We start from the raw sequence: 96,174 nt of genomic DNA, 5'->3' as shown, positions 1-96,174 counted from the left end.
GGCTTTAAATTTTGGACACTTGCTTAAGCGAGTGATACCACTGCGGAGTGGTAGTTCAGTTGGTTAGAATACCGGCCTGTCACGCCGGGGGTCGCGGGTTCGAGTCCCGTCCACTCCGCCACTTATTCGAGAGTCGTCTCATAAAATACGAACCACAGGGGTGTAGCTCCAATTGGCAGAGCAGCGGATTCCAAATCCGCGTGTTGGGAGTTCGAATCTCTCCACCCCTGCCATATTTAAGAAGCCTCAGTCGAAAGACTGAGGCTTTTTTACATCTGTAATTTAGGATTTGTAGTAGCTTTAACTGGCAGTTCAGCGGATTCCGCCAATATTGAAAGATCTGCGCATGTTGGGAGCTTGGGGGCAAGCCCCATCGAATCTCTGGATCGCCAGTCTGGCCCACTCCAGCCATTATTAAGAGCCTCGTTCGAAATAGCGGGGCTTTTTTGCGTCTGTAGTTTGGGGATTGTAGAGTCGTTTTCTAGGATGTCTAATATTCCTATTGTCAGAGCAGCTTATTTCCCGACTAGCGTAACCTGTTCTTATCGACAGTGAACGAGTGGTTTAATCTCTACCTTTCTCTTTTTGTTCTGCTCTATTCGAACGATACCACCGGTACTTTCATTTCCCCTTTATTTAAATAGTTCTAAACTTAGTTTGTTCCTTGCTCTAGTTGGAGTTTGGATTAGACCATAGTGTGCGCCGGGTGATAAAAAACGAACTTCTTGTTATGATCGCGGCTTAATTCTAATAATGGAAAGTTCGTTTATGCCACATTTTCGATTCCGGGCTGTAGAGCCTCAAACGGTTCAGGCTTTATCAAAACCTCTCACTGATGAACTGCAACCTCTGATGGAATGTCCACGTGAGGACTTTACTTTTGAATACATCTATACGACGTTTTTTAGTGAAGGTGAAGTTTTCGCGGCATACCCTTTTGTAGAAGTGCTTTGGTTTGATCGTGGCCAGAATGTTCAGGATAAAGTTGCTAAAACCATTACTCAGCAAGTCAGAGGTATAGTGGGTGAAGATATTGATGTCGCAGTGATATTCACATCACTCTCTCCTAAATCCTACTATGATAATGGTGAGCATTATTAAGGAGTGATTTCTATGAAGCTGAGAGTATTTCCCTATTTGAGTTTTATTTTCTCAGCATCTCTTTGTGCAACTCCGTGGGAGCAAGTATCAACTCCCACTCACAATTCCTCTTCTTCTATAGGCAGCTATGCTAATGGCTGTTTGGATGGCGCCTACCCCTTACCTTTAGAGGGAACTGGTTATCAAGTCCTACGAAGTAGATCGCTCCGCTACTATGGTCACCCAAACACGATCTCATTTATTGAAAGCCTTGCCTTGAAAGCGAATAAAGAGTTAAGTACCAATTTGTTGATTGGTGATTTATCGTTGCCTCGAGGTGGTCGTTTCTCTTCTGGTCACTCTAGTCATCAAACTGGTTTAGATATTGATATATGGCTTCGCTTAGCTGACCAACCGCTTTCCTACAATGAGTTACAACTCCCTAAACCAATGAGTGTGGTAGATCTTAAAGGGTACTCAATACTTGATCATCGCTGGGATGACAGACATTTTAAACTTATTCGTTATGCTGCTCAGAGTGAAGGTGTCGCTCGTATCTTTGTTCACCCTGTCATTAAAGAGCAGCTATGTTCACAGGAAGAAGAAGGTAAAGATCGTTCTTGGCTGAGTAAAGTTCGTCCCTGGTGGGGGCACCACTATCACTTTCATGTCAGATTATCTTGCCCGGATTCCAGCCGAAATTGCGTTGATCAAGCTCCTCCTCCGGCTGGAGATGGTTGTGGTTATGAGTTAGCGAGCTGGAAACCTAAAGCGGTAGTGCCTTCAAAACCTTCGGCTAAAAATGTGGTGGCAAAGCCAAAACGTGAGAAAGTGATTCCACCGCAATGTCAGCCACTTATTCGCACTAATTAAAAACTCTGTTGAGCTTCTTATAGCCTTTTAGCGAATCTCCGTTATGAAACTGGAGAAACATCATACTTTTGTCTACAGTGAATATTACCAATACAAAAATTAACCTAATTAGTTTGGATGGCATGTTATAGGAATCTCAAATAAACAAAGGGCTATGTTTTTTACATTAATACCTCTGTTTTTTTAGTTCTTTTTGTCGCGATACTCTGATTTCTGTTCAATATGTCTGTCGCTTGGTAAAACGAGAAATAGCAACGCAGACAATTGCATTGAGGTGGGTTTGAGTGGTGTTTCCCGCCAATAGAGTTAATCAAGGATAAAACCATGACTATGATTTGTGCAAAAGAGTTTGCAGAGTGGTTAAGACACAGATTTAGCAGTGAGACCAAGGGAGTCTTCTTGACTCGAGAAGATTTGAATCATCTGACAGGGCGTCAGCGTCTTGACCCGGGGTTTGTTAATGATGTGCATTACGAGCTGATGCAATACGGGATGGCTTTCGTTACTGATACAAGCCGGGAGAATTTCTATTTAGTTCCTGTGTCTCAATCGGAGAACTGGCGAGAGAGACTAGAGTATCATTTTGAGAAAGAGTTATTCTGCAATATCTATCCCATCGAAAAATCGGGTTAAAAAAAAGGTTCAACTTTACGTACAAAGTTGAACCTTATCTAACTACGCCAATCCTTGGATAATCACGAACTTTTCTAGCAACTGCTCTTCCGTTTCGACATGATTAGGATCGGTGATAATGCATTTCGTAATAGGACAAACGGACTGACAGGTCGGCTTATCATAATGACCCTTGCACTCGGTGCACAAATCCGGGTCGATTTCGAAAATACTGTCGCCCATGCTGATTGCGCCGTTAGGGCATTCTGGATCACACATGTCACAGTTAATGCATTTATCGGTAATGAGTAATGCCATGATTACTTACCAGTTGGGTTACGAGTGTCCTGACCAGAGTTTAGGTTGCGCATTAACAGACCGTACTCTAAGTCCATATCTTCTGGCACTGGGATAAATACAAAATGGCCGTTACCTTTTGCATCTTCGATTGATTGTGATTTACGGTTTTCCATTGCTTCCAGGGTGAAAACAACGTTACCTTTTGGTGTCATTAGCTCAAGGCTATCACCTACAAGGAACTTGTTCTTCACTTCTACTTCAGCCATGTCGCCACGACGTTTACCTGTAAATTCACCAACGAACTGTTGAGCATCAGACACTGAGTATCCATAGTCGTAGTTCTGGTATGTGTCATGAGTATGGCGGCGTAGGAAGCCTTCTGTGTAGCCACGGTGAGCCAGACTTTCTAGTGTGCTCATTAGGCTTTCATCGAATGGTTTTCCTGCTACAGCATCATCAATGGCTTTACGGTAAACCTGAGCGGTACGAGCACAGTAGTAGAACGATTTAGTACGGCCTTCAATTTTAAGTGAGTGAACACCCATCTTAGTAAGACGCTCAACGTGCTGGATAGCACGAAGGTCTTTAGAGTTCATGATGTAAGTGCCGTGTTCATCCTCGTAAGCTGCCATTTTTTCTTCTGGACGGTGAGCTTCAGAAAGGAGAACCACTTCATCAGTTGGTTTACCACGACCTATAGTCGTTTCAGGGCGCTCATCTTGCACTTCGACAGGCTGTGCTTCAGATGGATCAAATTTCTCAACGATATCGCCAGCGTCGTTTTCTTTGCCTTCTTCAACTTTGTATTCCCAACGACATGCGTTAGTACAAGTGCCTTGGTTAGGGTCACGCTTGTTGATGTAACCAGATAGCAGACAGCGGCCAGAGTAAGCCATACATAGGGCACCGTGTACGAACACTTCTAGTTCTGTTTCAGGACAATGCTCACGAATTTCTTCGATTTCTTCCAAAGAAAGCTCACGAGATACGATTACGCGCTCAACGCCGTTTGCAGCCCAAAACTTAACCGTTGCCCAGTTAACTGCGTTAGCTTGAACAGAAAGGTGAATTGGCATTTCTGGGAAAGCTTCACGAACCATCATAATTAGACCAGGATCAGACATGATTAGTGCATCTGGGCCCATTTCTACGACTGGTTTTAGGTCGCGAATGAAAGTTTTTAGCTTTGAGTTGTGTGGCTGAATGTTACATACCACGTAAAGCTTTTTGCCTAGGGCATGCGCTTCATCAATACCGATTTTTAGGTTATCGTGGTTAAACTCGTTATTACGTACACGAAGGCTGTAGCGAGGTTGGCCTGCGTATACTGCATCAGCGCCGTAGGCGAATGCGTAACGCATGTTTTTAAGGCTGCCCGCAGGAGACAGTAGCTCAGGTACGAATGCTTTCTCAGTTGTCATTGCTCAATTCTCTTATATCTGATCACAAGTCAGGCCAATTCCACCTTATGGAAATGGGGCGCAAATTTTACGTCAAAATGTGAACTGTGACTAGGAGAATTGTGCTTTTGGTGAACAAACGCCCCATAAAAAGTAGGGGCGTAGCTAGTAGAAAGTAGGGTTATTTTAGTCGTTCGGGTTTGGCAGCCCGCCTAGCGCTTCGTATAGATTTGGTAGGAATGCACTGAACTCACCGCACATGAGTGAAAAGTCGGCATCGAAACGAGCGGCTTGATCTTCACGTGGGATATCATCATTTTGGTCTTTCAATTCGTCAGAGAACTTCAGGCGTTTGATGCCTGAATCTTCTGCCATGATGAACTCGATCCGATCTTGCCAGTTAAGTGCAAGTTTAGTGACAACTTTATCTGCTGCGATGTGATTGCGGATTTCATCCGTGGTTAGCTCTTGTTTCTTACAGCGGATCACTCCACCTTCTTCCAGTACGGATTTCAGCTCGGCTTCGTCCATCATTGTGATGCCTTGTGGCGTGTCACCGGTTTTCACCCATTCAGTCAATGTTGTTTCAATGGCTACTTCAGGGATAGCTGGGACAACAGGTAAGCTGCCCATGGTTTTACGCAGTAGTGCTAGTACATCTTCCGCTTTTTTATAGCTGCTAGCATCAACAAGAATGAAGCCTTCCTTTGGCATGATTAACACATGAGTGTGGCTGCTACGGCTGAATGCACGAGGCAGCAAATCCATCACGATGTCATCCTTTAGGTTGTCTTTCTCTTTTTTCTTTAGCGGGCGACCTTCTTGAGCTTCCATCGCCTCCACTTTTGCATTTAGAGAGTCTTTGATCACGGATGCTGGCAGCATCTTTTCTTCTTTTTTAGCGCAAATCAGAATGCGATTCTCTGATACGTGAGTCATCATGTCGCCATGTCTACCCATTGCGCTGACCCAGCCAAATTTCTGTTTATCTTGACTGCCACAAGGGGTGAATTGAAACTCAGCAAGTTGAGTTTCTAGTTGATCTGCATTGAAGTTAATCTCGCGGTTAACGCGGTATACCAGACAGTTTTTAAACCACATAAATCTTCTCTAGGCTTGATGACAAGGGACTAATCATAGGGAATTTTTTTGCTGATGTCTTAATAGAAATGAAAAATATCAGGATGAACCCCAAAAGAAAGTTATGTGAAAATTTGTTTTCAAAGGTCACAAAAGTGTCATAATTGGTAGTGATAATGCTTATGCATCGAGGGGCGCTTTGTCTCTTAAATTTATTAGCTCAACAAACATAAGGTTATTCAATTATGTCTAGAAGGATTCTGGTTGTTGAAGACGAAGCTCCGATTCGTGAAATGCTCTGCTTCGTACTTGAACAGAAAGGTTACCAAGCGGTGGAAGCAGAAGATTACGACACTGCCGTAACCAAACTGGCTGAACCCTTCCCTGATTTAGTTTTACTGGATTGGATGTTACCAGGTGGTAGTGGTATTAACTTCATCAAGCATATGAAGCGTGAAGAGCTGACACGCAATATTCCTGTTGTCATGCTGACGGCGCGTGGTGAAGAAGAAGACAAGGTTCGTGGTTTAGAAGTGGGTGCAGATGATTACATCACCAAGCCTTTCTCACCGAAAGAGCTGGTTGCTCGTCTGAAAGCCGTTATCCGCCGTGTCACTCCAACTGCACTAGAAGACGTCATTGATGTACAAGGCCTGAAGCTTGATCCTGTATCACATCGTGTTACTGCTAACGACGGCGCCGTTGATATGGGCCCTACGGAATTCAAGATGTTGCACTTTTTCATGACGCACCAAGAGCGTGTTTACAGCCGTGAACAACTACTGAACAACGTATGGGGTACTAACGTGTATGTTGAAGATCGTACCGTTGATGTACACATCCGTCGTCTACGTAAAGCTTTAGAATCAGCAGGCCATGATAAATTGATCCAAACGGTGCGTGGTGCGGGTTACCGTTTCTCGACTAAGGCATAAGTTAGTAGCCAGCTGATCGGTCCCATTTTTGGAGTAATGAGTGGTTGAAAGATTAACGTGGAAAAAGCTGGCCTGGGAGCTGGCTTTTTTTTACACACCCTGGGTGATAATAGGTTGGATATTCGGTTATATGCCGTGGTTGCTATTAGCAGCGACGGCGTTGCAACTTGCGTGGCATTTGCATAATCAAGTTCGATTGTCCTCTTGGTTATGGGACGAAAAGCGTCTTACTCCTCCTTCTGGCAGTGGCAACTGGGAGTCTCTCTTTAACGGCCTATACCGCTTGCAACAACGTCAACGCCGTAAGCGTAAAGAGCTTACTAATCTCATTCGTCGTTTTAGAAATGGCGCAGAATCTTTGCCGGATGCTGTGGTTGTATTCCGAGCGGAAGGCAATATTGTCTGGTGTAATAAACTTGCTCAGCATCTTTTGGGTTTTCACTGGCCAGAAGATTCGGGTCAACCGATTTCAAACCTGATTCGCACGCCTGATTTCATTAAATACCTCAATAAGCAAGATTTCTCTGAGCCGCTAGAAATGCGTTCACCTATCAATGTGGAGCGTATGCTAGAGTTGCGTATCGTTCCTTATACTGAAGGCGAGCACTTGATGGTCGTGCGTGATGTCAGCCAGTTGAAACAACTGGAAGGCATGCGCCGTAACTTTTTTGCCAATGTTTCTCATGAACTGCGAACGCCGATGACGGTCCTGCAAGGCTACCTGGAGATGACGGAAGATCCAGATATGATTGTAGGCCCTATGTGGACCAAGGCTCATGGCGTTATGACCGAGCAGCTTAATCGCATGAACGCATTGGTTAATCAATTGCTCACGTTATCCAAGATAGAAGCTGCACCGATGCATGAACTAGAAGATATCGTCAATGTTCCTGCAATGCTCGAAGTGCTGGAAAAAGAAGCGGCAAGCTTGAGTGGCGACGATCATCATAAACTGAAGTTCGATGTAGACGAAAGCCTACGCGTGTACGGGGATGACGACCAGCTTCGTAGTGCAATTTCTAATTTAGTGTATAACGCCGTGAAATATACCCCTCCAGGCGCCAATATTAATGTGCGCTGGTATCAGAATGCACAAGGAGCCTGTTTGGAAGTTGAAGACAGTGGCGATGGTATAGAGCCGCAACACTTACACCGACTGACGGAACGTTTTTATCGCGTAGACAAGGCTAGATCGCGTGATACGGGGGGCAGTGGTCTGGGCCTTGCGATTGTGAAGCACGCGCTCAGCCATCATGACTCTCATCTAGAAATCCAGAGTGAGGTCGGAGTAGGGAGCAGGTTCTCTTTTGTGCTCCCAGGCCGTTTGGTGGCGAAATAATGGTGTCTAGAGTGATAAAGTCCGGGCTGGTGACTCTGATTACATTGACGTTGTCAGGTGTGTCTTTAGCAAAAGGTAAGCCTTTGCCTAGCTATCAAAAAACAACAGGTATCGTTGGCAATTTGCTGTCAGTTGGATCCGATACATTAGCGGGCATGACGACGTTATGGGTCGAAGAGTTTAAGTCCATTTATCCAAACATTAATGCCCAGGTTCAAGCCTCAGGATCGTCAACAGCGCCTCCTGCTTTAGCAGAACAAACCGCCCAGTTCGGACCTATGAGTCGTCCTATGCGCCTGAGAGAAATCGAAGCTTTTGAGAGTGGACACGGGTACAAGCCGACGGCCTTGCGTGTTGCGATTGATGCTATCGGTATCTTTGTTCATCAGGATAATCCAATATCGGGGCTTAACTTTAAGCAACTGGATGCGATATTTTCAGCAACGTTGCGTTGTGGTGAAAGCCAGTTCATCACTAATTGGCAACAGCTCGGAGTACAAGCCGAATGGGCCAAACGTAATGTGCAACTATTTGGTCGTAACTCGGTGTCGGGTACTTATGGCTATTTTAAAAGTAATGCCTTGTGTGGTGGTGACTTTAAAACCCGTGTCAATGAGCAGCCAGGCTCTGCTTCAGTGGTGCAGTCTGTGGCATCTACAATAAGTGGTGTCGGTTATTCTGGGGTTGGCTACCGAGTATCGGGAGTACGTCTGATACCTATCGCTAAAACTGGCACAGATTACATAAGTCCAACTCGGGATAACATCGTGACGGGTAAGTACCCACTTTCGCGCTTTCTCTATGTCTACGTAAATAAGCATCCGGATTTTCCGCTCTCACCTCTCGAAGCAGAATTCATCCGATTTATTTTCTCTGCTCAAGGACAGGCGTTGGTTGAGAAAGATGGTTACGTACCAATCACAGCTGACTTCGCAGCAGAAGAACTAAAAAAAGTCGGCTTATAAGCCGACTTTATCATGATGATCTTTACCTTATTTTAGAAGGTGAGTACCCACTTCGCGTTTTCCCAACGCAGCTGTTCTTCCTGTAAGTCTGCATGAAGCAACTTATTGTTCTCCAACCACTCTTCATCCTTACAGGTTAACGTCCAAACATCATCTTTGATCGACAAAGTGATGTCGGGTAGTGGCTCGTCGTTGCGTTGGCCATTTAGTACGATCGAAATCCGCAGAATTTTAATCAAGCTAAGCACATCACTTTGTTTGTAAAGGTTAAACTCTGGCAATTCATTGAGCTTTAAAGCTTTGCGCTGAAAGCGAGCCAGCGTTGCTAACACCAGTTGCTGCTCTCGGTTAAAGCCCTGCAGCGTAGAGTGCAAGAGAATATAGAATGAGTGGCGATGAAAACTGCGTAAGTTAATGCTTAGGCCAACTTCATGTAACAGTGCAGCCCACTCTAATAAGTCAAACAGATCGCTTTTCTTCTTAATACCCAGTTCGGAATGAACGTGTTCTAACATTTCTCTGGCGTGGCCTTTAACACGAGCTGCGTGTTCAAGATCGACACGATGTTTCTGAGCTAAGTTTTCAGTGGTGCGCATGCGAATGTCAGAACGTGCAAAGCGTTCTTCCATTTCATACAACAAGCCTTCTCTGAGTGCGCCATCGGAAAAGAACATCTGTTCTATTTTTAATGCCTGGAAAATCGCGGTAAGAATCGCGACACCGGCTGCAAAGACTGGCTTACGCTCGTCGGTTAACCCACTGAGTTCAATATCGTCAATGGAGTCAAAAGCACATAAAGCCTCAATAAGCTTATTGAGACGTTTTAACGTAATTAGGCCATCTTCATAGCCCAGTCCGATTAATACTTCTTGAATGGCTTTAATCGTACCTGATGAACCGAGCGCAATGTCCCAACCTTTTTTACGATACTTACTCGCGATAGATTCCAGCTTTTGCTCAGCGGCCAGCATGGCTTTGGTAAAGTTTTTCCCAGATAGCTTGCCATTTTTGAAAAACTGTTCGGTAAAGCTTACGCAGCCCATTTGTTTGCTGTTAAGAAGCTCTGGTTCAAACCCCTGACCGATGATCATCTCGGTACTGCCGCCGCCGATATCAATAACGAGTTTAGAATTTGACTCTACCTGAGTATGTGCCACGCCTAAATAAATCAGGCGTGCTTCTTCTTCACCCGGGATGATTTCAATCGGGAAAGGCATTACTTCTCTGGCACGGTTAATAAACAAGTGCGCGTTTTTGGCTCTTCTAAGCGTGTGCGTCGCGGCAATGCGCACGTTAGACTCGTCAAAGCCTTGCAGGCGTTCGGAAAACATAGCCAGGCACTCAAGAGCGCGCTCCATCGATGCATGACTTAAGTTCAGTTCACTATCCAGGCCTGAAGCCATACGAACTCGTTGTTTATGACGGCTGATTAATTGCAGGTCATTACCGACAACTTTTGCCACCACCATGTGAAAGCTGTTGGAGCCGAGATCAATCGCGGCAATATAACGTTCATCTAGTTCAAGTATCTGAGACATTTGGCCTTTGTCTTCTGGTTTGCTTTTCTATATTTTTAAGATAGTCATAGATGGCAACTTGTGAGCGAACTTTTTTGCGGTTACCGCGAGGTACGTAGCTATTGCTCATCTCTTTATCTATCAAGCGTGCCTTTACGGTATCGGTAAAGTGAATGCTGATTATATCAATAATTCTCTGTTTCAAACGAGGATCGCGTATAGGAGTCGTGACCTCGATGCGGTGATCGATGTTACGAGTCATCCAGTCTGCCGACGAGATGTAAACCTGAGGATCGCCGTCATTGTGGGCGATGATCACCCTTGGGTGTTCCAAAAAGCGGTCCACGATACTGATGATACGGATATTCTCACTTACTCCTTCGAGGCCCGGCACAAGAGAACACATGCCTCGAATGATCATGTTCACTTTTACGCCCGCATTACTTGCCGCGTAAAGTCTGGTGACGATGCCTTTGTCGACCAAGTTGTTAATCTTGATCGTCAGGCTGGCTTTCTTCCCTGCTTTTGCGCTGGCGATTTCGCCATCAATGAGGCGATAGATTTGTGAACGGGAATTTCGAGGAGATACCATCAGGTGATTGAATTTTACCGGGCGGTAAGGATTCTCGATATAGCCGAATACATTGCGAACTTCTGTAGTGAGTTCTTGATCTGCGGTAAGTAGAGCGAAGTCGGTATAAATTCGCGCCGTTTTTTCGTGGAAGTTACCCGTACCAATATGAGCATAGCGAACAATGTCGTCATCTTCACGACGGCTGATGAGCAGCAACTTGGAGTGAATCTTCAGACCTGGAGCACCAAAAATAACGTGCACGCCAGCTTCTGTCAGTACTTTAGACCATTCAATATTCGCTTCTTCGTCAAATCGAGCTTGTAATTCAACGACAACAGTAACGTTCTTTCCGTTGTGAACGGCGTCAATCAATGAATTCATTAATCGTGAATCTTTGGCGACACGATACACATTGATTTTTATACCAATGACTTTCGGATCAAATGAGGCCTGACGAACCAGTTCCGTGATGTGGTCAAAAGTATGATAAGGGTAGTAAAGCAGAATATCCTTGGCTTTAATTGCCTCGAAACTGTTGGGATAACCTTCGAAATCAGCACACTTCATTGGCGGCATAGGCTTGTTTTCTAAGTAGTCACGACCAACGTTAGGGAAGGATATAAAGTCTTTGAAGTTCTGGTAGCGACTGCCGGGAATAAGGTTGTCGTAGCTCGAAATTTTCATCTTACTACACAAAAAGTCGAGCATATTCTGGGGCATTTCCCGCTCATAGACAAAGCGTACAGGCATAGCGGTTAGGCGCTGGTTTACACCTTCTGACATCTGTTCCAGCAAGCTGTATTCGATCTCATTACGTAAGTCATATTCCGCGTCTCGTGTCATCTTCATGGCATAACCACTTAACTCGTCATAGTCGAAGAAGCCCTTAAACAGCTCGTCTAAGCAGTAGCGAATAATGTTATCGAGTAAAATGATAGTCTTACGGCGCTTGCCTTTTTGCTCAGGAACCATCACGAAACGAGGTAAGTGGTCGGTTGGAATTTCGATCAGCGCGTACTGCGAGTGTTGCTCTTTGCGTAACTCTACTGCGATATAAGCGTATTCGTCTTTGAGGAATTGAAGGACGTCGATTTCGTCTTTCATCAGTAGCGGTGTAATATGTGCCATAACTTCGTTGCGGAAGTATTTGGTTATCCACTTTTGTTGTACTTCATCTAGTTGTTGCTCATTCACCAAGAAAATGCGACGTCGAGCCATTTCTCGTATTAATTCACTGTATAGTTCATCGAATTTTTCGTTAAGCTTGAACGCTTTCGCTTGCATCCTTGACAGTAGGCGTTTGGAGCTGTCATTTCCTCCCCGCTCTTGATTGATTAGGATTCTGCGTTTTACGTCTGCAAAACGTACTTTATAGAATTCATCAAGGTTGTTGGAAAAGATCCCCAGAAATCGAATTCTCTCGATCAATGGAACGGTTTTATCTGCGGCTTCTTGCAATACTCGTTCATTAAAAGACAACCAACTAAGCTCTTTTTCTACATATAGTTTTTCAGTGCTCATTATCTTACCTAGCCAAAAGGTGAAATTTGCATATTCATCATGGAAAATATAGTTGAGTGAGAACATTATGAGATTTTTGTTGCAGTTTTATTTCAGAGTGTTTATTGGGTTCCAGAGTTGTTTTCTTTTCAGTCGGTTAATGTGATCTGTAATATAATTGTCATCTAAAAGACATATTCTGGTAGTGAGTAAAAAAAGGTAGAGAGATAAATGGCACAAGCCGAATTTTCATTGCAGGAAAAAGATAAGAAGCGACTGATTAAAGATCGATTGGTCAGGCTTGCAGTGACTACGGGTGGTGTGGGCGTACTGGCTGCGCTGATTTTGATTTTTGTTTATCTCGCTATGGTTATTATTCCTCTGTTTTCGGATGCGAAAATGGAGACGAATCAAGCCTCTAGAGGCGTTCAGGTAGGTAAGCCGTTAGCGATTTCTGTTGACGATTATGCTCAGTTGGCTTTTGTTCTTACCGATGATGGTGTGGCTCAATTCCTCTCGATGGATGAGACTTCATCGTCTCCAGTGTACTCACAAAAACTCGTTACTCACCCTAATTCTTTTTCTCAATCAGCACCGGGCCGGGGATGGTACGGTCTAGTTGATGGGGAAGGGCAAGCGCATATTTTTAAGCCTGAGTTTAATGCAACGCGAAAAGATAATGCACGTCCACCAGAGATCATTACGTTCCACACTAGTATGGATCTGGCCCTTACCGATGCGTCCGATCCAGTGGTTCAGTTTGCTTTCAGTGCTTCCGAACAATCGCCAACGATGGTTTGGCAAACTCAAAGTGGCCAGGTTCACGCTCGTTGGCAGTTCTCATCTTCTTTGTTGGGTGACGAGCCAAGTACGATTGACTTTACCTTTTCTGCTGGTTTTAACTCTCCCGATCAAATCTTGCTAACGCCGGGTGGAGAGACGTTGTATCTGCGAGATGGTTCAGAACTGATCATTTTGAAGAAAGATAAGTTCACCTTTGTAGTACGTGAGGTCATTGATCTGACACAGGGTGATAGCAAGCATTCGGTGCGCAATATTGATTTATTGTCTGGCGCGTATTCTCTGCTCGTCACCCATAATGATGGCACGGTTTCTCAATGGTTCGATACGCTTCAGGATGACAAGCGAACCCTAACTTACATCCGTAGTTTTAAATTGGCGTCAGAGCTCAAGTACTTGTTACCAGACTCTCACCGTAAAGGCTTCTATAGCTTTTACACCAATGGCACCGTGCAAAGCCATTACACCACCAGTGAAAAATTGGTTTTATTTAAGCGCGCCTATCAGCAAGCACCCGCTTTAGCGGCGATGTCGAGTAATGAGCGTTACTTAATTACTTGGCAAGATGACGAGCTTAATATTGCCGTAGTGGACAACCCATATCCGGAAGTGTCGCTCTCCTCTCTATGGCAGGAGGTCTGGTATGAAGGGTATCCCGAACCGGAATTTGTCTGGCAATCGACCTCGGCAAGTGATGATTTTGAAGCTAAGTTCAGTTTAGTGCCTATCGCGTTTGGTACAATTAAAGCAGCGATGTTTGCCATGTTGTTCTCAGTACCGCTGGCGGTATTAGGGGCAATTTATACCGCTTATTTTATGTCACCGCGCATGCGAAGAGTGGTTAAGCCTTCGATAGAACTAATGGAAGCTCTACCGACCGTGATCATTGGTTTCCTTGCCGGACTTTGGTTTGCCCCAATTGTCGAAGATCATTTGATTACGGTAGTGGTGATGCTCTTTATATTACCGCTGAGTACTATGCTCATGGGGGGGCTTTGGGCGCTACTTCCGCAGTCGTTACTCAATAGGCTGCCAAATGGTTTGCATGCTCTGGTACTGATGCCTGTACTGTTACTGCTTATTGCATTGGGGGTATGGCTATCCCCTACTATCGAACAGAGTTTTTTCGGTGGTGATATTCGCTTGTTCTTGACTGAACATGGTATTGGTTTTGATCAGCGCAATGCATTGGTTGTAGGACTTGCGATGGGGTTCGCTGTAATACCAACGATTTTCACTATTGCTGAGGATGCGATTTTCTCGGTGCCAAAGCACTTGTCGGATGGATCTTTAGCTTTGGGAGCGACACCATGGCAGACCTTAATTTACGTTGTACTGCTGACAGCGAGTCCCGGTATTTTCTCAGCCATTATGATGGGATTGGGGCGCGCTGTAGGTGAAACGATGATCGTGCTAATGGCAACGGGTAACACACCGATTATGGATTGGAATATCTTAGAGGGCATGCGCAGTCTATCGGCAACGATAGCGGTTGAGTTACCAGAGTCCGAAGTAGGGAGTACGCATTTCCGATTACTGTTCCTTGCCGCATTAATATTGTTTTTATTTACTTTTGCGGTGAATGCGCTTGCCGAATTTGTACGCCAAAGGTTGAGAGATAAGTACCGTGCGTTGTAATAGTAACTTGAGTAAAGAGCGAGTAATCACGTGTTAAATTGGATTCGTTCTGGCGCACCTTGGATATGGCTAACGGGTGGAGCGGTGAGTATCTGTTTGCTCTCCGTTTTAGGTTTGCTTTTGCTTATAGGCTGGAAAGGGCTAACCTTTTTCTGGCCTGCACCTTTGTATCAATGGAATGTAGCGGCGCTGACACCTGTGCAAGGCGAAGTACTGCAAGAAAACAGTAAACTGATCGGTCAGGTTTACGAGCGGAGCTTTGTTCCTAAGAGTTACTTACCAAAAGAAGCTGCGCAGAAACTCGACGAAGATGAGGATTTTGCTACTCGTCTGAGTATTAAAATTGCCAACCGAGAACTTTATCCAGCGGATTTCATCTCAGTTTTACAAATGCAGTTGGAGGAACCAACTACACCTGAAGAGTTAGCTGTTATTGAGCGCAGCAGCGGGGGGGATTTCTTTGGCAAGATGCTCGCATTCCAGGATGGGGGCAAGCGGTATGACAAAGATATTAGGGTGATACTTGACGAAAAGATAGATGACGCGGAGACACTGCGCCATGAGATTGATTCGCTGGTGGTCAATCAACTACAGGATCTCGGCTGGCAGTTGGAGCAATTACGACTGGATAAGCGTAAACATGAGCTCAACAACACCATTACAGATGCGTTTTTAGCGGATAACCAGAAGCGAAAAGAACAAATTGAGCAAGAGCTGGCGAGTCTGGACTTACAGCTTGAAGGCCTTCGTTTACAGTTATTAGGCTACGCTTTGATTGTCGAAGATATGACAGGTGAACAGGTCTCGATTCCACTCGAAGATATCTTGGATTACTGGTACCCAAATCAAATGTCACTGCCAGGAAAAGTAGCGCACTGGGGTAAACAGGTCTGGAAGTTTTTATCGGACGATCCGCGCGAGTCTAATTCGGAAGGCGGCGTTTTCCCTGCCATTTTTGGCACGGTATTTTTAGTCCTCATTATGTCGATCATTGTAATGCCGTTGGGCGTTATTGCTGCGATCTACCTGCATGAATACGCCAAGAACAACGCACTGACACGAGTGATTCGGATTGCGGTTATTAACCTGGCAGGTGTTCCGTCGATTGTTTATGGTGTCTTTGGTTTAGGTTTTTTCGTCTACACCATTGGTGGTTCGATCGATAACCTGTTCTATAGTGAGAAGTTACCAGCACCGACATTCGGTACTCCGGGTTTGTTATGGTCCGCGTTGACCTTAGCCGTGTTAACGCTTCCTGTCGTGATCGTGACGACAGAAGAAGGACTAACTCGGATTCCAAACTCAGTTCGTCATGGCTCATTAGCGCTTGGGGCAACCCAATTTGAAACGCTTTGGCGTGTGATTTTACCGATGGCGACGCCAGCGATTATTACCGGACTAATACTGGCAATCGCTCGGGCAGCGGGTGAGGTGGCACCACTGATGCTGGTGGGTGTCGTGAAGTTAGCGTCGAGCTTACCCGTTGATGGGCAGTTTCCATACGTACACTTAGACAGAAAGTTCATGCATTTGGGCTTCCACATTTATGATGTCGGCTTCCAGACCTCCAATATTGAAGCTGCGCGTCCGCTGGTGTACGCCACCTCTTTCCTGCTCATTACTGTGATTGTCGGACTAAACTTAACAGCAATCAGTATTCGTAATGACTTGCGCGAAAAATACAGAACGTTAGGACAAGATTAAGTATGTTTAATTTTGATAATACATTGGGTTATGAGCCTCCATTAGACGTTGATAACCTGACGGATGAACAAACGGCCATCTCAATTGAGAACCTTAATCTTTTCTACGGGCAGACTCAGGCGTTACATAACATTTCGATGCGAATTCCTAAGGGACGAGTAACGGCATTTATTGGCCCATCAGGCTGCGGTAAATCGACCCTGTTGCGTTGTATTAACCGCATGAACGATTTAGTCGAAGGTTGTAAGGTCACTGGAGAAGTACGTCTGCATGGCAAGAACGTCTATCATCCCAATGTTGATGTAGCAACGCTCAGACGCCGTGTTGGTATGGTATTTCAGCGACCAAATCCATTCCCTAAATCGATCTACGAAAATGTGGTTTATGGACTTCGCTTACAAGGGGTGAAGAATAGCCGCTCTTTGGACGACGCGGTTGAACGTTCATTGCGATCAGCGGCATTGTGGGATGAAGTGAAAGACCGTTTGCATGAGAACGCATTTGGTTTGTCAGGCGGTCAGCAGCAACGTTTGGTCATCGCTCGTGCGATCGCGATTGAACCAGAAGTTCTTTTACTTGATGAACCTACCTCAGCACTTGATCCAATCTCCACTTTGACTATTGAGGAGCTTATCAATGAGCTAAAAACTCAATATACTGTGGTTATTGTTACCCACAACATGCAGCAAGCGGCGCGAGTTAGCGACCATACGGCATTCATTCACATGGGTAAGCTAATAGAGTATTCCGATGCCGACTCAATCTTCACGTCACCGGTCAAGACTCAGACTGAAGATTACATCACCGGTCGTTACGGCTAAGGCCTGCGGCAAGATTAAACAGAAGGACAATTATGCACTTTGGACGTCATATTTCAGGACAATTTAACGTAGAGCTAGAATCGATTCGTACTCATGTTTTAACTATGGGTGGCTTGGTTGAACAGCAGTTGTCGTATGCTATTCAAGCCTTAAATAAAGAAGATATCGAGCTTGCGCGAAAGGTTGTGCGTGATGACCACAAAGTGAATGCGATGGAAGTGTCTATCGATGATGCGTGTACTCGTATTATCGCCAAACGTCAGCCGACAGCGAAAGACCTGCGCTTAATCATGGCCATCATCAAAACGATCACCGATTTAGAGAGAATTGGGGATGTGGCTACGCGCATTGCTTATGTCGCAATAGAAAGCCCTTCGTCTAAAGAACGTCAATTCCAGGTGTCGTTAGAGCCACTTTGCCGTCAGGCGATTCAAATGCTGCATCAGGTACTTGATGCATTTGCGCGTATGGATGTGGAAGCCGCTGCCGAAGTACACAAGCAGGATGATAAACTCGACGCGGAATATGAAGCGGTCATCCGTCAGTTAATGACTTATATGATGGAAGACCCAAAAAATATCCCACATATTCTTCAAGTGATGTGGTCGGCACGTGCCATTGAGCGAGTGGGAGACCGCTGTCAGAACATCTGTGAATACATCATTTACTTTGTGAAAGGTAAAGATGTGCGACACCTTGGTGATCAGAGTATTGATGATGTGTTGAAGTAAATGAAATCGAATCAACAAAAAGACCAGCATAGAGCTGGTCTTTTTTATCTTAACTGAAAGACTAATACTTATCTGGCACAAAGGTCTGATCGTCGATTGGCGCTCTGACGTAACCTTCTTTGTTGAGCTCAGGAAGCTCAACGGGTGGATATTCAAGTGATTTGTAATCAATCTGACTCAAAAGATGGCTGATGCAATTTAGCCGAGCTTTCTTTTTAGAATCAGAAGGCACAACCCACCAAGGACAGTTTTTGGTGTCGGTATAGGCAAACATCTTATCTTTCGCTTCTGAGTATTCGGCCCAGCGGTGTCGGGATTCTAGATCCATAGGACTGAACTTCCAGCGTTTTATCGGTGTATTAATGCGGCCAAGGAATCGCTTCTCCTGCTCTTCATCTGAGACGGAGAACCAGTATTTGATCAAGATGATGCCTGAGCGCTGCAGCATACGCTCAAATTCAGGACAAGAACGCAGGAATTCTTCGTATTCATCCGCAGTGCAAAAGCCCATGACCTTTTCAACGCCAGCGCGGTTATACCAACTGCGGTCAAATAAGACGATCTCTCCAGCTGAAGGCAAATGCGTGACATAACGTTGAAAATACCACTGAGTCTTTTCTTTCTCTGTCGGTGCGGGTAGGGCGACGACGCGACATACACGCGGGTTGAGCTTCTCTGTAATTCGCTTGATGACCCCACCTTTTCCCGCGGCATCTCTACCTTCGAACAGCACAACCACTTTTAATCCTTTGTGTTTGACCCATTCTTGGAGCTTCACCAGTTCTATTTGCAGCTTTTTGAGCTCTTTCTCATATTCCTTGTTTTTGAGCTTAGACATATATCATTCCTCAATCCTTGATTATCAATATGTTAGCATTCAAATTCGGGGGGCGGAGTATCTAGACTTTTATTTGAGAGCTGAGACCACGTTGGCAATGGCTGTTGTGCTAGTGATAGGAATCGCAAAGTCATCGACATCGGATGCCCCCATCTTGCTCTGATTGGCGATAAAGTTCATCTCACTTGCGCGAGTGCCCTTGCCTGACAGGTGCACTTCTTGCACATGCGTTTTCTCTACTAAGGCGCGTACGTTATCAGCATTAATGCCAGCTCCTGCCATGATATGAATGCGTCCATTCGCTTGTTCTACGAGTGATTTAATTACTTCGCTGCCCACAGGAGCTGATGGTGCCAGCCCTGATGTCAGTACACGCTCACAACCTAAGCTTATGACATCTTCTAAGGCTTGCTCTGCGTGACGGCACTGATCAAAAGCGCGGTGGAATGTAACGCCTAATCCGAGTGTCAGAGCAAATTCACACAAAGTTGTCGCATGCTGCATATGAATATCACCGTCTTGAGTAAGTACGCCGAGAACCACCCCGTTTAAGCCCGCTTGGTATGCCGCTTCAATATCCCAACGCATCATTTCGATTTCTTGTTGGTTATAGAGGAAATCTCCCTGACGCGGACGAATCATGGCGTAGACGGGAACAGTGGAAAGTCTTGCGGCTTGCTGCATAAAACCATAACTCGGAGTTAGTCCTCCTAATACAAGTGAGGAGCAAAGTTCAATACGTGTCGCACCACCAGAAATGGCATGGTGAAGAGATTCAATGTTGTCGATGCAGACTTCTAATTGAGTAATCATGTGGTTGTCCCGAAAGCATATTCTCGATAAATAGTAACAAGGACAAGAGCGAGAATCTGTAAAGGAGCCTCGGGAAATAGAGGTAAACTTAGCACCAGGGCATTACCTCGTTTGTGGTTTTAGAGTGAAAAAAGAAAGCCCAGAGCAGATGCCCTGGGCTTTATTGAGACTTTACTTAGACTGATTGGCGTTTGCGGTTATTCCGCTACAGCTTTTGCTTTATATATACATCCAACCAATTCACCCGTTGAGCTTGGGTGAGGTCTAGTTTATTACGCTAGGTCAGCTGCGTTCTCAGATAGGAATGCTGCAACACCTTGTGGAGATGCATCCATACCTGCTTTGCCTTCTTCCCATTGTGCAGGACATACTTCGCCGTGCTTCTGGTGGAAGTTAAGCGCGTCAACCATACGTAGCATTTCGTCGATGTTACGTCCTAGTGGTAGGTCGTTAACAACTTGGTGACGTACAAGGCCTTCTTCGTCGATTAGGAAAGAACCACGGAAAGCAACGCCTGCTTCTGGGTGCTCAACATCGTAAGCTTTACAGATTTCGTGCTTAACGTCAGCAACTAGAGGGTACTTAACTTGACCGATACCGCCATCTGCGATAGCAGTGTTACGCCATGCGTTGTGAGAGAACTGAGAATCGATAGAAACGCCGATTACTTCAACGCCTTTAGCTTGGAAATCAGCTAGACGGTTGTCGAATGCGATTAGCTCAGATGGGCAAACGAAAGTGAAATCTAGTGGGTAGAAGAACACAACGGCTTTCTTACCTTTAGTGAATTCTGCAAAGTTGAAGTTATCAACGATCTCACCGTTACCTAGAACAGCTGCAGCAGTAAAATCAGGGGCTTGACGACCTACTAGTACCATTTTTTTGCTCCTAAAAAGTATGGTTTGTTCCAAGACGAATAAAGTTATGCCGTCTTGGTCCGTATTAAATCGAGACAAACTATAGTACAGATTGTAGTATTGAAAAAAGCGAATTAAATAGATTGAGTTAATCGAAAAAAGCGATAACCACAAAACTCTTAACTTGATCACTTAAGTAGTGGTAGGTAGTAATAAAATTATGAATAAGTGGCCTAGTTTAAAGCAGCTATATTATCTGGTGACACTACATGAAACACGTCATTTTAGCGATGCGGCAGTACGTTGTTTTGTCAGTCAGTCAACCCTAAGTAAAGGCATCCAGAATCTAGAAGAGTTGATTGGCTGTCCTTTATATGAAAAGAAAGACAAAAAAAGCCCGTTGGTTTTCACTCAAACGGGTGAAATGGTCGTGAAGCAAGGTCGTGAACTGCTAGCCAAAGGGCAGGACTTAGTTGAATTAGGCCGGATGTGCCAAGGCGATGAGATGCAGGGGCAGCTAAAAGTCGGTTGCATCCCGACCATTGCTCCTTTTTTGCTGAGTGATCTGGTTCAGGAAGTTAATTATCGTTTCCCACAACTCAATATGTTGCTTAGAGAAGACACGACACACAATCTATTGCAGGCTCTTAGGCACGGAGATTTGGATGTGTTGATACTGGCGCTCCCCGTAGAAATTGACGGAATGGAAAGCCGAGTGGTAGGCAAAGACCCATTCCGAATGGTGATCAGTGCAAGCCAAGCGTCTTCAGTATCAGTACCTATTCGTTATGCGGATCTGCCAGATGAATCGGTATTTCTTCTAGAGAAAGAACACTGTCTGACGGAACACGCGGTCTCTGCCTGTAAGTTAACTGACAAAGAAAAAATCAATCCATTTACCGCAACAAGTTTGCATACCTTGGTACAAATGGTGGCCAATGGCTTAGGGACGACTTTTATTCCTCAGATGGCCATTGATCACGGACTGCTACATAACCAAAATTTAGTGGTTATCGACCCACCTGGCACACAAGCATATCGAGAAATTGGTTTGGTTTGGCGTCCAAGTTCGTCACGTACTAATACCTTCAACCAGCTTGCAGATGTCGTTTCTGAACTGCTTTAGCTATTAGTATTAGCCTAATCTGTCCTGATATCCTTCCAAAAGCACACTGTAAATGGTGTGCTTTTTAGCATTTTGTTCTGTTCGTAAACTTTAACTTGTAAAATTTTACAGCTTTTCTTTGATGAAGATTTCATAAAATAGTGAAATTTTACAATGTTAATTTTACACATCTGCTTATGCATAGTGTTTAGTCTTTGTTTGAATTCTTTGCTCTCCCCCTTGTGAATACAAGGGTCTTCCCCCTACCAATCTATTAATACACCTGTTTTAAATGATATTTACATCAAAAAAATCATGTAATTTAATTACGTAATAACTTACAAAATGGTATCGAAAATCAACCGTTTGTTTCGCGCCGAATAAAACTTCGAATTTCAACTTTTATTTACCTTGGGGGTTCCTCTAACCCCTTTGTTGATATAGCTTATTTAACGGCCGGTAAGACTTATGTCTAGATTGCAAAAGCACACTTTTTTATGCAATCTCTAGTCAGGGCCACAAGAAATGAACACAAATATTCAGGATGTAATTTGTTGTTCGTAACTTACAAATGTAGCTTTTCGCTGACTGCCCAAGATTGATAAAGCACGTTAAGGATGAATGATTATGCTTGCTCAGACAGAACAAAAAACACAACCAACGAAGCAGACCCAAGGCATGCTTGAGGTTACTGGTGCACTTGCTCCGGAACATCAGGCAATTTTCCCTTCAGAGGCCCAAACCTTCTTATCACTGCTTTGTGAAAAATATGCCGGACGTGTAGAACAACTGCTGCAAGCTCGAGAAGAAAAACAAGCGCGCATTGATGCTGGTGAACTACCTGACTTTTTGCCAGAAACGCAAGACATCCGCGAAGGAAGCTGGAAGATCTTGGGGATTCCACAAGATCTGCAAGATCGCCGAGTTGAAATCACTGGTCCAACGGATCGTAAAATGGTGATTAACGCTCTGAATGCGAATGTAAAAGTGTTTATGGCGGACTTCGAAGACTCGATGTCACCTGCTTGGACCAAGGTATTGGATGGTCAGGTGAACTTGCGTGATGCGGTCAATGGTACCATCAGTTACACCAATCCTGGCAACGGTAAGCATTATCAGCTGGCAGACGACCCAGCGGTGTTGATCTGCCGTGTACGCGGCCTTCATTTAAAAGAAAAACACGTTACGTGGCACGGTCAGATCATTCCAGGGGCGTTATTTGATTTCGCGCTGTATTTCTACAATAACTACAAAACGTTACTGCAAAAAGGCAGCGGTCCTTACTTCTATATTCCGAAGCTACAATCTCACCACGAAGCGAAGTGGTGGAGTGAAGTGTTCCATTTCACAGAAGAGTACTTTGGTCTTGATACTGGCACGATCAAAGCAACGGTACTTATCGAGACACTGTCTGCTGTGTTCGAAATGGACGAGATTTTGTTCTCGCTTAAAGAGCATATCGTAGGTCTTAACTGTGGTCGCTGGGATTACATCTTTAGCTACATCAAAACACTGAAAAACCACCCAGATCGCGTATTACCAGACCGTCAGGTTGTGACCATGGATAAGCCATTTCTAAATGCTTACTCACGACTACTGGTACGTACTTGTCATAAACGTGGTGCATTTGCGATGGGTGGCATGGCCGCTTTCATTCCTGCAAAAGACCAAGAAGAAAACCAGAAGGTTCTGGATAAGATTCACAACGATAAGTCTTTGGAAGCGAACAATGGTCACGACGGAACTTGGGTCGCGCACCCTGGTCTGGCGGATACCGCAATGGAAGTATTCAGCAATATTCTTGGAGATCGTTCAAACCAGTTGGAAGTTAGCCGTTCTGAAGATGCACCCATCACCGCAACAGAATTGCTTGAACCGTGTGAAGGTGAGCGTACAGAACAAGGTATGCGTCATAACATCCGTGTTGCGCTGCAATACATCGAAGCTTGGATTTCTGGCAACGGTTGTGTGCCAATCTACGGCCTAATGGAAGATGCTGCTACCGCAGAGATTTCTCGCGCTTCGATCTGGCAATGGATTCAACATGGTAAGTCGCTGGATAACGGCCAAAAAGTCACAAAAGAACTGTTTGAATCCTACTTGAAAGAAGAAGTAGAAGTCGTGAAACAAGAAATCGGAGAAGAGCGTTATCAAGCCGGTCGCTTTGAGGAGGCTGCGCAACTTATGGCGAAGCTGACAACCAGCGATGAGCTAACGAACTTCTTGACCATTCCAGGTTATGACTACTTGGATTAAGAATACGAATACCAAAAAACAACACAAAACCAATAACGTGAAGAACTTTGATGGCAGATAAGGATGTACTGCCTGAGAACGGGAACTCAACGCACATACCAAAAGTGCAAATTATAAAGAGGGATAGACCAATGACATTAACTCGCCGCCAACAAATTGAAGCTTTAGAAAAAGACTGGGCAACGAATCCACGCTGGAAAAATGTGAAGCGTACTTACACTGCTGAAGAAGTTGTGGAACTTCGTGGCTCTATGGTTCCTGCAAACACAATTGCACAGCGTGGTGCAGACAAATTGTGGTCACTGGTCAACGGTAGCGCGAAAAAGGGTTACGTTAACTGTCTGGGCGCGCTGACTGGCGGCCAAGCGGTACAACAAGCGAAAGCGGGTATCGAAGCGATTTACCTATCAGGTTGGCAGGTTGCTGCAGATAACAATACTGCCTCAACAATGTACCCAGACCAATCGCTATACCCTGTAGACTCAGTACCTTCTGTTGTTAAGCGTATCAATAACTCTTTCCGCCGTGCTGACCAAATCCAGTGGGCGGGCGGCAAGTCTCCAGAAGATGAAGGTGGTATCGATTACTTCCTACCTATCGTAGCGGATGCAGAAGCGGGCTTTGGTGGCGTACTAAACGCTTACGAACTGATGAAATCTATGATTGAAGCAGGTGCGGCGGGCGTTCACTTCGAAGACCAACTTGCTTCAGTTAAGAAGTGTGGTCACATGGGCGGTAAAGTACTGGTTCCGACTCAAGAAGCGGTACAAAAACTGGTTGCAGCTCGTCTGGCTGCAGACGTAGCGGGTACAACAACGCTGGTTATCGCACGTACTGATGCGAACGCGGCTGACCTTCTAACATCTGATTGCGACCCATATGATAAAGACTTTATTGACGGCGAGCGTACAGCTGAAGGTTTCTACCGTGTGCGTGCTGGTATCGACCAGGCAATCTCTCGTGGTCTGGCTTACGCACCATACGCAGATTTGATCTGGTGTGAAACGGCAACACCGTGTCTTGAAGAAGCGCGTAAGTTTGCAGAAGCAATTCACGCTGAGTACCCAGATCAGCTGCTTGCATACAACTGTTCTCCATCGTTCAACTGGGAGAAAAACCTGGATGCTGAGACTATTGCTAAATTCCAGCAAGAGCTTGCAAACATGGGCTACAAGTACCAGTTCATCACTCTAGCGGGTATCCATAACATGTGGTTTAACATGTTTGAACTGGCACATGCTTATGCTCAAGGTGAAGGTATGCGTCATTACGTTGAGAAAGTACAGCGCCCAGAGTTCCAAGCTGCAGAAAAAGGTTACACATTCGTAGCTCACCAGCAAGAAGTAGGTACAGGTTACTTCGACAGAATGACCAATACGATTCAAGGTGGTAACTCATCGGTTACGGCACTAACGGGTTCGACTGAAGAAGACCAATTCTAATTAGTTAGGCAAAGTTTCGATTTCCCAAAACGACGCCAGTAGTGGCATATTGAGCGGCATTATTGCCGCTCTTTTTTATTTTGTAGACGGATAGACTCTCAGCTCCAGCCAACTCAGACACAATGCAGGTGTTATTGTGTTTCTTCGTCTGGCTCGATCTCTTCTGGTTCGACTTCTTCTTGGAGTTCGAGCAAGTTAATCGCAATGGTCACAAAATCACTGTCTGTAATAATGCCGACTAATTGCCCTTTATTAACGACAGGTAAACAGCCAACTTTGTGCTTTTGCATATAGATGGCACTCTCTTTTAAACCAGCGCGCGGTTCTGCTGTCATGATGTTGGTGTGCATCATTTTTTCGAGAGGAGTGTCGATGGTAAAAGATTGCTCAGCCTGATCTGGGTGTAAACTAGATTCTTGAGCCGCAAGAATATCGCGTTGAGTCACCAAGCCTTGTAAATGTTTATTGGCGTCAATAACCGGAATGTGTCGAATATCAAGCGCTTCCATCATCTCTTTTGCGTCACGCAAGGTATGCGCTTTTGACAGGGTATGAGGGTGGCGAGTCATCATGTCTTCAACCTTGATCATAGAAACCTCCAGCAGCATTGTCCTTATTTAAATATAGAGAATATTTTTCCGTATATCTGAGAGCCACCCCGTTTTTTATCAATAAAATAGAACGATGAAATAAAATCAGATTTTGGCTATTCAATGGGCTGAGTATCTATAAATTTGTCACTTTGGGTTGGTTGACTTCTGTGCGACCGAGTTTGCATTTCTCTCTGATATTGAAAGTGCTTAAAAAGTAATCCAATGAATTGAATCGCACATTTGTATTTGTCTGATGTTCCCTGTTTGCCCTGTCGAAGAAGATAAGCTCAGGCTTACTAAACTGAAGACGACTATGTACAAAAAACTATTTGCGATAGTGGCTATAGCGCTAAGTGTGCAATCAGCGCAGGCGATTGTGCTAGGAGAAGAAGAAACCAACCCAGCAGATCGTGTGTCTATTCGAGCCAGTAATATGGCCGAGTTTCCGATTTGCGGTGGCACAATGCTGACCAACCAGTGGGTAATGACAGCCGCACACTGCGTGGTGATGGGGGAGGGAGCCAACGAAGCGAGCTACTATGTCACTCAACCAGGAGAACTCGCAGTTACCGCGAAGGTCCATAATCTAAACGACACCAGTATCGATAATTATTACTCTGTTTCTCATGTAGTCGTGCATCCCAAGTACACTCCGTTTGCTAAAGCAAAACCAGAAAGTGATGGTAGCGTTACCCCAATTCAAACCGCTCTGGATAGCGATATAGCGTTACTTTATCTCGATCGTCCGGTCACTAATGTCAGTACTGCTGATCTGGCAACGAAAGAAGAAATGATCGATATTGAAGCTCGGCTTGCCTCTGACTGGGATGAAAACTATCAGACCAATCAACGCTCAGCCAATGTTCAAGTATTTGGCTGGGGAGTAACAAAGCCAACTTCGGATGAAACATCAACGACATTAAAGACTACCACTATTGCTTTTTTGCCGATTGATAAATGTTATGAACGTCTGGAAAGTGGCAGTATGTTTCCTGTCGCCATTAACTCGCCTACAAACACCACAAAAATTTGTACCCTGCCAACCATTAATGATGTTTTAGAAGAGGAGGACAGTACCCAGTATGGTAATTCCGCCTGTAACGGAGATAGCGGCGGACCGCTGGTTGATATCTCGACCGGTAAACAGATTGGTATCGTAAGTGGTGGGCCCATAATTACACCCGATTGTGGCTCCCTGACCATTCCGATTTACTATACCAAAGTCAGTCAGTATTATGACTGGGTGCAGTCATACATTACGGGGGATGGCCCTCCAAGCAGTTACATTATTGCTCCTGAGTTTCTTACTGACATCGAAGACGGTGATACCGATGAGTGTCACGACGGTATTGCAACCAACAACTGTAACTTCAGAGACACGAGCGACGGTGGTGGCAGTCTAAACCTTGGTCTCTTATCCCTGTTGGGATTGCTAGCATGGCGTAGAGCACAAAACACCTAAGGCTTGTTAATCAAACCTAAATTCGAAAAGCAGCGAAGGTCGCTGCTTTTTTATTGCCTGCAAACATGCCAATTTAACTGTTTATTACACTCTTTATGGCAGCTTTTACAGCGATATTCTGGGGATTAACTTGCTATTGCAGCATCTAAACATATACTAGTCTGCTGCGAAAAACTCGTCGCAATTTTATCGTCGTCTTAGACGTGATTTGACCAATATATAAGACAAGTAACATGCAAGTATCAGATTTCCATTTCGACCTTCCAGATGAACTTATCGCTCGCTACCCTCAGCCGGAGCGTACAGCTAGCCGACTACTGCAAATGGACGGCAATACTGGTGAGATTGTTGATGGCACATTTACCGATGTGCTGGAGCAAGTTCAACCAGGCGACCTAGTGGTTTTCAATAATACACGTGTTATTCCTGCACGTATGTTTGGCCGCAAAGAGTCTGGCGGCAAGCTAGAGGTGCTGGTGGAGCGTATGCTGGATGAAAAGAGCATCTTAGCGCATGTTCGCTGCTCAAAGTCACCGAAACCAGGCACAACCATTATTGTCGGCGAGAACGATGAATACGCCGCTGAAATGGTGGCTCGACATGACGCACTGTTTGAGCTGAAATTTAACTCTGATAAGACGGTTCTGGAGATTCTGGAAGAAATCGGTCATATGCCACTTCCACCGTACATCGACCGCCCAGATGAAGACGCAGATAAAGAACGCTACCAAACAGTATACAACCAAAAACCGGGTGCAGTAGCTGCCCCGACTGCTGGCCTTCACTTTGATGATGTTCTACTAGAGAATATCAAAGCAAAAGGCGCGGAGTTTGCGTATGTGACACTGCACGTTGGTGCGGGCACGTTCCAGCCAGTTAAAGTCGACAATATCAATGATCACCACATGCATGCTGAGTATGTAGAAGTACCGCAAGAAGTGGTGGATGCTATTCATGCAACTAAGGCTCGTGGCGGCCGCATCATCGCAGTGGGGACAACTTCAGTTCGCTCGCTAGAGAGTGCGGCGCAAGATGCACTGAAGAAGGGGACGGAACTGGTTCCGTTCTTTGGTGATACTGAGATCTTTATCTACCCAGGTTACGAATACCAGCTGGTGGATTGTCTGATCACTAACTTCCACCTGCCAGAATCAACGTTGATCATGTTGGTGAGTGCATTTGCAGGCTATGACAACACCATGAATGCCTATCATCATGCGGTAGAAAACAAATACCGTTTTTTCTCATACGGTGACTCAATGTTCATCAAGAAGAAAACTGCATAGTTTTTAATAGAGACTCCAGATTTTTACGCCCTTAAGTGAGCAAAGAGCGTCTTGGGGAGTCTCTTGCAATGAAGAAGATAACGCAATTTACGAGTGCTAGCAGTAAGCTAGGAAATAAAACAGAATGTCTGCTTTATCTCTCGCAAGGAAAGGCGACCGCTCCTTAATGGGGATTAACCCGAAAATATCGTCAGACTGTTTCTCTGACACCCGGAGGCATCGTGAAATTAAAATTCGATCTTAAGAAGAAAAACGGCACTGCACGTCGTGGTCAATTGACTTTCGAACGTGGCACTGTGCAAACTCCAGCGTTTATGCCAGTAGGTACCTACGGTACTGTTAAAGGTATGACACCGGAAGAAGTAAAAGGTACGGGCGCAGAAATCCTGCTAGGTAACACATTCCACCTGTGGCTACGTCCTGGTCAAGAAGTGATGAAAATGCATGGTGACTTGCACGACTTCATGAACTGGCATGGTCCTATTCTTACCGATTCAGGCGGTTTCCAGGTTTTCAGCCTAGGTAAAATGCGTACCATCACTGAGCAAGGCGTGCATTTCCGCAATCCAGTGAACGGTGACAAGATTTTCATGGACGCTGAAAAGTCGATGGAAATCCAAAAAGACCTAGGTTCTGACATCGTTATGATCTTCGATGAGTGTACGCCATACCCAGCAACACACGATGAAGCGAAGAAATCGATGGAAATGTCGCTACGTTGGGCACAACGCTCTCGTGACCACTTCGATAAGCTAGAAAACCCGAACAACCTATTTGGTATCGTTCAGGGTGGTGTTTACGAAGACCTGCGTGATGTGTCAGTTAAAGGCCTAACAGAGATCGGTTTTGACGGTTACGCGGTTGGTGGTCTTGCAGTAGGTGAGCCTAAAGAAGACATGCATCGTATTCTTGAGCATACGTGCCCACAACTGCCAGAAGACAAACCTCGTTACTTAATGGGTGTTGGCAAACCAGAAGATTTAGTAGAAGGTGTACGCCGCGGTATCGACATGTTTGACTGTGTAATGCCAACGCGTAATGCGCGTAATGGTCACCTATTTGTGACTGGTGGTGTGATCAAGATCCGTAATGCGAAACATAAAACGGATACAACACCGCTGGATCCGCACTGTGACTGTTACACTTGTCAAAATTACAGCAAGTCGTATCTTCACCACCTAGAGCGTTGTAATGAAATTCTGGGTGCACGTCTGAATACCATTCACAACCTGCGCTACTACCAGCGCTTGATGGAAAGTATTCGTAAGGCGATTGACGAAGATCGTTTCGATGAGTTCGTTGAAGAATTTTACGCTCGTCGTGACCGTGAAGTTCCACCACTAAGCAAAGCTTAAAAGAATTAAAGCCTTTGGCATGTTGCCAGAGGCTTTTGCTAATAAAGTAGGCTAACGCACGTTATTTTTGAGAGAGTGATCTCTATTAGTCACTTTCAGACTTGAATCTTAACTGCGAAAGCCCAATTTGTTGGATTATCAATATAATATAATGAGGATGTTTTAATGTTTATTTCTCAGGCTCACGCAGCAGCAGAAGGCGCACCAGCAGGCGGCGGTTTTGAAATGCTAATCATGCTTGGCATGTTCGCAGTGATCTTTTACTTCATGATTTACCGCCCACAAAGTAAGCGCGTAAAAGAGCACAAGAACCTAATGGCTTCAATGGGCAAAGGTGACGAAGTCCTAACAAGCGGTGGTCTAGTAGGTAAAATTACTAAGATCGCTGAAGACAATGATTTCATTTCAATCGAGCTTAATGCGAACAATGAAGTTGTAATCAAAAAAGACTTCGTAACTGCAGTGTTGCCTAAAGGTACGCTTAAGTCTCTATAAAACAGCTAAAGGGTCCTCGCTGTGCTAAACCGTTACCCATTATGGAAGTACTTAATGGTGCTTTTTGCGATCATCGCAGCCGCACTATACGCACTTCCAAATATCTACGGTGAAGATCCGGCTATTCAAGTTACAGGGGCGCGTGGCGCCTCTGTAGATATGTCAACGCTGGATGCTGTCACTACTGCTCTTGATAAAGAGCAACTTTCTCATAAATCCATTGCTCTAGAGAATGGATCAATTCTTGTCCGTTTTACCGACACTGATACTCAGATTAGTGCCCGCGATATTATTAACGAAGCTTTAGGTCGCGACACTATCGTTGCGTTGAACCTAGCACCTTCTACCCCTGACTGGCTTGAGTCTATTGGCGCAACGCCAATGAAACTTGGTCTTGATCTACGTGGTGGTGTTCACTTCTTGATGGAAGTGGATATGGATGCAGCCATGGAAAAGCTGGTTGGTCAGCAAGAAGAAGCTTTCCGAAGCGAACTTCGTGATGCCAAGATCCGCTACCGCGCTATTCGCCCTTCTGGTAAAGAAGCGGTGGAAGTACTACTTCGTAATGAAGAGCAATTGGCTGAAGCGAAAAGTACATTAGAAAAGAATCACCCAGACATGAATTTTGTCGATTCTGATTCTAATGGTCGCTTTGCACTTGTTGCTAGGTTCACTGAACAACGCCTACAAGAGATTCGTAACTACGCAGTAGAACAAAACATTACTATTCTACGTAACCGTGTAAACGAACTCGGTGTTGCGGAGCCACTTGTTCAACGTCAAGGTGCAAGCCGTATCGTGGTTGAGCTTCCTGGTGTTCAGGATACCGCTCGTGCGAAAGAAATCCTGGGTGCGACAGCAACACTGGAATTCCGCGAAGTTGATGATAAAGCGGATCTATCGGCGGCAGCGAATGGTCGTGCACCTGCTGGCAGCGAAATCAAGCAAGATCGCGACGGTCGTCCTGTTGTATTGAAAAAGCGCGTTATCTTAGGTGGCTCAAGCATCACGGATGCAAGCTCAAGTGTTGATGAATATGGTCGTCCTCAAGTTAACATCTCGCTAGACAGTGAAGGTGGTAACAAGATGTCTGCGTTCTCGAAGAAGAACATCGGTAAGCTGATGGCTACCGTGTTTGCTGAGTACAAAGACAGCGGTCGTAAGACGCCGGAAGGCAAAGTTATCCTGACTAAGCACGAAGAAGTGATTAACCAGGCGACGATTCAGTCTGCCCTTGGTCGTAACTTCCGTATTACCGGTATCGACTCTGCTGCAGAAGCTCACAACCTTGCGCTACTACTCCGTGCTGGTGCTCTAATTGCACCTATTTCTATCGTTGAAGAGCGTACCATTGGTCCATCAATGGGTCAGCAAAACATCGATATGGGTATTCAGGCGTGTATTTGGGGTATGGTCGCAGTAATGCTCTTTACTCTGCTTTACTACCGTGGTTTTGGTCTGATTGCTAACATTGCACTGATGGCAAACTTGGTGCTGATTATCGGTGTAATGTCGATGATTCCGGGTGCAACCATGACGCTGCCGGGTATCGCCGGTATCGTGTTAACCGTTGGTATGGCCGTTGATGCGAACGTACTGATCTTTGAACGTATCCGGGAAGAAATTCGCGATGGCCGCAATCCGCAGCAAGCGATTCACCAAGGTTACGCGAACGCGTTCAGTACAATTGCCGATGCGAATATCACGACACTTATTACTGCGATCATCTTGTTTGCAGTCGGTACAGGTGCAGTGAAAGGTTTCGCGGTAACGCTATCTATCGGTATCTTAACTTCAATGTTCACCGCTATCATTGGTACACGTTGTATCGTGAACCTTCTGTATGGTGGCAAACGCGTTGATAAACTGTCGATCTAAGGCTGGGAATTAATATGTTTCAAATTCTAAAAGCAGAGAAGACGATCGGCTTTATGCGTTGGTCGAAAGTAGCCTTCATTTTCTCAATCTTTATGATTGCTGCTTCTATCTTCACGTTGTCAACCAAATGGCTGAACTGGGGTCTGGACTTCACAGGCGGTACGTTGATTGAAGTTGGTTTTGAAAAGCCAGCTAATCTGGAAAAAATCCGTACGGCTCTGGATGCTCAAGGCTTCGGCGACGCGACGGTACAGAACTTTGGTAGCGCACGCGATGTGATGGTTCGTCTTCGTCCTCGTGATGATGTATCTGGTGAAACGCTGGGTAACCAAATCATTGGTGCAATCAAAGATGGTACGGGTGAAAGCGTAGAGATGCGCCGAATTGAGTTCGTAGGTCCAAACGTTGGTGATGAGCTAACAGAGGCTGGTGGTCTAGCGATACTTGTGTCGTTGATCTGTATTCTGCTCTACGTATCAATGCGATTTGAATGGCGTCTAGCAGCGGGTGCAGTATTAGCACTGGCGCACGACATCATTATTACGCTTGGTGTGTTCTCGTTCATGCAGATTGAAGTTGACCTGACTATCGTTGCAGCACTACTCACGGTTGTCGGTTACTCGCTCAACGATACCATCGTTGTATTTGACCGTATCCGTGAGAACTTCCGCAAAATGCGTAAAGGTGAACCCGCAGACATCATGGACGCTTCAATTACTCAGACGTTGAGCCGTACATTGATTACTTCGGGTACGACGTTATTCGTAGTCATTGCGCTGTTTGCTCAGGGTGGTGCTATGATTCACGGCTTCGCAACCGCATTGCTACTTGGTATCACGGTAGGTACTTACTCTTCTATCTACGTTGCATCAGCACTAGCGCTAAAACTGGGTATCCAGAAAGAGCACTTAATGCCACCTCAAGTAGAAAAAGAAGGTGCAGAGTTCGACGAGATGCCATAAAGCAGATTGAGAACCTAATACGAAAAACCGCTGAGTGTTCAGCGGTTTTTTTGTGCCTAAAAAAACTACCGAGGAGGTTTTTAGATACTCAATCCTAGCTAGTGATATTCAGATATAAAAAAGCCCCACTCAGAGAGTAGGGCTATTAAAAAGGGCTAGAATGACTTTAAAATCTGTTACTTAAGGATCGCGCTGTTACCGTTTTCGCGAATGTGCTTAAGGATAGATTTTACGCCACGAGCGCTAGAAGCAACAATGTTGCCAGACTTCATGTAGTCAGTACCGCCAGAGAAGTCTGTTAGGATAGCACCAGCTTCACGAGCAATAAGCTCACCAGCCGCCATATCCCAAGGTTTTAGACCTAGCTCAAAGTAACCATCAACACGGCCTGCAGCCATGTAACATAGGTCAAGCGCAGCAGAGCCACTACGACGGAAGTCAGCACACTCAGTGAATAGAGAGCCAACGATCTTGATGAAAGACTCAGAGTGTTGCTTCTGCTTGAATGGGAAACCAGTTGCTAAAACAGTACCTTGAAGGTCTTTAAGCGGAGTAACACGGATACGTGCGCTGTTAAGCTGTGCACCAGCACCACGTTGAGCAGTGAATAGCTCGTTTTGCATTGGATCGTATACACAAGCAACTTCAGTTTTGCCTTTGATACGAACTGCAATAGAAACAGCGAAGTGTGGGTAACCTTTTACAAAGTTATTAGTGCCATCCAGTGGGTCGATGATCCATTGTACGTCTTTATCTTTACCTTCGATAAGACCTTGTTCTTCAGCAACGATACAGTGCTCTGGGTAAGACTGCTTGATAGTATCGATGATGATGTATTCTGCTTCTTTGTCTACGTTAGTGACAAAGTCATTATTGCCTTTAAGTGTAGATTCTACTTTATCTGTGTTTTCTAATGATTTAGCAATATGATTGCCTGCCTTTCGCGCAGCGCGAATAGCAATGTTTAGCATTGGATGCATACGAATTTCCCAACGGATGTTAAAGAACGAATAAAAGCGGCGGCGAGTATACCAAAGATAAACGAAAAAGGAAGTGGTTATTTTTTACTCTAAAAAGTAGAGGAGGGAAGACTGGTTATTGTTTGGTATACGACATCAATTAACGAGAATGCGAATAGGGCACGGCTTCGCCCTAGGGTGTGTTAAAAAATTATGTTAATATCCTGCGGTTTTTAATTAGGTAGCAAACATAGATGTTGGATCAAGTAAAAATCGTACTCGTAGGTACCTCTCATTCAGGCAATATTGGCTCTGCAGCCCGTGCAATGAAAGTCATGGGGTTAAGCCAACTTGTATTGGTTGATCCACAGTGTGAAGTGGATGAACAGGCGTTGGCGTTAGCGGCCGGAGCAGGTGATATTGCTCAAAATGCTACGATTGTTAGCTCGCTGGATGACGCCGTTCTGGATTGTGGACTGGTCGTTGGTTCAAGTGCTCGTTCACGTACTCTAGAGTGGCCAATGCTGGAGCCGCGTGAGTGTGGTGAGAAGTTCGCTGTTGAAGGTCAAAAGCACCCAGTAGCGCTGGTATTTGGGCGTGAGAGAACTGGCTTGACCAACGAAGAGTTACAGAAATGTCACTATCATGTTTGCATTCCCGCTAATCCGGAATACAGCTCCTTGAACTTAGCAATGGCAGTGCAAACCCTCGGCTATGAAGTTCGTGTTGCTCACCTTAACCTGGAAAAAAGTCAGTTTTCAGCAGCTGAGCAAGAGGAATACCCACGTCATAAAGAATTAGAAATGTTCTTTGAGCACCTTGAAAAGGTCATCGTGGAAACCCAGTTTATTAGTAAAGAACAGCCGGGGCAGGTGATGAATAAACTGCGTCGTTTGTTCACTCGAGCTCGACCTGAAGCTCAAGAGCTTAATATTCTTCGAGGCATTTTGACCTCGATAGAGAAGAAACGCTAAGTAAAAAATAGCCACCTTTAATGTGAGGATAAATACCTGAGTAAATTGGTCAGATAAATACTTGACTAAAATACTCGGGTATGGAAAAATCATAATCATTACAAACCATGTGGATACGGTGTGGTATGAAACTTACATCTAAAGGAAGATATGCGGTGACAGCCATGCTGGATGTGGCACTGCATTCGCAACAAAACCCAGTACCTCTTGCTGATATTTCAGAACGTCAGGGGATCTCGCTGTCGTACTTAGAGCAGCTGTTTTCGAAATTGCGTAAAGCGGGCCTTGTTGCCAGTGTTCGCGGTCCTGGTGGTGGTTATCGACTTGGTACCGACGCTAATGACATCGCAATTGGTACTGTGATTGCGGCTGTGGATGAGTCAGTCGATGCAACGAAATGCCAAGGTAAAGGAGACTGCCAAGGCGGTACTCGTTGCTTAACTCATACCCTTTGGCGTGACTTAAGCTCTCGTATCAGCGACTTCTTGAATAACATCACCCTCGGTGAGTTGATGAAAGACAACGAAGTACTAGAAATTTCTGATCGTCAGGACATTGATCTGGCGGTGACTAATGGGCTTACCAACAAAAATACAACCACCGCGCCCATCGGTATCAACGTCCGCTCTTAGCGGTCAGCTTTTTACATTGGAGTAGAGAATGAAACTGCCGATTTATCTTGATTATTCCGCTACATGTCCAGTTGATCCACGTGTTGCTGAAAAAATGGTTCAGTACATGACTATGGATGGCACATTTGGCAACCCAGCGTCTCGCTCGCACCGTTACGGCTGGCAGGCAGAAGAAGCAGTGGATACTGCTCGTGAGCAAATTGCTGACCTTCTAAATGCAGATCCACGCGAAATCGTATTCACATCAGGTGCGACTGAGTCTGACAACCTTGCAATCAAAGGTGCAGCTCACTTTTACTCTAAAAAGGGTAAGCACGTAATCACTTGTAAAACAGAGCACAAAGCGGTGCTTGACCCATGTCGCCAACTAGAGCGAGAAGGGTTTGAAGTGACTTACCTAGAGCCAGAATCAAACGGCCTGATCGATCTAGAAAAACTTAAAGCAGCAATGCGTGATGACACTGTGCTTGTTTCTATCATGCACGTGAACAACGAAATCGGCGTGATTCAAGACATTGCAACCATTGGTGAGCTATGTCGTGAGCGCAAAATCGTATTCCACGTAGATGCGGCCCAATCTGCTGGTAAGGTGACAATCGACGTTCAAGAAATGAAGGTTGATTTGATTTCACTATCGGCACACAAAATTTACGGCCCTAAAGGTATTGGTGCGCTTTACGTACGTCGTAAGCCACGTATTCGCCTTGAAGCGCAAATGCACGGTGGTGGTCACGAGCGTGGTTTCCGCTCTGGTACACTAGCGACCCATCAAATTGTTGGTATGGGTGAAGCTTTCCGCATCGCAAAAGAAGAGATGCAGAAAGACTATGATCACGCTCTTGCGCTTCGCAACCGTCTTTACAATGGTGTGAAAGACCTTGAGGCAGTAACGGTTAACGGTGATTTTGAGCAACGCGTACCACACAACCTAAACATCAGTTTTGCTTTCGTAGAAGGTGAATCACTACTGATGTCGCTGAAAGATCTAGCGGTATCTTCTGGTAGTGCTTGTACTTCTGCGAGTCTAGAGCCTTCTTACGTTCTACGTGCCCTAGGCATGGATGACGAATTGGCTCACAGCTCGGTTCGTTTCTCATTCGGTCGTTTCACGACGGAAGAAGAAGTTGATTACGCAATTGAACAGATCCGCGTTGCAGTGACTAAGCTACGCGACATGTCTCCTCTATGGGATATGTACAAAGAAGGGATTGATCTGAGCACTGTTGAATGGGCTCACCATTAATCTCAGGGATAGATAGAGGATTCGAGGTAATTTATCATGGCATACAGCGAAAAAGTAATTGATCACTACGAGAACCCACGTAACGTCGGTTCATTTGACAAAGAAGACCCATCAGTAGGTAGCGGCATGGTTGGCGCTCCAGCTTGTGGTGATGTGATGAAGCTGCAAATCAAAGTGACACCAGAAGGTATCATTGAAGATGCGAAGTTCAAAACATACGGTTGTGGTAGTGCAATCGCATCAAGCTCACTCGTAACTGAATGGGTTAAAGGTAAGTCTGTTGATGAAGCAGCAGCAATCAAAAACTCTGAGATTGCAGAAGAGCTAGAACTTCCACCAGTGAAAGTTCACTGTTCAATTCTTGCTGAAGATGCAATCAAAGCAGCGGTTGCAGACTACAAGAAAAAACACCAAGAATAATTATTCCGTAATATAATGGGAGTCTTTAACGCTCCCATTCCAATCGTAATTTAGACAGACTAAGGTGCAGTATGGCCATCACAATGACAGAAACAGCGGCAAGTCGCGTAAAAGCATTCTTGGATAACCGAGGCAAAGGTATCGGTTTACGTCTTGGAGTGAAGACGACTGGTTGTTCCGGTATGGCGTACGTGCTTGAGTTTGTTGACGAGCTTAATGATCAAGAAGATGAAGTATTTGACCTGTCAGGGGTGAAAATCATCATCGACAAAAAAAGCTTAGTGTACTTAGATGGCACCGAATTGGATTACGTGAAAGAAGGGTTGAATGAAGGTTTTGAGTTCAACAACCCTAACGCGAAAAGTGAATGTGGTTGTGGTGAAAGCTTCAACGTCTAATTGATTGTCCTTCTGGGCAAACGAGTCCGGAAGGCTTTACTAGGACCCGAACTTAATGAATCACTTTGAATTATTTGGGCTACCAAGTCAGTTTAAGCTGGATGGTAGCCTTCTTTCTTCTCAGTTCCGAGAACTACAAAAACGTTTCCACCCGGATAACTTTGCCATTGCGTCTGAGCGTGATCGCTTGATGGCAGTGCAAAAAGCCGCGCAAATTAACGATGCGTATCAAATCCTGAAAAACCCAATCTCCCGAGCGGAGTACATTTTGGCCGAGCAGGGTATTGAAATTCGTGGTGAACAACAAACCATGCAAGATCCTATGTTCTTAATGGAGCAAATGGAACTGCGTGAAGAACTGGAAGACATTGCTGGCAGCTCTGATCCAGAATCGGCGCTTTTTGACTTCGATTCTAAGGTCAGCAAAATGTACAAACAGCATTTGGCAAGCGTTGAGCAAGAGCTTAATGACGGTCTTTGGGCAGAAGCCGCAGACCGAGTTCGCAAACTGAAATTCGTTGCCAAACTAAAGAACGAAATTGAGCTGGCTGAAGAGCGACTCCTCAGCTAGTTAGTGTGACAAGGATCTATAATGGCACTACTTCAAATCGCAGAACCGGGCCAAAGCTCGGCACCTCATGAGCATAAGTTAGCAGCAGGTATCGACTTAGGCACGACCAACTCATTAGTTGCTACCGTGCGCAGTGGCGATACCACGACTTTACAAGATAAACAGGGTCGTAGCATTCTGCCATCGGTGGTGAACTACTCGGCAGAAGCAACCGTCGTGGGTGATGATGCAAAAGAAAAAGCAGAGTTCGAACCTGAAAATACCATTATCTCAGTAAAACGTTTAATCGGTCGTTCTCTGAAAGACATCCAATCTCGTTACCCATCGTTACCTTACCAGTTTAAAGAGAGCGATAACGGTCTACCAGTTTTACAAACTGCTCAAGGTGATAAAAACCCGATTGAAGTCTCTGCTGATATTCTAAAAGTGCTGGGTCAACGTGCTGAAGAATCATTAGGCGGTGAGCTGGCTGGCGTGGTGATCACAGTGCCAGCATACTTTGACGATGCGCAGCGCGCGGGTACAAAAGATGCAGCGAAGTTAGCGGGGTTGCATGTACTTCGTCTTCTTAACGAACCAACTGCAGCGGCAATTGCTTATGGTCTGGACTCACGTCAGGAAGGCGTGATTGCAGTGTACGACTTAGGTGGCGGTACATTTGATATCTCTATCCTGCGCCTTTCTAAAGGCGTATTTGAAGTACTGGCAACCGGCGGTGATTCAGCGCTAGGTGGTGATGACTTTGACCATTTGTTTGCCGACTTTCTGATGGAACAAGCGGGTCTTGAAGCCCCTCTTTCTGCAGAGAAAAACCGCACATTATTGAACATCGCAACCGCAACGAAAATTGCATTTTCCGAGCAAGACAGCGTAGACGTTGACGTATTCGGTTGGAAAGGCACTGTAACGCGTGAGCAGTTTGAAGAGTTAATCCGTCCTCTTGTGAAGAAAACACTGATGTCTTGCCGCCGTGCGTTAAAAGACGCAGATGTAGGCGCGGAAGAAGTGCTTGAAGTAGTGATGGTTGGCGGCTCAACACGTACTCTGTTAGTGCGTGAAATGGTTGGTGAATTCTTCGGTCGCACACCGTTGACAAGCATTAACCCAGATGAAGTCGTCGCAATTGGCGCAGGTATCCAAGCGGATATTTTGGCCGGTAATAAGCCAGATTCTGAAATGTTGCTGCTGGACGTCATTCCTCTGTCGCTGGGCATTGAAACCATGGGTGGCTTGGTGGAAAAAATCATTCCTCGCAACACCACAATTCCTGTTGCTCGTGCGCAAGAATTTACCACGTTCAAAGATGGTCAAACGGCCATGAGCGTGCATATTGTGCAAGGTGAACGTGAAATGGTGGATGACTGCCGTTCTCTGGCTCGTTTCTCGCTCAAAGGTATTCCACCAATGGCGGCAGGCGCGGCACACATTCGTGTAACCTACCAAGTGGATGCGGATGGCTTGCTTTCTGTTACAGCGATGGAAAAGAGCACAGGCGTGCAATCTGAAATTCAAGTGAAGCCTTCATACGGTTTGAGTGATACTGAAGTGGCCAACATGTTGCGAGACTCAATGAGTCATGCGAAAGAAGACATGCAAGCCCGTGCCTTAGCAGAACAGCGCGTAGAAGCAGACCGAGTCATTGAAGGTTTGATCGCTGCAATGCAAGCTGATGGTGATGAACTACTATCAGAGCAAGAGAAACAAGATCTAGTAAACGCCATTGAAGCACTGATTGAGCTGCGCAATGGTGAGAATGCTGATGCCATTGAGCAGGGCATTAAAGATACCGATAAAGCGAGCCAAAACTTTGCATCGCGTCGTATGGATAAATCGATTCGAGCTGCGTTGTCAGGTCAATCAGTAGACGATATATAAGAGATAAGTAGTTATGCCTAAGATTATTGTATTACCACACGAAGATTTGTGCCCAGAAGGCGCCGTGCTGGAAGCTGATACTGGTGAAACTGTTCTGGACGTAGCGTTGAAGAATGGTATCGGTATTGAACACGCATGTGAAAAATCCTGTGCTTGTACCACTTGCCACGTGATCATTCGTGAAGGTTTTGATTCTCTTGAAGAGAGCGAGGAGCTAGAAGATGACATGCTAGATAAAGCATGGGGTCTTGAGCCTGAGTCTCGCCTTGGTTGTCAGGCGAGAATCGCGGATGAAGATTTGGTTGTTGAGATTCCGAAATACACGCTAAACCACGCGTCAGAAGATCACTAAAACTATCCCCCAAGTACAAGGGAAAGAAAAAGGAAAATGAGCATGAAATGGACAGATTCTCGCGATATCGCGATTGAGCTTTGTGACAAGTTTCCAGATGTTGATCCACAAACCGTACGTTTTACCGATCTTCATCAATGGATCATGGAGTTGGATGAGTTTGAGGATGACCCAAACCATTGCAACGAAAAAATCCTCGAAGCCGTTATTATGTGCTGGATGGATGAAGCGGACTAATGCTCAATTCGGCGGTAAAACGCAGCCGAGTTAACAATTTTTACTAAAAAAAGCGGACCGTTAGGTCCGTTTTTTTATCATTTTGACATTTTTGCCCTACATAATGCTAACATCCGTGAGTTACTAAAAATAAGCGGCGTAGGCAACGCCGTTATAAGACAAGGAGAAACCATGTCTACACAGATGTCTGTATTTTTAAGCCAAGATTCTGCAGCCCCACATTGGGGTGAAAAGGCCCTGCTCTCATTTGCCGAGGCTGGAGCAACCATACACTTGGGTGAAGGTCATGATCTTGGTGCAATTCAGCGCGCAGCTCGTCAGCTAGATGGCCAGGGAATTCATTCCATACTACTTTCTGGTGACAATTGGGATCTAGAGAGTATCTGGGCTTTCCATCAAGGCTACCGTAACCCGAAAAAACACGGTTCTCTTGAGTGGGTTGCTCTATCAGAAGAAGATCAATCTGAGCTTCAGGCGCGTATTACCGCTACCAACTTCACACGCGATATCATCAACAAAACGGCAGAAGAGGTTGCGCCTCGTCAACTTGCAACGATGGCAGCGGAATTCATCAAATCTGTTGCACCTGAAGGCACAGTAACCGCACGTATTGTTAAAGATAAAGATCTGCTGTCGGAAGGCTGGGAGGGTATCTACGCTGTCGGTCGTGGCTCCGAGCGCACATCAGCAATGCTGCAATTGGACTACAACCCAACCGGTGATGAGAATGCACCTGTATTCGCGTGTTTGGTCGGTAAAGGCATTACTTTTGATTCAGGCGGCTATAGCCTAAAGCCTTCTGCATTTATGAGCGCAATGAAAGCGGACATGGGTGGCTCCGGTACGATCACTGGCGGTTTGGGCTTAGCTATTCAGCGTGGTTTGAATAAACGTGTCAAACTGATCCTTTGCTGTGCGGAAAACATGGTGTCAGGTCGTGCGCTTAAACTGGGTGACATCATTACCTACAAAAACGGTAAAACCGTTGAGATCATGAATACTGATGCCGAAGGTCGTTTGGTGTTGGCTGACGGTCTAATCTACGCCAGTGAACAGAAGCCTGAGCTTATTATTGACTGTGCAACATTGACTGGCGCAGCGAAAAACGCACTGGGCAACGATTACCACGCGCTAATGAGTTTCGATGATGAGCTTTCTCATCAAGCTCTGACAGCGGCAAACCAAGAGAAAGAAGGCTTATGGCCACTGCCTCTTGCTGATTTCCACCGTGGCATGTTGCCATCAAACTTTGCGGATCTATCAAACATTAGCTCCGGTGATTACTCTCCAGGCGCAAGTACAGCCGCTGCATTCTTGTCTTACTTTGTTGAAGATTACAAGAAAGGCTGGTTACACTTTGACTGTGCGGGTACGTACCGCAAATCAGCTTCTGAAAAATGGGCTGCAGGTGCAACTGGTATGGGGGTTCGCACTCTTGCTCGCTTTCTTAACGAGCAAGCCGACAAGTAATTAAAGTGCGGCATTTGGCTTCCTGATGCCGCATTAATCAGTCACTTTGATATAAAACTATTATTACAAGTACAAAAAGGAAACTTTATGGCTCTAGAAAGAACGTTTTCAATTGTTAAGCCTGATGCTGTGGAACGAAATCTAATCGGTGAAATCTACAATCGCATTGAAAAAGCAGGTCTGCGTATTGTGGCGGCAAAAATGGTTCACCTGACTGAAGAGCAGGCGAGCGGTTTTTACGCAGAACACGAAGGCAAAGAGTTTTTCCCTCCTCTAAAAGAGTTTATGACCTCTGGTCCTATTATGGTTCAGGTCCTAGAAGGCGAGAATGCGATTGCACGTTACCGTGAACTGATGGGGAAAACCAACCCAGAAGAAGCGGCAGCAGGTACACTTCGTTGTGATTACGCACTAAGCATGCGCCACAATTCAGTACATGGCTCTGATAGCCCAGAGTCAGCGGCTCGTGAGATTGAGTTCTTCTTCCCTGAGTCAGAGATCTGCCCGCGTTAATCTTGAATTAACATGTGCTCGTAACGATAGTAAGCCTCGGAAAAGTCCGAGGCTTTTTAGTTTGTCAAAGCCGGTCTACCGTCATGAGAGGGTTGTCTAAAATTTAATCAGAGTGATTTTAATGCCTTAGCAAAGTCAGGGTTTTAGACCCCTTGTTGTAGCTGCATAAAGGCTGTACAATTCGCGCCCTTATTCTTGTTTCAGTCATTGAGAGGCAACATGACTACTGAAAAAATTAATCTACTCGACTTTGATCGCAAAGGCATGCGTCAATTTTTCGCGGAAGAACTAGGCGAGAAAGCGTTTCGTGCTGATCAGGTTATGAAGTGGATCTACCATTTCGGTGTTGATGACTTCGACAACATGACGAACATCAACAAGAAACTACGTGAAAAACTGCAGCACAAGTGTGAAATCAAAGCACCAACTGTAGCTGAAGCGCAACACTCTTCTGATGGCACGATTAAATGGGCTATGAAGGTTGGCGATCAGGACGTAGAAACGGTTTACATCCCTGAAGACGATCGCGCAACATTGTGTGTGTCTTCTCAGGTTGGTTGTGCACTAGAATGTAAGTTCTGTTCAACGGCTCAACAAGGCTTTAACCGTAACCTTAAAGTGTCTGAAATCATTGGTCAGGTGTGGCGTGCTGCGCGTGAAGTCGGCCTTGAGAAGGAAACTGGACGTCGCCCAATTACCAACGTGGTAATGATGGGCATGGGCGAGCCTCTTCTGAACATGAAGAACCTAATCCCTGCGTTGGAGATCATGCTGGATGACTTAGGCTTTGGTTTATCTAAGCGCCGTGTGACGGTATCAACTTCGGGTGTTGTGTCTGGTCTTGATCAGATGACAGGTAAAATTGATGTTGCATTGGCAATCTCTCTTCATGCACCGAACGATAAGTTGCGCAGTGAAATTATGCCAATCAACGATCGTTGGGATATTCAAGATTTCTTAGCATCTGTGCGTCGTTACATTGCTTCATCTAACGCGAACCGTGGCAAAGTGACGGTAGAATACGTGTTGCTTGATCATGTCAATGACGACATGGACCACGCGCGTGAGCTAGCTGAACTGATGAAAGACACGCCATGTAAGATCAACTTGATTCCGTTTAACCCGTACCCAGGTTCACCGTATAAGAAGCCAAGCAACTCTCGTATTGACCGCTTCCAAAAGACTCTGATGCAGTATGAGCATACAGTTACTATTCGTAAGACTCGTGGTGACGATATCGATGCGGCATGTGGTCAGCTTGTTGGTGATGTTATTGACCGCACCAAGCGTACCGCTGCGTTAAAAGCGGCACGTGGCGCGGATACAATTGAAGTCAAAGCTGTATAAGCTGTGTGAATTTTAAAATAGCCAGAGCCTCTTGCTCTGGCTATTTTGTTTAGAGAGATTGCTATAAGCAAATGGCTGTCATGTCAGGTGATGCATATTTTATCACCTGTATTGGCGACGTAAAAATCACGATGCTGAGGCGGTTAATGAAGGTTGTTTCGCATCATAACCCTGAGCTTAGAGTGGAATTGCGTATAATTTCCAATTACAGTGTCAAAGTTTGGACAAAAGCTTGAGCAATCTGTTAGTTTGAGTGGAAAGAGTTTTTGTCTTTGTTATACATTGTCTTATCATGTTGTATAACATTTATGACAGCATCGGGAAATCTCAGCTTGTTCTCTCATACGTTTCGCTGATATCTGCGAGACGAGTATTCACCTTCAAAGCTCAGAGAATTTCTTAAAATTATTACTTTGGTTAACACGATTAGCCTAGCTTTCTTTAAGTGGGTCTTAAGAAAAACAACGAAAATCAATAACCGTGTTAGCCACTAAAACAGACTAAAAACCATCATTATGACAGAACACGAAAACACGAATGAAGTACCGCTTTCTATTGAAGCGGGCACACTATTGAAAAACAAACGCGAATCTTTAGGAATGACACAAAAGCAAGTTGCTGATCGCCTGAGACTTCGCGTTTCTGTTATTGAAGATATTGAGAATAATCGATTTGAATCCCAACAAGTGGCGACGTTTACTCGTGGTTACTTGCGCTCGTATGCCAAAGTGGTTGGTCTTGATGAAAAAGTGGTGTTAACGGCATTAGAGCAAACCACCGATATCCAACCGAAAGATCAAGAAATCGAAATGCAGAGCTTTTCTCGCAAAACAAAGCATGAAAAGCACAACAGCCGTATTATGTTTCTGACCTGGGTTATCGCGATAGTGATTACCGGGATCTCTGCTGCCTGGTGGTGGCAAAACCAACAGGATAATAGTCTGACTCAGGTTGTGACAGATTCCAGTGTTGAAGCGCCAGTACCGAGCGCAAAAGAGTTAGCTGATATTGACCAAATGAGTGCCGACGAGTTAATCGCAAGCGAGCCAGTAGATATAACCGCTTCAACAGAGCAGTCTGTAGCACCAGACGAAGCGCTAAGCACTGTAGAATCAACAGAGGCACTCGCAACGATTAGTGAAGAGCTAGCAAACACAGACGTCGCAGAGCCGGTTCCAGTGATTGAAGAAGCTTCGGTTGTTGAAGAGCCAGCGATCACCGTGCCGGAAGGGATGACCCTTCTCACTATGACATTCAAAGCAGATTGCTGGATTCAGGTGAAAGATACTAACGGCAAAACGTTGGTAAGTGGCACCCATAAACCAGGCCAGGATGTAGAACTTACCGGAAAAGCACCATTTAAAGTGATATTGGGCGCGCCGGAAGGGGTTACAATGACATTTGCGAGTGAACCTGTCGACCTTTCTGGGTATACTTCAGGCAAAGTCGCTAGATTCACTTTACCGTTATAAAAAATTATGCAACACGAATCTCCAATTATACGTCGTAAATCGACGCGTATTTATGTGGGTGATGTGCCAATTGGTGATGGTGCGCCAATTGCTGTACAGTCAATGACCAACACTCGCACGACTGACGTAGAAGCGACAGTCGCACAAATCCGAGCACTAGAAAAAGTGGGCGCAGACATCGTACGTGTTTCTGTACCTACGATGGATGCTGCTGAAGCCTTTAAACTGATCAAACAGCAAGTCTCTGTTCCGTTGGTCGCCGATATTCACTTTGATTATCGTATTGCGCTTAAAGTGGCAGAGTACGGTGTTGACTGTCTGCGTATTAACCCAGGCAACATCGGCAACGAGGAGCGTATTCGCTCGGTAGTTGACTGTGCCCGTGACAAAAACATTCCAATCCGTATTGGCGTTAACGGCGGTTCTTTAGAAAAAGATCTGCAATTGAAGTACGGTGAACCAACCCCAGAAGCGTTGGTTGAGTCGGCAATGCGTCATGTGGATCACCTTGATCGCCTTAACTTTGATCAATTCAAAGTGAGCGTGAAAGCCTCTGATGTTTTCCTTGCGGTAGATTCATACCGTCTTTTAGCGAAGAAAATTGACCAGCCCCTACACTTGGGTATTACCGAAGCGGGTGGAGCGCGTGCTGGTGCAGTGAAGTCTTCTGTAGGCTTGGGCATGCTTCTGGCTGAAGGTATCGGTGATACTTTGCGTATCTCTCTTGCTGCAGATCCCGTTGAAGAGATCAAAGTTGGTTTCGATATTCTGAAGTCCCTACGCATTCGTTCACGCGGAATTAACTTCATTGCGTGTCCAAGCTGTTCTCGTCAGGAATTTGATGTTATCGGGACCGTCAATGCACTTGAAGAGCGTTTGGAAGACATCATCACCCCGATGGATGTATCGATTATCGGTTGTGTAGTCAATGGTCCGGGTGAAGCAGAAGTTTCTCATTTAGGCTTGGCTGGTAGTAACAAGAAGAGTGCGTTCTATGAAGATGGTAAACGCCAGAAAGAGCGCTTTGATAACAACGACCTTGTGGATCAGCTAGAAGCTAAGATTCGTGCGAAAGCGTCTATGATGGACAGCAATAGTCGCATCGAAGTAAAAGTACAAGATTAATCTCAACGAGAATTACGGTAAGTATTGTGGCAAAAACAATTCAAGCAATTCGAGGCATGAACGACTGCCTCCCAACTCAATCACCACTGTGGCAAAAGTTAGAAAGCACAGTGAAAAGTGTAATTAGCGCATACGGCTATAACGAAATGCGCATGCCAATCGTTGAGATGACACATTTATTTAGTCGCGCAATTGGTGAAGTGACTGACGTCGTTGAAAAAGAAATGTACACGTTTGAAGATCGTAACGGCGATAGCCTGACGCTTCGTCCGGAAGGTACTGCAGGTTGTGTACGTGCAGGGATCGAAAACGGTCTACTGTACAACCAAGAACAACGCGTTTGGTACATGGGCCCAATGTTCCGTCACGAGCGTCCTCAAAAAGGTCGTTACCGTCAATTCCACCAATGTGGCGTGGAAGTATTTGGCTTAAATGGCCCTGACGTTGATGCAGAACTTATCATGATGACGGCGCGTCTATGGCGTGAACTGGGTATCGATAAGCACGTTCGCCTTGAGCTAAACTCAATTGGTTCACTAGAAGCGCGTGCTAACTACCGTGAAGCTCTGATTGCCTTCCTAGAACAGCATATGGATGTTTTGGATGAAGACTGTAAGCGTCGTATGCACACTAACCCTCTGCGTGTTCTTGACACTAAAAACCCTGATGTTCAGGCTATTTTAGGTGACGCTCCTCGTCTTTCTGAACACTTAGACGAAGAATCTAAGCAACATTTTGCAGGTCTGTGTGAACTTCTTGATGCTGCAGGCATCGAATACACAGTTAACGAACGTCTTGTTCGTGGTCTGGACTACTACAACCGTACTGTTTTCGAGTGGATTACTGAAAGCTTAGGTGCACAAGGTACAGTATGTGGTGGGGGTCGTTATGACGGTCTAGTTGAACAGCTAGGCGGTAAAGCAACACCAGCAGTTGGTTTTGCTATGGGCCTTGAGCGTCTAGTACTTATGCTGGAAACGCTAGAGTTAACTGAAGTACGTCGTAGCGTTGACGTATACGTTGTGACCGCGGGCGAAGGTACTATGATGGCAGGGATGAAACTTGCCGAGCAGCTTCGTGAAGAGGTACCTGGCGTACGTGTGATGAGTCACTTTGGTGGCGGTAACTTCAAGAAACAGTTTAAACGCGCAGATAAAGTCGGTGCTGTTGTAGCATTGGTTCTGGGTGAGAACGAAGTTGCGGATAACACCGTAGTATTGAAAGACTTGGCTGGTGGTGAGCAACACACTTACAACCAAGCAGAAGTTGCTGAAAAGATCGCAGCACTGATTTAAGTCTTTTAGTAAGCTAGTAATTTTATCCTGGTTCGTTCTTTGAGGCTCCCAAATGTGGAGCCTTTAAACGAGATGGGAACAATGGCATCTTTGCTGCCATTTACATGTTTTAAGAGGACAGGAAGTGGAACTTTACGATACTGAAGAACAACAAGTTGAAGCAATTAAAGACTGGTGGAAAGAGAACGGCAAAGCCGTCATCATCGGTGCAGTTGTTGGTCTAGGTGGTTTATTTGGTTGGCGTTACTACCAGGATTCAGTGATTCAGGCGAGTGAAGCAGCTTCACAGAACTACACGACAGCGATTAATGCATTACAGGAAAAAGGTGTTGATGCACAGACTGAAGTTCAAGCTTTCATCGATTCAAGCAAAGTAAAAGAATATTCAGTATTAGCCGCTCTGCAACTCGCGAAATCACAAGTGGAAGCACAAGATCTTTCTGCTGCACTTGAGCAACTAAAATGGGCTCAAAGCAGCACTAAAGATGCAGCATTGTCACCACTTATCAGTTACCGCATCGCTCGTATTGAAGCGGAACTGGGTAACTTTGATGCAGCAACGTCTGAACTAAGCAAAGTAACCGATGCCGCATGGAATGGTCGTATCGCGGAGCTTCGTGGTGATATCGCTCTTCGTCAAGGCGACAAAGATGCCGCGTATGCTGCTTACACCGAAGCACAGCAGGCGACGGATGTAAGCCCAACGCTACAAATGAAATTGGACGATCTGGCGAAGTAAGGACCGCATTGGATGAAAAGAGTCTTTAAAAAAGCCTTGTTAGGGGCGTTAACGATGGGAATCCTCGCGGGTTGTGCGAGCGAAGAAGATACCATTGTTATGGCGCCGCTACCTCAAGTCGATAGTGAGTTTACGACTCATACTGAGTGGAGCACCTCAGTCGGTGATGGCGTCGGTCATTACTTCTCTAAACTGTCTCCAGTTTATGCCAACGGTACTCTATTTGTTGCAAGTCGTGACGGTGTTGTCAAAGCGCTGAATCCAGAAAACGGCAAGCCGTTATGGGAAGTTGATCTAGAAGAGAGTGTTGTTGCTCGTCTATCTGGAGGTATCACAGCTGCTTACGGAAGCCTATACATAGGTTCTGACAACGGTGATGTCATTGCACTTTCCCAAGAAACTGGCGAAGTAAACTGGCGTGTTAAGGTTGGCGGAGAAGTACTGGCGAAGCCGGTTGCTGACTCTGGTTTGATCATCATTAATACCAGCCGAGGCATGCTTGTTGCTCTCAACGAAAGCACTGGTGAGCAACGCTGGGCATTGAGCACTGAAGTTCCTAACCTGACTTTACGCGGTGATAGCACACCAGTGGCTATTGGTGGCGGTGTTTTCTGGGGTACGGCAAATGGCCGACTGGCAGCGGCGATTGTTGAACGTGGTCAGCTTATTTGGCAACAACCAGTTGGTACGCCAAAAGGTGCAACGGAAATCGACCGTTTGGTTGACGTTGACGCGTCGCCAATTGTACTTGGTGGCACTCTTTTCACCATCGGTTTTAATGGTCAGCTAATTGCGGTTGACTTGCGCTCTGCTAACCCGATTTGGAAGCGTAACTACTCATCGGCGAATGATATGGCAACGGATGGTAGCCGTCTGTTTGTCATCACTGAAAAAGATCATGTTTTCGCCGTTGATGCACGAAGTGGCACTGAGTTGTGGGAAAACAGCTTGCTAGAGCACCGTCAACTGACGGCTCCAATTGTGATAGGCAACTATCTGGTTGTAGGTGACACATTGGGTTACCTGCATTGGATGGATCGCTCAACCGGTGAATTCGTAGCGCAGCAATATATTGATGACAGTGGTTTTGCTGTTGGTCCAACATTGCTGTCTGATGGTTATGTCCTTACTACTCGCAACGGCGATGTAAAGAAACTAACCATTAACGAATAATATCGTGATATAATTCACATTCGGCTCCTGGCTGGTGACAGTTAGGAGCCGTTTTGTTGTTTGAAATTATTATTTATTAACAGTTATTCTTGACGTGGTTATAGGTAAAACCTGGTTTGATTTGGCATTGGGCAAGTCGTTACCTATAACTACAGAAGAAAGATTATTGTAGAGGTTGTTATGGTACCTGTTGTGGCCCTAGTAGGGCGTCCGAATGTAGGTAAATCTACACTATTTAACCGATTGACACGCACTCGTGACGCTTTGGTTGCGGACTTTCCTGGCCTGACGCGAGACCGTAAATATGGCCAAGCTAAACTTGATGAAGAGCATGATTTTATCGTCATTGATACCGGTGGTATTGATGGTACGGAAGAAGGCGTTGAAACAAAGATGGCCGAGCAGTCGTTAGCGGCCATTGATGAAGCTGACGTAGTGCTATTCCTTGTTGACGGTCGTGCTGGTCTTACGTCTTCTGATGAAGCGATTGCGGCGCACCTACGTAAAATTGAAAAGCCAGCAATGCTGGTAGTAAACAAAATTGACGGTATTGATGCCGATGCTGCTTGTGCCGATTTCTGGCAGTTGGGTGTCGATGACATGTACCAGATTGCTGCTGCTCATGGCCGTGGCGTGACTGCACTTCTTGAGCGTGCTCTGGCGCCATTCTTTGATGACTTGCTGACCAGTGAGTCTGAAGAAGGTGAGATTGAAGATCTGACTGAATTTGAAGATGCGGAGATCCTCGAAGAAGAGTACAGCGAAGAAGAAGCGGAACAAGAGTTTCAACGTTTGCAAGAGCAGCCAATCAAACTTGCAATCATTGGCCGTCCAAACGTTGGTAAATCAACGTTGACCAACCGTATTCTGGGTGAAGAGCGTGTCGTTGTTTACGATATGCCTGGTACCACACGTGATTCTATCTACATCCCAATGGAACGTGATGGTCGTGAGTACGTACTTATTGATACAGCAGGCGTACGTCGCCGTGGCCGTATCAATGAAACTGTTGAGAAATTCTCAGTGGTTAAAACGTTGAAGGCTGTAGAAGATGCAAACGTGGTTCTACTCGTTATCGATGCTCGTGAGAACATTTCTGATCAAGACTTGAGTCTGCTCGGTTTTGCTCTGAACGCTGGTCGCTCTATCGTACTTGCTGTAAACAAGTGGGATGGTCTGGATAACGATGTGAAAGAGAACGTGAAGAAAGAGCTAGACCGTCGTCTGGGCTTTGTCGACTTCGCTCGAATTCACTTTATCTCAGCATTGCATGGTACCGGAGTTGGCCACTTGTTTGAGTCAATTCAGGAAGCATACAAGTCTGCAACGACACGTGTAGGTACTTCAGTGCTCACTCGTATCATGAAGATGGCCGTTGATGATCACCAACCACCTATGGTTCGTGGTCGCCGAATTAAGCTGAAATACGCACACGCAGGTGGTTATAACCCACCAATCGTCGTCATTCACGGTAATATGGTTCGTGAGCTACCAGATTCGTACAAGCGCTATCTAATGAACTATTTCCGCAAGTCTCTGGAAATCATGGGTACACCAATCCGTATTAACTTCCAGAACAGTGAGAACCCGTTTGAGAACCGTACCAACAAACTTACGATTTCTCAGGAACGTAAGCGAAAGCGCATGATGTCTGCGGTTAAAAACCGTAATAAATAATCGAGTTCAAAAATACCCAAGTTTTACTTGGGTATTTTTTTATCTTCAAAACACAGAACAACACATATGACGATTACTGCGACTAAAATTCGCTTCTGTCATCAGACATGGCAGCTAGAATCCCCTGTACAACTCATCGAACATAACGGTGATGTGAGTTATCTGGTGACCGAGACCACCCCTTTTCATCCCGTTAGCCACATTTGGCCAGATCACCCTGCTGATAAAGGCTCGATTGAAATAAACGGAGCGTTGTTCACGGTTCTTGACTGTCAGGTTGGTGCGATAGAGCAAGCCACAAACACACTATATGTTGGAACTGCAATTCCAGTAAAACGAGATACAGCAGGCTGGATGTTTGTTGTCGTGCATGTGCTACCAAGAGTAGAGTTACTTGAACCGGGTATGATGGTCTCGTTGCAAGTGGATAAACCCTATCAACTCTCTCTTAGTCGTGGTCATAGCGCCGGACATCTCGCTTACTTAGCATTAAATAAAGTTCTGGCCGATGGTTATTGGCGTAAAGACGCCGACCGTAAAGACCCTCATGGTCATTATGACTTTAACAGCTATGCTCAGGAGACAAGCTTTGTTACGCCGGACAAGTGCGTGGATACGTATCGTTTAGGTAAAACACTCCGAAAAAGAGGGTTAAACAGCGCAGATATGCTGTTGGACCTTAGTGACATAGAACATAAAGTCAATGTTCAGTTGTCTGAATGGCTCCAGCGCGCAGCGACGATCATTATTGAGTGTCATGGTGATAATCTTACCGATTCTCGCTATTGGAAGTGCGATCTGGGAGAGGGTGAAATCGCTGTGATCCCTTGTGGTGGCACGCATGCTGAACACTTAAATGAGTTTGGTTCAATACAAGTAACCTTAATAGAATGTGGCCCACAAACCATTGAAATGCACACCGAAGTAAAAGTGTTTTAAGATAATTAGATCTTTTTATAAAATCCTGATAAGTTGTTTTTTAAACTTTTCCGTTGGAGTTTATGTCTGATTTAAATTGAAATGCAGAATATGTAACTTATGCTTTCGGTGTGTGGTTATATAAATATTCTTTTAGGGGGTGATCGCTGATCAAATGGGTAATATCCGATGATCAGAGTAAGATCTTTATATGTCCGAACGAATGACGCATCAATCTGATTTCTCAAAAGCAGTGACGGCGATCAATGTTTAGCGTGGCAATTTTTGAATAATGGAATCAAGAAATGAGTAAGGTAAAAGCTTATGCAGCAGAACATTTGTCCGACTTGTGACGTTGAATTAGAGTGGACGGGTCAGTATCACTGTAACCAGTGTGACTCAGATTTCAAAAAGGTAGGGTTTTGTCCCGAATGTGACGCTGAACTGGAAAAACTTCAGGCTTGTGGGGCGGCGAATTACTTCTGTAATACCTGTAATGAACTCAAATCAAAATCTCGAGTTCGATTTGAGTTTCAAAAGATTGACTAACGTTAGACTGGGTTAGTTTACGGTCGAGCGAATCTCACCATTTGCTAAACGGGTGACTAGGCGGTCGCCCGTTTTCACATCTTCAGCTTGTGTAATTACCTTACCTTGCTCTGTCTGCGTAATTGAATAGCCACGTTTAAGAGTTGCAAGCGGGCTAACAGCCTCCAGCTTTTCTGCTGCCATTGCCAGTTGATGACGCACAGTCAGTAATTTGCGATCCATGGCATCCAATAGCTTTTGCTCGACACGCTCTAGTCTCGATTTTTGCTGAGCTAAGTGTCTGACAGGAGAGTTCAATTGTAGACGGTGGTGTTTACGTTCAATCGCTTGTTGACGAGTATCGATGAAGCGTTGCATTGCTCTGCGTAGACGCAAATCTAACTCATCCAGTTGCTGAGACTGACGCTGCAATTGATAGCTAGGGTGTTGACGCTCTAAACGGTGTAGCAGTTGCGCTGCTTGTTGTTTTTGTTGAGCCAAATAGTAACGCAGTGCGCTCGCCAATTTATGTTGACGAGTGACAAGGGCTTGATCTTTATGACTATTATCGCGGCTTACCAGCTCCGCGGCTGCCGAAGGCGTTGGTGCTCGTACGTCGGCGACAAAGTCAGCAATCGTTACATCTACTTCGTGACCAACTGCACTAATGATTGGGATTTGGCTTGCCGAGATCGTACGTGCAAGGATCTCGTTGTTAAAGCACCATAAATCTTCTAATGAACCACCACCACGGCCAACAATAAGCACATCACATTCATTACGACTATTTGCACGACCAATTGCTTGTGCGATTTGGATAGCGGCTTCCTCTCCCTGAACCATGGTTGGATAAATCACAATCGGAAGAGAGGGATCTCGGCGTTTTAATACATCGAGGATATCGTAAAGTGCAGCACCGGTTTTTGAGGTGATCACACCCACACGTTTTGGGTGCTCTGGCAAAATCTGTTTGTTCGTTTGGGCAAACAACCCTTCTGCTGCCAGTTTCATCTTGAGTGCTTCAAACTCTTGCTGCAGTCGACCATCGCCTTCTGGCTGCATACTTTCGATGATAAGTTGGTAGTCGCCGCGAGGCTCATACAGAGAGAGGCGTGCTTTTACCAATACTTGGTTACCGTTTGCAGGCTTGAAAGTCACACGACGATTGTTGCCACGAAACATAGCGCATTTCACTTGAGCGCGAGAGTCTTTAAGCGTTAGGTACCAGTGTCCAGAGACGGGAGCTGAGAAGTTTGAAATCTCTCCGACAAGCCAGACGATCCCCATTTCATTTTCCAACAGTAGGCGAACCTCTGCATTAAGACGGGAAACGGTGAAAATGTTTTGATTGGTCTGGGAGAGCACAGCTAATCTCGTAGACGTGAGTATGGAAATTAGCGGAAATATAATACATAGCAAGGGGGCGATTGCAAGAAAAAAATTAAAGAAACTTGTAGTCAATCGATTGTGTTGAACGTATAATCCCTCCGCAATATCTAATCCAAATGTAACTCGTTGACCAAAACGGTTACCCTCATTATGCGAAACGATGAGACTTTGGATTGTTTTTTTTTACTCCTCTAATTGTGAGATATTGCAAATGCTAAGAATTGCCAAAGAAGCGCTGACATTCGACGACGTACTGCTAGTGCCAGCACACTCCACCGTTCTCCCAAACACAGCTGATCTTCGCACTCAGCTAACGAAAAATATTGCTCTGAATATTCCAATGATTTCTGCGTCGATGGATACCGTGACGGAAGCTCGTCTCGCTATTGCACTTGCGCAGGAAGGTGGCATTGGCTTTATCCACAAAAATATGTCTATTGAGCAGCAGGCTGCCGAAGTTCGTAAAGTTAAAAAATTCGAATCAGGTGTTGTTACAGACCCTGTAACAGTCAACCCTGATGCAACCATCGCTGACGTAGTCGCACTGACTGAAAAACACGGTTTTGCTGGCTTCCCTGTTGTAACTGAGCACAATGAACTTGTTGGTATCATCACTGGCCGTGACGTTCGCTTTGTTACTGACCTTTCTAAGAAAGTATCTTCAGTTATGACGCCAAAAGAAAAACTGGCGGCAGTAGAAGAAGGTGCAACACGTGAAGAAGTGCAAGAAAAAATGCACGAAGCACGTGTAGAGAAAGTACTGGTTGTAAATGACGATTTCAAACTGACCGGTATGATCACAGCAAAAGACTTCCATAAAGCAGAACGTAAACCAAACGCATGTAAAGATGGGCGTGGTCGTCTACGCGTTGGTGCAGCAGTTGGTGCTGGTGCAGGTAACGAAGAACGTGTTGCTGCTCTAGTTGAAGCTGGCGTTGACGTACTGTTAATTGACTCGTCTCACGGTCACTCTGAAGGTGTTCTAAGCCGTATCCGTGAAACTCGCGCAGCGTACCCAGATCTAGACATCATCGGCGGTAACGTAGCAACAGGTGCTGGTGCTAAAGCACTTATCGAAGCTGGCGTAAGCGCAGTGAAAGTTGGTATCGGCCCTGGTTCTATCTGTACGACTCGTATCGTAACAGGCGTTGGTGTTCCTCAAATCACAGCAATCGCAGATGCGGCTGAAGTGGCGAATGAGTACGGTGTTCCTGTTATCGCAGATGGCGGTATCCGTTTCTCTGGTGATATCTGTAAAGCAATCGTTGCTGGTGCATCCTGTGTGATGGTTGGTTCTATGTTTGCTGGTACGGAAGAAGCTCCGGGCGAAGTGATTCTTTACAACGGCCGTTCTTACAAAGCTTACCGTGGTATGGGTTCTCTAGGCGCGATGTCTCAAGGTTCTTCGGACCGTTACTTCCAGTCTGACAACGCAGCAGACAAGCTTGTACCTGAAGGTATCGAAGGTCGTATCGCATACAAAGGTCGCCTAAAAGAGATCGTACACCAGCAAATGGGCGGTCTACGTTCAAGCATGGGCCTAACGGGTTCTGCAACTATCGAAGATATGCGTACTAAAGCTGAATTTGTACGTATCTCTGGCGCAGGTATGCAAGAGTCTCATGTACATGACGTTCAGATTACTAAGGAAGCGCCGAACTACCGTCTAGGTAACTAATAGCCTAACGTAAACGTTTGCTTTTTCCTTGAAGCATTAAGAAGAGGCGAGTACACTCGCCTCGGTTTTAATCACTTAGCCTAAAAAAGACTGCTCAAAATGACTAAAAATATCCATGACCAACGTATTCTGATCTTGGACTTCGGTTCTCAGTACACTCAATTAGTTGCTCGTCGCGTACGTGAAATCGGCGTTTACTGTGAACTATGGAGCTGGGACGTAGAAGAAGCGGATATTCGCGAATTTAACCCAGATGGCATCATCCTATCTGGTGGCCCTGAAAGCGTAACAGAAGAGAACTCTCCACGCGCACCTCAATACGTATTTGACTCAGGTGTTCCTGTTTTTGGTGTATGCTACGGCATGCAGACTATGGCAGAGCAGCTAGGTGGTAAAGTCGCAGGCTCAAACGAGCGTGAGTTTGGCTACGCACAAGTTAAAGTTTCTGGCGAATCTGCACTATTCAAAGATCTTGAAGCAACTCAAGACGTATGGATGAGCCACGGTGACAAAGTAGTAGAAATCCCAGCAGACTTCGTAAAAGTAGGTGAGACAGACACGTGTCCTTACGCTGCGATGGCGAATGAAGAGAAAAAATACTACGGCGTTCAGTTCCACCCAGAAGTAACGCACACAAAACAAGGCCTGCAAATGCTAGAGAACTTTGTTCTTGGCGTATGTGGTTGTGAGCGTCTATGGACATCTGAATCTATCATCGAAGACGCAGTCGCTCGTATCAAAGAGCAAGTGGGTGACGATGAAGTTATCCTAGGTCTATCTGGTGGTGTGGATTCATCAGTTGTTGCTATGTTGGTTCACCGCGCGATTGGCGATAAGCTAACGTGTGTATTCGTTGATAACGGTCTGCTTCGTCTAAACGAAGGTCAGCAAGTAATGGATATGTTTGGCGACAAGTTCGGCCTAAACATCATCAAAGTTGACGCAGAAGATCGTTTCCTTGACGCGCTAAAAGGTAAGTCTGATCCAGAAGACAAGCGTAAGACTATCGGCCATGTGTTCGTAGACGTTTTCGATGAAGAGTCTAAGAAACTAGCTAACGCAAAATGGCTAGCTCAGGGCACCATCTACCCAGATGTTATCGAGTCTGCAGCTTCTAAGACTGGTAAAGCGCACGTGATCAAATCACACCACAACGTGGGCGGTTTGCCAGACGATATGGAAATGGGTCTAGTTGAGCCACTACGTGAGCTATTTAAAGATGAAGTTCGTAAGATCGGTCTAGAGCTAGGTCTTCCTTACAACATGCTTTACCGCCACCCATTCCCTGGTCCTGGTCTAGGTGTTCGCGTTCTTGGCGAGATCAAGAAAGAGTACTGTGACTTGTTACGTCGTGCTGACGCTATCTTCATTGAAGAGCTTCACGCAGCAGACCTTTACAACAAAGTGTCTCAAGCGTTCACGGTATTCCTACCAGTTCGCTCTGTCGGTGTAATGGGCGATGGTCGTAAGTATGACTGGGTTGTATCGCTGCGTGCAGTAGAAACCATCGACTTTATGACAGCGCATTGGGCACACCTACCGTACGACTTCCTAGGTAAAGTATCTAACCGCATTATCAATGAAGTTGACGGCATTTCACGTGTTGTTTACGACATTTCTGGTAAGCCACCAGCGACAATCGAGTGGGAATAATTTTCCAACTGGAAACGTCTGGCACTAACAGGCACTAAATCATACTTAAGTCCGCGTAATTGCGGACTTTTTTTGTTCTTGGCTTGGTCATTTTGGGCAATGTCTGGCAACACCAAGCACGGTTTGACCGTGGTATTTTAATGGGTGTGATTCATCGGTAATGCCATGGATTACGCCCGATACCATGCTGAGTGTTTTTGATGGGGCATGGTACAGATAAAGGTATTGAGAACAAGTGCGATTATAACTAACTGTTAGTTAGGTGTTTTTCTTTCTCATTGATATTCGGTGGAGAGTGACTGGTACTGGTCGGCAATGTATAGCTCTGGCTGGGATTTCGGCTGAGAGTTTGCACTGGATACAAAAAAGCGTTGCTCTGGCCTTTACCAGAGCAACGGGTATTGTGCCGTTGTTATTCAGGAAGAGGAATAAACTCCTGCTCGTCGCCGGGAACCTTGGCAAAGCGGCCCGCCTTCCAGTCAGCTTTGGCCTGTTCAATCAGCGACTTGTCGCTGGCGACAAAATTCCATTCCATATAGCGTTTGCCCACTGGCGCACCGCCGACCACCGTCAGTATGGTATCGCTTTGGGCAGTTACAGTGATGTCGGATTCATCGCCAAAGATCGCCATGCAGTGTTCGTCCAAAGTGATCTCACGCAAGGCCACTGAACCTTTGACAATATACAGGGCTCTTTCCTCTGCCTCGGGCAATACGAGCGTTTGCCCGGCTTTCAGGCGCGCCTCGATGTACAGAGTTTTAGAGAAGGTTTTTACCGGCGAGGTGACCCCATAAGCGCAGCCCATCATGACCCGTACTGGTACGTCGTTTCGTTCTACCTCGGGAATTTCAGCCTTGTCATAATGGAAGAAGCCCGGCTCGGATTGCTCCAGATCAGTGGGCAGTGCAAGCCATAGTTGCAAGCCGTGAACATCCTGGGGACCCGCTTTAATCTCTTCGCGCTGGCGTTCTGAGTGCACAATGCCTCGACCGGCCACCATCAAATTTATATCACCAGGCAATACCCGCGCTTCAGTACCGAGTGAATCACGGTGCAGCATTTCACCTTCAAACAGGTAAGTGACTGTTGCAAGGCCAATATGGGGGTGAGGTCGCACGTCGATGCCCTGATCTTTTTCAAAGTGAGCAGGGCCCATATGATCAAAAAACACCCAAGGGCCGACGCTGTGACACCCCTTGGTGGGCAGAGTACGGCGCACACAAAAGCCACCCAGATCTTTATCCTTGGGTCTGAGCACCAATTTTAACGCGTTGCAGCCACTGATAACGCTGCAATCCTGAACTAGTTCGGATGCGAGATTACTCATAATCAATTCCTGTGAAAAAAGGGAGCACGGCTCCCTTTAGTTTTACATGAAAACTCAGTCTTTGCTGGTTAATGTGGTATAGCTGGTGATCAGGTTCTTATAGTCGGGAATGTGGTTGGCGAACAATGCGCCCAATCCTTCGATGTCGTTCCGCCAGTCACGATGCAGTTCACAGGCAGTACCGAACCAGGTCATCAGCTGCGCACCAGCTTGTGACATGCGATCCCAGGCTGCGTCACGGGTTATGGGGTTAAAGGTACCGGAAGCATCGGTAACCACAAAAACCTCGTAACCTTCTTCCAGTGCGGACAGAACAGGGAAGGCCACACACACTTCAGTCACAACGCCTGCCACAATCAGCTGCTTCTTACCCGTAGCCTTAACTGCGGCCAGGAATTCTTCATTATCCCAGGCGTTAATCTGGCCGGGACGAGCAATATAGGGCGCGTCAGGGAAGATTTCTTTCAGCTCAGGCACCAAAGGACCATTAGGGCCAGTTTCAAAGCTGGTGGTTAAAATGGTGGGTAAATTGAAGTACTTGGCTAAATCAGCCAGCGCCAGTACATTGTTTTTAAATTTGTCCGGTTCAATATCACGTACCAGAGACAGAAGGCCGGCCTGATGATCGACCAATAGTACCGCAGCGTTATCTTTGTCGAGTCGGTTGTATTTAAAGCTCATCATTTCCTCCGGGAAATAGTAGTTGGTAGTTTAGATAAGGAGCCGTATACCGGCTCCGGTTTTCACAGGCGTCCGAATTGACCGCGTTGCAGGTCTTCGAAAGCGTGTAAAATTTCTTCCTTGGTGTTCATAACAAAGGGACCGTGACCTACGATAGGCTCGTTAATGGGCTCGCCACTGAGCAGCAGTACTAAACTGTTCTGTGACGTATGCAGCTTAACGCCACTGTTCTGGCGGCTGAGCAATACCATATTACCGTCGCTGACTGGATCGGAGCTGTTGACACAGACTTCGCCTTCCAGCACCACCACGGCGGTGGTCCAGCCCTGGGGGAGATCAAACTGGGTTTGTCCGCCTGTCTTGAGACGTAAGTCCCAAACGTGCATAGGACTGAAGGTATTGGCCGGGCCCTGATGACCGTCAAAGTGACCGGCGATAGGCCGCAGAGTGCCAGCGTTGTTGGCCAATGGCACTTCGGGAATGTCGGCCTTGGTAATAGCCTGATAACCGGGAGGCGTCATCTTGTCCGCTTTGGGCAGATTGACCCAAAGCTGGACCATCTGCAGATCACCACCGTTTTGGCTGAATGTACTGGAATGGAATTCTTCATGCATAATGCCAGCGCCTGCGGTCATCCATTGCACATCTCCGGATCCAATTATGCCGCCCTTGCCAGTGGAATCTCGATGTTCTACCTCGCCTCTGTAGACAATGGTGACCGTTTCGAAACCACGATGGGGGTGCTCTCCTACGCCTCGCTTCACACCATCGGCGGGAAAGCGCATCGGCCCAGCGTAATCCAGCAGTAGGAAGGGACTCATCTGAGCGGCCTGGTTGTGATAAGAAAACAGCGAGCGAACCGGGAAGCCATTACCCACCCAATGGGGGGAGGGATCTTTAATAATGCCGTAGATAGATTTCATAAGAGTCTCCTTAAATTTCACTTGTTGTGATCATATAGGTGGTACAGTGATTGAGTAGACTGCTAAAATGCATCTCACTGTTGCACTGGTGGAACGATGAAGATGCAGGATCTCAATGATCTCTATTATTTTGTGAAAGCGGTGGAATACGGCGGCTTCGCTCCGGCCAGTAGAGCGTTGTGTATTCCCAAGTCCAAGCTCAGTCGCCGGATTGCAGCGCTGGAAGCACGGTTGGATACTAAGCTGATTTATCGCTCCACTCGCAGTTTTCATCTCACTGAAGTGGGGCTGACTTATTTTCAGCACTGCAAGGCGATGCTGGAGGAAGCAGAGTCTGCGCAGGACGCCATCGACTCGTTAAAATCTGAACCCAGAGGCACCATCCGCCTGACCTGTCCCATCGCATTGCTGCACGCTCACATCGGCTGTATGCTGGCTGAGTTTATGACAGAGTACCCGCAAATAAATATTCAACTTGAAGCGTCTAATCGTCGTGTGGACCTGATATCTGAAGGTGTAGATGTGGCTATTAGAGTGCGGCCGCCCCCACTTGAAGATAGTGAGCTCGTTATGCGAGTGTTATCTGAGCGTAGTTTGAGTTTGGTTGCCAGCCCGGCTCTTGTAGACAGTTATGCGTTGCCAAATCACCTGACTGACCTATGTAACTGGCCTTCTCTGGGATTGGGACAACCTCAATACCAATTTGTCTGGAGCTGGTACGCGCCTGACAATAAACTCATAGAAGTGCCTTTTAAGCCACGCTTTGTGACTACTGATATGGTTGCGCTGCGTAATGCAGCAGTAGCAGGAGTGGGGGTAGTACAATTGCCGACCTTGATGGTTACGCAGCAGATGAAAGATGGAAGTTTAATTAAGCTCCTTGATGGCTGGACAGCGCCAAAAGAAATTATCCATGTGGTATTTCCTTCTCGTCGAGGTCTGTTGCCTTCAGTTAGAGCATTGATTGATTTCCTAGCTGATCGCTATGCCCGCTTTGATGAAGAGTAGAATGGCAGTTTTTTATTGCTACCAACAGATGCCCATCTCTGGTTATTTCATAGTGTCTGTTCTAGTTGATTAAATGTGCAAATTGAAGAATTTCTACTGACGGATAGAGATTCAACCTTCGAGCAACACTCATATTGATAAGATAGGTATATTGGCTAACTGAGCGTACAGGAATAGTCCCAGGTATCTTGCCTTCTTTAAGGATTAGCAATGCTTGTTCGGCCGCTAACTGGCCAATATCTTCGTACTTGGCTGCAACAGAAAGCAATGCATGAGAGTTGGTGACTGTATTGTGATATGGGCTTAGAACTGGCATCCCTCGGTTCATCGCTGATAGAGTAAATAGATTTTGGTGACTGCGTAAGAATGAGCTCGACCCCATATATATAAAATCTACACCTTGAGACTTTAGTTCTTCCATTTTGACTGCAATGTCATCTTTACGTGGCTTGCCCTCTATATTGAGAGCTAGAGGAAGTGAGATCACTTCAAAATTCATGCTTTTCGCCAGAACTTTAATCTGTTTTGCTTTTTGCTCTGAATTTGGCTCATTGCTATTGTAAAGCATGCCAAGTTTATTAAACCTCGGAAGATAGGAGCGAATCGCATTGATATAAACGATGTCATCAGGTCTGTTTCGAGTTCCCGTGATATTATCTCGACCAGTTTGTGCATAACTTTGGATAATGCGCGAACCAATCGGATCTGAAACGATCATAAATACCAGCGGAATTTTGCTGATGAAGGCATCGTTGTCTTTCTCGCCGATTCTACCCGCCATACCCAATGTCGCGCTCGTTCCCCAAGTGACGATAAGATCAGCATTGAGTTCTCTTGCTTCTTTGACCCACTTGGGGAAGTGAGACTTATCGCCTTTAGCGTCTCTCTGAATAATTTTGGTTTTTAAGTCATTGCTTTTTAGAGACTCTATGAACGAGTTACATGCTTCTTCACAGCCTCTCCAAAGTACCATATAGATCAGTTTTCTATCTTCATCGGTAGCCCTCTTTTCTTGAGCCGATAAAGGAAAGCATGCACTGATCATAATGAGTAGCAAAAGACAAAGTTGAGAACGAGGCATCTAATCACCATTGTGTATTGGTTTTTCAATAAGATGTGTCAATGAAAACAGTAAGACACCGCACAGTGACAAAGTGCCTAACAGGATTATAGTACGTGGGTAACCCACTGCACCTGAAAGCCATGCTGCAACCAGTAAACCGAAGATGCTTCCACCGCGCTCAATAGTTCGTGTCGCGCCTAAGACTACATATTGGCTGATCTTAGCCAATGAGGATTCGGTAAGTTGAACTAACACGGGCAGCTGATGACTGCGAACTAAGCCGTGACCTAAGCCGACTCCTAATACTGCAAGAAGAAATTCTTGCTGAGTCGTTGCGATGCCCGCAAGCAAGAGTGCGATACCCGTGACCGTCGCACCAATAATGGTGATGTTAGTGGGGGATACCTTATGTTCAGAGTACTTTGTCGAAACTGGGGCAACAAAGTAAGTCATGAGAAAGTAGCCCATCAGCGTGCGACCTGTTTCCGCCGTGGAAGCACCTAGCTGATTCATATACAAAGCGACGATAAAGGCGACGAAAGCTTGCATGATAACGTTGCAAGGCATTGCAATCCCTACCACGAAAGAGAAGAATCTTTTATTGGTTAATAGACGAACAATTGAAGAGAGTTTGAACTCCTGATGTTGTCTGTTCACTGTGGATGCGGTATTGGCGGGGAGTAGGAGTGTTATTAACAGGCAGGCGAGCGCCACAAGTACCGAGCTGATTAGAAACACTGAATGTTGCCCTAATCTGTCAGCTAAGATTGCCCCAGTCGCCGTGCCACAAAAAATGCCACCGACTAACACAGCGGTAAAGTTGCCTAGTGACTGAGTTCTGCGTTGTGGGGAGATCATATCGATCACGTAATCTTGATACGTTAAGGTGGCAATGGCATAGCCAAACCCAGACAGTGTTCTAAAGAAAATTATCTCTGTAACGCTCGTAGAAAAGTATAAACCGATTTGGATAAACACCGCTGGTACCATGGCCCATAATAAGAGCTTCCTGTGCCCTAGCATTAACGTTAAGCGTTTGGAAATCGGGGAGCAGATGAATATGGCGATCAAGTACCCGACTAATGGCAGACTAATGATGATGCTTTGATCTAACCAGTCCCAAGGATTTTCTGCCGCTCTGGTAAACAACGGGAAAAAAGACAGGGGGAGTTCATCGGCTGCAATGAACAGAAACAGAGGCCAGCGGATATCATTAAGGTGCGAGAACGTGAGTAACTGTGGTTTAGTCTGCTCTGTGTGGTACTGGTTTTGACCGTGATGTAGTGTTGATAAATGGTATCGGTTTGCTGGTGGAGGCGAAACCGCTCTCTGTCGTGACAGGCGGTATAGCTCAAACGAACGTTGAGACAATACATCCATAATGTGCCCAAAGCTGTTGTTGCTTTTGCTGATCACAAATTTGGAAAAATCGCCCATAGCTTGCTGAGAGGCCAAAGTATGCAACTTCATAATAGGAGAAGTGACTGTTCGCCAGATCATGACTACCATCGACTCAAAAGTGATCATTGTGGTAACGATGATAATGACAATGATATCGAGGTAAACTTCATTAAATTGCTTACGAATAAAGTCAGAGTCGATATCGATGATGATCTTTCCCACACTTCTATCAGCGGAATTGATAATGTATTGAAGGTCATTTTGTGAAATGTTCGTCGTGGAGAAAGAAGAGCTTTCTTTATTACCCGACTCGATTGCGTTCCCGTTACTAAAAATACCAATATAAGAAACTTCCTTGAAGTCCTGAATTAGAGCTGACAGATACTCCTCGGCTCCGGTTATTTTGCTTATGGGGATGCCCGCATTGACGGCCCGCTGTATATCACTGTTGACGATTTTTCCAATTAACTGAGTTCGATTGACAATTTCTGGTTCGATGAATTGACTCATATAGCGAACAGAAAGCGTACCTAATAATGCAACGGCAAGTATTAGCAGAAGTGCTATTAGAGGGAGCAACTTTTTAGCGAATGTCTCGCTGAGGTTACTGTCATCAACGACAGGATCGCCTTCTTTCTGAGGAAAAACACAGCTGACACTACGGAATGGTTGAGCGTTTTTACGAGTCTGTTTATGTGCGGTTAACGCGATCTTAGTTGAATTAAAGTGTGCATTCGCACGTTCTATCTGGTCATCCAAACTGGAAATAATGGGAGCCAACAGCCCAAAGTTTTCTTTTTTATGATTTACATATCTGCGGCTGAAAGGTCGGCGGCTTCGGTCTGAATGCAATATTTTAGAAATAGTATCTAAATATCTCATCCCTTTGATAGCTTTGGATAATATCAGCTTGAAAATAACAAATGAAACGATTGCGAAGCTACAAAATATCAATATTGAAGTGAATAAAACGAAGATAATTAATTGTTGGTTGTTGGTATTAAAATTGTGTTTGGGGTAGTCAATGACAATGCCTCCAACCAATTGATCATGACGGTTATAAATTGAAGATCCGCTGAAAATTGTATTTTGAGTTTCCAGTCTCCATTCTTGATGATCCGCATGGCGTAGTGTCTGTAATACATGCTCGTTGATTACTGCATTAGTCGGTTGGGTGGTCGAGTAAATAATTTTGCCTGATGGAGTAAAGGCGTGAATGTCTCGGATTGTGTCATCATTCTCTTGCGCATGATTTAAGATGGCTTGGGCGTTCTTCATCATCTCCAGCGGTAGGCCAAGATCGGTAACTGACTTAAATGTTGTTGCCGTAGTGTGAGCGATTACCGACAGTCGGTGTGCAATGAGTTCAGATAAGGTCGAGTTGAATTGAAGACAGAACAGAAGAGAGAAAGTAGACAGAATGACAGCAAGGATAGTGACAAACGCGAACCAGCTTCGCCATAATATAGTCATCTCCTCCCTCCGCAATTCAATGCAATTGTACGGTATAACCCCTATCTAATGATTAAGTATTGAATCATAAATCTTCAAAATCAATTTACGGCCAACAGTTATGCTCAGGCAGAGTTTTGACTTTATTTGTGAAATCTAAGTTTCCAGTAACGGCTTTTCTCTTTTGTGACTACCTCCATTAAAATTTGCGCGCATTTTTTATCAATTTTTTTTAAAGGTATTTGTACATGTCGACAAAACTGGCTAACCCAGCACCGCTAGGTCTAATGGGTTTCGGTATGACCACGATTCTGCTAAACATTCATAATGCAGGATTTTTCCCACTGGACTCAATGATTCTAGCGATGGGCATCTTTTATGGTGGCCTTAGCCAAGTTATTGTTGGCATTATGTGCTTTAAGCGTGGTGACACGTTCGGTACTACAGCGTTTACTTCGTACGGCTTATTCTGGCTGACGTTAGTCGGTCTGATTGTTATGCCTCACATGGGGCTACCAGCAAGCCCAGCGAGCTTTATGGGTTGGTACTTGGCATTATGGGGTATCTTTACAGGCTTTATGTTCATTGGCTCTCTTTGCTATCCAACAGCAAAACAGGTTGTGTTTGGTTCTCTGACTATTCTGTTCTTCTTGCTTGCCGCGCGCGATTTCACTGGTAGCGAGTTGATCGGTGCAATTGCTGGCTTTGAAGGTATTTTCTGTGGTGCTAGCGCGATTTACTTTGCTATGGCTCAAGTGCTGAACAATGAGTTTGGTCGTGAAGTACTGCCTGTTGGTAAAGCTAAAATTGCTCGTAAAGTTGAAGCTGTTGCAATGGCTTAAACGCTAAATTTTTGAGATTTCAAAAGCGGACCTCAAGGTCCGCTTTTTTATTATCTGAAGTCAGTTGTTCCAAGAGGGAATTATCTGATTTATAAATTGTTGTGGCATTCCACGAGCTTTTTCTTATCTGTATAAGGTTTAGTTAATCTGTTTGGCTTTGGTTTTTACCCTGTAGCCCGATGACTTTTCGGCGCTGTTTTTTAATGGGCCTCTTGAACTGGACTATATTAAAAACGAGTTAACGGTAGTGCCACTGCTGGACAATATCCCAGACAGTGTCATTTCTGTGGTTCGCCCGAAGCGTGAAATCATGAGGCAAAGTGCTACCGCACTGTTTGATGGCATCTTGCAGGATATGCGAGATATCTGCCCTGATTATTAAAATATCGAATAGTACAAATAATAAAAGGGCCAGCGAATCGCTGGCCCTTGTTGTTGTGTATTGCTGTATTTATTTTTGTAATCTTACAGAGAAGTTTCTTCTGCTGTTGTTTGTGTCGCTTCGACACCGGCGGTGTGAGCTGATTTACCAGTCTTACGCTTGTATTTCCCTTCCCAGTAATCAGCACCTTTAATGCCTAGCGCTACTGGGTTGAACGTATACTCAGTCACGCCTTCTTTCTGTTGTCTTTCGTAATCGCTCAACGCTTTAAGTGCTGGCTTAGACATGAAGAAGATGATCAGAATACCGACAATGTTTAACCAAGCCATCAAGCCTACACCTACGTCACCCATTGCCCATGCAAGGTTAGCGGTTTTTACTGTACCGTAGAACACCGCTGATAGAATGACCAGTTTCAGGATAAACATCAGACCGTTGACTTTAAACGTACGACGGATGTATGCGATGTTTGTTTCTGCGATGTAGTAGTAAGCCAGAATAGTCGTAAATGCGAAGAAGAACAGAGCAATTGCAATAAATGGTTTGCCCACGCCTGGAAGCGCACTTTCGATAGCCATCTGAGTAAATACTGGACCGTTAGCACCAATGTCCGCTGGCAGGTTCTGTACCAGGAACGCGCCTTCTACTGCACCATGTACGTTGTAAGCACCAGTGATAAGAATCATAAACGCTGTTGCTGAACAAACAAGCAGTGTATCGATGTAGATAGAGAACGATTGTACAAGACCTTGTTGCGCAGGGTGGTCAACACTTGCTGCTGCCGCTGCGTGAGGACCTGTACCTTGACCAGCTTCGTTAGAGTAAACACCACGTTTTACACCCCAACCAATCGCTGCGCCGATACCCGCCATTGGTGTGAACGCATCACCAATGATCATACCGAAGATGCGTGGAACCTCACCGATGTTAAGCAGAATGATAACAAATGCTGTCACGATATAAGCCAAAGCCATAAATGGAACAACAATTTGAGTGAAGCTTGCAATACGTTTTACGCCACCAAAAATGATGAAAGCAAGAATGACACAGACAACCGTACCAGTGAAAATTTTAGCAAAACTGATGGTACCGATAGCGGTTTCGATCATGTCACCTGAGCCGAATGCGGCTTCTACTGCGTTACCAATACTGTTCGATTGAACGCCTGGGAGTAGTACACCACACGCAAAGATAGTCGAGATAGCAAAGATCCAAGCGTACCATTTTTGACCCATCGCTTTTTCAATGTAGTAAGCTGGACCACCACGGAATTCGCCTTCGTCTTCTTCTTTATAGATTTGCGCAAGTGTTGATTCTGCGTAAGCCGTTGCAGCACCAAAGAATGCTACGACCCACATCCAGAAAACGGCACCTGGACCACCGAAACCGATAGCGGCTGCTACACCAGCAATGTTACCTGTACCTACACGGCCAGATAGCGATACGGCAAGTGCCTGAAATGATGAAATCCCCTTTGTTGAGCTCTTTCCTGATAGCAATAGACGCCACATTTCAAAGAAATGACGAATTTGAACGAATCGAGTCATGATTGAATAGAATAAGCCAGCACCAAGGCACAAGTAGATCAGTACTGGGCTCCAGATAATTCCATTCAGAAAATCAACTAATGACTGCATGAGTATTTTCCCTGTTAGTTGTGTTTGCGGTTATTTTTGCAACAACACATTACCTTTTTTTGTAACGCAATTGTTAACCTTTTTAGCTTAAAATGCTTGATAGCGTGACGGTGAACACAGAATGACTAACTCTCGTTAATGCCTGGTTACTGTTGCTTATTCGATGGTTTTTTAAGCTAAGATTCCTTGTTTGATTAAGTATGCAGAATATTGTTATTAAAATGTACTAAAAAATGCACAAGCTTAATATGCTAATGTAGGTGCATATTATGGTTTTATTGGCTGTTTATTAATCAGGCGTAACGGAATAAGTTAAGCTCTGATTGCTCAATGACTTTGGTGTTTTCCTTCGTCATGATGCTTGCTAATAGCTGGCCTGAGCCACACGCCATCGTCCAGCCTAACGTTCCATGTCCTGTATTGGTGAACAGGTTCTCGTAAGGTGTTGCCCCAATGATTGGTGTGCCATCTGGAGTCATCGGTCTGAAGCCAGTCCAGAACTCCGCTTGACTAAAGTCTCCGCTACGAGGGAATAGATCGCGAATGACCATTTCAATGGTGTTCTTTCTTTTGGTCGGGATAGAGCCATCAAATCCGGCGAGTTCTGCAGTGCCCGCAACACGAATTCTGTCGTCAAAACGTGTCATGGCAACTTTGTACGTCTCATCCATCACCGTAGAGCGAGGCGCGTATTGCTCGTTTTCAATTGGAACCGTCAGTGAGTAGCCTTTGACTGGATAAACTGGAATATTAACCTCAAGCTGTTTGAGTAAGGCTGTTGAATAGCTTCCTGAAGCGACTACAAATTGGTCCGCTTTGAACAGACCACGGTTCGTTTGGACACCTGTGATCTTTTTGCCTGTAGTAACCCAATTGCTCACTTCAGTATTAAATTCAAATCTGACACCATGTGCTTTTGCCAGCTCAGTGAGTTGTTGGCAGAACTGGAAGCAATCACCCGTTTCATCATCTGGAAGGTACAAACCACCCACGATTTTCTGTTGGACTAAAGCAAGCCCTGGCTCTTGTTTGATGCACTGTTCAACGTCCATCAACTCAAAACGTGTACCGCTTTGCTCAAGCAGTTTGAGGTCTTTTTCGATCGCTTTTAGCTGCTGTTCTGTACGAAATACTTGCAGGGTACCGAATTGTCGCCCTTGATACTCAATTGCATGATCTTTGCGTAGCTGCTCTAGGCATACGCGGCTGTGATTCGCGATAGAAAGCATACGCGCTTTGTTTACTTGGTAACGCGGCAACGTACAGTTCGCGACCATTTTCGATGCCCAGCTGATCATATCCGAGTTTAGCGTCGGCTTTATTTTGAGAGGAGCATGCTCTTCCATGAGCCATTTGATGGCTTTAATAGGAATACCCGGCGCGGCCCAAGGCGAAGAATAGCCATAAGAAATTTGGCCTGCATTAGCAAAGCTGGTTTCCATTGCACTGCTTGGTTGGCGGTCAATGACCGTTACCTGGTAGCCTGCCTGAGATAAATACCAAGCCGATGTTAAACCGATAACGCCACTACCTAATACGATGACTTCCATTTTGCACTCCACACACAATAATTATTTGTGGCTAGTTTCTTTTGCTTACCTTTTTTTAACAATCGATATAAATTACACATAGAGTTTAGAAAAACTATAGGCTGAGGTATGAGAGGTAATCTAGTAAATGGTTTGTGGTTATTTAGTCAAGTTGCTGAACATAGCAGTTTTACTGGTGCTGCGAAGTCTTTGCACCTGACGACGGGGGCAATTAGTCAACAAATTATTCACTTAGAAGAAGCATTAGGGTTTAATCTTTTTGAACGCCACTCCCGTGGCATCCGCTTAACGACAAAGGGCGTTCAACTTCAACAAGCTGCCCAGTTTCACTTTTCTGAACTGGGAAAATTGCTCGATGAGTTGAAGGTCGATAAGCAAAACAATGAAATTAAATTGAAGCTGACGCCGTCGTTTGCCTTCAAATGGCTGGTGCCAAAGCTAGAGAGCTTCCATCTGGAACATCCAGATATACAAGTGCAAATCTTTGCCGAAGTGGCGTTGGTTAACAGCGATTTGAAAGACTACGATGTCGCTATCGATTACGGGCTACACCCTTACCGATATAAAGACGCTGAACTGCTTTTAGATGAACAGTTGTTGCCAGTCATGAGCCCTAAATATCTCGAGGATCATGCATTTCTGAAAGCATCGCTAAATAAAAATGATGCTTTAGCTTCAATCGCTCAGTGGAAAGATGCGACGCTATTACATGATGCGCTACCTTGGGACAAAGCCACCCGTGACTACGAATGGCTATATTGGGCATCTTCTATGGGGCTGGATATTAAAACTGATGTCGGACACTTTTTTAATCGCACTGACATGGCCATGTCTGCGGCTGAAGCGGGCGTGGGCATTGCAATGGCAAGGATGGCGTTGATCGAAGATGAACTTGTTACCCAACGCTTAGTTTCCCCTTTTAATCCGATACCGGCTAACGCGGGTTATTATTTGATCATGAATACCAAAAGTGACTCGACAGAAAAGTTTCGTAGTTGGTTATTACAGCAAGTCTCCACTGAATAAGCGATGTGCAGAGACTACATCCGAGGTATTGAAAATAGGTTCAATCCGTAGTGCTTTGTTTCTATTGGCCAATTGAAAGATCTTACCCATTACCATATCAGCGACAGGTTTAATGGTATGCATTGTGACCTATAGCGAGGTTCTTTGAACGAAAAATAGGCATGATGAATACGGCTATTTTTAGAGATAAAGCGCAAGGAAGAACATGAAAGACGAAACGCTATCGATCCATTTTGGTTATGAAACGGACCCTACCACTAAATCCGTGGCGACCCCTATTTACCAGACCGTTGCTTATGAATTTGATGACGCTCAGCATGGTGCAGATTTATTTAACCTAGCAGTACCGGGCAATATTTACACGCGCATTATGAACCCAACCAATGATGTTCTGGAAAAGCGTATGGCCGCTTTGGAAGGTGGTATTGCTGGTTTGGTTGTGAGCGCAGGCAGTGCAGCCATTAACTATGCGATTCTGACCTTGGCACAGGCTGGCGATAACATCGTATCCACTCCACAGCTCTACGGTGGCACCTACACCTTGTTTGCCCACATGTTGCCTAATCAGGGCATCCAAGTGAAGTTTGCCAAGGATGACAAACCGGAAAGCCTGGCGGAACTTATTGATGAAAATACCAAAGCAGTGTACTGCGAGAGCATTGGTAACCCTGCTGGTAATATCATCGATCTAGAGCGTGTTGCCGATCTTGCTCACGCACAAGGTGTGCCGGTGATCGTGGATAACACCGTTGCAACGCCTGTGTTGTGTAAGCCCATCGAATTTGGTGCCGATATTGTGGTGCACTCTCTGACGAAATATGTCGGTGGTCATGGTACGACTTTGGGCGGAGTCATTGTCGATTCGGGTAAGTTTCCTTGGGCACTGCACAGCAAGCGTTTCCCGGTGTTTAATCAACCTGAGCCGTCCTATCATGGCGTGGTGTATACCGAAGCATTTGGTGATGCGGCCTTTATTGGTCGCGCGAGAACCGTACCGTTACGCAATACGGGCTCGGCACTTTCGCCTATGAATGCATTTATGTTGATGCAGGGATTAGAAACCCTATCGTTACGCATGGAGCGCCACACCGAGAACGCACTGAAAGTGGCGGAATATCTCAACCAGCATGAGAAAGTCAGTTGGGTAAGCTACGCAGGTTTGCCAGAATCAGAACATCATGAACTAGCGCAAAAATATATGAAAGGTAAGCCTTCAGCGATTTTGTCGTTCGGCTTGAAAGACGGTTATGAAGCGGGTGTTCGTTTTTATGATGCGCTGAAAATATTTAAGCGCTTGGTAAATATCGGTGATGCTAAATCACTGGCTTGTCATCCGGCATCTACTACTCACCGCCAATTAAGTGAAGCAGAACAAAAGCAAGCGGGAGTGTCGCCGGAGATGATTCGCTTGTCTGTTGGTATTGAACATATTGATGATATCTTAGCCGACTTAGAGCAGGCACTAAACGCCTAAACGCTTACTTGAATAGAGCTTTTAGTCACCTATAGGCCAGCCTTTAATAAGGCTGGCCTTTTTTATTTTTATTTCTTTATTTTCAATTAATCATTTGTTTTTGGTTTCCTGTATTCCAAAAGCTCATACAGGTCGAATTTTATTCCCTTGTGAGAATGGCGTTTGTTCAAGATGATGTAGCGACAGGGCATTTACTTTAAGGAAATTACATGTCTAATGTTTTTCATCGGCATTGCCATAACACGTTGCCAGTAATCGACCGCGGAGAAGCGGTATATCTGTTTGACCAACAAGGTAAACAATATTTAGATGCGTGTGGTGGCGCTGCGGTGTCGAACCTTGGTCATAGCCATCAAGCAGTTAAACAAGCGATGCTGGCGCAGATAGAGCGAGTTCCTTTTGCTCATACTGGATTTTTTACCAGCGAGAGCAGCGAGCAATTGGCTGAGTTGATTTGCCAGCATATGTCGGAACAATTTAATCATGTTTATCTTGTCAGTGGTGGTTCGGAAGCGGTGGAATCGGCGCTTAAAATGACGCGTCAGTATTTTGTGGAGTCCGGTAAACTAGATAAAAAATATTTCATCGCCCGTCAGCAGAGTTACCACGGAAATACCCTCGGGGCGTTAGCGGTTGGTGGCAATGAGTGGCGACGCGAACCTTTCAGGCCGATTCTTAATGCTGGCCAGCATATAGCTCCTTGTTATGCTTATCGTTATCAGAAAATTGATGAATCAGAGCTGGAATATTCACTGCGCGCTGCGAATGAGCTGGAAGCCAAAATTCTTGAATTGGGCGCGGAAAATGTCATGGCGTTTATTGCCGAGCCTATAGTGGGTGCGACAGCGGGCGCAGTTCCTGCAACTATTGGTTACTTCAAACGCATTCGAGAAATCTGCGACCAATACGATGTGTTGTTGATCATGGATGAAGTGATGTGCGGTGTTGGTCGCAGCGGTAGCTTTTTCGCTTTTGAACAAGAGGAAGCCGAGCCTGATTTAGTCTGCATGGCAAAAGGGCTAGGTGCGGGTTATCAACCGATTGGTGCGGTGGTGGCTAACGACAAAGTGTATCGAGCGATTGAATCGGGTAGCGGTTTTTTCCAGCATGGTCATACCTTTATGGCCCATCCCGTTGCTTGTGCGGCAGCAGTTGCAACGATCAATGCGATATTCGAGGAAGAGCTACTAACTGCCGTGAATCGACAAGGTACGTTGTTGCGTAATGAACTAACGTTCGCTTTGTCTGATTTGCCGTATGTCGGTGACATCCGAGGTAAAGGGCTATTCTTAGGGATTGAGCTGGTGGCGGATAAAGAGAGTAAAGTACCTTTAAACAAAACCACTTTGGCGGATAAGCGTATTAAGCAGCGCGCGATGGAAAATGGCTTAATGTGTTATCCAATGGGCGGCACTATCGATGGAGTAAACGGGCATCATATTTTACTCGCACCTCCTTTCATTTTTCAGCCAAGTCACGTGGATGAATTGGTAGAAAAACTGACTCGTACACTGCGTGAGGTTTCAACAACATGGCAATAAATTCAGCATCCCATCGAGAGCCCGTCGCTATCATCGTCGCACCGAATGGCGCGAGAAAGACCAAGCAGGATCACTCCAGCTTGCCCATGACCACTGAGGAATTGGTTGCTGAAGCCTTAGCCTGTCAGTCGGCGGGGGCGGCCATGATCCATTTGCATGCGCGCGATGTGAACGGTCAACATTCGCTAGAAATTGAGGATAATCATCCCATCTATCATGCAGTGAAAGAAGCGGTTGGCGAGAAGATGATCGTTCAGTTAACGACAGAAGCCGTCGGTCAGTATTCCCCACAGCAGCAGATAGCGTTAATTAAAGCGGTAAGGCCAGAAGCGGCTTCATTTGCGTTAAGAGAATTAATTCCTAATGACAGCAGTGAAAAAGAGGCGAGGGATTTTTTCCACTGGGTTGCTGAAAATAATATTCTCAGTCAAATGATTCTCTACGATGAGGCGGATATTGAACGTTATTTCCAGTATCGCAGAAGTGGTGTGCTACCTAACCATAATCAGCATGCGCTTGTGGTACTGGGTCGCTACCATAAACAGCAACAGTCTTCGCCGTGGGATTTGCGAGGCTTGAATTTAGAGCGATTTAAACAAGAAGACATTCGTTGCGCCGTTTGTGCGTTTGGGGCAAAAGAGTTGGACTGTTTGACGTCTGCGATGTTGCTTGGGGTGGACGTCCGGGTTGGTTTCGAGAATAACCATCTCGATGCTAGTGGAAGGTTAGCCAAGAGTAATGCCACACAAGTTCAAGCGCTAAGCGATATAAGCCGACACTTCAATATTCTCCTGGACGATGCTCGAAGTTTTAGATCTTCTATCTACCGCTAAGCAAAGGTATTCTGTCAGAATGAAAAAAAGGCTCCAGTTGGAGCCTTTTCTTTACTTGTCTTTATTGTTCGGTTTGCACTTCCGGCTGCCGTGCTTTGTGCTTAACAAATACGGCAGCAATGGCGGCAATGGCCAGTGCAAAACAGTAGTAAGAATTTGCAACCACCTCCAGCGGTGACAAATTAAATACGGAACCGAGTAACAGCACCTGCGCACCGTATGGTAGGACGCCTTGTACAACGCAAGAGAAGATATCCAACAAGCTTGCAGAACGACGAGGAGACACATTGTTCTCTTCAGCTAGTTGACGTGCAACGCTACCCGATACAATGATTGCCACCGTGTTGTTCGCAGTACAGCCGTTGACCATAGAAACTAGGCCAGCGATACCCAACTCACTTGCACGACTGTTTGCATGCTTAGAGTGGCTTGAACCGAAAGTTTTGATCATACCGCTTACCAGGTTAGTCAAGAAAGCGAGGCCACCTTGACGACGCATCAGTTCACTCAGACCACCAATGAGCATCGACAACAGGAAGATCTCCTGCATATTGCCGAAGCCAGTGTAAACATCTTGCGCCATATTCGTCAGGCCATAACCATCGATAGAAGCAAGACCAACGCCGCCCGCAAGCAGAATACCGATAGTCAGAACCACAAATACATTCAGACCAGAGACTGCTAACACCAAAATAGTTACGTATGGCAGGACTTTCAGCCACTCAATCGGGCCAGCTTCTGGCACTTGTGTCGCTGTGCTGTTGTAAGCAAAAATCGCAATCGCAACCAGTGCGGCTGGTAGGGCAATACGGATGTTCTCTCTGAACTTATCTTTCATTTCACAGCCTTGAGAGCGCGTTGCTGCGATGGTGGTATCAGAGATGATCGACAAGTTGTCACCAAACATCGCGCCACTGAGTACCACACCTGCCGTTAATGGCAAGCTCATACCTGCCGATTCTGCAATACCTAACGCGACTGGAGCCACTGCCGCAATCGTCCCCATAGAGGTCCCCATTGAGGTTGCGATGAATGCTGAGATCAGGAACAGACCCGGTAAGATCATGCTGGTCGGAATCGCTGACAAGCCTAGATTCACCGTTGCATCAACACCACCAGAGGCTTTGGCTACGGCTGCAAATGCGCCTGCAAGCAGGTAGATCATGCACATAGCAATGATGTCTTGGTGACCCACGCCACGCATAAAGTGCTCTATAGAGCGATTGAGCTTATCTTTACTTAACAAAAAGGCAATGATGATCGCTGGCAAAACAGCGATTGGCGCTGGTAGCTGGTAGAACGCAAATTCTACCCCTTGTAGCGATAGGTAGGTACCTACACCAATAAATAGTGCAAGAAAGACAATAAGTGGAATCAGTGCGACCGCAGAAGGTGCAACTGCTTTAATAGTGTGCTGAGAACCGGACATGTAAACGACAAATCTTAAAACGAGAAAGACGTGAAGACTAATCTCACAGCGAAAAGAAGTCAACGTCTAGACGTCTAAATGGCTGGTTGATTGTAAAGTCCAAGAGAGTAAAAATGGCGTTATTTATTTTATCTTATTGATACTGTTGGTTTTAATTTTAAGTCTATTTATTCAGCAGTTTTTGATTTTTTTCGTTTGATAATCCAAAGCACCATCCATACAAATAAAGCGGCAGTTATTACCCAGACAAAGTACTTGTATTGAGTATACAGATGGCTAAGTGAACTCATATGCTCAAACGCAAAGTGCGCAAGCAAGCTGAATACCATTACCCAAATGGTTGCCGCGAGTGCATTGCCAAGCAAAAACTCTTTACGGGGCATTTTGGCAATACCACAAGCCAACGGCATAAATTGTTTCATACCTTCAATAAACCGGCTGACGACCAGACACGCGGGCCCGTATTTTTGAATAGTCACTTGCAATTTAGTCATTTTAGGACCGGAGATGTAGCCTTTCTCATCTAGCCAACCTTCAAAGTAGTAGCCAATTAGATAGCCGCAGGTATTGCCGAAAAAACAGCTCAGCCAGGATACCGACATCACCAGAGTGAGGTTCATAACTTGTTCGGAAGAGAGAATCGAAGCCGCAACCATGAGAGACTGGCCGGGCATAGGGATTCCGATACCTTCGAGGAAAATACTGACAGAAAGCGCTAAGTAACCATACTGCTCAAGCAGAGGCTTCATAGAGATGAGTAGTTCGTTAATCTGTTCCAAAAGCTTTCCCGTACTTTCTCGGAATAAAGGCAAAGGCAGCGTAGCCTTAGTGTCTGGTTATCATATTACGTTGGCATCGCTTATCGAGAGTGGATGATACTCCTCTCGAATACAGGCCGATAAAGTTTGCAGAAAACATCCGCCAGCCACCTTAAATAAAAGAAGCTGGCGTGAGTTTGTCATTGACCTTATGCTTTTGTAAAGCCACCGTACAAATCCAGTCGGCGATGACGTAAGTTGGTCACTGAGCCTTCCGTATTGAGTTGTTTCAGCTTAGTTAAGTCTACATCCGCGAAAATAATCATTTCAGTATTCGCGCTGGCTTCCGTCAAGGTCGCATCGTGTGGGAAGTAAATGTCGGAAGGTGAGAACACCGCTGATTGTGCATACTGAATGTCCACGTTATCCACGCGAGGCAGGTTGCCCACACTGCCGCCAATGGCCACATAACACTCGTTTTCGATAGCACGAGACTGAGAACAAATTCGCACGCGCTGGTAACCGTTTTTGGTATCCGTCCAAAATGGCACAAAGACAATTTGCGCGCCTTGCTCAGCCAGCATTCGGCCCAACTCAGGGAACTCACTGTCGTAACAAATCAGAATGCCAACTTTACCTGCATCCGTTTCAAATACCTGAACGTTGTCACCACCGTCAATGACCCAGTCTCGTTGCTCGTGTGGTGTGATATGAATTTTGTACTGTGCGTTGATCTCGCCATCACGCTGGAGCAAGTAGGCAACATTGTAGAGTTTACCGTCCTCTTCAATCACAGGCATGCTTCCCGCAATGATGTTGATGTTGTAGGTTACCGCCATTTGTGAGAAGCGGTTTTTAATTTCTTCAGTGAAGCCTGCGAGGAACCGGATGGCTTCCACAGAGTTTTGATCGTTTTGCAGACCCATCAGCGGGGCGTTAAAGAACTCAGGGAACAGAGCGAAATCGGCTTTGTAGTTCGCCAGTGAAGAAATAAAGAACTCAGCTTGATCCAGCAGATCTTCTAAATCGTTCATCGCGCGCATTTGCCATTGTACGACACCAATACGGATCAGCGTTTTTTCGACATCGTGGACAGACTGAATATCCTCTTCGTAGAAAAAATTGTCCCATTCAAGTAGTGTCGCGTAGCCCATGGACGCATCGTCCTCCGGTAGATAACCACGCATAATACGCTTTACATCAAAATCGTTGGCCAGTTGGAATGACAGAATCGGATCGTGAAGTTCACGTCGCTTAACTTTATCGATGTATTCGGCAACGCTTAATTCATCCGCGTATTTATGGTAATTAGGAATACGTCCACCAGCTAATATCGCCTTAAAGTTTTTACTGCGACACAACTCTTTACGCGCATCATACAGACGACGTCCTAAACGCAATCCGCGATAATCTGGGTGTACAAAGACATCAAGCCCGTACATGGCATCGCCAGTGACTTTGTTTTGAATTACGTTGTTTTCAGTGATGATGTCGCTGTAAAGGTGAGGGAGTGAGATTCGATTGTAATCGACCTTCATAGTCAGCGCAGCACCGACAATCTTACCGTTATCTTCAATACAAATTTGGCCATCCGGAAACTGATGAATAAGATCCATGATGGTCAGACGCGGCCATGAGCCTCCAACATCCGGAAATACCAGGTCCATCAATTCCGCGAGCTCTGGGTAGTCCGTAGGCTCAATGGTACGTAAAGAGAGTTTGGGAGAGTTGCTGTCCATATACTACTATCCATTTATCCTTTTCAAACAGTATGGATGAGAATGCCATATTTTTAACCATACATACACCGACCATGGTTAAGGTTATGTAACCAGAACCTTCCTTCTTACGTATTGTGCGTCAATTTACTCTTCAGCCAAGCGTAAAACAGCGACACTTTTCTGGTGTTTAAACGGTAGCTAGGAATCACCACATAATAGCCGTACCCGCTTTGCAACGTCATGTTCTGTATATGCTGAATGTCGCCGCGCTGAATAGAAAATTGCGCCATAAAATCAGGCAACAGGGCCAAGCCTTTTTCCATTCTTACGGCTTCGCAAGCTAAATAGAAATGCTCAAATCCGACTGAGTGATAGGTAATCGGGTTTTCTAGTGCGTGTTCAATCTTGAATTGTTCCCAAAGCTGAGGGCGAGTGGTTTGGGGGATAAACGGATAATCACTCGCGGCTTGTTTGTTTTCCAACGGTGGAATATTGGTACTACCAACCAGCAGTAAAGTCTCTTCACACAATAAGTAGCTGTAGTCATAGTGCGTTGAAAGAGGTAGGCACCTAAGGCTGAGATCGTTGTCATTGTTGATGTTCGTGATGGCACCGTCACCAGTGCGAATTTTGACTCTTATATTCGGGTATTGCTGGTGGAAGTCGTCAATATTGGGCACTAACCATAAACTGGCAAAAGAAGGTGTGACATCAACCGTCAACAACTCCTGTTCAGTATTGAACTGAATAAGGCTCGCAGTGGCATGCTGGATGATCTCTAGTGCTTCCGTTATCTGTGGTAAGTAGCGTTTACCTTCTGCGGTCAGTTCCACACCACTCTGACCACGCTTGATCAATGGTAATCCCACGAGCTGCTCTAAAGAGGCGATTTGTTTGCTGACCGCACCTTGCGTTAAACACAATTCATCAGCGGCTTTGGAAAAGCTCAGGTGGTTAGCAACGGCAATAAAAGATCTTAATGCTCGGATGGAAGGGTACTCACGGCCTTTTAACATTCCTTCAGTTCCATTGAATGGTGATTATTCTCAGAGTAGAAGATTTGTCTGTTGAAGCAAAGCAATTGAATCAGACATCGAGATAGGCGCAAGTGCAATATTCCGGCAATTAGCTTTTTTATCCTAGCCTCTAAGTGTTTAGAGCTTAATTAGCGGAGCGAAAACTAAGTTATTGAGCTGATGAAAAAAGACCACCCAAAGGCGGTCTTTGTTTTTTATTACTCAAATGACACACTCGATGGATTTGAGCAGTTACCGCTTGATTGGTCACAGACTTGGTATGTGAACATACCATATGCGTCGCTCGTTAGCGTATCTGTATAAGCACCGTCGTTGTTCGTTGTAGAAACGATTACGCCGTTACGATATACGTCTACTTTACGTGCTGTTGCATTTGACCAAGCTAAGTCGACTTTTTGCCCCTGTTTTGCGGTGTAAGTTGACGTAGCCAGTTCAATGTACGCTGCTGCTTGTTGATCACAACCATTAGCTAACAAGTATTCGTTGGCATCTGCAACTTTCACAATACCATAACCGAAGTAGTTATCTCGGCCTGACGCTCCTGCATCAAATGCTGTTTGTTTTAGTGCATCACGAATTTGAGTACCATTACATTCTTGGTGATTTGACCACAATAACGCAGCCATACCCGCGACGCCTGGTGTCGCCATTGACGTACCGCTCATAAAACCGTAGTCAGAGCTGCCGATCTCGACACTAATGGTTGTCGATGCATGAAGTAGTTCGCGATCTTTTAAGTCAGTACCGACCGCAGGAATCGTGGTTGCCGTTGTTTCACCAAGGGTGCCATTCAACATACCATCAACGTTGTTTACAATAACGGCACCGATACCACCTGAGGTCTCACAATTTAGGACTTTTTCATCAAAGGTGATTTCGCCACGATCCATCAAACAGATCTTGCCGCTGGCATTGGTATCTACTTGTTTACCTAACCCCATGTAATGTACTTCGCCTGAAACATCACCCTGAGCCGAATAAGTAAACCCAGATGATGCGATGACTTGTTCTCCGGCGGCTAATACTGAAGTCGCAGCCATGTCAGCAGGGTAGGTTGATAGGGTATTTACGCCGCCAGCGGTGACTTCAACACACGTTGAATCAATGATTTCTTGGCTATTTTTGCCTTTCTTGCCGTTATACACGATTGTACATTCAGGGAACTGAGAAAAGGCTGCGATTTGGTCATTAGCGTCATTCGCACCGATCATCATTACCGATTGGTATCCTGCCGGGTATGAAAGGACATCATTACCAGAGTTACCTGCTGCTGCTAGTACTAAACCACCGTCATTAGTGAAGGCTTTGAACGCATTCTCTTCTGCCGTCGTCGGAGCACCACCACCTAAGCTCATATTGATGATGTTAGCACCTGCATCCGCACATTTTTCTGCTGCGTACGCTAAGTCTGAAGAGTATCCCCAACCATCGGCGTTAAATACTTTAACGATGTGCATTGGTACGCCCGGTGCCATGCCGATAATACCGAAGCCGTTGTCTGCCGCACCAATCGTACCCGCTACGTGCGTGCCGTGTGGACCGCCGTTCTCATCCCAATTACCCGTTCCAGAGTCGTTATCGCCTGTAATGCTTGTCCAGTCAAAGTCATTGTTTGAGCGGTCTAAGCCCGAGTCAATAACACAGACCTTAATAAAATTATTTGGCTGTAAAGTGAGTTGATCAGCTTGTGATTGGTATACGGCATAAGGTGTTAACTGAGTTTCACGTGCATCACCGATGTCGTCGCTGTAACTAAGTAGCTTACGCTTAGCGTCTTCTTCGATAAGTTGAATATGTGGATTGTTTAGAAGTCCTTTAACGGTTGTTAAGTCCTTACCTGTGAAGGTCGCGGCAAAAAACTCTTCACCTTCGACATTAATATCTGCACCAAGTTTTTTGGCCAGGTTTTTAACTACGCCTTTGTTGGCGCTGTCCACCTGAATGATGTAACGGTCATCAGCCGCATGTGCGCTAAAAGACAAACAAATGCCCATTGCAATTAGCGATTTATTTAGTATTTTCATAATCATCCCTAAAAATAGTAACGTCCAGTAATCCGCTGAATACTCAATGAAAGCGGTTTGGTGTGTTTCTTTTCTTAAATATCCTGTTCTGGAAAGATATTAAGGTGTCAGTCGAAATTAATTCTTTTGAAAAAGGTGGCTATCAATACAGTAGCCACCTGATTTAGTTTCATTAAAAATTAATCAGTCAGGTGTTCACAGCGGCCAAATTCAGCGCCGGATTCGATTTTATTAACTAATCCGTTCGGGAACCCCGTTTTCACAGAAGCACCGTTTTCACAAACGTAAACATGTGACATGTCTATATGGAAGGCCACAGAGTAACCGGTAAGACCACCCACCATCTTCGTACCAGCACCAGATACAGAGATAGGGTTATCCATGTAGGAATTTTGTGCTTCTAAGACACCTTGCTTAGTATAGAACTCATCTAGAGTCATCCAGCCCAGGCCTTTGATGTAAAGAGCACCAGTAAAGCCAGTACGAATGTCACCACCACGGCCGACAATCACATCACCGTTGTCGCTCATATCAAAAGGTGTCAACCCTGCATATTTGCCAATCGCAGCATGAACCCAGTCCGCGCCTCTGCTTTCACAGAAATCCGTACCTAGCATTACAAGTGGTATATCGTTACACCACTCCAAACCACCAATATCTGTAAACGCGGCATCACCTTCTTTAGTGTGATCCCATAGTAGAACGTTGTTTTTATTGGTAGCCAGTGCCACTTGTTTACCGTCATGTGATACTGCGTATGCATTGGTTGCCCCAACGGAATCGTAAAGGTTAATCATCTCGCCTTCGTTGACCCATGCCACAGCTTTCCAGCCACCTAGAGTACCTAGCGCTACTTCGCCGTTACCAGAAATCGCATGTGCACGAGTCCAGCTCGTCTTAGACCAATCTACGTTGCTGGTATCAAGCTCATGCATACCTTGTTTAGGCGTCCAGATGAACGGTACAACATCGCCGGTATAGTACGAGGTACAACTTCCGTTTCCATCTGCATCTTTATACGCTAAACCAACAACCGTATTGCCCGAGGCATCGATATCTAAACCAGAAGCGGAAGATTTACCTATTTGACTCGCACCACCACAAGCGTTAGCCGTAAGGTCACCTAGCGGCATCACGCCATTTGCTTCAGTCCAGATTGCCGGCGCAAGTACACCGTTTCTATCGTGATCAGAGTTAACGAGCAGTTTGCTGCCATTTGCATTCATTTTGGCGGCGTTGACGCCGATATAGTCAGGAAGAACATTAAAGCCTTTCGTCTCATTCCATACAAAGCCTCGGTTGCCTGCTACCCCCATTGAAGACTTACCATTTTTGGCTAGGTCGGTTAAATGTGCGAAGACGACTTGCTTGAATTCCACACCATCTCGGTAACCGTTAAATACAAAGTTTGCTTGTTTTGTTTGCCCTGCCTCCGCAACAATTGGTGTTGCGTCACACGGATCATCTGAAACCGGGTTACTGCTTTCGCTATCATTCCAATACTCTGCAACTGAAAGGATTCGGGAAGGCTGCGTAGGATAGCCACCGGCATTGATCTGCTCTGTATACAAAACGTAGCTTTGACCAGGAGTTAATCCATTGAGCTTAAAGTAGCCATCAGGGCCGACTTTACCTTGAGTCAAACTACCAGATTGAGTTGATACCGCGTCAAATAGAGGGTCATCAATATTACGCGCGATAATGTTTACGCCGCTGTACTCTGTTGAGCCATCTTTTAAGCGCAGCGTACCTTCGATAGAGCCAAACTGGTTCAAGTACTCTTGGGTTGGGTAAAGGTTAGAAATTGCAACACGGTCGTCCGTTACGTTAACGGTACTTTGTGCTACCGCGCCTGCACCATGGTGACCAATGAATGGGTACATAGTCTCAATAATTTCAGGGTCGGCGCGGTTAACTTCGCCCAAATACCAATTACCTGTATCATGAGCATGAACAGCTTCGACATCACACCCTTTTACACCAGGGAATATTGGCGTAGACGGGTTACTTTTGTAACCGATATGGCCATTAGTTTGAGAGTGAGATAGGTTGATTGCGTGTCCAATTTCGTGAGTGAACACGCCAGCAATTTGAAGGGCTGCATTGTCATTGGCGTATACGTTCCAACCGTTGATAACCGCAGTTGCTTCGATAATCACGTTGTTATCGTCTGCAATCTCAGGGAAGGCGATACCTAGTACCGCTGTTTTAGGAACACCAAATACGTTCTCAAGGATGCTCCCATCAGTATCGTAAAGCATCCAGAAGCCGTAACCATTCTGTTGCGTATAAAACTGAAGCGCGTTAGAGCCATTTACGTCAGCAATGCCAGTTTGCTGTTCAATTGTGCCCGCGACATCTGCTCTGAATGTTGACGTATTCACATTATTCCACTGACTAAACGCAAATTGAGTGACTTGCTGCGCTCGTTCGATCGATAAAAATACAGAGCCATCGTAGTCATAAGTGAAGGCTTCGCCGCCGTCAACATAGACTGGAATCGAGCCGTTAGAGGTATCCCATAGGAAAGGAGTCGGGTTACCATCTTCTGTCGTATATAGTGGACCACCCGCTTGTACGGCACCTGCAGAGAGTAGAGCGGCAATCGCAATTGTTAATGTACTGTGTTTCATTATTTCATCTTCCCATTGCTGATCCATTGCTCTGACACGGCTTTACCTAGCAGGCTCATGAAAGCAACTGCGTTGTATGCGCCTTCCGTATTCACCATTTTCTGTTCAGATGGAGCAAGCGCACCGTCTGCAAACTCTAGGTTTTCAAAGATGCCTTGGTTATCAAACTCGTTTACCACTTTGCCACCTTGGATAACGAACTTACCGTGAGCCATGCCAGCCGTTGTGCGAAGACCAGTAAGTGACGCTGCTTTATGCATAAACACGACAACGACTTCCTCTTGATTCCAACGTGGGAAACCCTCTGGCGCTACAGCTAGCATTTGGTTGCCATTTGGCAGAGTGCGAGGTTTGAGCAAGCCAAATTGACGAAACGTGTATTCAGAACCTTCGGCATGTTTACCTAATGCTGCGTCGCTAACTTTGATGGTAACTTCTGTGTACGGTAAGCCTTGCTCAGAAATGCCATCAGTGACGGTTTGAACCTGACCTGAAATAATGCTTTCAGATTCGGCAATGAGTTGCTTGAGGTTTTGTGATTGGAGTTGGGCTGCTTGTGCGATAGGTGCAAACAGCGTAAGCGCTGATAGCAGCACAGCCATCTTTGATCTGAGTTTCATTAGTTATCCTTGACTATATTTTTTAGCAATTTACTCAGGTAGATCCTCTACCATCGAATAAAAATAACGAATGGTATTAAATTTCGATATCAGGGATTCCCTGATTTTTAGAAACTACAAAACCAGGATAGCGTTATTTACAGTGAGTCTACTGAAGGATGGGTGGAATATTATGAGCTATATATGTGCTGTTATTCGATATATGTTTGTTTTTGAAAGGGATAACCGTTATGGTGAGTTTTCCTCTCTTGATTATCTGCTTTTTTAGGCTAGAGCTCTTACTCAATTGTCACTCTACGCAAGTGTTGACCTTGCTTCCATAAAATAGCGATTACCATTAGAAGTTTGATTGTTACAAATGTCTGCTTTTCTTCCTCTAATTAGTTGAAATTATCAGATATTATTTATTTTAGGGAACAGTAGTTCGATAAAAATAGATTTATCACTACATATTGCTGTGACAATGATGGTTCTTCTTCTATTTATTTAAGTTGATGTAAAAAAACAATAGTGTTATTAAAATGTTAACTAATGCATTAAAGGATTAATGCATCACTCTTTAGATACATATAATTAGTAATCGTACTAGCACACTAGTTTAGTGGGGTGTTGGTTTTTTTGCTAGTAAAATGGTTCTATGACTCGGGGTAAGAGCCACATGGATGGTGTAAATTTTGAAGATCCAGATAGGTGGATACGTTTTCTTAATCAAAAATTGCAAAACAGTAAGGAGGAAGAAAGAGCAAGTATATCCAGGGAACTGCATGATGATCTTGGGCAGATATTAACTGCTATTCAAATCAACTTACAATTACACAGAAAAGAGTGTTGTCATAGCAGCGAGCGAGTTGATGACTCGATAGAGTTACTTGAAGACATGATAGAAAAAGTTCGCCTTAAGTCTGCCGAGCTTCGGCCGGGAGTTATTAGTGAACTGTGTTTTATTGATGTAATAAAACGACTTCTTGAAAAAATGTCGTCGTCACAAGCCTACAAAATAGACTTTTTATCTAAGGACAACTTCCCAAATATAAATCAACAATTAAAAATTGATTTATTCAGAATAATCCAAGAAGCCGTAAATAACGCCATCCGCCACGCAAATGCGAGCACTATCTTCGTTAATCTAGATTTTAATAAAGAAAAAATAACAGTATCTATCTCTGATAATGGTAGTGGTTTTGAAATAACTAACATAAAACGCAAAGTAAATACCAATCTACACCTAGGGTTACTAGGTATAGAGGAGAGAGCGATGCGTCATAACGGAAAAATCCATATCCAATCAGAGCTAAAAACTGGAACAAGAATATTGGCGGAATTGAAATATGATCTATAAGAGTAGAGTATTCATTGTTGATGACCATGATATAGTCAGAGCGGGTATATGCAGTATTTTAAACACATTACCAAGTGTTGAAGTAGTTGGTGAAAGTGGGACTGGTCTCAACTTGATCCCTAATCTGAAAAAGTCTAAACCAGACTTACTTATCCTGGATATCTCAATCAAAGGGATTAATGGAATAGAGCTAATTAGCATGATCCGAAAGCATAAGATACCAATTAACATCCTGATGCTATCGATGCATAAAAATATTGAGTATGTTGTAAGATGCTTAAGAAATGGTGCACAAGGTTATTTACTCAAAGACTCTGCGGTGGAAGAGTTGGAATTGGCGGTTGCTTCAGTGATGAGCGGTGGAAGCTATATAAGTCAAAAAATAGATAAGGCTATGCTCAAGGACCTACTAGGTAAAAAGAAAGATGCGGTACCTTTGGACTTACTAACCAGTAGACAGAGGCAAATTCTTCAGCTCATCGTCGAAGGTTATTCCACAAATAAAATAGCTGACGATACATGCATTAGTATCAAAACCGTTGAAACACACAGATCAAATATCATGAATAAGTTGAATATTAAAGATATTCCCAATCTGGTTAGGTTTGCCATTGAGAACAAACTCTTGGTTCCAACGAGCTGAGATTATTTAGTTTTGATAATTCCCCCTAAATCTCAGACAAAAAGATTCGACTTCGAATCGTGTTTGGTTAAAGTCGCCATTACAAACCTTTGAACATTTAGCGCCATGCTCTCGACCGCTCAACGCCGAAACGAAATTTTGCAATACATCCACACCCACCAAAGAGGTGAAGTGTCCTATTTTGCTGATCAATATGGCGTATCAGAAGTGACCATCCGCAGTGATCTTAACCAATTAGAGCGACAAGGGTGCGTTACGCGTTGCTATGGTGGCGCGCTTCTGAACGCTCAGTTTGCTTTCGAAAAGCCGCTTAACGACAAGAAACAACTCAACAGCGATATTAAAGCTAGGTTGGGTCAATACGCCGCCTCTTTGATCCAGAATGGCGATAAGATCTTCCTTGATTCTGGCTCAACCACTGAGCAAATTGTCTACCACCTGAAAGGTAAAAGCAACATTACCGTGATGACCAACGGAATCAACATCGCTTATCACCTTGCTAATCAAGCCAATGTTGAGGTGATGGTTACGGGTGGTGTAATGAGAAAAAACTCTTATTCGTTGTACGGTTCTGGCGGCGAAGCGTTCCTCTCTGGTTTTCGTTTCAACAAACTGTTTTTAGGCGTTGATGGCTTCGATAAACTCGCAGGCGTAACCACGCCGCACCAAGGTGAAGCGGATATTAACCGCCAAATGATTGAAGCCGCACAAAATATCATTGCGATTACCGATTCATCCAAGTTTGACCGACAAAGTTTTTGCTTAATAGCTCGCCCGGAGCAACTCAGAATACTGATTACCGATAGCGGAATTCCCCAAGATTATGTGGAAGAACTCTCTTCTCTCGGCGTAGAAGTACATATTGTTGAATAGGTTGGAGTGACAACCTATTCATTTATTTACCCTATGCTGACTTTCTCAATGATCTATTCAGTAGGTGAATTTTTAACCCTAATGTAAAAACTGTGAAATCACGCAGTTTTCATTTCGAAACCCTTTCTTTTTCAACTGCTTGTTTGCAACTTTCACTGTGAAATATCGACAGCCTTTATTTACCTCTATTTCGGCACAGGGTATTAGTTTTTGAGAGAAAGTTTTACCTTTCACTTCCTTCCAAACGAAAGACTTTTTTCGCTTAAACCGAAAGGCAAGCGAATGTGAACTCGCTTTAAACTTCACTTTCTGACACCTGTTTTAATACCAATTAAAAGAAATCGAAACATTTCACCCTACAACCGAAATGTCGCGAAATAGGAGTCGGTAATGATAAGTGCAGAACGAAGAAAACACATCATTGCGGTGACCGACTCGAGTAAGTTCGGCCGCAAAAGCTTTTGCATGATCCGTCCAGCGAGCCAAATCGACGTTCTGGTGACCGATAGCAATATCCCCCATGCAACCCATCAGGCTCTGCTTGATATGGGTGTCGAAGTCATTCTTGCTGACCAAACCATTAACTAGGAATTCCCATGAAATCGTTACTTTCGCTTATCGAACAACACAAACAAGGACACACCAAGGGGATTTACTCCGTTTGCTCTGCGCACCCGCTCGTGCTTGAAGCGGCGATCCAACAAGCAGCAAATGACAACCAGTTGGTATTGATTGAAGCGACGTCTAATCAGGTCAACCAATTTGGCGGCTACACCGGCATGACACCGCAAGACTTTGCTAGCTACGTTTTCCAGCTCGCGAACAGCCTCAACTTTCCAGTCGACAACATCGTGTTAGGCGGTGACCACTTAGGCCCAAACTGCTGGCAACATCTTAACGTGAAGCAAGCGATGGAATATTCCGCCCAGATGATTCACGACTATGTCTCTGCTGGCTTTAAGAAAATCCACCTTGATTGCTCTATGCCTTGCGCCGATGACCAACTGCCGTTGAGCGAAACCATCATGGCGGAACGCGCAGCGCAGCTTTGTCTAGTGGCAGAAAACGCTTGGCAAAGTATTGGCGGAGAAGCGCCTGTTTATGTCATCGGTACCGAAGTACCAACGCCTGGCGGTGCGCTGGAATCGTTAGAAGACGAAGGTATTGAAGTCACCAAACCAGAAGAAGCGCTTGTAACGTTAAACGCCCATCACCAAGCATTCAGCGATATCGGTATCGCTAACGTCTGGTCGCGCGTGATCGGTTTGGTTGTTCAACCCGGCGTCGAGTTTGACCACCATAACGTTCACCACTACGACAGTGCCAAAGCTCAGGCTTTAAGTCAGCTTATTGAACACCAGCCAAACATTGTGTTTGAAGCACACTCCACCGATTACCAAAATCCACCCGCTTATCACCAGCTAGTGCGTGACCACTTTGCGATTCTAAAAGTCGGTCCGGCTTTAACCTTTGCCTTGCGCGAAGCCCTTTACGGCTTAGACCGAGCGGAAAAAGAGTGGCTCGGCACGCATCACGCCTCTCACCTACGCGAAACCATCGAACAGGTTATGCATGAACAGCCTAACTACTGGCGCTCACACTACTCGAGCAAAGGACACCAACAATTTTTAGATTGCAGCTACAGCTTGAGCGACCGGATTCGCTACTACTGGACACATCCAGAAGTGAAAGCGGCGCAACAGGCTCTGTTTGACAATCTGCTAGCAAAACCGCTGCCCGTGACTCTCCTTAGCCAATATTTGCCAAATCAAGCTAAGGCTATCTCTCAACATAAAATTCAAAATCTGCCCGCTGAAATTGTGATGCACAAGATCATGGAAGTCACCGAAGTGTACTCCAAAGCCTGTTATTCCAACGCAGTGGCGCAAAAGGAGACTATTCAATGACTGCTTTTTTAGGCTACGAACGCTCTTGGTTAGAGCAGCACAATGGTATTCACACCGCGCAAGAAATCAGCCATCAACCTCGTTTATGGCGTGCTCTCGCGACGATTCTCGAACAAAGCTACGATCAGTTAAGCGCATTCATTGACCCATTACTCGCTCGCGAAGATCTGCGCATCATCCTAACCGGCGCAGGTACATCCGCTTTTGTCGGAGACGCCGCTGCACCTTTCATCCAAGCGGGATTACGCTTCCAAGTAGAGTCGATTCCGACCACCGATTTGGTATCGAATCCAGAGCAATATTTAGATCCGAGCCGCCCGACGCTTTTAGTCTCCTACGCTCGTTCGGGTAACAGCCCAGAGAGTGTTGCCGCTGTCGCACTGGCCGATCAATTGGTCGAAGATTGCTACCACCTCTTTTTGACCTGTAATGGCGACGGTGAACTCTCTCGCTATGCAGAAAACGCCAAGAATGCGTGCTGTCTGCTGATGCCGGAAGGCTCAAACGACAAAAGCTTTGCCATGACCTCAAGCTTCAGTTGCATGTTGATGTCGACGTTGACGCTGCTTGGTGGTGGAACTACGCAGCAATGGCAACACCAAATCAACGCCACCGCCACATTATGTGAAGCCAAAATTGAACAGTGGCAAGCGAGCATCAAATCCCTTGCGGCTCTGCCTTACCAACGTTTGGTGGTTCTAGGCAGCGGTGGGTTTGCCGGACTTGCCCGTGAAGCCTCTCTGAAATCTTTGGAATTGAGCGCAGGCAAAGTGATGACAACCTTCGACTCTTCTTTGGGTTTCCGCCATGGACCTAAGTTCTCCATCAATGAACAGGCACTCGTGATTCAACTGCTTTCCAGTGACAGCTACACCCGTCAGTACGATTTGGATCTGTTTCATGAGATTCGTCGTGACAACCAAACGCTCACCCACGTGGCGATCAGCGAATTCGCCATGAGTGAAAGCGATGTGTTTGAACTCGGCCAGCTTGGCTTGGGCGACCAATGGCTCTGCTTCCCATTCATCCTGTTCTGCCAAATGTTGGCGTTTGAAAAGTCGCTCCAATTGGGATTAGGGCCGGATAACCCGTGCCCAACAGGTGAAGTTAACCGTGTGGTGCAAGGTGTCACCATCTACCCATTCAGTTACTCATTTTAAAAGGAATAAACCATGCCAAATATCGTTTTAAGTCGCATTGATGAGCGCCTTGTTCACGGACAAGTAGGTGTGCAATGGGTAGGTTTTGCCAACGCCAACATTATCGTCGTTGTTAACGACGAGGTGGCTGAAGATTCCATCCAGCAAAACCTGATGGAAATGGTGCTCGCCGACGGTATCGCAATCCGCTTTTGGACGGTGCAGAAAACCATCGACACCATTCATAAAGCCGCTGATCGCCAACGCATTCTGTTGGTATGCCGAACGCCAAAAGACTTCCGTCAATTGGTGGAAGGTGGCGTACCAATTAGCAATATCAACGTAGGTAACATGCACTACGTGGAAGGAAAAAAACAAATCTCCAAAACGGTTTCAGTTGACTCTGAAGACCTGGCGGAATTTGCACAATTAAAAGCGCGAGGAGTGACCTGCACGATCCAAGGTGTGCCCACTGAAAGCGCAACAGACCTCTTTACTCTTATCTAAATATTAAGGACACCAATCATGGAAATAGGACTATTTCAGGCGTTGATGCTCGGCATTTTAGCCTTCTTCGCCGGCCTAGATTTATTTAACGGTCTCACCCACTTCCACCGTCCAGTTGTACTCGGTCCACTTGTCGGTCTCATTTTAGGCGACTTACAAACCGGTATTTTGGTCGGCGGTACTCTAGAGCTGATCTGGATGGGTCTTGCTCCTCTAGCAGGTGCGCAACCGCCAAATGTAATCATCGGTACGATCGTCGGCACAGCCTTCGCTATCACAACCAAAGTAGAGCCAAATGTCGCGGTTGGTGTCGCGGTGCCATTCGCTGTCGCGGTTCAGATGGGTATCACCCTACTCTTCTCAGCGATGTCTGCGGTGATGTCTAAGTGTGATGAATATGCGCAAGCCGCCGACACCGACGGTATCGAACGTGTCAACTACATGGCTCTTGCAGTACTAGGGACGTTTTACTTCTTATGCGCATTTTTACCTGTCTACCTTGGTGCAGAGCACGCCGGCAAAATCGTTGAAGTTCTGCCAAAAGACCTCATCGACGGCTTAGGCGTTGCTGGTGGCATCATGCCAGCGATTGGTTTTGCGGTACTGATGAAAATCATGATGAAGAACGCTTACATCCCATACTTCATCCTCGGCTTTGTTGCAGCGGCGTGGCTACAACTACCAATCCTAGCGATTGCTGCCGCAGCGACTGCGATGGCGATTATCGACTTTATGCGTAAATCAGAACCTACCCCAGCAACAACAGCATCAGCAGAGGACTTTGAAGATGGAATCTAATGTAAGTAATGAACTCGACCTACGTCGTCAGAGCGCTGATGTGCAACCTGCACCTGGAGTGTCTCCTGACGAGTACGAGAATAAAGAGATTGGTGCTGAGTTAACCAAAGCCGACATCAATCGTATGGCTTGGCGCTCACTCCTATTACAAGCGTCTTTCAACTACGAGCGTATGCAGGCATCGGGTTGGCTATACGGCCTGATCCCAGCATTGAAAAAGATCCACACCAACAAAGCGGACCTATCCAAAGCGATGCAAGGCCATATGGGTTTCTTCAACACTCACCCATTTTTGGTGACATTCGTCATGGGCATCGTACTGGCGATGGAGCGTTCAAAACAGAACATCAACAGTATTCAAAGCACCAAGATTGCCGTAGGTGCACCAATGGGCGGTATCGGTGACGCGATGTTCTGGCTCACGTTATTGCCGATTTGTGGTGGTATCGGCGCGGACTTAGCGTTGCAAGGCTCCATCATGGGCGCGGTGTTCTTCTTCGTGTTGTTTAACGTGGTGCACTTTGGTTTGCGCTTTGGTCTTGCTCACTATGCCTACCGTATGGGTGTTGCAGCGATTCCGGTCATCAAAGCCAATACCAAGAAAGTCGGACACGCGGCTTCTATGGTCGGTATGACGGTGATTGGTGCACTGGTTGCAACTTACGTACGCCTATCTACAACCGCTGAAATCACCGCTGGTGACGCCGTGGTGAAACTGCAGGGCGATGTTATCGACAAGTTGATGCCAGCGTTTTTGCCACTGGTGTACACCCTTGCGATGTATGCCCTTGTTAAACGCGGTTGGAGCCCTCTCAAGCTTATCGGTATCACGGTTGCTCTTGGTGTCGTTGGTCGTTTTATGGGCTTCCTATAACTCTTATTTCCACACGCAGTATTGGGGCTGTTAAGTCAGCCCCTGTAAGGATAGAAACATGATTGCAGTTATTCTTTCTGGTCACGGTGGGTTTGCATCAGGCATTGAGAAAGCAATTCACCAAGTGATTGGCGAACAGCAACAATTTATCGCATTGGACTTTCCTGAAGAGTCCACCACGCAGCAACTTGAAGCGCAGATGCGCCAAGCGATCCAAGAGATCGACTCAGGCGAAGGGATTGTTTTTCTCACTGACTTACTCGGCGGCACGCCTTTTCGTACCGCATCGCTACTCAGCCAAGAGCGCGACGATATTCAAGTCGTGACAGGCACCAATCTACAAATGGCGGCCGAGATGCTGCTAGAGCGCGACGAACTCAAGCTTATCGAATTTCGTGACCAAGCGATTGAATGTGGTCATCGCGGCATTACCTCACTCGCGGCTGAAATGGCGTTGAAAGACAAAACAACCACAGCGGAAGAACATGATGGTATCTGATACTCACCGCTACCGAGCCCAAAGAGTGTTGCACGGCGAGCATTGGCTAGACGACGCCGTGGTCACCGTTATTGATGGCATCATTGACGCCATTGAACCTTTTGACCAGCAGCGACACGACAACACTACCGATTTAGGCCAAATCAGCCTGATGCCGGGCTTAATCGATACCCATGTGCATGGCGCAAAAGGCTGTGATGTGATGGATGCAGAGCACAGCAGCTTAGACACCATGTCTCGCTTTTTTTCCAGCCAAGGAGTCACCGCTTTTGTTGCAACAACCGTGACAGCTCCGGTCAGTAAAATTCGCGCAGCGTTACAGCAAGTCGCCAAGAGCAAACAGCGCGGCGTGCAAGGTGCTGAAATTCTTGGTGCGTATTTGGAAGGCCCTTATTTCACCAAGAAAAATCGCGGTGCTCATCCAACCGAATGGTTTAGAGAACTGTCTGTTGAAGAGTTGGAACAGTGGATTTCATACAGCGATAGCCAGCTGGTCACATTCGCACTTGCACCTGAAAAACAGGGCGCTTTAGACGCGATTCGCTACTTAAAAAAGCAAGGCATCAAAGTCATGTTAGGGCATACCGATGCCAGCTATGACCAAGTTCAGCAGGCACTCGATGCAGGCGCGAGTGGCATCGTGCATTGCTATAACGGCATGCGTGGACTCCACCACCGAGATCCGGGCGTAGTGGGCGCTGGGTTGTGTCATCCCAACAGCTACGTCGAAATGATCGCCGACGGCCATCATGTGCACCCTTGCGCGATTGATATTGCCCATCGCTGCTGTGGCTCGCGCATGACCTTGATTACTGATGCGATGTGCGCCGCAGGTATGCCGGATGGTCAATATACCCTTGGTGAGTACACCGTAGAAATGAAAGGCGGCGTGGTCACTACCGATACTGGTAGCCTAGCGGGCAGCACTCTGACTTTGCTCAACGCCGTCGCCAATATTCAGAACTGGCTCAATTTACCGCTTGAGCAAGCGTGGTTGATGGCTTCTTTGACTCCCGCGCAATCACTCAATTTACAACATCAACTCGGCACTCTGGAAGTGGGCAAACATGCTTCTATGGTGGCGATTCACTCAGATTTCTCAATTGCAAAGACTTGGGTTAACGGACGTCTAGTATTCGACCGCGACGCAGTATCCAGTCAGGAGGCTTTATGTATCTAATTTCTTCTCGTGAAATGCTTAAACGTGCTCAACAAGGCGGCTACGCTGTACCGGCATTTAATGTTCATAACCTTGAGACAGTGCAAGTCATCGTCGAAACCGCCTCTGAATTAGGTTCACCCGTTATCTTGGCTGGCACACCGGGAACGTACGACTATGCTGGTATCGACTACCTAGTCAGCATCTGTAAAGAAGCGGCGCACAAACACTCAATTCCATTAGTACTGCACCTTGACCACCATGAAGACTTGCAAGACATTCGCAATAAAGTCGAACACGGTATCCGCTCAGTGATGATTGATGGCTCTCACCATGCGTTCGAGCAGAACATCGAAATTGTTCGCTCTGTGGTCGAATACTGCAGCCGATACGACGCCAGCGTTGAAGCCGAGCTTGGTCGCCTTGGTGGTCAGGAAGATGATCTGATCGTCGATAGCGAAGATGCCTTGATGACAGACCCAGCCTCTGCGGCTGAATTCGTTCGCCGCACTGGTATCGATTCGCTAGCAGTCGCAATTGGTACCGCGCACGGCCTTTACAAAGCAGAACCTAGACTGGATTTTGCTCGCCTAGAGCAGATCCGCGCAGTAGTCGATATTCCATTAGTACTGCACGGAGCGTCAGGCGTACCGGATGAGATGGTACGTCGTTGTATTGAGCTAGGTGTATGCAAAGTGAATGTGGCGACAGAGCTGAAAATCGCGTTTTCGAATGCCGTCAAACAGCATTTCTCTGAAAACCCAGATGCTAACGATCCACGTAAATACATCACGCCGGGCAAAGCGGCAATGAAACAAGTCGTGATGGATAAGATTTATATGTGTGGCAGTGAAGGAAAGTTATGATAACTTGAAGTTTATTAAAGGCGCTTTTTGGCTGTCATTCTAACTACACGTATTGCTATTTATTTACCTATTTGAGTCTCCAAAAATACCCTAACTTCAATTATAGGGTAAATCATTGGGTACTAAAAACGTGAGCAGATATGAGACACGATGAGAAAGAATAAGACAGAGAGGTAAGTTAACTATCTGAATTCTAAGGCTTTTAGATGCAAAAAAAAGGCTGCCCGAAGGTTAACGCCACTCGCTTAAGAGCGAGTGGCGTTTTTATTCCTTGAACGCGAACGCGTGGGATATTTAGCGGCTTTCTTAAGTACTGCTCTTGGATACGCTTTACGCTTCCTCTTCTCTGGCAGTATTA

Annotated in this window: 84 protein-coding genes, 2 tRNA genes and 1 pseudogene; 62 read left to right on the top strand and 25 right to left on the bottom strand. The window is 45.6% G+C overall.

Going from position 1 to position 96,174, the window contains the following annotated elements; translation table 11 throughout:
• Positions 1–44: 44 nt before the first annotated feature.
• From L3V31_RS19800 to L3V31_RS19780, 5 genes are all read left to right on the top strand, one after another.
• Positions 45–121: transfer RNA gene (locus L3V31_RS19800), tRNA-Asp, on the top strand.
• A gap of 35 nt (positions 122–156) precedes the next feature.
• Positions 157–233 (top strand) — tRNA-Trp (locus L3V31_RS19795).
• Between the two features lie 535 nt (positions 234–768).
• Positions 769–1,101, top strand: a complete 333-nt coding sequence (locus tag L3V31_RS19790) for a DUF1904 domain-containing protein (RefSeq protein WP_237318626.1) — start codon at positions 769–771, stop codon at positions 1,099–1,101.
• Between the two features lie 12 nt (positions 1,102–1,113).
• Positions 1,114–1,953: a penicillin-insensitive murein endopeptidase gene (gene mepA, locus L3V31_RS19785; RefSeq protein WP_237318624.1), complete on the top strand. Its 840-nt coding sequence runs from the start codon at positions 1,114–1,116 to the stop codon at positions 1,951–1,953.
• Between the two features lie 324 nt (positions 1,954–2,277).
• Positions 2,278–2,586: a hypothetical protein gene (locus L3V31_RS19780; protein WP_237318622.1), complete on the top strand. Its 309-nt coding sequence runs from the start codon at positions 2,278–2,280 to the stop codon at positions 2,584–2,586.
• A gap of 42 nt (positions 2,587–2,628) precedes the next feature.
• Here the strand turns inward: L3V31_RS19780 and L3V31_RS19775 are convergent, their stop codons facing one another.
• The 3 genes from L3V31_RS19775 to rdgC all read right to left on the bottom strand — a co-directional run bounded on the left by L3V31_RS19775 (position 2,629) and on the right by rdgC (position 5,366).
• Positions 2,629–2,883 (bottom strand): YfhL family 4Fe-4S dicluster ferredoxin, encoded by a 255-nt coding sequence (locus tag L3V31_RS19775; protein ID WP_014230901.1) that lies wholly within the window; start codon positions 2,881–2,883, stop codon positions 2,629–2,631.
• Between the two features lie 2 nt (positions 2,884–2,885).
• Positions 2,886–4,286, bottom strand: a complete 1,401-nt coding sequence (yegQ, locus tag L3V31_RS19770; protein ID WP_237318621.1) for a tRNA 5-hydroxyuridine modification protein YegQ — start codon at positions 4,284–4,286, stop codon at positions 2,886–2,888.
• Between the two features lie 165 nt (positions 4,287–4,451).
• Positions 4,452–5,366: a recombination-associated protein RdgC gene (gene rdgC, locus L3V31_RS19765; protein WP_237318619.1), complete on the bottom strand. Its 915-nt coding sequence runs from the start codon at positions 5,364–5,366 to the stop codon at positions 4,452–4,454.
• A 224-nt stretch (positions 5,367–5,590) separates the two neighbouring features.
• Between rdgC and phoB the strand changes: the two genes are divergently transcribed.
• From phoB to L3V31_RS19750, 3 genes are read left to right on the top strand one after another with little or no spacing between them, the layout of a single operon-like run.
• The gene (phoB, locus tag L3V31_RS19760) at positions 5,591–6,280 is read left to right on the top strand and encodes a phosphate regulon transcriptional regulator PhoB (protein ID WP_237318617.1); all 690 of its coding nucleotides are present in this window, start codon (positions 5,591–5,593) and stop codon (positions 6,278–6,280) included.
• Positions 6,281–6,320: 40 nt separating this feature from the next.
• Entirely contained in the window at positions 6,321–7,619 is a 1,299-nt protein-coding gene (gene phoR / locus L3V31_RS19755) for a phosphate regulon sensor histidine kinase PhoR (RefSeq protein ID WP_237318615.1), read from the top strand.
• A complete protein-coding gene (locus L3V31_RS19750) occupies positions 7,619–8,584 on the top strand; it encodes a phosphate ABC transporter substrate-binding protein PstS family protein (protein ID WP_237318613.1) in 966 nt (321 codons plus the stop codon). The genes phoR and L3V31_RS19750 overlap by 1 nt, the downstream gene beginning before the upstream one ends.
• A 32-nt stretch (positions 8,585–8,616) precedes the next feature.
• On the opposite strand, the gene ppx is transcribed toward L3V31_RS19750, so the two are convergent.
• Together ppx and ppk1 are read right to left on the bottom strand one after the other, a co-directional pair.
• Positions 8,617–10,122, bottom strand: a complete 1,506-nt coding sequence (gene ppx, locus L3V31_RS19745) for an exopolyphosphatase (RefSeq protein WP_237318611.1) — start codon at positions 10,120–10,122, stop codon at positions 8,617–8,619.
• Positions 10,106–12,196 carry a polyphosphate kinase 1 gene (gene ppk1, locus L3V31_RS19740; protein WP_237318610.1) on the bottom strand — a complete coding sequence of 697 codons (2,091 nt, stop codon included), beginning with the start codon at positions 12,194–12,196 and terminating at the stop codon, positions 10,106–10,108. The genes ppx and ppk1 overlap by 17 nt, the downstream gene beginning before the upstream one ends.
• A gap of 210 nt (positions 12,197–12,406) precedes the next feature.
• On the opposite strand from ppk1, the gene L3V31_RS19735 reads away from it, so the two are divergent.
• Genes L3V31_RS19735 through phoU form a run of 4 tightly spaced genes read left to right on the top strand, consistent with a single transcriptional unit; the run spans position 12,407 to position 17,870 of the window.
• Positions 12,407–14,614 carry an ABC transporter permease subunit gene (locus tag L3V31_RS19735; RefSeq protein ID WP_237318608.1) on the top strand — a complete coding sequence of 736 codons (2,208 nt, stop codon included), beginning with the start codon at positions 12,407–12,409 and terminating at the stop codon, positions 14,612–14,614.
• 30 nt (positions 14,615–14,644) lie between these two features.
• Complete coding sequence (gene pstA, locus L3V31_RS19730; RefSeq protein ID WP_237318605.1) at positions 14,645–16,318, top strand: phosphate ABC transporter permease PstA; 1,674 nt, start codon at positions 14,645–14,647, stop codon at positions 16,316–16,318.
• Between the two features lie 2 nt (positions 16,319–16,320).
• Entirely contained in the window at positions 16,321–17,139 is an 819-nt protein-coding gene (gene pstB, locus L3V31_RS19725) for a phosphate ABC transporter ATP-binding protein PstB (protein ID WP_237318603.1), read from the top strand.
• Between the two features lie 32 nt (positions 17,140–17,171).
• Positions 17,172–17,870: a phosphate signaling complex protein PhoU gene (phoU, locus tag L3V31_RS19720; RefSeq protein ID WP_014230913.1), complete on the top strand. Its 699-nt coding sequence runs from the start codon at positions 17,172–17,174 to the stop codon at positions 17,868–17,870.
• Positions 17,871–17,931: 61 nt separating this feature from the next.
• On the opposite strand, the gene ppk2 is transcribed toward phoU, so the two are convergent.
• From ppk2 to L3V31_RS19705, 3 genes are all read right to left on the bottom strand, one after another.
• Positions 17,932–18,708, bottom strand: coding sequence for a polyphosphate kinase 2 (gene ppk2 / locus L3V31_RS19715; protein WP_237318601.1), 777 nt, complete (start codon positions 18,706–18,708; stop codon positions 17,932–17,934).
• Between the two features lie 69 nt (positions 18,709–18,777).
• Complete coding sequence (locus L3V31_RS19710) at positions 18,778–19,521, bottom strand: copper homeostasis protein CutC (protein WP_237318599.1); 744 nt, start codon at positions 19,519–19,521, stop codon at positions 18,778–18,780.
• Between the two features lie 272 nt (positions 19,522–19,793).
• A complete protein-coding gene (locus L3V31_RS19705) occupies positions 19,794–20,399 on the bottom strand; it encodes a peroxiredoxin C (protein ID WP_176290948.1) in 606 nt (201 codons plus the stop codon).
• Between the two features lie 199 nt (positions 20,400–20,598).
• Here L3V31_RS19705 and L3V31_RS19700 point away from each other — a divergent pair, with 199 nt between their 5' ends.
• From L3V31_RS19700 to aceA, 3 genes are all read left to right on the top strand, one after another.
• The gene (locus L3V31_RS19700) at positions 20,599–21,504 is read left to right on the top strand and encodes a hydrogen peroxide-inducible genes activator (RefSeq protein ID WP_237318597.1); all 906 of its coding nucleotides are present in this window, start codon (positions 20,599–20,601) and stop codon (positions 21,502–21,504) included.
• Positions 21,505–22,110: 606 nt separating this feature from the next.
• Positions 22,111–23,739 carry a malate synthase A gene (gene aceB / locus L3V31_RS19695; protein WP_237318595.1) on the top strand — a complete coding sequence of 543 codons (1,629 nt, stop codon included), beginning with the start codon at positions 22,111–22,113 and terminating at the stop codon, positions 23,737–23,739.
• A 131-nt stretch (positions 23,740–23,870) separates the two neighbouring features.
• Positions 23,871–25,181 (top strand): isocitrate lyase, encoded by a 1,311-nt coding sequence (gene aceA, locus L3V31_RS19690; protein ID WP_237318594.1) that lies wholly within the window; start codon positions 23,871–23,873, stop codon positions 25,179–25,181.
• Between the two features lie 131 nt (positions 25,182–25,312).
• Here aceA and L3V31_RS19685 read toward each other — a convergent pair whose 3' ends face one another.
• Positions 25,313–25,771 (bottom strand): CBS domain-containing protein, encoded by a 459-nt coding sequence (locus L3V31_RS19685; protein ID WP_346014869.1) that lies wholly within the window; start codon positions 25,769–25,771, stop codon positions 25,313–25,315.
• A 316-nt stretch (positions 25,772–26,087) separates the two neighbouring features.
• Here L3V31_RS19685 and L3V31_RS19680 point away from each other — a divergent pair, with 316 nt between their 5' ends.
• The 6 genes from L3V31_RS19680 to secF all read left to right on the top strand — a co-directional run bounded on the left by L3V31_RS19680 (position 26,088) and on the right by secF (position 33,212).
• Positions 26,088–27,236 carry a serine protease gene (locus L3V31_RS19680; protein WP_237318590.1) on the top strand — a complete coding sequence of 383 codons (1,149 nt, stop codon included), beginning with the start codon at positions 26,088–26,090 and terminating at the stop codon, positions 27,234–27,236.
• A 233-nt stretch (positions 27,237–27,469) separates the two neighbouring features.
• Positions 27,470–28,522, top strand: a complete 1,053-nt coding sequence (gene queA / locus L3V31_RS19675; RefSeq protein WP_237318588.1) for a tRNA preQ1(34) S-adenosylmethionine ribosyltransferase-isomerase QueA — start codon at positions 27,470–27,472, stop codon at positions 28,520–28,522.
• Between the two features lie 221 nt (positions 28,523–28,743).
• The gene (tgt, locus tag L3V31_RS19670; RefSeq protein WP_020333638.1) at positions 28,744–29,877 is read left to right on the top strand and encodes a tRNA guanosine(34) transglycosylase Tgt; all 1,134 of its coding nucleotides are present in this window, start codon (positions 28,744–28,746) and stop codon (positions 29,875–29,877) included.
• A 165-nt stretch (positions 29,878–30,042) separates the two neighbouring features.
• Positions 30,043–30,372: a preprotein translocase subunit YajC gene (yajC, locus tag L3V31_RS19665; protein WP_237318587.1), complete on the top strand. Its 330-nt coding sequence runs from the start codon at positions 30,043–30,045 to the stop codon at positions 30,370–30,372.
• 21 nt (positions 30,373–30,393) lie between these two features.
• The gene (gene secD, locus L3V31_RS19660; RefSeq protein WP_346014868.1) at positions 30,394–32,250 is read left to right on the top strand and encodes a protein translocase subunit SecD; all 1,857 of its coding nucleotides are present in this window, start codon (positions 30,394–30,396) and stop codon (positions 32,248–32,250) included.
• A 14-nt stretch (positions 32,251–32,264) separates the two neighbouring features.
• A complete protein-coding gene (gene secF, locus L3V31_RS19655) occupies positions 32,265–33,212 on the top strand; it encodes a protein translocase subunit SecF (protein WP_237318583.1) in 948 nt (315 codons plus the stop codon).
• Positions 33,213–33,388: 176 nt separating this feature from the next.
• On the opposite strand, the gene suhB is transcribed toward secF, so the two are convergent.
• Entirely contained in the window at positions 33,389–34,192 is an 804-nt protein-coding gene (gene suhB, locus L3V31_RS19650; RefSeq protein ID WP_237318580.1) for an inositol-1-monophosphatase, read from the bottom strand.
• Between the two features lie 233 nt (positions 34,193–34,425).
• On the opposite strand from suhB, the gene trmJ reads away from it, so the two are divergent.
• From trmJ to L3V31_RS19550, 20 genes are all read left to right on the top strand, one after another.
• Positions 34,426–35,145: a tRNA (cytosine(32)/uridine(32)-2'-O)-methyltransferase TrmJ gene (gene trmJ, locus L3V31_RS19645; RefSeq protein ID WP_237318578.1), complete on the top strand. Its 720-nt coding sequence runs from the start codon at positions 34,426–34,428 to the stop codon at positions 35,143–35,145.
• 125 nt (positions 35,146–35,270) lie between these two features.
• Complete coding sequence (gene iscR / locus L3V31_RS19640) at positions 35,271–35,777, top strand: Fe-S cluster assembly transcriptional regulator IscR (protein WP_237318577.1); 507 nt, start codon at positions 35,271–35,273, stop codon at positions 35,775–35,777.
• 28 nt (positions 35,778–35,805) lie between these two features.
• Complete coding sequence (locus L3V31_RS19635) at positions 35,806–37,020, top strand: IscS subfamily cysteine desulfurase (RefSeq protein ID WP_237318576.1); 1,215 nt, start codon at positions 35,806–35,808, stop codon at positions 37,018–37,020.
• Positions 37,021–37,056: 36 nt separating this feature from the next.
• Entirely contained in the window at positions 37,057–37,440 is a 384-nt protein-coding gene (iscU, locus tag L3V31_RS19630; protein ID WP_005381718.1) for a Fe-S cluster assembly scaffold IscU, read from the top strand.
• A gap of 71 nt (positions 37,441–37,511) precedes the next feature.
• Positions 37,512–37,838 (top strand): iron-sulfur cluster assembly protein IscA, encoded by a 327-nt coding sequence (iscA, locus tag L3V31_RS19625; protein ID WP_237318574.1) that lies wholly within the window; start codon positions 37,512–37,514, stop codon positions 37,836–37,838.
• A gap of 55 nt (positions 37,839–37,893) precedes the next feature.
• Complete coding sequence (gene hscB, locus L3V31_RS19620) at positions 37,894–38,409, top strand: co-chaperone HscB (protein WP_237318571.1); 516 nt, start codon at positions 37,894–37,896, stop codon at positions 38,407–38,409.
• Between the two features lie 21 nt (positions 38,410–38,430).
• Positions 38,431–40,284 carry a Fe-S protein assembly chaperone HscA gene (gene hscA, locus L3V31_RS19615; protein ID WP_237318570.1) on the top strand — a complete coding sequence of 618 codons (1,854 nt, stop codon included), beginning with the start codon at positions 38,431–38,433 and terminating at the stop codon, positions 40,282–40,284.
• A gap of 13 nt (positions 40,285–40,297) precedes the next feature.
• Positions 40,298–40,636, top strand: coding sequence for an ISC system 2Fe-2S type ferredoxin (fdx, locus tag L3V31_RS19610; RefSeq protein WP_237318568.1), 339 nt, complete (start codon positions 40,298–40,300; stop codon positions 40,634–40,636).
• Between the two features lie 42 nt (positions 40,637–40,678).
• Entirely contained in the window at positions 40,679–40,873 is a 195-nt protein-coding gene (gene iscX, locus L3V31_RS19605) for a Fe-S cluster assembly protein IscX (protein WP_005391546.1), read from the top strand.
• Positions 40,874–41,044: 171 nt separating this feature from the next.
• A complete protein-coding gene (gene pepB / locus L3V31_RS19600) occupies positions 41,045–42,343 on the top strand; it encodes an aminopeptidase PepB (RefSeq protein WP_237318566.1) in 1,299 nt (432 codons plus the stop codon).
• 87 nt (positions 42,344–42,430) lie between these two features.
• Positions 42,431–42,856 (top strand): nucleoside-diphosphate kinase, encoded by a 426-nt coding sequence (gene ndk, locus L3V31_RS19595; protein WP_014230937.1) that lies wholly within the window; start codon positions 42,431–42,433, stop codon positions 42,854–42,856.
• 219 nt (positions 42,857–43,075) lie between these two features.
• The gene (locus L3V31_RS19590) at positions 43,076–44,203 is read left to right on the top strand and encodes a bifunctional tRNA (adenosine(37)-C2)-methyltransferase TrmG/ribosomal RNA large subunit methyltransferase RlmN (RefSeq protein WP_014230938.1); all 1,128 of its coding nucleotides are present in this window, start codon (positions 43,076–43,078) and stop codon (positions 44,201–44,203) included.
• A 515-nt stretch (positions 44,204–44,718) separates the two neighbouring features.
• Positions 44,719–45,675, top strand: a complete 957-nt coding sequence (gene rodZ / locus L3V31_RS19585; RefSeq protein ID WP_237318565.1) for a cytoskeleton protein RodZ — start codon at positions 44,719–44,721, stop codon at positions 45,673–45,675.
• Between the two features lie 6 nt (positions 45,676–45,681).
• Entirely contained in the window at positions 45,682–46,800 is a 1,119-nt protein-coding gene (gene ispG, locus L3V31_RS19580; protein ID WP_237318563.1) for a flavodoxin-dependent (E)-4-hydroxy-3-methylbut-2-enyl-diphosphate synthase, read from the top strand.
• A 26-nt stretch (positions 46,801–46,826) separates the two neighbouring features.
• Complete coding sequence (gene hisS / locus L3V31_RS19575) at positions 46,827–48,095, top strand: histidine--tRNA ligase (protein ID WP_237318561.1); 1,269 nt, start codon at positions 46,827–46,829, stop codon at positions 48,093–48,095.
• A 124-nt stretch (positions 48,096–48,219) separates the two neighbouring features.
• The gene (locus tag L3V31_RS19570; RefSeq protein ID WP_237318559.1) at positions 48,220–48,834 is read left to right on the top strand and encodes a YfgM family protein; all 615 of its coding nucleotides are present in this window, start codon (positions 48,220–48,222) and stop codon (positions 48,832–48,834) included.
• A gap of 12 nt (positions 48,835–48,846) precedes the next feature.
• Complete coding sequence (gene bamB, locus L3V31_RS19565; protein WP_237318557.1) at positions 48,847–50,007, top strand: outer membrane protein assembly factor BamB; 1,161 nt, start codon at positions 48,847–48,849, stop codon at positions 50,005–50,007.
• Between the two features lie 180 nt (positions 50,008–50,187).
• The gene (der, locus tag L3V31_RS19560) at positions 50,188–51,684 is read left to right on the top strand and encodes a ribosome biogenesis GTPase Der (protein WP_237318555.1); all 1,497 of its coding nucleotides are present in this window, start codon (positions 50,188–50,190) and stop codon (positions 51,682–51,684) included.
• Between the two features lie 66 nt (positions 51,685–51,750).
• Entirely contained in the window at positions 51,751–52,623 is an 873-nt protein-coding gene (locus L3V31_RS19555; RefSeq protein WP_237318553.1) for an alanyl-tRNA editing protein, read from the top strand.
• 303 nt (positions 52,624–52,926) lie between these two features.
• Positions 52,927–53,151 (top strand): zinc ribbon domain-containing protein, encoded by a 225-nt coding sequence (locus L3V31_RS19550; protein WP_237318552.1) that lies wholly within the window; start codon positions 52,927–52,929, stop codon positions 53,149–53,151.
• Between the two features lie 12 nt (positions 53,152–53,163).
• On the opposite strand, the gene xseA is transcribed toward L3V31_RS19550, so the two are convergent.
• Positions 53,164–54,495 carry an exodeoxyribonuclease VII large subunit gene (gene xseA / locus L3V31_RS19545; RefSeq protein WP_237318550.1) on the bottom strand — a complete coding sequence of 444 codons (1,332 nt, stop codon included), beginning with the start codon at positions 54,493–54,495 and terminating at the stop codon, positions 53,164–53,166.
• A gap of 235 nt (positions 54,496–54,730) precedes the next feature.
• On the opposite strand from xseA, the gene guaB reads away from it, so the two are divergent.
• Positions 54,731–56,197 carry an IMP dehydrogenase gene (guaB, locus tag L3V31_RS19540; protein ID WP_237318548.1) on the top strand — a complete coding sequence of 489 codons (1,467 nt, stop codon included), beginning with the start codon at positions 54,731–54,733 and terminating at the stop codon, positions 56,195–56,197.
• A gap of 99 nt (positions 56,198–56,296) precedes the next feature.
• Complete coding sequence (gene guaA, locus L3V31_RS19535; RefSeq protein ID WP_237318546.1) at positions 56,297–57,850, top strand: glutamine-hydrolyzing GMP synthase; 1,554 nt, start codon at positions 56,297–56,299, stop codon at positions 57,848–57,850.
• 412 nt (positions 57,851–58,262) lie between these two features.
• Here the strand turns inward: guaA and L3V31_RS19530 are convergent, their stop codons facing one another.
• The 3 genes from L3V31_RS19530 to L3V31_RS19520 all read right to left on the bottom strand — a co-directional run bounded on the left by L3V31_RS19530 (position 58,263) and on the right by L3V31_RS19520 (position 60,781).
• Entirely contained in the window at positions 58,263–59,177 is a 915-nt protein-coding gene (locus tag L3V31_RS19530) for a pirin family protein (RefSeq protein WP_237318544.1), read from the bottom strand.
• A 54-nt stretch (positions 59,178–59,231) separates the two neighbouring features.
• On the bottom strand, positions 59,232–59,858 hold the full coding sequence (gene ycaC, locus L3V31_RS19525) for an isochorismate family cysteine hydrolase YcaC (RefSeq protein WP_237318542.1): 627 nt from the start codon (positions 59,856–59,858) through the stop codon (positions 59,232–59,234).
• 62 nt (positions 59,859–59,920) lie between these two features.
• Positions 59,921–60,781 carry a pirin family protein gene (locus L3V31_RS19520; protein WP_237318540.1) on the bottom strand — a complete coding sequence of 287 codons (861 nt, stop codon included), beginning with the start codon at positions 60,779–60,781 and terminating at the stop codon, positions 59,921–59,923.
• A gap of 96 nt (positions 60,782–60,877) precedes the next feature.
• On the opposite strand from L3V31_RS19520, the gene L3V31_RS19515 reads away from it, so the two are divergent.
• Positions 60,878–61,789: a LysR family transcriptional regulator gene (locus L3V31_RS19515; RefSeq protein ID WP_346014867.1), complete on the top strand. Its 912-nt coding sequence runs from the start codon at positions 60,878–60,880 to the stop codon at positions 61,787–61,789.
• Positions 61,790–61,850: 61 nt separating this feature from the next.
• On the opposite strand, the gene L3V31_RS19510 is transcribed toward L3V31_RS19515, so the two are convergent.
• A complete protein-coding gene (locus tag L3V31_RS19510) occupies positions 61,851–62,870 on the bottom strand; it encodes an ABC transporter substrate-binding protein (RefSeq protein WP_237318536.1) in 1,020 nt (339 codons plus the stop codon).
• Positions 62,871–65,726, bottom strand: a complete 2,856-nt coding sequence (locus L3V31_RS19505; RefSeq protein ID WP_237318534.1) for an MFS transporter — start codon at positions 65,724–65,726, stop codon at positions 62,871–62,873.
• A gap of 227 nt (positions 65,727–65,953) precedes the next feature.
• On the opposite strand from L3V31_RS19505, the gene L3V31_RS19500 reads away from it, so the two are divergent.
• The gene (locus tag L3V31_RS19500; RefSeq protein ID WP_237318532.1) at positions 65,954–66,547 is read left to right on the top strand and encodes an acetate uptake transporter; all 594 of its coding nucleotides are present in this window, start codon (positions 65,954–65,956) and stop codon (positions 66,545–66,547) included.
• A 247-nt stretch (positions 66,548–66,794) separates the two neighbouring features.
• Positions 66,795–66,929: a hypothetical protein gene (locus L3V31_RS22045; RefSeq protein WP_267136037.1), complete on the top strand. Its 135-nt coding sequence runs from the start codon at positions 66,795–66,797 to the stop codon at positions 66,927–66,929.
• A gap of 83 nt (positions 66,930–67,012) precedes the next feature.
• On the opposite strand, the gene L3V31_RS19495 is transcribed toward L3V31_RS22045, so the two are convergent.
• Entirely contained in the window at positions 67,013–68,566 is a 1,554-nt protein-coding gene (locus L3V31_RS19495; RefSeq protein WP_237318530.1) for an alanine/glycine:cation symporter family protein, read from the bottom strand.
• A 293-nt stretch (positions 68,567–68,859) separates the two neighbouring features.
• A complete protein-coding gene (locus L3V31_RS19490) occupies positions 68,860–70,116 on the bottom strand; it encodes a D-amino acid dehydrogenase (protein WP_237318529.1) in 1,257 nt (418 codons plus the stop codon).
• 108 nt (positions 70,117–70,224) lie between these two features.
• Here L3V31_RS19490 and L3V31_RS19485 point away from each other — a divergent pair, with 108 nt between their 5' ends.
• The 4 genes from L3V31_RS19485 to L3V31_RS19470 all read left to right on the top strand — a co-directional run bounded on the left by L3V31_RS19485 (position 70,225) and on the right by L3V31_RS19470 (position 74,990).
• Positions 70,225–71,142: a LysR family transcriptional regulator gene (locus tag L3V31_RS19485; RefSeq protein ID WP_237318527.1), complete on the top strand. Its 918-nt coding sequence runs from the start codon at positions 70,225–70,227 to the stop codon at positions 71,140–71,142.
• A 205-nt stretch (positions 71,143–71,347) separates the two neighbouring features.
• Positions 71,348–72,616, top strand: a complete 1,269-nt coding sequence (locus L3V31_RS19480; RefSeq protein ID WP_237318525.1) for an O-acetylhomoserine aminocarboxypropyltransferase/cysteine synthase — start codon at positions 71,348–71,350, stop codon at positions 72,614–72,616.
• Positions 72,617–72,825: 209 nt separating this feature from the next.
• Positions 72,826–74,157: an aspartate aminotransferase family protein gene (locus tag L3V31_RS19475; RefSeq protein ID WP_237318523.1), complete on the top strand. Its 1,332-nt coding sequence runs from the start codon at positions 72,826–72,828 to the stop codon at positions 74,155–74,157.
• Positions 74,148–74,990 (top strand): 3-keto-5-aminohexanoate cleavage protein, encoded by an 843-nt coding sequence (locus L3V31_RS19470; protein ID WP_237318521.1) that lies wholly within the window; start codon positions 74,148–74,150, stop codon positions 74,988–74,990. The genes L3V31_RS19475 and L3V31_RS19470 overlap by 10 nt, the downstream gene beginning before the upstream one ends.
• 61 nt (positions 74,991–75,051) lie before the next feature.
• Here the strand turns inward: L3V31_RS19470 and L3V31_RS19465 are convergent, their stop codons facing one another.
• The 7 genes from L3V31_RS19465 to L3V31_RS19435 form a co-directional block, all read right to left on the bottom strand.
• The gene (locus tag L3V31_RS19465; RefSeq protein ID WP_237318519.1) at positions 75,052–76,419 is read right to left on the bottom strand and encodes a Na+/H+ antiporter NhaC family protein; all 1,368 of its coding nucleotides are present in this window, start codon (positions 76,417–76,419) and stop codon (positions 75,052–75,054) included.
• Between the two features lie 167 nt (positions 76,420–76,586).
• Positions 76,587–77,174, bottom strand: a complete 588-nt coding sequence (locus L3V31_RS19460; protein ID WP_237318631.1) for a DedA family protein — start codon at positions 77,172–77,174, stop codon at positions 76,587–76,589.
• A 212-nt stretch (positions 77,175–77,386) separates the two neighbouring features.
• Positions 77,387–78,916: a bifunctional GNAT family N-acetyltransferase/carbon-nitrogen hydrolase family protein gene (locus L3V31_RS19455; protein ID WP_237318517.1), complete on the bottom strand. Its 1,530-nt coding sequence runs from the start codon at positions 78,914–78,916 to the stop codon at positions 77,387–77,389.
• Between the two features lie 107 nt (positions 78,917–79,023).
• Positions 79,024–79,914: a LysR family transcriptional regulator gene (locus L3V31_RS19450; protein WP_237318515.1), complete on the bottom strand. Its 891-nt coding sequence runs from the start codon at positions 79,912–79,914 to the stop codon at positions 79,024–79,026.
• Between the two features lie 218 nt (positions 79,915–80,132).
• Positions 80,133–81,959, bottom strand: a complete 1,827-nt coding sequence (locus L3V31_RS19445; RefSeq protein WP_237318513.1) for a S8 family serine peptidase — start codon at positions 81,957–81,959, stop codon at positions 80,133–80,135.
• Between the two features lie 179 nt (positions 81,960–82,138).
• Positions 82,139–84,592, bottom strand: a complete 2,454-nt coding sequence (locus tag L3V31_RS19440; protein WP_237318512.1) for a hypothetical protein — start codon at positions 84,590–84,592, stop codon at positions 82,139–82,141.
• Positions 84,592–85,212 carry a hypothetical protein gene (locus L3V31_RS19435; RefSeq protein ID WP_237318510.1) on the bottom strand — a complete coding sequence of 207 codons (621 nt, stop codon included), beginning with the start codon at positions 85,210–85,212 and terminating at the stop codon, positions 84,592–84,594. Before L3V31_RS19435 ends, L3V31_RS19440 begins: the two co-directional genes overlap by 1 nt.
• Positions 85,213–85,870: 658 nt before the next feature.
• Here L3V31_RS19435 and L3V31_RS19430 point away from each other — a divergent pair.
• From L3V31_RS19430 to L3V31_RS19375, 12 genes and pseudogenes are all read left to right on the top strand, one after another.
• Complete coding sequence (locus tag L3V31_RS19430) at positions 85,871–86,551, top strand: sensor histidine kinase (protein WP_237318508.1); 681 nt, start codon at positions 85,871–85,873, stop codon at positions 86,549–86,551.
• Positions 86,541–87,194, top strand: a complete 654-nt coding sequence (locus L3V31_RS19425) for a response regulator transcription factor (RefSeq protein ID WP_237318506.1) — start codon at positions 86,541–86,543, stop codon at positions 87,192–87,194. The genes L3V31_RS19430 and L3V31_RS19425 overlap by 11 nt, the downstream gene beginning before the upstream one ends.
• A gap of 105 nt (positions 87,195–87,299) precedes the next feature.
• Positions 87,300–88,067 (top strand): transcriptional repressor AgaR, encoded by a 768-nt coding sequence (gene agaR, locus L3V31_RS19420; RefSeq protein ID WP_237318503.1) that lies wholly within the window; start codon positions 87,300–87,302, stop codon positions 88,065–88,067.
• A 417-nt stretch (positions 88,068–88,484) separates the two neighbouring features.
• A pseudogene (locus L3V31_RS19415) lies at positions 88,485–88,655 on the top strand (DeoR family transcriptional regulator); the annotation flags it as partial.
• An 8-nt stretch (positions 88,656–88,663) separates the two neighbouring features.
• Positions 88,664–89,974, top strand: a complete 1,311-nt coding sequence (locus L3V31_RS19410; protein WP_237318502.1) for a D-tagatose-bisphosphate aldolase, class II, non-catalytic subunit — start codon at positions 88,664–88,666, stop codon at positions 89,972–89,974.
• The gene (locus L3V31_RS19405; protein WP_237318500.1) at positions 89,971–91,134 is read left to right on the top strand and encodes an SIS domain-containing protein; all 1,164 of its coding nucleotides are present in this window, start codon (positions 89,971–89,973) and stop codon (positions 91,132–91,134) included. Before L3V31_RS19410 ends, L3V31_RS19405 begins: the two co-directional genes overlap by 4 nt.
• Before the next feature lie 12 nt (positions 91,135–91,146).
• Positions 91,147–91,620: a PTS N-acetylgalactosamine transporter subunit IIB gene (gene agaV, locus L3V31_RS19400; RefSeq protein ID WP_025522671.1), complete on the top strand. Its 474-nt coding sequence runs from the start codon at positions 91,147–91,149 to the stop codon at positions 91,618–91,620.
• Between the two features lie 18 nt (positions 91,621–91,638).
• A complete protein-coding gene (gene agaW / locus L3V31_RS19395) occupies positions 91,639–92,418 on the top strand; it encodes a PTS N-acetylgalactosamine transporter subunit IIC (protein WP_053408139.1) in 780 nt (259 codons plus the stop codon).
• Complete coding sequence (gene agaE, locus L3V31_RS19390) at positions 92,408–93,292, top strand: PTS N-acetylgalactosamine transporter subunit IID (protein ID WP_025522675.1); 885 nt, start codon at positions 92,408–92,410, stop codon at positions 93,290–93,292. The genes agaW and agaE overlap by 11 nt, the downstream gene beginning before the upstream one ends.
• Before the next feature lie 58 nt (positions 93,293–93,350).
• Entirely contained in the window at positions 93,351–93,791 is a 441-nt protein-coding gene (gene agaF / locus L3V31_RS19385) for a PTS galactosamine/N-acetylgalactosamine transporter subunit IIA (RefSeq protein WP_171384579.1), read from the top strand.
• Entirely contained in the window at positions 93,781–94,971 is a 1,191-nt protein-coding gene (gene nagA / locus L3V31_RS19380) for an N-acetylglucosamine-6-phosphate deacetylase (RefSeq protein ID WP_237318629.1), read from the top strand. The genes agaF and nagA overlap by 11 nt, the downstream gene beginning before the upstream one ends.
• Entirely contained in the window at positions 94,962–95,816 is an 855-nt protein-coding gene (locus L3V31_RS19375) for a tagatose bisphosphate family class II aldolase (protein WP_237318498.1), read from the top strand. Before nagA ends, L3V31_RS19375 begins: the two co-directional genes overlap by 10 nt.
• Positions 95,817–96,174 lie beyond the last annotated feature (358 nt).

Source organism: Vibrio sp. J1-1, assembly GCF_021728395.1.
GTDB lineage: Bacteria > Pseudomonadota > Gammaproteobacteria > Enterobacterales > Vibrionaceae > Vibrio.
Note: the sequence above shows the minus strand (reverse complement) of the source record. Positions and strands in the feature narration are given on the sequence as shown.

Excerpts from the sequence above, each read along its gene's own strand:
- L3V31_RS19790 (WP_237318626.1), top strand. The coding sequence starts at position 769 with ATGCCACATTTTCGATTCCGGGCTGTAGAGCCTCAAACGGTTCAGGCT.
- mepA (WP_237318624.1), top strand. The coding sequence starts at position 1,114 with ATGAAGCTGAGAGTATTTCCCTATTTGAGTTTTATTTTCTCAGCATCT.
- L3V31_RS19780 (WP_237318622.1), top strand. The coding sequence starts at position 2,278 with ATGACTATGATTTGTGCAAAAGAGTTTGCAGAGTGGTTAAGACACAGA.
- L3V31_RS19775 (WP_014230901.1), bottom strand. The coding sequence starts at position 2,883 with ATGGCATTACTCATTACCGATAAATGCATTAACTGTGACATGTGTGAT.
- yegQ (WP_237318621.1), bottom strand. The coding sequence starts at position 4,286 with ATGACAACTGAGAAAGCATTCGTACCTGAGCTACTGTCTCCTGCGGGC.
- rdgC (WP_237318619.1), bottom strand. The coding sequence starts at position 5,366 with ATGTGGTTTAAAAACTGTCTGGTATACCGCGTTAACCGCGAGATTAAC.
- phoB (WP_237318617.1), top strand. The coding sequence starts at position 5,591 with ATGTCTAGAAGGATTCTGGTTGTTGAAGACGAAGCTCCGATTCGTGAA.
- L3V31_RS19750 (WP_237318613.1), top strand. The coding sequence starts at position 7,619 with ATGGTGTCTAGAGTGATAAAGTCCGGGCTGGTGACTCTGATTACATTG.
- ppx (WP_237318611.1), bottom strand. The coding sequence starts at position 10,122 with ATGTCTCAGATACTTGAACTAGATGAACGTTATATTGCCGCGATTGAT.
- ppk1 (WP_237318610.1), bottom strand. The coding sequence starts at position 12,196 with ATGAGCACTGAAAAACTATATGTAGAAAAAGAGCTTAGTTGGTTGTCT.
- L3V31_RS19735 (WP_237318608.1), top strand. The coding sequence starts at position 12,407 with ATGGCACAAGCCGAATTTTCATTGCAGGAAAAAGATAAGAAGCGACTG.
- pstB (WP_237318603.1), top strand. The coding sequence starts at position 16,321 with ATGTTTAATTTTGATAATACATTGGGTTATGAGCCTCCATTAGACGTT.
- phoU (WP_014230913.1), top strand. The coding sequence starts at position 17,172 with ATGCACTTTGGACGTCATATTTCAGGACAATTTAACGTAGAGCTAGAA.
- ppk2 (WP_237318601.1), bottom strand. The coding sequence starts at position 18,708 with ATGTCTAAGCTCAAAAACAAGGAATATGAGAAAGAGCTCAAAAAGCTG.
- L3V31_RS19710 (WP_237318599.1), bottom strand. The coding sequence starts at position 19,521 with ATGATTACTCAATTAGAAGTCTGCATCGACAACATTGAATCTCTTCAC.
- L3V31_RS19705 (WP_176290948.1), bottom strand. The coding sequence starts at position 20,399 with ATGGTACTAGTAGGTCGTCAAGCCCCTGATTTTACTGCTGCAGCTGTT.
- L3V31_RS19700 (WP_237318597.1), top strand. The coding sequence starts at position 20,599 with ATGAATAAGTGGCCTAGTTTAAAGCAGCTATATTATCTGGTGACACTA.
- aceB (WP_237318595.1), top strand. The coding sequence starts at position 22,111 with ATGCTTGCTCAGACAGAACAAAAAACACAACCAACGAAGCAGACCCAA.
- aceA (WP_237318594.1), top strand. The coding sequence starts at position 23,871 with ATGACATTAACTCGCCGCCAACAAATTGAAGCTTTAGAAAAAGACTGG.
- L3V31_RS19685 (WP_346014869.1), bottom strand. The coding sequence starts at position 25,771 with ATGATCAAGGTTGAAGACATGATGACTCGCCACCCTCATACCCTGTCA.
- L3V31_RS19680 (WP_237318590.1), top strand. The coding sequence starts at position 26,088 with ATGTACAAAAAACTATTTGCGATAGTGGCTATAGCGCTAAGTGTGCAA.
- queA (WP_237318588.1), top strand. The coding sequence starts at position 27,470 with ATGCAAGTATCAGATTTCCATTTCGACCTTCCAGATGAACTTATCGCT.
- yajC (WP_237318587.1), top strand. The coding sequence starts at position 30,043 with ATGTTTATTTCTCAGGCTCACGCAGCAGCAGAAGGCGCACCAGCAGGC.
- secF (WP_237318583.1), top strand. The coding sequence starts at position 32,265 with ATGTTTCAAATTCTAAAAGCAGAGAAGACGATCGGCTTTATGCGTTGG.
- suhB (WP_237318580.1), bottom strand. The coding sequence starts at position 34,192 with ATGCATCCAATGCTAAACATTGCTATTCGCGCTGCGCGAAAGGCAGGC.
- trmJ (WP_237318578.1), top strand. The coding sequence starts at position 34,426 with ATGTTGGATCAAGTAAAAATCGTACTCGTAGGTACCTCTCATTCAGGC.
- iscR (WP_237318577.1), top strand. The coding sequence starts at position 35,271 with ATGAAACTTACATCTAAAGGAAGATATGCGGTGACAGCCATGCTGGAT.
- L3V31_RS19635 (WP_237318576.1), top strand. The coding sequence starts at position 35,806 with ATGAAACTGCCGATTTATCTTGATTATTCCGCTACATGTCCAGTTGAT.
- iscU (WP_005381718.1), top strand. The coding sequence starts at position 37,057 with ATGGCATACAGCGAAAAAGTAATTGATCACTACGAGAACCCACGTAAC.
- iscA (WP_237318574.1), top strand. The coding sequence starts at position 37,512 with ATGGCCATCACAATGACAGAAACAGCGGCAAGTCGCGTAAAAGCATTC.
- hscB (WP_237318571.1), top strand. The coding sequence starts at position 37,894 with ATGAATCACTTTGAATTATTTGGGCTACCAAGTCAGTTTAAGCTGGAT.
- hscA (WP_237318570.1), top strand. The coding sequence starts at position 38,431 with ATGGCACTACTTCAAATCGCAGAACCGGGCCAAAGCTCGGCACCTCAT.
- fdx (WP_237318568.1), top strand. The coding sequence starts at position 40,298 with ATGCCTAAGATTATTGTATTACCACACGAAGATTTGTGCCCAGAAGGC.
- iscX (WP_005391546.1), top strand. The coding sequence starts at position 40,679 with ATGAAATGGACAGATTCTCGCGATATCGCGATTGAGCTTTGTGACAAG.
- pepB (WP_237318566.1), top strand. The coding sequence starts at position 41,045 with ATGTCTACACAGATGTCTGTATTTTTAAGCCAAGATTCTGCAGCCCCA.
- ndk (WP_014230937.1), top strand. The coding sequence starts at position 42,431 with ATGGCTCTAGAAAGAACGTTTTCAATTGTTAAGCCTGATGCTGTGGAA.
- L3V31_RS19590 (WP_014230938.1), top strand. The coding sequence starts at position 43,076 with ATGACTACTGAAAAAATTAATCTACTCGACTTTGATCGCAAAGGCATG.
- rodZ (WP_237318565.1), top strand. The coding sequence starts at position 44,719 with ATGACAGAACACGAAAACACGAATGAAGTACCGCTTTCTATTGAAGCG.
- ispG (WP_237318563.1), top strand. The coding sequence starts at position 45,682 with ATGCAACACGAATCTCCAATTATACGTCGTAAATCGACGCGTATTTAT.
- bamB (WP_237318557.1), top strand. The coding sequence starts at position 48,847 with ATGAAAAGAGTCTTTAAAAAAGCCTTGTTAGGGGCGTTAACGATGGGA.
- der (WP_237318555.1), top strand. The coding sequence starts at position 50,188 with ATGGTACCTGTTGTGGCCCTAGTAGGGCGTCCGAATGTAGGTAAATCT.
- L3V31_RS19555 (WP_237318553.1), top strand. The coding sequence starts at position 51,751 with ATGACGATTACTGCGACTAAAATTCGCTTCTGTCATCAGACATGGCAG.
- L3V31_RS19550 (WP_237318552.1), top strand. The coding sequence starts at position 52,927 with ATGCAGCAGAACATTTGTCCGACTTGTGACGTTGAATTAGAGTGGACG.
- guaB (WP_237318548.1), top strand. The coding sequence starts at position 54,731 with ATGCTAAGAATTGCCAAAGAAGCGCTGACATTCGACGACGTACTGCTA.
- guaA (WP_237318546.1), top strand. The coding sequence starts at position 56,297 with ATGACTAAAAATATCCATGACCAACGTATTCTGATCTTGGACTTCGGT.
- L3V31_RS19530 (WP_237318544.1), bottom strand. The coding sequence starts at position 59,177 with ATGAGTAATCTCGCATCCGAACTAGTTCAGGATTGCAGCGTTATCAGT.
- ycaC (WP_237318542.1), bottom strand. The coding sequence starts at position 59,858 with ATGAGCTTTAAATACAACCGACTCGACAAAGATAACGCTGCGGTACTA.
- L3V31_RS19520 (WP_237318540.1), bottom strand. The coding sequence starts at position 60,781 with ATGAAATCTATCTACGGCATTATTAAAGATCCCTCCCCCCATTGGGTG.
- L3V31_RS19515 (WP_346014867.1), top strand. The coding sequence starts at position 60,878 with ATGAAGATGCAGGATCTCAATGATCTCTATTATTTTGTGAAAGCGGTG.
- L3V31_RS19510 (WP_237318536.1), bottom strand. The coding sequence starts at position 62,870 with ATGCCTCGTTCTCAACTTTGTCTTTTGCTACTCATTATGATCAGTGCA.
- L3V31_RS19505 (WP_237318534.1), bottom strand. The coding sequence starts at position 65,726 with ATGACTATATTATGGCGAAGCTGGTTCGCGTTTGTCACTATCCTTGCT.
- L3V31_RS19500 (WP_237318532.1), top strand. The coding sequence starts at position 65,954 with ATGTCGACAAAACTGGCTAACCCAGCACCGCTAGGTCTAATGGGTTTC.
- L3V31_RS19495 (WP_237318530.1), bottom strand. The coding sequence starts at position 68,566 with ATGCAGTCATTAGTTGATTTTCTGAATGGAATTATCTGGAGCCCAGTA.
- L3V31_RS19490 (WP_237318529.1), bottom strand. The coding sequence starts at position 70,116 with ATGGAAGTCATCGTATTAGGTAGTGGCGTTATCGGTTTAACATCGGCT.
- L3V31_RS19485 (WP_237318527.1), top strand. The coding sequence starts at position 70,225 with ATGAGAGGTAATCTAGTAAATGGTTTGTGGTTATTTAGTCAAGTTGCT.
- L3V31_RS19480 (WP_237318525.1), top strand. The coding sequence starts at position 71,348 with ATGAAAGACGAAACGCTATCGATCCATTTTGGTTATGAAACGGACCCT.
- L3V31_RS19475 (WP_237318523.1), top strand. The coding sequence starts at position 72,826 with ATGTCTAATGTTTTTCATCGGCATTGCCATAACACGTTGCCAGTAATC.
- L3V31_RS19470 (WP_237318521.1), top strand. The coding sequence starts at position 74,148 with ATGGCAATAAATTCAGCATCCCATCGAGAGCCCGTCGCTATCATCGTC.
- L3V31_RS19465 (WP_237318519.1), bottom strand. The coding sequence starts at position 76,419 with ATGTCCGGTTCTCAGCACACTATTAAAGCAGTTGCACCTTCTGCGGTC.
- L3V31_RS19455 (WP_237318517.1), bottom strand. The coding sequence starts at position 78,916 with ATGGACAGCAACTCTCCCAAACTCTCTTTACGTACCATTGAGCCTACG.
- L3V31_RS19450 (WP_237318515.1), bottom strand. The coding sequence starts at position 79,914 with ATGTTAAAAGGCCGTGAGTACCCTTCCATCCGAGCATTAAGATCTTTT.
- L3V31_RS19445 (WP_237318513.1), bottom strand. The coding sequence starts at position 81,959 with ATGAAAATACTAAATAAATCGCTAATTGCAATGGGCATTTGTTTGTCT.
- L3V31_RS19440 (WP_237318512.1), bottom strand. The coding sequence starts at position 84,592 with ATGAAACACAGTACATTAACAATTGCGATTGCCGCTCTACTCTCTGCA.
- L3V31_RS19435 (WP_237318510.1), bottom strand. The coding sequence starts at position 85,212 with ATGAAACTCAGATCAAAGATGGCTGTGCTGCTATCAGCGCTTACGCTG.
- L3V31_RS19430 (WP_237318508.1), top strand. The coding sequence starts at position 85,871 with ATGGATGGTGTAAATTTTGAAGATCCAGATAGGTGGATACGTTTTCTT.
- L3V31_RS19425 (WP_237318506.1), top strand. The coding sequence starts at position 86,541 with ATGATCTATAAGAGTAGAGTATTCATTGTTGATGACCATGATATAGTC.
- agaR (WP_237318503.1), top strand. The coding sequence starts at position 87,300 with ATGCTCTCGACCGCTCAACGCCGAAACGAAATTTTGCAATACATCCAC.
- L3V31_RS19410 (WP_237318502.1), top strand. The coding sequence starts at position 88,664 with ATGAAATCGTTACTTTCGCTTATCGAACAACACAAACAAGGACACACC.
- L3V31_RS19405 (WP_237318500.1), top strand. The coding sequence starts at position 89,971 with ATGACTGCTTTTTTAGGCTACGAACGCTCTTGGTTAGAGCAGCACAAT.
- agaV (WP_025522671.1), top strand. The coding sequence starts at position 91,147 with ATGCCAAATATCGTTTTAAGTCGCATTGATGAGCGCCTTGTTCACGGA.
- agaW (WP_053408139.1), top strand. The coding sequence starts at position 91,639 with ATGGAAATAGGACTATTTCAGGCGTTGATGCTCGGCATTTTAGCCTTC.
- agaE (WP_025522675.1), top strand. The coding sequence starts at position 92,408 with ATGGAATCTAATGTAAGTAATGAACTCGACCTACGTCGTCAGAGCGCT.
- agaF (WP_171384579.1), top strand. The coding sequence starts at position 93,351 with ATGATTGCAGTTATTCTTTCTGGTCACGGTGGGTTTGCATCAGGCATT.
- nagA (WP_237318629.1), top strand. The coding sequence starts at position 93,781 with ATGGTATCTGATACTCACCGCTACCGAGCCCAAAGAGTGTTGCACGGC.
- L3V31_RS19375 (WP_237318498.1), top strand. The coding sequence starts at position 94,962 with ATGTATCTAATTTCTTCTCGTGAAATGCTTAAACGTGCTCAACAAGGC.